Origin of the sequence: Polyangium sp. 6x1 (assembly GCF_029946515.1) — a bacterium.
Taxonomy (GTDB): domain Bacteria; phylum Myxococcota_A; class Polyangia; order Polyangiales; family Polyangiaceae; genus Polyangium.
Genome location: NZ_JARZHH010000023.1, coordinates 1 through 115,343, shown reverse-complemented (window position 1 = coordinate 115,343; position 115,343 = coordinate 1). Strand labels below are relative to the sequence as shown.

Below are 115,343 nucleotides of genomic sequence, written 5' to 3'. Positions count from 1 at the left end.
CGGCGCGGGCCATGGAGGTCCTTCTCGCCACGATCGCGCAGCGCACGGTCCATTGTGCCATCCTGGATCTGACGGGCGTCGCGAGCGTCGACGCCGTCACGGCCGAGCACCTGCTCCGCATGACGCGCGCGGTCGAGCTGCTCGGCGCGCGCGCGCTCATCGTCGGGATCCGGCCCGAGGTCGCGCGCACGATCGTCTCGCTCGGCATCGGCCTCGGCCGCGTCGAGACCCGCGCGACGCTGAAGGACGCGCTCCAAACCCTGAGGCTCCCGTCCCCGCACGGGCCGCGCGCAGCCGAGAAGAACCACCGCTCCCTCGCGACGCTCGGGCGAACCCCCGAGTGACGGGGATCAATGGGCGAGCATCGCGTCCGTGAAATGCTCGACCGTGTCGGGCACCGATCGGGCGATCCAGGCGCGTAACGCCTCGGGCTCGTGGGGAAGGTCGTCCGGCCAAACCCGGACCGTGCCGTCGCGGCCCACGGACACGGCCCAGCTCCCGTCGGGGGCGATGTCCACGTCCCGCACGGCGCTCTCGTGCGTGCCGAGCACGCGCCCCTCGCCGATCGCGAGGTCCCAGAGCCGCACCGTCTTGTCGTCGCTCCCCGTCACGAGCGCGGCGCCGTTCGCCGCGAGCGCGAGCGTGTGAATGGGCCCGTTGTGGCCGCGCAGCACGCTGCGAATCACGCCCGTCCCGACGTCCCAGACCCGCACCGTCGCGTCCTCGCCCAGGCTGAGCAGCGTCTCGCCATCCGGCGTGAACGACAAACCCACGACGCGATACCCGCTCGCGTCGTAGGTCCGGGGCCCTTCGGCGCCCTCGTCCCAGATCCGCAGCTTGTGATCGAGGCAGCCCGTGGCGACGACCTTGCCGTCGGGTGAGAACGCGACCGACTCGACGGCCTCCTCCTGGCCGCCGAGCACGCGGCTCTCGCCCGTGGCGAGCTTCCAGATGCGCGCGGTCCTGTCGGCGCTGCCCGTCGCGAGCCTCGCTCCATCCGCGGAGAACACGAGCGAGAGGATCGCCTTGTCGTGGCGGCCGATCACGCGCGCCTCGCCGGAGTCCACGTCCCAGAGCTCGACGACGCCCGTCGCGTGGCCGATCGCGATCGACGCCCCGTTCGGCGAGAACCCGATCACCGGCGCCCCCGCGCCCTCCGCGCGGGACGCCCGGAATTCGTGGCCTTGCGTGTCCCAGAGGCGGACCGTGCCGTCCTCGCCCGCGGTGGCGACGACATCCCCGGCGGGGGAGATCTCTGCGTGCTCCACCCGCCCCACGTGCCCCGCGAGCGTGACGGGCTCGGCGCCGCCTCGCGTGGGCCAGAGCTCTGCGACGCCGTCGGCCCCGGCGGAGAGCACGATCTCCCCGGCGGGCGAGATGTCGACCTCGAACGCCGCCCCCTCGTGCCGGCCGAGCACGCGGCCCGGCGTCGTATCGAGCGGGAAGACGCGCGCGGTGCCGTCGACGCTCGCGACCACCAGCCGCGTCCCGTCGTCCGAGAACTGCACGTCCGACACGTTGTCGCGCATGCCCACGAACCGGCGCCGCTCCCCGGTCGTGAAGTTGACGAGCCGCACCGCGTGATCGTTGCCGCCGTACGCGATCATGCGCCCGTCGGGCGAGAAGGCCAGTGCGAACACCACGCCGTCGTACGTGGGCAGCGTCGTGACTGCGCCTGTCGCGAGCTCCCAGACCCGGACCGTTCCATCCGTCGTGGCGGTCGCGACGCGCGAGCTGTCGTGCGCGAAGGTGAGCCGCAGGATGGCCGCGTCTTGGCCTTCGAGCTTCCGCGGCTTGTCCTTCTTTTGCATGTCCCAGAGCCACACGGCCCCGTCCGGACCGCCGGCCGCGAGCAGGCGCGAGTCCGGCGAAAAACCCATCGGGAACCGCGGCAAAAGCTGGGCCGTCGCGTCGTGGACGCGCATCTCGGGCAGCACGAACGACTCCCCGGTCATCCGATCGAACAGCGTCAAGACGCCGCTCCTCCCTGCGGTCACGAAATGGCGATCGTCCGACGAAAAGGCCCCTTTCAGGGTCATCTCCGGGTCCGACGCGAGCACGCGGTGCTTGCCCGTCGCGACGTCCCAGGCCCGCACGGTCCAGTCGTCGGCCTGGCTCACGACCTCCTTGCCGTCGCGCGACGGGTGGGCGAACACGATCGGGCGCGTGTGCCCGCGCAGCGTGGAAATCTCGGCGCCCGTGGCGGCGTCCCAGACGCGGATCGTCCGGTCCTTTCCCGTCGTCAGCACGCGCTGTTCGTCGGGGAAAAACGTCGCGAACCAGACCTCGTCCTCGTGCCCGCAGAGCTCGATCGACGCGCCCGTCGTGAGATCGTAAATGCGCGCCGAGTGATCGTCGCTCGCCACGACGAGCCGCCTCCCGTCCTTCGAGATATCGACGCGATTGACGGCCCCTTTTTGGTCCCGCAGCACCTGCGCCGGCCCGTGCACCCAGGCGTCGGCGGCCACGAGGCGCGCCGAGCTCCACTGCTCGAACGTCGGCGACAGCGTCTTCAGCCACGCGAGCGCCTCGTTCGGGTCCCGGAGCACGGCCGCGCGCGCCTGCACCAGCGTCAGCTCGTCGGCGTGCGCGACGGCCCGATGCTCGGCGTCCACCGCCTTCTTGCGCGCCTCCTCCGTCATCGCGTGCTCCCGCGTGACGCGATCGCGCTCCTTCATCACGTTCGTGAGAAACAGCCCCGCGGCCGTGACCAGCACCAAGAGCGCCGCCGCACCCACCGAAAGCGCCGCGCGATGCTTGCGCGCGAATCGCCACGCCTTCTCGCGGGTCGTGTAGGAGTGCACGCCCACGAGCTGCCCCGCGAGAAACCGCCGCAGATCCTCGGCCAGCGCCTTCGCCGTCGGGTACCGCGCGGCCGGATCCCGGCCCATCGCCTTGTCCACGATCGCCAGAAGATCCAGCTGGATCCCGCGCTGCATCTTGCCGAGCGGCGTCGGCGGGCCTTCGAGCACCCGCTGCAGGATCTTGATGCCGCTCACGCCCGCGTACGGCGGGCGCCCCGCGAGCACGTGATAGAGAATCGCTCCGAGCGCGTACACGTCCGCGCGCTCGTCCACGGGTTCGGCCGCCGCTTGCTCGGGCGGCATGTACGCGGGGGTCCCCATCACCGCGCCCACGAGCGTGATCCCGTCGCCGTCGACGGAGGCCACCCCCTCCTCGTCCTCGGAGGCCGGACCTTGCCCGACGTCCACCACCGGCTCGGATAGGTCCTTGCCGAGCCCCCAATCGATCACGAGCGTCTCGCCGTGCGCGCCGACGAGCACGTTCGCGGGCTTCAAATCGCGGTGGATGATGCGTTTTTCATGCGCGTACGCCACCGCGTCGGCGACGGCGAGCACGTGCGTGAGCAGCGGCAGACGCTCGTCGATCGTGCGGGCGCCGTCGATGATCTCGGACAGCGGGCGCCCGGAGACGAGCTTCATCGAATAAAATGGTTCGCCCGTGGGCCAGCGCCCGGCCTCGTAGACCGGCACGATCGACGGATGCTGCAGCCGCGCCGTCAAGAGCGCCTCGCGGACGAACCGGTCCTCGGCGGCGACGCCGGTGTCGAGCAGCTCCTTCAGCGCCACCCGCCGATCGAGCCTCTGATCACGCGCCGAGAGGACCCGCCCGATTCCGCCCTGCGCGACCTCGCACTCCACGAGATAACTCGCGCGATCGACGAGCGGCAGCCTCGCGGAGCTCCAGCGCCCCGACGACGGCACGTGCGTCGTGAGCCCCGACGGGGCCTGGCTCATCGACAACGTGCTCGCCGCGCCGAGATCCGCGCCTACGCCGCGCGGGACGGGCGCGCTCGTCGCAGGTTGCCCTTGCTCCGCCTCCCCCGGTCCCCGCGATGGCCCGTTCATCGCCCCGATCCTCTCCGCGCCGCTCGCCATGCAAACACGCGCAAGCCAGCTGCCATGCTAGCCGCCGCGTCGAGGGCTCACCATGACAATTGACGGCGCCGGGGACCCGCGGGAAGACTGCCGTGGCCATGGGGGAGCAAAAAAGCTGCGGGGGAGAGCAACCCAACCGACGAATCCCGCTCTACGTGCGCGTGCTCTCCGGCGTCGTCCTCGGCATCGTGCTCGGGCTCGCGTTCGGGGAGCGAAAGTACCTCCTCGGCAGCATCGGCAACGCCGAGCTCGGCCGCCTGGGATTGCTCGTCGTCAAGCTCCTCAAGGCGCTCGCCGTCCCGCTCGTGTTTTTCGCGATCCTCGACGCGTTCGTCAAAACCGACATTTCCCTCCGCAAGGGGGCGCGGCTCCTTCTCATTTGCGCGATCAATGCGACGGTGGCGCTCGGCATTGGCCTCTCGATCATGAACGCCTTTTCGCCCGGGCGGCACCTCTCGGGCACGCTCGCGGAGCTCCACCGGCCGGGCGCCGCGACCTCGGATTCGGCGCAGGAGCTCCTCGCGGCCTCGAAGAAGGGCAGCCTCGGCCTGCTCGACAACGTCTCGAGCTACGTCCCGAAAAGCCTCGTCGACCCGTTCTCGGAAAACAGCATCATCACGGTCGTCCTGCTCGGCCTGCTCGCGGGCCTCGCGCTGCGGCGCGCGCGGGCGCGGACGGCCGAGGGGACCGAGCGTGGCATTGCGGTGATCGAGCAGGCCATCGGCGGCATGTATGCGATCCTCGTCGAGGCGCTCGACATCGTGGTCGGCGTCGTCCCGATCGCGGTGCTCGGCGTCGTCGCGGACGTCGTGGGCAAGGCCGGGATGCGGATCTTCGCGTCGCTCTGGATCTTCCTCGTCACGATCGTCGCGGCGATGGCGCTGCATTCGCTCGTGTATTACCCGCTCGTCGCCTGGCTCGTCGGGAGAAAGCCGCCGCGCGTGTATCTCGGCATTGGCGCGGACGCCATCTTGACGGGCCTCTCGACGAACTCGAGCCTCGCCACGGTGCCCCTCACGCTGAAGGCGCTCGATCGCATGGGCGTCTCGCCCGCGTCGGCGCGGCTCGCGGCGTGCATCGGGACGAACCTCAACAACGACGGCATTCTCCTCTACGAGGCCATGACGGCCGTCTTCTTGACGCAGGCGGTCGGCGCGCCGCTCGGGCTCGGCGGCGAGGTCACGATCGGGCTCGCGTCGGTCATGGCGGCGGCGGGAATCGCGGGGATCCCGGAGGCGGGCCTCGTCGTGCTGCCGCTCGTGCTCGGCGCCGCGGGGCTGCCGGACGCCTTGATCGCCACGGCCATTCCGCTCGTGATGACGGTCGACTGGTTCATTGCGCGGTGTCGCTCGGCCGTGAACGTGATGAGCGACATGCTCGTCGCCGTGCTGCTCGACGTGGGCGACGGTGATTCGAAGGGATCAGGCGCCGCCGCGCGGCAGGGTGGTGGGAAAGGCGTCGCGGATCTCCTGGGGGATGCGGGTAGGCCGCTGGGTGGCGGTCGCGACGAATGCCCATGACGTGACGGCGCGGGCGACCTCGACGCCTTCGGAGATACGCACGAGGCGGGTCTTTCGCTCGCACGTGGCGGCGCCGAACCTGGCGACGTGGGTCCGGACCTCGATGCGATCGCCCACGAAGACCGACGCGAGGTAATCGATCTCGTGGCGCCGGACGACGAAAACGGCGCCGGCGCGCGCAAGGGCCGACCGGTCCCAGCCGAGGGCCTCGGCGTGGGCCTTGGCGGCGTCCTGCACCCAGCGCACGTAGACCACGTTGGACACGTGCCCGAGCTCGTCGATGTCGTCGGGGGAGGCGACGACGCGAAACACGTATTCGTCGGAGGAAGCGGCGCTCATGGCGAGAGAACCATCCGCGGGCGACGACGGGAAAGCAACCGCCATCGTCATGGGCTCCCTTTTTCCCCTGGATTTTCCGTCCTCCGCGTGCCCTTTCGTCCGTGACGACGGCATTGCATCGACGGGCTCCGGGGTCATGATCGGATCGTGGACATACGAACGAGCCTCCCCGAGCATACCGAGGATTCTCATGAAGGTTGCTGCGGAGGTCACCACCGCAAAACGCGGACGCCGGTGCCCGGCCGCTCGTCCCTCCTCGGCGCGGCCCTGCCCGTGCTCGCCTGCGCGGTATGCCCGACCTGCCTCGGCGCGTGGGCGCAGGCGCTCTCTGCGGTCGGCGTCGGATTCGTGATCACCGAGACGCAGCACCTCGTATTGCTCGTCGCCGCGGTCGTCATCACGCTCGTCGTGAGCGTCCATCGTCATGCCCGCTCGCGCCGCGTGGGCCCGCTCGCGCTCTCGCTCGTCGGCTGCGCCGGGCTCATTGCGAGCCACGCGCTCGGCGAGATCCAGGTCCTCGCTTGGGCCTCGATTGCGGTTCTCGTGGGAGCGTCGATATGGCAGGAGCGCGCGCGGGCGCGAAAGATCGATCGTGAGAAAGAGCCGGAGCCGCGGGGCGCCATTCGAGGCGCCGAGGTCCCGGCCTGCGTGGATTAAAAACGCCCCCTGGCTTCGAATGCTCGTCCTCTGCCGAGCGCGCGCCCCGCCGGAGCCGCCGCTCGGCCTCCAGTTGCCGATCGCGACGCGCCCGCCCCTCACAGCCGGGGTGACGGCTCCTTCGGGCGTACCAATACGGTCTACATGGTCGTCGACGCGGTGCTCCCCTGGCCCGTGATGAAGCTGGCCGCCACGGGCGAGGTCGTGGCGAGCGCTTCCTTGGGCGAGCTCCTGGGAATCGAGTCGCCGACCCCGGAGCGTTTGTCGGAGCGATTCGAGATCTCCCGGCTCGGAAGCCTGGCTGTCCTCGCCGAGGAAGAGCTCCCGTGGCGGCGCGCCCTTCGTGGCGAGTCCTTCGGCGACGAGGAGGTCTGGTACGACCGGAAGACGGCCCGCCGCCTCCTGCTTTACGTGCGCTGCCGCGCGTCGGCCGGCGAGGCACTGCTCGCATTCGAGAACGTCGCCGACGCGCCCTTCGCGATCCGCCTCGCCGACCTCGTGGCCAGTATCGGCGCCGCGCTCCTCAGCACGGACGAGCCCTCGACGCTGGCCCACGGGCTGCTCGACGAGGTCGCCGCCGCCATTCGCGCCGACGCCGTGTTCCTCGTCGCCACCTCCCGCGGGGAACGTCTGCGATTGGTCGCCTCGGTCGGCGTTCCCGATTCCTTCGCGCACATGTACAGCGCGAATCTGGCGAACACCGTGGTGGCGCTGGCAGCCGAGACCGGCGACATCCAGGAGGTCCCGTGCATCGACAAGCTGCCGGAGGGCGTCTTCTACGGCCCCCTGCGCCTGAACGAGCTGGGGCTCCACGCGGTCGTGGCCTTCCCCTTGAACGCGGGGGGCGAGCTCGTCGGGGTGCTCGGGGTCGCGCGGCGGCAACCAGGAAAGCTCGATCCGCTCGAGCGCCGCTTGCTCCGGGGCGTGGCGGGCGCCTGTGCCCTCGGGCTGCGGCAAGCCCGGCAGCGCGAGGCCGAGCGCCGCGAGGCCCGAAGGCTGCGCTTGCTCCGCGACGTGGCCATGGCCATCGAGTCCGCCATGCCCCTGCGCGAGCTCTTGCGCCGCCTGGTGGAGCAAGCCTGCGAGCTGACCCGCGCCCGCTACGGCGCCCTCGGCGTGCTCGACGCCACGGGCACCGGCCTCTCCGACTTCGTCTACGTGGGCGTCTCCGAGCAGGTCGCCCGCGACATCGGCAACCTCCCCCAGGGCCGAGGGCTCCTCGGCGCGCTCATCCACGACCCGCGGCCCTGCCGGGTGGCGGACATCCACGCCGATCCGCGGTCGTCCGGCTTCCCTGCGCATCACCCCGCGATGACGTCCTTCCTCGGCGTCCCGCTGATCCTCGGGCAGAAGGTCTTCGGCAATTTCTACCTTTGCGACAAGGACGGCGGCGCCGAGTTCACGGAGGAGGACGAGCGTATGGTCCGACTCTTCGCCGCGCAGTCGGCGCTGGCCATCGCCTACGCCCAGCAATTCGAGAGCGCGCAGGAGGCCCACCGCGAAATGGTCCGCTTGCGAAACGAGTTCGCGGCCGTCATCGCGCATGATCTCCGCAATCCCGTCGCGGCCATGACGCTGCTCCTCGACACGCTGCTCGCGAAAGCCGACGGCGATTCGGTCCTGGTGTCGGTCCAGCACCTCCAGCGATTGCGCCGGATGAGCAGCCGGATCTCGCGCATGACGCAGGACCTGCTCGACGTCTCTCGCATCGAGCTCGGGCGGCTCTCGCTCGATCGCGCGCCGATGTCGCTGGAGGAAGCGACGCGCTCGCTGCTCGCCGAAATCGAGCCGACCTTCGGGACGCACCCGGTGACCCTCCATGTCGAGGGCTCTCTGCCCGAGGTCTTCGTCGACCCGGCTCGGCTGGCGCAGATCCTCACGAACCTGCTCGACAACGCCGTCAAATACTCCGACGCCGGCGCGCCGATCCGGGTGACGCTCCGTCCGGAGGCGGGCGGCGCGGCGGTCACGATCGAGGATCGCGGCCACGGTATCGCGGCGGAGGATCTGGGCAGATTGTTCGACCGCTTCTTCCAGGCCTCGCGGGCGCGCGAGAAGAACACGGGCCTCGGCCTCGGCCTGTACATCACCAAGGGGCTGATGGAGGCGCATGGCGGCACCATCACCGTGGAGAGCACGCTGGGCCAGGGCTCGACGTTCCGGCTGTGGTTTCCGGCGGCGGAGCCGACGCAGGGCTCGAACGACGCCGAAAAGCCCTGAGGAGACCTCCTCGGCGACGTTCGCGTTCGGCTTTCTCGGCAGGACGAGCAGAAGGAGGCGCATCGCAGGGGCGATGGGGCGCGCCTGTTCGCATTCGAGCGTCTCGGTTGACCGACGGAAGGGGTTCCGCTCATTCTTCCGCGCCAATCGCCTCTCGTACACGACAGAAAAACGCAAACGGAGATGGGACGAGCATGAAATTGACGAGCCGGATGATTGCTTTCTTCCCCGCAGCCCTGGCGCTCGTGGGATCTGGTTTCCTGGTTGGCTGCGACAAGGGGGGTTCGGCGACGGGCGCGCCCGCGGCCTCCTCCACCGGCGCGTCGGCTTCGCCGAGCCCGTGCGACATCGCTGCCTTCGAGAAGGAGCAAGACGAGCAGGGCCGCCTGACGCACACGCCGAAAAAGTTCTCCGGCTGCAAGCTCGAGTCGTACAGCCCGAGCAGCAAGACGGCCTCCTTCTCGGGCAATGGGAAGATGAAGCTGCAATGCGTGAACATCCCCAAGCCGGAGATGGAGATCGGCGACCTCGCGGAGATCGAGGGCAAGGTGGATGGCGCCGGGTTCGTCACCCTCTATGGCTGTGTCGTGAAAAAGAAGTGAAGCGCCTGCGCGAATAGCGCGCGCTGCATCGTCACGGTGCCCGCCGGCGCGCATCCGCCTCCAGGCATCTCCCCTTCTCCCGGCGGACGCGCCCCTCGCCGCCGGGAGCCCCGCGGGTCGGTCCACGCGCTGCTCCCGCTTCCACCTCCGCGCCCTCCCGATCTAGGATGCGCGCCCCACCCGATGACCCAGCCACGCCCCTCCACGCCGAGCTCCTCGGCCCATCCGCTGAAGGTCGCGCTCTTGCTCTTCGGCTCGGGCCTCTCCGCGCTCGTGTACCAGACCGCCTGGCAACGCGAGCTCCGCCTCGTGTTCGGGTCGTCGACGGCCGCGAGCGCCGCCGTGCTCGCCATTTTCATCGGCGGCGCCGGCGCGGGCAGCTTGCTCTTCGGCAAGCGCAGCGACGCCTCGCCGCGGCCGCTCCGCCTCTATGCGCGGCTCGAGTTTGCCATTGCGGCGCTCGCGGCCCTGAGCCCGTTCGCGATCGACCTCGCGCGCGTGGTGTATCGCGCCGCGGGCGGGACATTTCAGCTCGGAATGACGCTCGGCACGGCGCTGCGCCTCGCGCTCGCCGCCCTCGTCATCGGCGCGCCCACGGTCCTCATGGGCGGCACCCTGCCCTCCGCCGCGCGCGCGGCCGAGAGCCAGACGGATTCGCAGAGGCGCGCCGTCGGCTGGCTTTACGCGGCGAACACGCTCGGCGCGGTCGCGGGCGCCACGCTCTGCACGCTGCTGCTCCTCGAGACGCTCGGCACCCGCCGCGCGCTCTGGGTCGCCGCGCTGCTCAATGCGATCGTCGCGGCCATCGCGCTCCTCGTGGACAAGCGGCTCGCGCCCATGACCGAGGAGCCGGCCGCGAAGGCGGACGAGAGCGCGGGCGCCACGGACACGAAAACCAGCCTGCCACCGCGGTTCGTTCTAGCCTTCGCCGCGCTCTCGGGGTTTCTCTTCTTCTGGCTCGAGCTCGTCTGGTATCGCCTCCTCGGCCCGCTGCTCGGCGGCACGGTGTACACGTTCGGCGTCATCCTCGCCGTCGTCCTCCTCGGGATCGGGCTCGGCGGGCTCCTCTATCCCCTCCTTTTCCGCAAGCGCGCCCCGTCGGCGCGGGGGCTCGCGCTCACGGCGGCGCTCGAAGCGCTCTTCGTGGCCGTTCCTTTCGCGCTCGGCGACCGGCTCGCCGTGCTCGCGCTCGCGGTCCGGCCCGAGGCGGGCGCGGGGCTCTTTCATTACGTGCCGGGATGGATCGCGCTCACGGCGATCATGGCGTTTCCGGCGTCGCTCGTCGCCGGCGCGCAATATCCGCTGCTCGTCGCGCTGCTCGGCCAAGGCCGGACCCGCGTCGGCTCGCACCTCGGCACCGTGGGCGCGCACAATACCCTCGGCGCCATGGTCGGCTCGCTCGCCGGCGGCTTTTTCCTCGTCCCCTCGCTCGGCGCCCTCGGCTCGATGCGCGCCGTCGTGTTCGGCCTGCTCGCCATGGCCGCGGGCGCGGCGTTCTTCGCGATTCGCGTGCCTGCGCTGCGCCGCATGATCGCCGCGCCGCTCTCGGCCGTGCTCGCGCTCGTGGCCATTCTCTCGCCGGGCCCCTCGGCCGTCCTCCGGCACACGCCGATCGGCGCGGGCCGCGTCGATCGGGTCTTGCTCGACACCCCCGCGTTCACGCGCTCCTGGATCGAGGACGTCAAGCGCGCGATCCTCTGGCAGACCGAGGGACGCGAGAGCAGCGTGGCCATCGACGGCACCGACGGCATCGCGATGGTCGTCAATGGCAAGATCGACGGCAATGCGCGCGGCGACGCCTCGACGCAGGTGATGGGCGGCCTCCTCGGCGCCTTGCTCCACCCCGATCCGAAACACGCCATGGTGATCGGCTTCGGCACCGGCAGCTCCGCCGGGTGGCTCGGCAAGGTGCCCAGCATCGAGCGCGTGGACGTCGCCGAGCTCGAGCCCTCCATGCTGGAGATCGGCCGCCGCTGCGCGCCGGTGAACGAGGACGTCCTTTCGAATCCGAAGGTTCGTGTCCTGCTCGGCGACGCGCGGGAAATCCTCCCGACCGTCCCGTCCCGCTACGACGTCGTCTTCTCCGAGCCCTCGAATCCCTACCGCGCGGGCGTCGCGGGCCTGTTCACGCAGGAGTATTACCGCGCCGTGCGCGGCCGGCTCAAAGAAGGCGGGCTCTTCCTGCAATGGGTGCAGATCTACGAGATCGACGTCGAAACGCTCCGCACGATCTATGCGACGCTCGCCTCGGTCTTCCCGGCCGTCGAGACGTGGTATCTCGGCTGGAGTGATCTCGTCCTCGTCGCCTCCGAGGCGCCGCTCACGCACGACGTGGACATGCTCCGGACGAAGCTCGCCGCGGAGCCTTATCGGCGTGCGCTCCTGAATGCCTGGCGCACCGAGGGCGTCGAGGGGCTCTTCGCGCATTACGTCGCCGGCCCTCCGTTCGCGCGGGCCCTCGCCGACGTGCCCGGCGCCGTCTTCAACACGGACGACCGGAACCGCGTGGAGTTCGGCTTCGCGCGGGCCGTCGGCAATTTCGGCTCGGTGTCCACGTTCTTCGAGCCCGTCCGGCATCGCAAGGAGGATCGGCCGACGCTGAAATCGGGCACGCTCGATTTCGTGCGGGTCGCGGAGGATCGCGCGGCCCAGGTCGCGGGCGACGGATCGGATCCCGCGATGCCCGAGCACCTCACGCCCGAGGCCGAGGTGCGGGTGCAGGCGCTCGTCAATTACGCGGCCGGCAACCTCGAAGGCGCGATCGCGAAATGGGCCTTCCAGGAGCAGGCCCCGGTTGGCCCGGTGGAGACGACGCTCGTGGCCGAGGGGCTCGCGTGGAAGGGCGACGACGGCGTGCTCCCGCTGCTCGAACGGCACGCGCGTGATTTCCCGATCGAGGCCGACGTGATCCGCGCCCGCTACGAGCACGCGAAGGGCCGGCGCGCCGAGGCCGTGAAGCTGCTCGAACGGGCCTTCGCCGCCTACCGGCGGGATCCGTGGCCCTCGACGGTGGTCATGAGCCGGGCGATGGACCTCGCGCGCGAGCTCGGCCAGAGCGCGCCCGCCGACGCGAAGCGCCTCTTCACGGCGCTCGACACGCCCTTCTCGGTGCTCGTGCTCGAATCGACGCGGAGAAACCTGCGTGTCGATCTCTCCGAGGTGCTGCCCGAGGAGAATGCGTGCGTGGCGGCGTTCGCCGTGCTGGAGCCGCACCCGCCGTGGGACGAGCGGATGCTCGGGCTGCGGCGCGATTGTTATGCCCGCTTCATGCACCCGCTCGCGGCGGAGGCGTCCCGCGCGACGGAGCGGCGGGCGGCATGCGTGGGATGGCGCGGGTGGCTCTCGTGCTTGTGAGATTGGCGTGATCGGATGGGCCGTAGCGACTCGATTCGGTATCTTCCTCCGCAATGAACCGTGACCTCGTCCACCTCTCGCCCACGGTGCGCGCTCGGCTCGCGCGCGTCGGAGCGAACACGGCCCACGCGACCGCCGCCGCGCGCGTGCCGGTAAGCGGCGAGCTGAGCACCGAGCAGTTTTTCACCTTCTGGGAAGCGCTCGGCGCGTCGTCGGCCCCCGACGTCGGCCTTCGGTTGGCGACGGAGACGCAGGTGCACGAATACGACATCTCGTCACTCGCGGCGCTGCACTCGCCCGACCTCGGCACCGCCTTGGCCAAGCTCGCCCGCTACAAACGGCTCTGCGGGCCGAAGGACATGGCCCTCGACACGAAGGGGAAAGAGGTCGCGATTCACACGACCTACCTGCACGCGCCCGGCCCCATGCCCCCGCGCCTGGTCGATGCATCCCTCGCCTCGCTCCTCGTGCTCTTGCAACGAGGCAGCGGGCTCGCCCTCGCGCCAAAGCGCGTCGAGCTCTCGCGTGCGCGCAGCGACGAGCCCATGCTGATGCGCTTCTTCGGCTGCCCGCTGCGATTCCGCGCAGAACGCGACGCGCTCGTCCTCGAGGAGCGCCTCCTTTCGACGCCCTTCGTCACGCACAACGCCGATCTTTTGCAGATTCTCCTCCCGAGCCTCGACCAGAAGCTCGCGCCGCTCGAACAGGGCTCGTTCGTCGACGAGGTCCGCGCGGTCCTCGCGCGCCGCATGTCGGGCGAGCGGCCGAGCGTCGCGAAGGTGGCGCGCGAGCTCTCCCTGAGCACGCGCACATTGCAAAGGCGACTCGGCGAGCTCGGGGTCAGTTATCAGCACGTGCTCGACGAGGTTCGACATCACACCGCGCTGCGCCTCCTGCGCAAGGACGACGTCGACGTCAACGAGATCGCCTTCCTGCTCGGCTTCGACGAGGTCAACTCCTTCACGCGGGCGTTCCGCGCCTGGGAGGGGACCACCCCGCATCGTTGGCGTGATTCGATGTAACTGTGGCGCGATCGGATTTGAGGACGGGCGCTCGGAGCACGATGCTACGGGCATGACGAAGAACAACGCGCAGGTCTGGTTCATCACCGGTAGCTCGCGTGGCCTCGGCCGCGCCCTCGCCCTCGGCGTGCTCGCCGCCGGCCACCGCGTCGTCGCCACGGCGCGCAAGCCCGCCGATCTGGACGACCTCGTGAAACAATACGGCGACCGCGTGAAGGCAGTGGCGCTCGACGTCACGCAGCCCGATCAAGCCGTGCTCGCCGTGAGTCGAGCGATCGACGCCTTCGGTCGCATCGACGTGCTCGTCAACAATGCGGGCTACGCCAACATCGATTCGGCCGAAGACATCCCGCTCGACGATTTCCGCGCGCAGATCGACACGAACTTCTATGGCGTCGTGCATGTCACGCGCGCGGTGCTACCCGTGATGCGCAAGCAACGCAGCGGGCGCATCCTGCAAATCAGCTCCATCGGCGGCCGTCGCGGCGGCACGCCGGGCCTCGGCGCCTACCAGGCGGCGAAGTTCGCCGTCGCAGGCTTCAGCGAGGTCGTGCGCAACGAGGTCGCGCACCTCGGCATTCAAGTCACCATCGTCGAGCCGGGCGGCTTCGGCACCGACTGGGCGGGCAGCTCGATGAAGATTCACACGACGCAACCCGACTACGAAGCCAGCGTAGGCGCGACCAACAAGCGGCTCCGAGGCAACCCCAGCGCGGCGCGCGGCGTGCCCGAGAAAGCAGCGAAGGTGCTGCTCGAGCTCGCGTCCATGGAGAAGCAGCCGCGACGCCTGCTGCTCGGGAGCGACGCATACGTGCTCGCCAAGCTGACGCTGCAAGAGCTCGGCGAAAGCGACGACGCCCACCGAGCCCTCAGCGCAAGCACCGACGCCGACGGCCTCCCCGACTTCGCCGACACCGACGTGGGACGCGAGATGCTGAAGCTCTCCCGCCCTCCCCAAACCTGAGCACGGGTCTCAGCCGGGAGCGCCGCGCCGGGGCGCTGCCCCGGGCCCCGCGGGGGCTATTCGCCCCTCGACCCGAACCAGGGCCAGCCCTGGACCTCTGGGCATCGACTGCGCGAAGCGCAGTCGATGCGGGGAAAATTTTTAAAGCTGTCCGCCCCCTCTTTGCAGGGCCAGCCCTGGACCTTTGGGGGACGAACTGCGCGATGCGCAGTTCGTCCCACAGGCCGTTGGTACCACGTCGCCCGTTGAACCGTCAGCGCGGCTGTCTTGGCTGGCAGGATCGCCTGCTGGTCTTGACCCGGCTGTTCGATGAACTGCGCGGAGCGCAGTTCATCGACCCTCAGTCCAGCGCGGGCGCTGGTCCGGGTGCAGGGGCGGATAGCCCCTGCTGGGGCCTGGGGCAAAGCCCCAGCGAAGCGCCTCCTCGTGCGTTTGGCAGGATTGGGCAAGAAACGGAGCGGTCCGTTCTACATGTCGACCAGGCGCGATCCCTAGGCTTCCCAGCCGAAGGGAGAACACCATGCGTATCTTCATCACCGGTGCGACGGGATTCGTCGGATCCGCCGTCGTGCGAGAGCTCCTCACCCATGGCCACAACGTCCTCGGGCTCGCGCGGTCCGAGGCTTCCGCTGCGGCGCTCGAGCGCGCGGGCGCGGGCGTGCTCCGCGGGTCGCTCGCCGACCTCGACAGCTTGAAGCGTGGCGTGTCCGAAGCCGACGGCGTCATTCACTGCGCCTTCGACCACGACTTCTCGAACTTCGCGGCCAGCGCGAGGGCCGAGCAGGCCGCCCTCGAAGCGCTCGGCGCGGCGATCGTCGGCTCCGATCGTCCCATCGTCATCACGGGCGGCACCATTGGCCTCGCGCCCGGGCGCCTTCTCACCGAGGACGACGTCGGAAGCTCGTCGCTCCCGCGCAAGGCCCAGGAGATCGCCTTGGCGCTCGCGGCGCGGGGTGTGCGTGCCTCGGTGATCCGTCTTTCGCCGTCGGTGCACGGGGACGGCGACCGCGGCATGGTCCCGAGCCTCATCCAGAGCGCGCGAGAGAAGGGCTTCGTCACGTATGTCGGCGCCGGCGAGAACCGATGGTCCGCCGTGCATCGCCTCGACGCTGCGCGCCTCTACCGGCTCGCGCTCGAGAAGGGGATCGCGGGTGCGAGGTACCATGCCGTCGACGACGAAGGCGTGCCCATCCGCGCCGTCGCGGAGGTGATCGGACGGCGTCTCGGCGTGCCTGCCGTCTCGAAGTCGCCCGAGGAGGCCGCGTCGATCCTCGGCTTCATCGGCCACGTCCTCGCCATGGATGGTCCCGCCTCGAACGCGCTCACCCGCGAGCGGCTCGGATGGGCGCCGACCGAGCGTGGCCTGCTCGAGGACCTCGAAAAGGGCACGTACTTCGACGCCTGACGTGGGTCAGCGCCGCGCGCGCAGGCTCCTCGCGTCGACGCCGGGGGGCGCGCCGTACGCGCGCTTGTACTCGCGGCTGAACTGCGACGGGCTCTCGTAGCCGACGGCGTGGGCGATGGCCGCCACATCCTCGCGGCCGCCGAGGAGCCTCGCGCGCGCCTCCTGCAGGCGGATCCGCTTCTGGTACTGGAGCGGGCTCATGAGCGTCACCGCGCGGAAGTGGCGGTGGAACGAGGTGACGCTCATCGCCGCCATGCGCGCGAGATCCTCGATGCGCAGCAACGCGGCGTAGTTGTCGCGCATCCATCGTATGGCCCGGCCGAGCTGCGAGAGCCGGCTGTCGGCGAGGCCGATCTGCCGGAGCCGCGGCCCCTGCTCGCTGCAAAGGAGCCGCCAGAGGATCTCGCGTTCGACGAGCGGGCCGAGCACCGGAAGATCACGCGGGCGGTCGAGCAGGCGCACGAGGCGTACCACCGCGTCGAGCAGGTCTTCCGCCGCCTCGCTGACGCCCACGCCGATCGCCTCCACGGGCGCGCGCTCGATCGTCGCCGATTCGAGGAGGAGCGTCGCCACCTGCGCCGGGCGAGCCGCCATCGCGAGGGCGACGTACGGCCTCTCGGGGGTCGCCGACGGGATCCGGAAGGTCATCGGCAGGTCGACGGAGACGACGAGGGACGCGCCCTTTCCGCACGTGAACACCTGGTCGCCGAGCACGAGCTCCTTTTCGCCCTGGACCACCAGCGCGAACCCAGGCTCGTAGACGTGGGGGCGCGGCTCGAGCGTCTGCCGCACCGCCACGAACGTCAGCCCGAGCGTCTCGTTGCTCCACGACGCGACGGGCGCGGGCCCCACGTGGCGGAGGATCGTCGATGTCAGCTCGTGCCAAGGATCCACGCCCTCCAGTCTGCCTCATTTGCCCGACGGGGGTAGGATCGTGCATCTGCGTGGGCCTGCCGGCGGGGGCCGACCGCCGGGACCTGGCTTTGGGGCCTCCCCAAAGACAACCCCGACCGCCGGGACCTGGCTTTGGGGCCTCCCCAAAGAGCACTCCGAGCGGCCGGACCTGGCTTTGGGGCCTCCCCAAAGAGCACTCCGAGCGGCCGGACCTGGCTTTGGGGCCTCCCCAAAGAGCACTCCGAGCGGCCGGACCTGGCTTTGGGGCCTCCCCATGACGCATCCCGACTGCGGGGACCTCGCCATGGGGCCTCCCCAAAGAGCACTCCGACCGCCGGGACCTGGCTTTGGGGCTTCCCCATGACGCATCCCGACCGCCGGGACCTGGCTTTGGGACTTCCCCATGACGCATCCCGACCGCCGGGACCTCCCTTTGGGACGTCCCCATGACGCATCGCGGCAACCGGGACCTCCCTTTGGGTCGTTCCCATGACCGATCCTGTGAGATTCATTGCGGAAGAGAGGGCAGGACGTGCCACTTTCCGTCGGCGGGGTCGACGCGGTGCAATCGACTGTTCTGCACGATGTACAGCCGGTCGCCGAGCGCCGTCATCGCCTCGGTCCCCGCCCACGCCGGATCCCCGAGCACCTTCCACGTTCCGTCCGCGGGATCGACGCGGTGCAATCGACTGTTCTGCACGATGTACAACCGCCCGCCGAGCGCCGTCATTGCCTCGGTCCCCGCCCACGCCGGGTCCCCGAGCACCTGCCACGTTCCATCGGTGGGATCGACGCGGTGCAATCGACTGTTTTGTACGATGTACAGCCGCCCGCCGAGCGCCGTCATTGCCTCGGTCCCCGCCCACGCAGGATCTCCGAGCACCTGCCATTTTCCATTGGTAGGATTGACGCGGTGCAATCGACTGTTTTGCACGATGTACAGCCGGTGCCCGAGCGCCGTCATCGCCTCGGTCCCCGCCCACGCCGGAGCCCCGAGCACCTGCCATTTTCCGTCGGCGGGATCGACGCGGTGCAATCGCTTGTTTTGCACGATGTACAATCTGTGCCCGAGCGCCGTGATCGCCTCGGTCCCCGCCCACGCCGGATCCCCGAGCACGCGCCAGCCTCCATCCATGGAACGGACGCGGTGCAGCCGGCTATTCTGAACGATGTAGATCCTGCCCTGCAGCGCCGCCATTCCCTCGGTTCCTCCCCAGGCGGCCGGATTGGCGAAGGCGTCCGCCGTCGTGGTCAGGACGCACGGCGCGACGAGCGCACAGACGAAGATCGTGGATGCGGCGCTGCGGAGGGTGAAAACGAGCGAACGCGCGAAGTGCGCGAATCGGGAGGAGGAATTTCCGTTCATGAAATGCTCCGGCGTGGGCGGCAACGTGCCATGTCCCGCGGCGAAGCAAGGTGAGTTCCATCGATCACGCGCCGATGTGGGGCCGCGGCGCTTCCGGCATGTTCGCCTCTCTCAATGAGGCTCTTCCGGCGGCGGCACGTAACATCCGATCTTCCTCGGCTCCCGCCCGATCCAAGGACCGAAGCATTTCAAGCAATCCCCGTCGATCACGCACGCATCGACGCCGACGGCGACGGCCGAGGGGGAAACGAGCCCCTCGATCGGCTCCCACGCTTCGTACATCCAAGGCGTCACGTCGCCGAAGGTCGACCGAAATCCACCTTTGCAGCGAACGGCGCCGTCACCGAAGATCGCGCACGCTTGCGCCATCTGCATGTCGGCGTCGACGATGTCCGCGCCGAACGACGAGACCGCCTCCTCCTGCCCATAACACGGGAGCTTCTCGTCCGAAAGCGAGACCTCCTCGTTCTGACAGGCGCACGCCAGCGTGCCTCCGACTTGCAGCACGCAGCTTCCATGCAAGAGCCGCGCGGGTGCCGCGGTCAGGCGAAAATCGCGGTAGGCGAGCTGCTCGTCGAGCGAGATCCCGACCGAAGAATCCTCCGGCCAGAGGTTGCCCCAGCACCGCACCTCGCCCGCCGTCGTCGTCCCGCACGTATGCAGGCGGCTCAACGCGAGCCCGCCCATCGGCGGGAGGATCTCGAGCTCGAACGGCGTCAAATCGAGGACGGACCCGTCCTTCAATGGATTCGTCGGGAAATAGGCCGTCCGCTCGCCCCAGCACGTGACCCGTCCGCCCTCCAGGCGCGCGCAGCTATGCCATTCCCCCACGTCGACCTCGACGACATGTTCGAGGCCGCCGATCTTCGTCGGGACCCGCGTCGAAGTCCGACTGCCAATGCCGAGCTGACCGTTACGGTTGTCCCCCCAGCACGACACCGTGCCATCGCGGTGCAGCGCGCAGCCGTGCCGGAAACGGAAGGCGACGGAGACGACGTCGTCGAGCCCCTCGATGCGCCTCGGAGTCCGATCCTGCACCCCATAAAACGGTGCGTTCTTCTCGGGCACGATCGAGGGTTGAGGCACATTCGAAAAGCCCCAGACGGTGCCGTCGGCGAGCACGACGAACGAAGCGACCTCGGCCGCGGCGATCTGCGTCATCGGGGCCGGGAAGAAAAATTCCTCCGTGGCGGGTGTCGGGGGAGGAGGATCGCCGGAGAGGGGGACGGAGTCGACCGGACCCGCGCAGGCGACGAACAGAGGAGCGGCGAGGCAAGCAAACGAGCCGAAGCGCTTCATGCCCCGAGTGTAGCGCCGATGGGAAGCGCGGCGCGGGGAAGCATGATTGGGCCGCGGGAGGAAGGAGCCGGGACGCTCGCTCTTCCATCGCCCCCCGACGGCCCGCGCGGCCCCGCGAGCTTTCGGCCCATGGCCGTGCGCAATCGCATTGACCTCCGCGCCAACTGAGGAGTATGCGGCTCGGGGGGCGGAAAAGGTGGAACGAGCATGCTTCTCAGGGATAAAGTAATCATTGTCACGGGCGCGACGTCGGGCATCGGCGAGGCGACGGCGCTCACGGCCGCGCACCAGGGCGCGAAGGTGGTCCTCGCCGGCCGCCGCGAGGAAAAGGGCGAAGCGCTCGCGGAGCGCATCCGGAGCGAGGGCGGAAAGGCGCTCTTCGTGCGCACGGACGTCTCCGTGCCCGCGGACATCGAGGCGCTCGTGGCGCGCACGCTGCAGGCCTTCGAGCGTCTGGACGGCGCGTTCAACAACGCCGGGATTCCCGGGCCGATCGGGCGGCTCGCGGACCTGCCGGTGGAGGAATACCGCAAGCTCATGGCCGTCAACCTGGATTCCGTGCTGCTCTGCATGCAGCACCAGATCCGGGCGATGCGCAAGACCGGCGGCGGTGCCATCGTCAACTGCGCCTCCATCCTGGGCCTCGTCGGGGCCGGGACGTTCGGCGCGTATTCGACGGCCAAGCACGGGCTCGTCGGCATGACCAAGGCAGCGGCGGTGGATTACGCCGCCGAGGGGATCCGCGTGAACGCGGTGCTGCCCGGGCCGGTGGAGACGGAGATCTGGAACCACGTGGACCAGGGCCAGTCGGTCTTCGCGGCATTCACGTCGGGCGTGCCGATGCAACGTTACGCGCGGTCGGAGGAGATCGCGAAGCCCGTGGTGTTCCTCCTGTCGGATTGGTCGTCGTATGTGACGGGGACCAGCCTGGCCATCGACGGCGGGTACATGATCACCTGAAAAAGCCTGCGCGCTCGCCTCGTCGGCCGGAAAACCCTCGCTTCAGGGCGAGGTTTTTCCGAGCCCCGCGAGCGCCTTCACCGCCGGCGCCGCCGCATCACTTTTCGTATCGGCGAGCGCGAGGAGCGCGCCGCGCTCTTTCATGAGCACGAGCATCGTGATGATCCCACGACGGTTCGTCGCATCGGTTTGCGCCGCGTGAAAGAGTCGGTATCGCAGCACGGTGCGCGACACGGCGTGCGGTCTCCCCCAGTGCCCGACGTCCCCGAGCCCCGCTGCGACGGCGTCACCCACCCACGTCTGACGCACGCCGCGCACCACCACGTCCGCGGCGTCGCCGGCGCGCGTCCCGAAGCGAATGAGCCTCGCGAAGGTTGGATCCTCGTCCGTGATGGGGCTCGGGACACTCGTGAGCCCCATCTTGATTTGCTCTTTTTCCGGCTCGTCGAAGCCGTCGATGGCCGAGAGCAGCCGCGCCATCGAGCCGGAGCCCCCGAGCAGGAGCGCGACCGCCGCGTCGACGCGACGCGCCTTGTCGCCGAGGTTCGCTTCGAGCTTCGCCTGCGCCGATGGGTCGAGCGCGATCAAGGCGAGCCCGTGGGCCATGGAGCGACGCACGTCGCCGAGCGTCGCGCTGTCGAAGAGATCGACCATATCCATCACGTTCGCCGGTGCAGCGCGCTCCGAGAAGACCTCCCCATAACACGAAGCGACGAAGTCGGACTTGGGCCCGCCCTTCGCGATCTGTGCCTTGATCTTCGGGAAGAGGCTCGCCTTCGTCGCGTCGTCCGCGCACCAGGCGAGCGCCTCACAAGCCTCGAGGCGCGCCTCTTCGTGCCAGGTCGTGTCCTCGATGAGCTTCATGAGGGGTTGCACCGCGCGTGGATCCGCAAAATGAGCGAGCCCCTCGGACGCGCCATATGCGAGCGCGCGCAGCGCCATGCCGAGCATCGCGATCGGGGCCGTGGTCAGCGCGTCCTCGGTGATGTCGAGCGCGGGATCCTTCTTGCGTTCGAGCTGGGCCAAAAGCTTCGGGAACGACGGCTCGTCGTGGGCCATCCCGATGTAGCCAAGACCGGATTGTGCGAGCTGGATGGTGTAGGGGAAAGGCGGCGACGCGCCCTTCGCCGGGAGCGGCGTCTTCGGGAAGGCCCATCCGCGGAGGAGGCCGAGCCCCTTCGGGGATCGAAGCGCCGCGAGGAGCGCCATTGCACTGTCCTCCGGGTGGTCCGACATTTCACGGGTCCACGCGACGAGGGCGTCCTCGACAGCCGCCCGGATCTCGTCGACCTTGTCCGGGTGCATCGCCGCGAGGTCGATCAGGCGACGCGCCAGTCGGACGCGCTGATCGTCGCGGAGGAAGTGATGACCATTGGTATCCTGCTCCCACCAGCGCTCCTCTGCATAAAGGTCGCTCGGCTTGTGCTTCATTCGCTCCGCGAGCAGACGCAGGGCCCGGAGGTCACCGACCTCCGCGAGCCGAGCGCCGACCACGCCTTGCCAGTGCATCGACGGCTTGTTCGCCTCGACCCAGGCGAGGAGCGGGTCGGCGCTGCGCGGGTCCGCGACCTGGCGGAGCGCATCCATGAGGTACCTGGTCTGGAGAAACATCCCCTCCGGCGTCGTCGTATCGACGACATCGAGCGCGCGGACGAGGCCCGGTCCGCCGAATCGGTCGGCGATCTCGGCGACATGGTCCGTCCAAGCGGGACTCTTGTCGCGCTGCAATGCTTCGAGCAACGGTTCGATTGCGTCGGCGCGCGGGGCCACCGTCGCGGGGGCCGCCGTCTCCGCAGGCGCGGGCGCGGGCGCGACGACGATCGGAGGCGTGGGGGTCGTCTTCGGCGGCGGCGGCGGCGATGCAGAGCAGCCGAGGAGGAAGGAGAGAAAGAAAATGCCGCGGCCTCGAAGCATGATGCCGCCGACATAACCGTTTTTTGCGCAGGAAGCAATCCGGAAGGCCCGTCGGTCCGCGGTCACCGCTCGCGGATCACGTCCGCAATCAGGAGCATGAGGACGAGCGAACCCGCCCCGAGGTAGATCAGGCTCGCGGCGCTCGGGAGGAAGATTCCGACGAGCGCCCCCGCCATTGCGATCGCCGCGGGCAGCGCGATCCGTCGCCGCTCCGTCAAGGCGAGCGTCCCGAGGACCGCCGCGAGCAGGACGAGATCGTTCACGAGGACGTGGTCGAGCGGCGTCCCGAGTCGCATGGCGATGAGCCGGTGCACGAGCATCACGCCCTCCACCCCGACGACGATCGCGGCCGCCCGCCGCCCGATCCGGTTCTGGGAGAGCCCCCGCCACCGCCATGCGATGATCACGAGGACCATCAGCAAGATCGCGCCATTCACCACCACGACGAGCTTCAAGGTCACCTCGGCGTGGAGGAGCCGGCGAGAGGCGAGGCCGCCGATCACGATCACGGCGCCGAGGAGCGCCACGCGCAAGGTCACGAGCTCGCGCCGGATCACGAGGCGGTCGAGCACTGGATCCCGGGGCAAATGCGCCTCGATCGCCGCGAGCAGCGCGTGCATCGAGGCAAACCGCGCCGCGGGATCCTTCGCCAGTCCCGTGACGAGGATCGGCCCGAGCCACGCAGGCGCCTTCCCGCGCTGCGCCGGGATCTCCGGCGCGCCCTCGACGACGCGGCGCGAGAGCGCGACGAAATCACCGTCGAGCGAATAAGGGGGCACGCCATACGCCGCGTGGTAGAGCGCCGCGCAATAGCTCCATTGGTCACTCGCCGCGGTCGCGCGCTCCCCGCGGAGCTGCTCCGGCGCCATGAACGCCGGCGTCCCGACGATGGCACCCGAGGGCAGGAGCGACACGTCGAGCGGCCCGGCCTTCCCGCTCGTGGGCTCGGCCTCGCGCTCCGCCTCGCCGTTCGCCCGCGCGCCCCGCCCGACGAGCGCGGCGATCCCGAAATCGACGATCCGCGGGCGCCCGTCCTTGCCGAGGAGCACGTTCTCGGGCTTGAAATCGCGGTGCACGAGGCCCGCGTCGTGCACCGCGGCGAGGCCGCGCGCGGCCCCGAGGAAGAGGCCCAATACCTCGTGAAAAGGGCGCGGGCGCTCGGCGAGGTGGGCGCGCAGCGTGGGGCCCTCGACGAACTCCATGGCCAGGTACACGCGGCCCTCGTGCTCGCCGGCCTCGTGAATGGCGACCACGTTCGGGTGCGCGAGGCGGCCGAGGGCCTGGCCTTCGCGCAGGAGCCAGCCCACGCCGGCCACGCTCGGGCGCAAGAGCTTGATGGCCACGCGACGATCGAGCGTTTCATCGTAGCCCATGCAAACGACGCCCATCGTCCCCTCGCCGAGCTTGCGCACCACGACGTATCGGCCGATTCGCGCCGATATGGGGGGGGCATCGGGGAAAACCGCGGGGGGCCGCGCGACGTGCTCCGCCCGCGCCCGCTCGTCGCGGAGCGCCTCGGAGAGCAGCAAGGGGCGCGGCGCGAGGAAATCAGGATCGGCTTTCCGATCATGATCGAGCAGCCGCTCCACGGCCGCGCGGAGCGCCACGTCGCCCGCGCATTCGGCGTCGAGCAGGCGCCGCGCCTCCTCGGGCCCCCGATCGACGGCGGCGTCGAAGAGCTCCTCGACGCGCAGCGGATCGGGCCGCGCCGTCGTCACGGCTGCGCTCCGCGGGAGAGCACGTCGTGCAGATAGGCCCGGGCGAAGCGCCATTCCCGCTCGACCGTGCGGGTCGTGACGCCGAGCGCCTCCGCGATCTCCTGGTCCTGCAATCCGCCGAAAAACCGCATCACCACGACCCGCGCTTTGCGGGGATGCTCGGCCTCGAGGCGAGAGAGCGCCGCGTTGATCGAGAGCACGTCCTCGATGCCGAGCAAATCCGCGTCGACGGCGATTTCCACGTCGAGGGGCTCGGCCCGCTGTCCGCCGCCGCGCTTCGCCGCGACCTTCCTGCGCACGTGGTCCACGGTGATCTCGCGCATCGCCTGCGCCGCCGCGGCGAAGAAATGCCCCCGCCCGCTCCAGCCGGGCCCCGGCGACCCGACGAGCTTCAGATAAGCCTCGTGCACGAGCGCCGTCGGCTGAAGTGTATCGCCCGGCCGGAGGCGCGCCATTTGCGCCGCCGCGATGCGGCGCAGCTCCTGATAAACGAGGGGCAAGAGCTCCTGGGTCGCCTGCTCTCGCCCCGCAGCAATCTCGGCGATGATCCGCGTGACCTCGTGGTGCATGGCAAGAGGCCATCATCACGGGATTTTTACGCGCGTGTAAAGAGCCGAGCAGCGCAGCGCCCCTCGGCATTCGGCCCCACGAAAGCGCGCCCCTCACGGCGCCATGTGGGCGATGGCAGCGCGGATCGCTTCGAGGACCTGCGTGTCGTTTTCCTTTGCGAGCGCGATTTCGAGCCATGGAAGCCACAGGCTCGCGTCCCGGAACAAGGCCGCGCGGTACGTCGCCCGCCGCACTTCGCGGTCGAGCGACGTCGTCCCGAGGGTATGCAGGAGCGCGTCGACGTCGGGCGCGGCGATGAATCGTAATGCGTAGGCCGCCGTCGGCGCGAGCGTCGGGGACACGAGCGCGCCGCGGAGGACCTCGAAGGCCCGCGCATCGCCGCTGTTTCCGAGCGCCGCGAGCAGCATGTCCCGCTCGACGTCGTCCGTCGCGCTCGCATAACGAGCGAGCAGGCCGGCGACCGGATCGAGCCCTTCGCCGACGTCGCCATTCGCGGCGAGCGTGCGCCCCTCGGCGCCGAGCGCCATCGTGCTCAGGTTGCGCAGCGCCGGATCGTCGCTCTCGGCGCCCTTCGAGAGCGCCGCGACCGTGTCGGCGTCGGCGACGGGCATCATCGCGAGGCTCACGGCGGACTGCCTTCGCGCCTCGATCGTCGCCTCCGGGCTCGTCAGCGTCTCCGCGAGCGCGTGCGCCGCCTCCTCGGTGCCCGCCGCGCCGAGCCCACCGGCGAGGAAGTTCGCCTCGGCGTCCGTCACGTCGCCCGCGGCGAGCTGTTTGCCCGCTTCGAGCGCCTCCTCGGGCCGGATACGAAACAGGGCGCCGGCCGTGTGGAGGAGCGTCGCACGCCGCGGCCCGACCTTTTCCCGGGGCTGCCCGTCCGTCGCCGCGAAGGCGGCGCGGAGCTCGGCGAGGTCGTGTCCCGCGGCGCGCCGCTCGTCCATGTCCCGCTTGCTCGCGCGGCGGTCCTGCCTCGGCGCGGCCATCTGCGGGGCTTCGTAGGCGCCGGCGAGCGCACGCGCCGCGGCGAGCTCGACGATCGAAACCTGCGCGCGGTCGACGAGGCGCAGCGCGACCTCGAGCTCCCCCGCGACGTCCCCGAGCGCGGTGGTTCGCGACGTGCGCGACACCTCGTGGGCCGTCGCCGATTCAATGCCGCCCGCTCCATCCACGACGAGATGCAAATCCCCCTCGGCGGAGAGCGGCGTGAGGCCCTCGTGCATGCGCACGTACCCGCGCTTGCGCCGCGCGATCGTGCGCTCGCCTTTTCGCTCGTAATCGGCGCGGTACACGCCGGAGCCGTCCTTTTCGTCCGCGGACCAGGCCGCGCCTTTACCGTGCGTGGATTGCGTCGCCGTCACGAGGCTCGTCAGGAGCAGGCGGCTCGCCCTGTCGGTCCGCGCGTCGAACCGCACGCCTTCGAGGCGGCCTTGCGCATCACGGACGAGCAGGACCGGGCGGCGAAGATCGGCCATCGACGGCGATTCTCCGCCGGACACGTCGAGCGACACATCGACGAGGCGCGCTTCGGTGAGGTCCGTGCCCGGGATCGGCAGAAAGGAAATGCGGCCTTCGAGGCGCGTCTCGACGAACGTATCCCCGCCGATCGTGACATGCTGCGAGAGCGTCACGGCATACACGCGTCGCTCGGCGGCCTCGGCGCGTGCATTCGGCGCGCTCGAAGCCTCGGCCGGCGAAGGCGCGGCCGTGGCGGCGGTGGCCGATACGGTGGGATCCGCGCGCTGGAGGAGCGCGCCTCCTCCGAGCAGGGTGGCGGCGAGCAGGGGAAGGGCGGCGAGCGGGGACCAGCGGCGTTTCATGGTGGGGCTCCTCCAGCGGGCGTGTCCGGTTTGTCAGGGCGGGAGGATCACCAGGAGAAGCTGCCCCACTTCGCGAACAGCGTATCCGAGGTCGTGAACCCGTCGAAATCGACGAGCGTCTTGCTGGCGCTGTCCAGGCAATAGTCGAGGTTGACCTTGAGCTTTCCGTCGAGCGTGTGGAGGTCGTAGGAGAGGTTCATCATCACGCTCATGCTGTTGTTCTTGGGCACCGAGACGCCGATCGAGGCCGGGAGGTGGAGGTCGAGGGCCGTGAGCGAGCCGCTCACGCCGACGCTGGCGCACGAGGCGCCCGCGTGCGCGTCCACGTCGGCGTAAGCTGCTGCATAGGGCTCCGCGATGAGCGAGATGACGCCGTCGAGAAATTGAGGGTAGATGGTCACGCCGAGCTCGCCGCCCACCTCGGCGTCGAGGTCGATGCCGACGCCGAGCAGGCTGATGCCGTCGTCGGCCTTGAAGAAGGAACGAGACCAGCCGAAATCGAGCTCGGTCGAGATGGCGTCCGAATACAGGACGATGCCGGCGGTCGCGACCTGGACCTTGCCCGAGGCGAAGGCGTTGTTGTTGTAGGCCATGGCGTAGGAATCGACGATCGGCTGGGAGACGCCGAACGCCTTCGCCGTGCCGTAGATGTCGGCGCCCATCCGGAGGTAATCGGCGCCGTAACTCGTGTTGGTCGGGAAGTCCTTTTTCGTCATGACGCCCGTCCAGAACGAGTACGAGGCGCCGAAGCTGCTGTCGCTCCAGCTCGCCGAGCTCGCGCAGCGAAGGTCGACACAGCTCGTCCCCGCGGAGGCGGGCGAGGAGGCGGCGAGGAGGGCGGCAAACGGGGCGAGGAGGGCGAGGGTCTTCAGGATCGTGGGCTGCATGGGTCGTCTCCGGGGTCCGTGAAGGCCCTCCGGATCGCCCACCCTGAGCGCGCCGGAGAGCCGTTGCCCCTACGTCCGCAAGACGAAGCCCCGACCCGACATGCCCCCCGCGTTTTTTTTCGAAGCCCGGCCGACTCAGGTCGCCCGGAGGTCCGCCGTCCATTCCCCGACGGTGCGGCATTCGGCGTCGTGGCTTTCGTCGCGGAACGTCTCGGCGAGCCCTTCGGCGTACCACCTTCGCATCGACGGGCGCTCGAGCATCCGCGCCGCGTAGGCCGCCGCCGCCTCCGAGAGGGGCAGGCCGTACGTCTGCACGCGGAAGACGACGGGCGCGAAGAAGGCGTCCACGGCCGTGAACGCGTCGCCGGCGAGATACGGCCCGCCGAACCGCGAAAGCCCCTCGGTCCACAATGCGGAGATGCGCCCGACGTCGCGCGCGAGCGCGGGCGGCGTCTCGCGCAAGCGCACGCGAATGCCAATGTTCATGCTGCACTGCGCGCGCAGCGCGGTGAAGCCCGAATGCATCTCCGCGGCCGCCGAGCGCGCGAAGGCGCGGGCGTCGGGATCACGCGGCCAGACGCCGGGGTGCCTCTCGGCCAGGTATTCGACGATGCCGAGAGAATCCCATACCACGCGCCCCTCGTCGACGAGCGTCGGCACTTTCCCGGCCGGCGTGAGCGCGCGGAAGGGCGCCCACGCGGCCTCGTCGCCAAACGGGAGCATCCGCTCCTCGAAAGGAATGCCGGCCTCCTGCATGAGGATCCACGGCCGGAGCGACCACGACGAGTAGTTCTTGTTGGCGATGTAGAGGGTGTACACGCGCCGAACTCTACCGCCCCGGCCATCGTTCGCGACAGGAAAGTGGCCCGAGGGCTCGCTTACGTGAAAGATCGCGCGACCATGGCAGGGGCGCAAGGATGAGCGACGCGACGCGGGGCATTCGAGGCGGGCAGGGGGTGGCTGGGCGGCCACCGCATGCAGCGACGGTGGCGCAGCCCAAGGCGCGGCACCCAGCGACCGCGGTGCAGCCCAAACCCGCCTTCGGACGGACGGTGGAGCGGCCGCCGCACCCGGCGACGGTGCAGGCAAAGGCCGCGCATCCCCCGGCAACGGGGCGTCCGGCCCACCCGGCCCTCGCTTCCCGGTCTCGAGGGGCGGTGGCGCAGCGGGCGGAGATGAAGACCAACGTCGAGAAATGGACGTTCAAGCACTTCCTACCGCACGTCAAATCAAACCCCAAGGCGCCCGACGAGACCTGGGAAGACTACCGCGATCGACTCCTCGACGGCTTCTCCAATTACAATGAACAGAGGCACAAGAAGTTCTTGGACCAGGCCATCAGCAAGCTGAAGGAGGCGGAGTCGAGCGAGACCAAGAGCACGAAGCCCGTCAACAAGCCAAAGCTCTGGTCCAATGCCTACGTGTGGAACGGCAGCCGGTGGAACGCGGCCACCTTCACCAAAGATCAGAAGAAGTCGGCGCATCGCTTCACCACCAACGACCACGCGGAGCAGGAGCTCTACAGTCGGATGTACGTACCGGGCACGGACACGTGGATCGGATTCCACCAGAACGAATTTCCGTGCATGGGCGAGGATTCGTGCTGCGCGTACTTCCAGGGCGTGAGCAACACCATCGCGGGCGTGGTGTTCAACGTCGTGAACGCGGGTCATTACGCGAAGGACCACGGGCTCGAGGCCGGGGCTTCCGGCGTCGTTTACATCGTCAACGGCCAGATCTCGTACGTGCGCCCTGATGGCGCGCCCCCGGCCCCGGGTGCCTGATCAGGTCGGGGCCGGGGCGTCGTGCCTCCGCGGGATCGCCCTTCAGAATCGATAGACCATGATGTTCTTCGTCCCGGACCCGAGGAACACGAGCGCGTCGAGCTTCGGCATCCAGAGAATGCGGCGGCGCACGAGGGTGCTGCCGTCGAGCGTGGGGAGCGTGCCGTCGTGCACCAGCGGGCGGAGCGTCCACGGCTCCGTCGTGGGATTGAGCTCGAACCAGCCGAGCTTGCCTTCCTTGGTCCTGGCCGCCACCCAGTAACGGTCGAGCGGCGGGATGTACACCATGCCGGCGCTGTCGCCCACCGGGAAGTCGACCGCCGAGAGGCCGTCCGCATACTGCACGGTGCCGCTCTTCACGACCTTGCGTTCCTTCACATCGAATAGCTGGTACAGGCCCTTGGCCGCGTACTGGCCGGTCGCGGGATCTTCCGGCACCTTGAAGATGGCGACCTGGTCGCCGAAGCGCGCATCGGCGGCGCCGTTCCAGTCCCAGCCATTCCAGGAGGTGCCCTCGCCGGTCCAATTCGACGTGTTCATGTCGAAGGTATTGCTCCACGGCCCGTTCGAGCCGCACGACGCGACGAGGAGCTGGTCCTTGTACTCGTCGTAGACGGCGAGGCTCTCCTCGCCCAGCTTGTTCTGCCACTCGAGGGCGGGAAGCCGCTTGTAGACCCACTTGCCCTCGTCGCGCGAATAACGCCAGAGGCGCCGCACCGCCATCACGAGCTCGTTCGTCTTCGGCACGTACACCACGCCCGAATACGTGTGGCGCGCCGTCGGCTGTCGATCCCAGAAGACCTCGTCGTAGAACCAGTCGTTCTCCTCCTGCAAGGTGCCCGCGGCGACGGCCGCGTCGTACGCCGCGGACGACTCCGGGCAGCTCGAGAATGTGCTCGCCGACTTGTAGGCGTCGCTCCACAGCGTGGTGTCCGAGGGGAGGTGCTCGATGGAATAGGCCATCCGGAACGCGTCGAACCGGTAGATGCCATTGTTGCTCGAATCGGCGTGCCCGCCGGAGGCGACCCACCACGCGCGGCTGCCCTCCGGGTCGAACGCGGGGGCGTTCCACGCGATCGTGACGGCGTTCCAGTCCCCCGAGCCGTAGTCATTCCAGCCCGGGACCTTTTCTTTCACCTCGGCGTCGAGGGCATCGAGCCTCGTACCGTTCACCTCGATCCACTGCCCGCTCGGCACGAGCGCCCACGAGTCGGCATTGACGAGGCCATTCTCGTCGTGACCCGGGGTCCACACGCCGCCTTCGAGCGAGCCGACCTCACTCCCGGTCCCCCACTCCGCGTCAGGGCCGGGCGGCGTCGGCGGCTTCACCCCGCCCTCGCCGCCGGTACCACCGCTGCCGCCCGATCCACCGGATCCGGAGGAGGACGAGGACGCGTCACCCGGCTCGTTCGGCGTTTCGGACGAGTCGCCGCAAGCCGCGAACAAAGCCGTGAGCCCGACGAACGGGAGCAAAAACCGCGCGGAAAGCAAGGTTGATTTCAGCATATCCAAAACTCTTTCTCCCGACGGCAATCATCCATCGTCGGGACGCGGAGCCGATACCCCCATTGATATCGGCGATGTCGATTCGAAGCCCGGACGCTAGCATGTCGCATCCGTCTCTGGGAAGCGAAGCAACGCTTCGTCGTGTGACGATTTCGTGAGTCGACATCGGTCGACATCGGTCGACATCGTCGATCCCGTTGCGCTTCGCAATCGAATGTGGTTGTGCTCGTACGCGGTCCGGACGACACCGACTCCTTTTGCAAGCACACGGCCGGCTGCGGCCCAAGGCCCGATGTGCCTGGAGATGGCTCGATGAGAAACCTTGCTTTTTCGCTGACGACGACCCTCCTTGCGCTCGCCTCCCTGGTGGCCTGCGGCGGCTCCGATCCCGGCGGCTCCGGCGGCTCCGGGGCGACGGGCGGCGAGGGGGGCGCCGGCGGTCACAATCCGCTCGGGGAGACGTTTACCCGCGTCGTCGTCGTCGATCAGAGCGGCGCTGCCGCCGATCGGCAGGACGTGCTCGTCACGTTCGCGCAGCCGTTCGCGGTCGGCGACGTGCCCTCCGGCGCCACCGTGGCGGCGCGCATCGAGGGCGTGGATGTCCCCCTCCAGGTCGACGCCAAGGCGAAGCACGCCGATGGCTCGCTCCGTCACGCCGTGCTGACGGCGCGCATTCCCACGCTGCCCGGCAATGGCAGCACGACGCTCGAGCTCTACCCCGCGGAAGCTTCCCAGGGCGGCGCCTCCGTCTCGGCGTCGGATCTCCTCGCGACGACGTTCGACGCGAAGGTCGCGGTGGATCTCGCGGGCAAGCAATACGAGGCCTCCGCGCGCTCGCTCCTCGAGGCAAAGGAGGGCTCTGCTTGGCTTTCGGGGCCCTTGGTCTCCGAGTGGTCCGTGGTGGCGCCGATCGCCTCCGCCGACGGCGCGCACCCGCACCTCACGGCGCGATTCGACGTTCGCGCGTATGCGGGCAATCCGAGCGTGCTCGTGAACGTGACCGTCGAGAATGACTGGGCGTACGAGCCGAGCCCGCAAAACTTCACCTACGATGTCACGGTCGCGACCGACAAGGAGGACGTCTATACGAAGAGCGGTCTCGTTCACATTCGACAGGCGCGCTGGCGCAAGGCGTTCTGGTGGGGTGAGGATCCGAAGGTCGACGTCAAGCACGACGTCGCTTATCTGCTCTCCACCGGCGCCGTCCCGCACCTCGATCCGGAGCTGGTGCCCGCCGAAACGGCGCTCGCGAACCTCGATACGGCGTACAGCGCGAAGGCGTACGAGCCCATGGGAATCGGCCTGGCAGAGGCCTACATGCCCGCCACCGGAGGCAGGATCGACATTGGCCCCCTGCCGGCCTGGGGCGCCCATTACCTCCTCTCCATGGACGCGCGCGCGAAGCGGGCCACGCTCGGCACCGCGGACGGCGGCGGGAGCTGGCCCATTCACTTCCGCGACAAAGCGACGGATCGCCCCGTGTCGCTCGACGATCACGCGTACATGACGTTGCTCGGCAACCCGGGTGACGCCGTCAACCCGAACACCGGCATGTCCGACGCATTCCCCGCCTGCGCGGGCGACTGCGCGAGCCCCTACAGCCCCGATTCATCACACCAGCCTGCGCTGGCCTACCTGCCTTATCTGCTCACCGGGGATCGTTTCTACCTGGAGGAGCTCCAGTTCTGGGCGAATTACAACATGCTTCAGCACAACCCGTATTACCGCGAGTTCGAGAAGGGGATCGTGAAGAGCGATCAGGCGCGCGGCCAGGCCTGGTCGCTGCGGACGCTGGGGGAAGCGGCATACATCACGCCGGACGCCGATCCGATGAAGAAGTATTTCACCGATCGGGTCGGGTTCAACGTCGACTGGTACGACACCACCTATGTCGACGATCCGAACGCGAACCCGCTCGGCTACATCAGCAATGGCTATTCGGTCAACGACGACGGCACGGTGGCGCCGTGGATGGATGACTTCTTCACGTGGAGCATCGGCCACCTGGTGGCGCTCGGCTTCGAGGACGCGGAGCCGCTGCTCGCCTACAAGGCGAAGTTCCCGGTCGGGCGCATGGTCGATCCCGGCTTCTGCTGGATCTTCGGGAGCGTCTATCACCTCCCCGTGAAGGACACGTCCACGGGCATGTTCTACCAGACGTTCGGTGAGGCCTACAAAGCGACGCTGGCTCTCGAGGGGCATTCGGCCCTGGAATCGGCGACCTGCGGCGGCCCGGAGATGGCGGCCGCGCTCATGCTCCAGGAAAACGAAATGGTCGGCTACTCGCCGAGCACGGAAGGGTATCCGTCGAACATGCAGCCGGCGATCGCGGCGGCGGCGGAGTCGAAGATCCCGGGCGCCAAGGAGGCCTGGGACAAGTTCATGGCGAGGAGCGTGAAGCCGGACTACAGCAACGAGCCGCAATACGCGGTGGTGCCCCGGCCCTGATGCCGGCGCGGAGGCATTCGCGGGTCATGCCGGGTCTTCCATCTCCTTCGTGACCCGCGCCTCTGGATACTTCGCGAACGCAATCGCCGCGAGCAGCAAAATCACCGTCGCGAGCGGCCCCGTGGCCTGAATCCCGAGCGGCTTGTCCGCCGAGCTCCCGAGCGCGTCCTTCACCCATTGAAAGACGCCCGTCGAGACGCCGAGCGAGATCTTCTGCAAGAACCCCTGCGCCCCGAAGAACATGGCCTCGCGGCGCTGCCCGGTGCGCCGCGTGGAGGCCTCGCAGACGTCCGCGAGAATGGCGTTCGGGATGGCCATGAAGATCGCGACCGGCACACCCGCGAGGCCAAAGATGGCCATGCCGATCCGGACGTCGCGGACCACCGGAACGAGGGCCATCAATCCGCCGAAGACGAGCGCCGATCCGATCATGGCGCCCTTTTTGGACAGACGCCGCGTGAGGCCGCCGAGCAGCGGGAACACCAGCGCGGCCACGCCGAACATGGGCCCGAGGAGCTTTCCGACCTCCGCGAGCGGGCGGCCCATGAGCACCTCGACATAAAACGGCACGCCCGTCGAGATCATGTTGAAGGCGAAGAAATACAGCGTGTAACCGAAGACGTAAGGCAAAAAGGCGCGGTCTGCGAAGGTGGCGCGCAGGGAATCCACGAGGCCGAGGTGGCTCGGCTCGGTTTCAGAGGCCTCCGCGCGGACCGAGAGGCGCCGTTCGTCGAGGAACAAGACGGGCAGGAGCATCAGGAGGAACGAGAGCATAGCGAGGGCTCCGGCCATGGTCTGGAGCTCGACGCGGTCGTCGCCGCCTTTGCCGAGGAAGAGGGCCGGGGCGACGACCATGACGAAGAGCGCGCCGAGGAGGGCCGCGGCCGCGAGCAAGGTCGAGAGCGAGGTATTCTCCCGCTTGTCGGGCGCGATCTCGGGCAGGAGCGCGAGGTAGGGCGCGACGTACACCGAGAACATCGCGTAATACGCCGTGAGCATGGCGCCGAGCCAGACGACGTTCAGCAGCGACGAGGCGGCCGTCGGCGGGAAAAAGATGAGGCCTCCCGTGAGCGCGAGGGGAAAGACGCCCGCGAGCATGAAGGCGCGGCGGCGGCCGAAGCGATGCTTGCTGCGATCGGACCAGTTCGCGACGATCGGGTCCCAGAACGTATCGAAGCCACGCGCGACGAGGTTCAGGAGGAGGTAGGTCGGGATCGCGCCGGCCAGGAACGCGGGGATCAGCGCCGTGCCCTTGTCGTCGGGCGGCGCATAGAGCCGGAGCACATAACTCGTGACGAGCTGGTAGCCGAGGACGTTGCCGGCGTTCCCCGCGGCGTAGACGAGCTTGTTCGCGAGCGAGAGCCTGGCCCGAGGGACGACGGCGAGGGCGGTCATACGCCGAGCAAGATACCGCAAACCGCTTCGGGCTTGACAAGCGGGTCGAAAAAGCGACGTGTTTTCTCATCATGAGCGTGCTTCGCAACACCCTGGGCTCTTGCTTCGTCTCCCTCGCCGCGCTCGCGGCCGTCGGATGCGGAGGTGATGAATTGGGCAGTACGACCTCGGGGACGACCCTCGGAACAGGCTCGGGAAGCGGAAGCGCGAGCAGCAGCGGCAGCGGCGGCGCGGGCGGGAGCGGCGGCGGAAGCGGCGGCGGCAGCGCGAGCAGCAGCAGCGGCAGCGGCGGCAGCGGCGGCGTCGGGGGCAGCGGCGGCGCGAGCGCCGAATGCGTGCCGCCGACGGGGACGCCCGCGTCCGGGACGGGCACTTGGTACGACGCGCCGAACCAGGCCACGGTCGTCGTCGAGGATGCGGCGAGCTGCGCGCGCACGTACGTGCTCTCGACGACGGGGCCGCTGCGCGACAACCATCCGGCGAACCCGCGCTCTGTCGTGGAGGTGCCTGGACAACCCGTGCTGCGAACGGGCCACGACATGCTCGACGCGCTGTACGCGCTCGCCGTCGAGGAGGCGCGCGAATGTTCGGTCTCCGCGATCAGCGATTATGCCTTCAATGGTGGCAACCCCCTCCCCTGCCCGCAAGGCGGCTGCTTCGAGACGGGGAGGCTCTGGAAATACGTCTGGACGCGGGATACGTCGTATTCGGTGGCGCTCGGGCTCTCGCTGCTCGATCCGACGCGGGCGCGGAACTCGATGGAGTTCAAGACGAGCCCGCGGCGCGACGGGACGAAGCGCGAGATCGTGCAGGATACGGGGACGGGCGGGAGTTATCCGATGTCCTCGGACCGCGTGGTCTGGGCGATGGGCGCATTCGAGCTGCTCAAGCACCTCGATGGGGCGGAGCGGACGGCATTCCGGGACCTCGCCTACGAGGCGATCGTGAACACGGCGGAGCGGGATCGGCTCGTCGTGTGGGACAAGGCCGACGGGCTCTATCGCGGAGAGCAATCGTTCCTCGACTGGCGCGAGCAGACGTATCCCGCGTGGGTCGCCACGGACACGGTGCAGATCGGGATGAGCAAGTCGCTCGGGACGAACATCGGGCACCTCGTGATGCTCGAGGTGGCCGGGAAGCTCGCGGAGGAGAAGGGGGACGCGGCGGCGAGCCAGAAATACGCGGGCTGGGCCTCGGCGCTCCGGGACGCGATCCGGGCGAGGCTCTTCTTGCCGGAGCGGCAGATGTATTCGACGTTCGTCACGACGTATCTCGATCCGGCGCCGACGCTGCAATACGATCTCCTGGGCTCGGCGTTCGCGGTGCTGTTCGACGTGGCGACGAAGGCCGAGGCGGAGGAGATCGTCGCGCGATATCCGCACCTGCCGAAGGGCGCGCCCGTGATCTGGCCGCAGCAGCAGGACACGCGGATCTATCACAACCGCGCGATCTGGCCGTTCGTGACGGCGTTCTGGGCCAAGGCCGCCGCGAAGGCGGGCAACGCGGACGCGATCGATCACGCGGTGCGCTCGCTCGTGCGCGGCGCTGCGCTGAACCTCTCCAACATGGAGAACTTCGAGGCCGTGACCGGGGCGAACTGGAAGGACGAAGGGCCGATGAGCGGGCCTGTCGTCAATTCGCAGCGCCAGCTCTGGAGCGTGGCCGGGTTCGTCGGGGTCGTGCACGACGTGATCTTCGGGCTGGAAGCGACGCAGACGGGGATCCGGTTCGCGCCGAAGATCACGCGAGGGCTCAGGAATTCGCTGTTCTCCGGCATGGATGAAATCACGCTGTCGGGCGTGCGGTACAAGGGGAAACGAATCTCGGTGAAGGTAAAACTCCCGGCCGCGTCGGGGGACAATGGGCTGCTCGACGTGACCGCGGCTCGGCTCGACGGGCAGGACGTGGGTACGGGCTTCGTCGACGCGGCGGCGCTCGGGCAAGACAGCGTGTTCGAGATCGAGCTCGGCGCGGGCGCGCCACAGGCGAAGGGGATCACGTCGCTCGGGGACGCCGAGGTCGCCGATTACAAGAACGTGTTCGGCCCGCGCACGCCCTCGATCACGAGCGGCGGAATCACGAACGACCGCGTGCAGATCAACTTCTCGGTGGCAGAGAACGCGAACGACGTGACGCTGAACGTGTATCGCGACGGGACGCGGATCGCGCAGAACCTGCCCGGCGGCACGACGTCGTACGTGGACACGGGGAGCGCGGAGCACGCGACGCGGACGTATTGCTACACGGTGGAGGCCATCTTCAAGACGTCAGGCAACGCCTCGCAGCGCGCGCGGCCGTGGTGTTACTGGGGGCCGAGCAACACGCGCATCCAGTCGTTCGGTGCGCAGCAGAGCTTCTCGGCGTCGGGCGGCACGCTCGTCTTCAACCACGGTCGCTGGCATTACGAGAACTGGGGCGATCCCGGGCACACGATCACGGTGGCGAACGTGACGGCGAAGCAATCGGGGCGGCACCTCTTGCAGGTGACGGCCGGCAACGGCGCCGGCGATTACACGACGGGCATCACCTGCGGCGTGAAGGCCATCGAGGTCTGGGACGGCGCGACGCTCGTGGGCAGCGGGCAGCTCACGATGCCGCACCTCGTGACCTGGGACGACTGGCGCGACTCGAATTTCGTGCCCGTCGATCTCGTCGTCGGAAAGACCTATTCGATCGTGATTCGCGAGGATGCCGGCTCGGGCAACATGAGCGATTTCGCCCATTTCGCCTCGTACAACGGCATGGGCGGTCAGAGCGGGCGGTTCAACAAGGTGAACATCTCGGAGCTGAAGGTGCTCGCGATCGGGATGCCCTGAGCGCGGGGCGTCGCCCCGCCCCCCAGCAGGGGGCTGTCCGCCCCCTGCACCGCGGTGAAGCGGGCCCTCCTTGCATTTCCTTGTTGCGTCGCCGCGATTTGTGTTTTTCATGGTCTCCATGGGGCACGCTCATCACTTCCTCTCCCGGCTCGATCGCGTCTCCCTCCCGCACGTCGAGCTCGCGCTCTCCCTCTACCGGGACGAGGCCCTGCTCCGGTACATCTTCGACCGCGCCCGCGTCCCGGAAAATGCCGAGCGTGTCGCGTTATCGCTCGATCACCCAGACGAGGGGCCGTTCCTCATCGTCACGCGCGACGGGCGTTTCGTCACCTGCCTCGGCGAGGGGATGAAGGTCTCGAACCTGCCCGTGGTCACGCGCGGGCAAATCGACGGGATCTCCGCCAAGGTCGGCGAGCTCCGCGAGCGTATGGAAGCCGCAAAGGCGCTCGTCGGGGCGCGAGGCGTCCAGGGCTTGCTCCGGCGCATCTACGAGGCCGCCGACGAGCTTTCGCGCGAGGAGTTCGTCGCGATCTCCGCGCTCCAGCCGCTCTACGCCTCCGAGTTCTTGCGCCTCTACCTCCACGCCGGATGCGCGCTCGACGACGCACGCAAGACCCTCCTGCCGCTCTTGCGCAAGACCGACAAGCCGAAGCCCGCCTACGACGACACGCTCTACGCGTACTGGCGAACGCTCTGGGCCATGAGCCATTTCGCCATCCTCGCGACCCTCGACGGCCGCGAGACCTTTCCCCCGGGCTTCCTCGAGCTGCTCGGCGAGACCACCACGTTCTCCTGGCCCGCCACGCGGCAAGGCTTCTTGCCCTTCGCGATCCGCGGCGCCTGGGCCACGGCCCGGGTCGGCAAGCCCCTGCTCAGCAGGTACAAACGGTTTTACCAGGAAGCGGAGAGCGAGCTGCAAAACATCGACGGCGCGCTCGGGGTCCTCGCGATCGGCATGCGCCACGCGCGGCTCCGCGCCGAGGCGGAGAAGGCGCTCGGCGCAGACATCCCGGAGAAGTGGAGAGACACGGAGCACGGCAAGGTCACGCGCGCGATACGGAAGATTGCCCGCGCCATCGCGGAGATGGAGCGCGACACACCCGAGGCGCGGCAGGACTGCGTGCGTGACCTGGGCGCGCACCTCTGGGTGCTCATCATGAAATCGAGGCCCGCGGGCCCCCTCCGGTACGAGCGGGCGGCGGATGTCCCCGAGGATCTCGCGTGCGCGGTCGCGGCGAACACGCTCCAGTGTTATCTGCGCGGTTCGAAGGGAATCGCGGATGCATTAACGTGGCTCTATACGATCATCCCATGGGCGGTGCGTGCCGCGCCGGAGGCGCTTTACCTGCCGCGCGCCGCCCTCGCAGCGGTCCACGAGCCCTTCCGGCCGGAGCTCACGCTCAACGTGCTGCGCGCGATGCGCGATCACCTGGGGCCCGGCCGGAGGCAGGCGCCAGCCGAGGGCCCTGCCCGCCAAGGACCGTGCCCGTGCGGAAGCGGGAAGAAGTACAAGCGATGCTGCGAGGAGAAGGAGGCGGAGCGGGCCGAGAAGCGAGCCGCAGAGTGCCTCGACGTTCCCTGAAGGGTGCGCCGCACGGGGCCGGGGGGCTTCGCCGACGGGCACCTCGGACGTCGATCACGGTCGCGCCGAGGCCGATCACGGAGACCCCACCCTTCGATCACGCATGCGCCGTGCTCGATCTCGCGCTCGCCGGGCGCGATCACGGAGACCCCACCCTTCGATCACGCATGCGCCGTGCTCGATCTCGCGCTCGCTGGGCGCGATCACGGAGACCCCACCCTTCGATCACGCATGCGCCGTGCTCGATCTCGCGCTCGCCGGGCGCGATCACAGAGACCCCACCCTTCGATCACGCATGCGCCGTGCTCGATCTCGCGCTCGCTTGGCGCGATCACGGAGCCCTCCCCTTCGATCACGCACGCGCCGTGCTCGATCTCGCGCTCGGCGCTTCGCTGGGGCTTTGCCCCAGACCCCACCGGGGCTCTCCGCCCCTGGACCCGGACCAGCGCAAGCGCTGGACTCGGGGTCGATGAACTGCGCAACGCGCAGTTCATCGAACGGGCCGATTCAAGACCGGCAACGACCCTGCTCGCCAAGACGGCGAGGGTCCCGTCGACAGCGCGGAGCCGCGCCTCCACGGTCTTGCCACCGGCCTGTGGAAGAACTGCGCACCGCGCAGTTCTTCCATCAAAGGTCCAGGGCTGGCCCTGCAAAGAGGGGGCGGACAGCTTCAAAAACTTTCCCCGCATCGACTGCGCTTCGCGCAGTCGATGCCCAGACGTCCAGGGCTGGCCCTGGTTCGGGTCGAGGGGCGAACAGCCCCCGCGGGGCCCGGGGCAGCGCCCCGGCGCTACGCCGCCATCAAAGCACGATCGTCCGCCGCCCCTCGACGATGACGCGTCGTTCGAGGTGCGCGCGGACGGCCCGCGAGAGCACGACGCGCTCGACGTCGCGGCCGGTGCGGGACATCTCGTCGGGGCCCATTGCGTGCGTGACGCGCGCGACGTCCTGCTCGATGATGGGGCCCTGATCGAGGTCCTTCGTCGCGTAATGGGCTGTCGCCCCGATCATTTTCACGCCGCGGTTGTGGGCCTGGTGATAAGGTTTGGCGCCCTGGAATGCCGGCAGGAAGCCGTGGTGGATGTTGATGACGGGCGGCGCCTCGGTGAGGAAGTCCTCGGTGAGGACCTGCATGTACCGGGCGAGCACGACGAGATCCGCGTGGTGGCGCCGGCAGAGCTCCAGGATGCGCTTCTCCTGCTCGCGTTTCGTGTCGGGCGTGACGGGCAAGCAAAAGAAGGGAATGCGGAAGCTCTCGGCGACGGGCTCGAGCGTGGGGTGATTCGAGATCACGAGCGGGATCTCGCAAGGCAATTCGCCCGAGCGCTGCCGGAGGACGAGGTCATAGAGGCAGGCGGGATCCTTCGTGACGAGGATGGCGACGCGCTGGATCTGGTCGCCGTAGCGGACGGACCAGGTCGCCGAGAGGGTTTGGACGAGGTCACCGAAGGCGCGCTCGAGGGCCGCGCGGGTCGAGGAGCCACCGAGCGCCGCGCTCGCCGCAGGGGCGGAGAGGCCCGAGACGTCGACGACCATCCGCATGAAGAACCGCGGGCCCCCCTCGACGTGGACGTCGGTGTGGTTGCCAGCGTCGATGATGTTGAGGCCGGCGTTGTAAAAGAAGCCAGCGAGGCGCGCGACGAGGCCGGGCTGATCGGGCGCGGCGACGAGGAACGTGGCATGAACGGTGGAGCTCATCGGATCGCCTGCGATACCCGAAGAACGCCTCGAAGGCGAGCGGGATCGACGCATCGCGGCGAGGCGTCCGCTCGGGACGAGACGCTTGACGCCGGAGAAGGGCCGCGCCATGCCCCCGAGCGGCCTCGTTGTGAGGTCGGATGCAGCTCTCTGAAGGGAAGAACGCGATGCACAAGCTCGTCCTCCTCCGCCATGGCGAGAGCCAGTGGAACAAGGAAAACCGCTTCACCGGCTGGGTCGACGTGCCGCTCAGCGAAAAAGGCGTCGAGGAGGCGCGCGGCGCCGCGCAAATGATCGCAGCCGAGGGGCTCACGTTCGACGTGGCGTACACGTCGGTGCTGAAGCGCGCCATCAAGACGCTGTGGATCGTGCTGGAGGAGCTCGATCGGATGTGGATCCCCGTCACCGAGAGCTGGCGGGTGAACGAGCGGATGTACGGGTCACTGCAAGGGCTCGACAAGGCCGAGACCGTGGCAAAACACGGCGAGGCGCAAGTGAAGGTCTGGCGCCGGAGCTACGACACGCCGCCGCCGGCAATGACCGAAGACGACCCGCGCTGGCCCGGAAAAGATCCACGTTATGCGTCCCTCCGCAAGGAGGAGCTGCCGGCAAGCGAGTCGCTCAAAGACACGGTGGCCCGGTTCCTCCCCTTCTGGGAGTCCGACATCGCACCCGCCATCCGCAGCGGCAAGCGCGTGATCATCGCAGCCCACGGAAACAGCCTCCGCGCGCTGGTAAAGCACCTCGACGGCATTTCCAATTCGGAGATCGTCGAGCTGAACATCCCGACGGGCGTTCCGCTGCTCTACGAGCTCGACGCGAATCTGAAGCCCATCTCGCGCCGGTACCTCGGCGACGAGGAGGCCGCAAAGGCCAAGGCCGAAGCGGTCGCGAATCAGATCAAAGCACGGTAGAGGCGTTTCGCTGGGGCTTTGCCCCAGGCCCCAGCAGGGGCTATCCGCCCCTGCACCCGGACCAGCGCAAGCGCTGGACTCGGGGTCGATGAACTGCGCAATGCGCAGTTCATCGAACAGCCGGGTCAAGACCAGCGACGACCCTGCCAACCAAAACAGCGGCGCTGACGCTTCGACTGGCAACGCGGTACCACCGGCCTGTGGGAAGAACTGCGCATTGCGCAGTTCTTCCCCCTGAGGTCCAGGGCTGGCCCTGGTCCGGGTCGAGGGGCGGATAGCCCCCGCGGGGTCCGGGGCAGCGCCCCGGCGCGACGCCTCATTGCGAGGGTCACTCGGTGCGGAGGAATCGGGCTTTGATGCGTTTCACGCCCCAGCCGGAGAATTTTACGGTGGCGATCGGGTCGTCGCCGGGGTCGACGTCGACGATGGCGCCGACGCCGAACTTCTCGTGCATGACGCGCGCCCCGCGTGCGAGGCCGCTTTCGCTGGAGGCTTCGGCTGGCTCGCGCTCGATGTACCGCTCGCCGGGCGCGCGGGCGGGCGTGGAATGTGGGGAGAATGGGCGCGCGGGCGCTTCGGTGCCGCGATCCATGGGGTGCACCCAGGGTCCTCGTGGACGCGCGGGTTCGTCGCGGTAGCCGTCGCGGAACGAGCGCTCGCTCGATGCTGCGGCTGTCATGAGGGGTTTTACCGAGGCGACGGGGAAATCGGCGATGAAGCGGCTTGGCACGCCGAAGCGCGTGTTGCCGAAGATCATGCGCCGCGCTGCGTGGGTGACGTAGAGGCGCTCTCGGGCACGCGTGACGGCGACGTAGGCGAGGCGGCGCTCCTCCTCGATGTCCTCGTTGCGCTTGGGATCGGGGCCTTTGAAGGGGAAGATTTCGTCCTCCATGCCCGTGATGAAGACGGTGTCGAACTCGAGGCCTTTGGCTGCGTGCACGGTCATCATCGAGACGCGCGGCGCGTCTTCGAGCGCGTCGATGTCGCTCGAGAGCGTGATGCGCTCGAGGTAGCCCGAGAGCGTGCCGACCTCGCCCCCTGCTGCGGCCTCGGCCTCGTAATCGAGGATCGAGCCGACGAGCTCCTGGAGGTTTTGCTTGCGCGCGTCGCTCTCGGCGCTGTCGTCATCGTCGAGCATCCGCGCGTAGCCCGTGCGTTCGAGCACCTCGCGCGCGAGGTCGCTCGGTGGCGCCGAGGCGGCTTTTTCGCGCAGGCCTTCGATGAGGTCGCGGAAGGCGAGCAGGCTCTTCTTTGCGGCTGTGCCGAGGCCGCCGCGGTCCGTGAGGGGCAGGATTGCCTCGTAGAGCGGCACGTTGAGCGCGTTTGCGACCTGCGTGAGCCGATCGAGCGTGGCGCCGCCGATCTTGCGTGATGGCACGTTGATGATGCGCTCGAGGTCGACGTCGCTCTTCGGGTTGTCGAGGATGCGCAGGTACGAGAGCAGGTCCTTCACCTCGGCGCGCTCGAAGAAGCGCATTCCGCCGACGATCTGGTACGGGATGCGCTCGGCGCGCAGGACCTCTTCGAGCACGCGTGACTGGGCGTGCACGCGGTAGAAGATCGCGACCTCGCCGAGCGGGACGCCGCGTGCCTGGGCCTCGCGGACACGATCGGCCACCCACGCCGCCTCGTCGTGCTCGTTCTGCGCGGCCACGACGACGACGGGCTCGCCGCTGTCGCGCGCGGTCCAGAGGTCCTTCGGCTCGCGATCCTTCGCGGGTTTGATCACGCCGAGCGCGGCCCGGACGATGTTGCCCGAGGACCGGTAGTTCTGCTCCAGCTTGACGATGGCGGCGTCGGGGAAGTCGCGCCGGAAGTTCCGGACGATGCGCACGTCGGCGCCGCGCCAGCGGTAGATGCTCTGATCGTCGTCGCCGACGACGCAGAGGTTGCGGCTCGCGGCGAGCGCGCGCACGAGGCGGTACTGCACCTGGTTGACGTCCTGGAACTCGTCGACGAGCACGTGCCGGAAGCGCGCGCGGAGATCCTCGCCGGCGAGGCTCTTCGGATCCTCGGCGATGCGGAGCACCGAGAGGATGAGGTCGTCGAAGTCGACGGCGTTCGCCTTGCGGAGGTACCGCTCGTAGCCCTCGTAGACCTTGAGGATCGCGTCGTCGAAGAAGCCTTGCGGCTCGAAGGCGTCGGGGCCGCGTCCCTCCTGCTTCTCCTTGTGGATGCGCGAGAGGACCTGCCGCGGCGGGTAGCGCTTGTCGTCGAGCGACAGCTCCTTCAGCACCCGCGCGACGACCGCGCGCTGATCGGAGTCGTCGTAGATGACGAAGTTGCGCTCCATGCCGGCGGCCTCGTGGAAGCGGCGGAGCAGGCGCGCGCACGTCGCGTGGAACGTGCCGATCCAGAGCTCCTTGGCGATCTCGTCGCCTGCGAGGCTCGCGATGCGGCGGCGCATCTCGCCGGCCGCCTTGTTCGTGAACGTCACGGCGAGCACGCGGTACGGCGGCACGCGGTGACCGGCGAGGAGGTTCGCGATGCGATACGTGATGACGCGCGTCTTGCCGCTGCCCGCGCCCGCGAACACGACGAGCGGGCCCTCGGCGTGGGCCACCGCCCGCGCCTGGGGCTCGTTGAGCTCGTCCGCCGGTTCAGGGAACGTCGGCGGAGGAAAGGCGACCAATTCCGTCACGCACGGGGCCGTAGCACGTGCCTCCGCGCGACGGGAGTCCCAGACGCTTGACGCAGCGTCCGTCCGCTCGCATGACGCGGTCGCCGAGCCAGATTTTTCGTCGAAAAACCCGCGACATCCCCCCTCTCCTTCGGCACCCTCCTTTCCAAAGATGCGCATCGCGCTCACCTACAACCTCAAGATCACCGGCTCCCCCGAGGAGGCGGAGTTCGACAGTCCAGCGACCATCGACGCGATCGAAGGGGCCCTCGTGCGCGCAGGCCACGAGGTCGAGCGCGTCGAGGTCTCCGGCCCTGCCTCGCGCGTCATCGCGCGGATCGAATCGATCTCGCCCGACCTCGTGTTCAACATGGCCGAGGGGCACAAGGGCAAGACGCGCGAGGCGTTTTACCCCGCGCTCTTCGACGAGCTCGGCTTCCCGTACACGGGCTCGGACGCGTACACGCTCTGCCTGACGCTCGACAAGGCGCTCACGAAGCGCACGCTCGCGGGCTTTGGCGTGCCGACGCCCCGCGCGCGGCTCGTGACGCGCGTGGCGATCGAGGGCGGCGCGCTCGACGACATCACGTTCCCGGTGATCGTGAAGCCGAACTTCGAGGGCTCGTCGAAGGGCATCTCGGGCGATTTCAGCGTCTGCGAGGACGGGCACGAGCTCGCCGAGGTCGTCGACCGGCAGCTCGCGCGTTTCCCCGCGGGCCTGCTCGTCGAGCGCTTCCTGCGCGGCGTGGACGTGTCGTGCACGTTCATCGAAGGCCTCGGCAGCGACGGGATCCTCGATCCGGTCGAGTACGTGATCGATCCTCGGTACTCGAACCTTTACAACGTCTACGATTTCCACCTGAAGAACGTGCGGCCCGAGCACGTGACGCTCCGCGTGGCGGAGCTGCCGACGGCGGTGCTCGATCGCATCCAGGCGCTGACGCGCAGGATCGTGCGGGCGCTCGATCTCAAGGACCTCGGCCGCTGCGAGTTCCGCGTGGCCCCGGGGTCGCCGCAGACGGGCTACGACATCCACTTCCTCGAGGTCGACGCGCTGCCCTCGCTCGATCCGAGCGCGGCGATGTTCGTCGCGGCGAGGAAGGGCGGCTTCGACTTCGACGGCGTGATCCGCTCGATCGTGCGGAGCGCGTGCAAGCGTCGGGGCATGTCGCAGTTCATCGACGGCGCGACGCATCGCCGCCCGAAGAAGACCGCGCTGCGCGTGGGCTTCACGTTCAACATGAAGCGCGACGGCGGCGACGCGGAGGCCGAGTTCGACTCGCCGCAGACGATCGACGCGATCACGAACGCGATCGAGAGCTTCGGCCACACGGTGATCCCGCTCGAAGCGAAGCCGGATCTGCCGCACCGGCTGCTCGCCGCGCAGCCCGACGTGGTCTTCAACATCGCCGAGGGCGTGCGCGGCCGCGGCCGCGAGGCGCAGGTGCCCGCGATGCTGGAGCTGCTCGGCATCCCCTACAGCGGCAGCGATCCGACGACGCTCTCGCTTTGCCTCGACAAGGGCCTCACGAAGCAGATCCTGCGCGCCTCGCGGATCGAGACGCCCGAGTGGCAGGTGCTCACGACGGGCCGCGAGAAGCTCAAACCCTTCCGCTACCCGGTGATCGTCAAGCCGAACGCGGAGGGCACGTCGAAAGGGATCAGCAGCGCGTCCGTGGTGCCGGACGAGGCGAGCGCGCGCGCCGCGGCGAAGATCCTCGTCGAGCGGTACGGGCAGCCGGCGCTCGTCGAGGAGTACATCGACGGCCGCGAGTTCACGGTGGGCCTGCTCGGCGATCGCCGCCCGCGGGTCCTGCCGCCGATGGAGGTCGTGTTCGTCGATCCGCCCGCGCACCCGGTCTACGGCTTCGAGGAGAAGCAGATGGGCACGAAGCTCGTGCGCTTCGAATGCCCTGCGAACCTCACTTCATCGGAGGTCAAACGGATCGAAAGGATCGCGCGCGACACGTTCCTCGCGCTGCACTGCCGCGACGTCGCGCGGATCGACCTGCGCATGGCGAAGGACGGCACGGTGTACGTGATCGAGTGCAACCCGCTGCCCGGTCTCACCCCGGATTTCAGCGATCTCTGCGTCATCGGCAAGGTCGCGAGCATGGACTTCCGGACGCTCATCGGCGAGATCCTCGCCGGCTGCATCAAGCGGTACCGCGGCGAGCGCGCCGCAGCCGCGCCGCCTCTGGTGCAGGTCCCGCCCGCGGCCCAGGCGCACGGGCTGCTCCCGCTCCTCCCGGCGAACGGGGGCTCCGCGAAGGCCAACGGGTCCTGATCGAAACATCCGTCCCGACTGGCCGGAATTCAGTCGCGCACGTCCTGCACACCGCCCCGGCCCGCGCCTTGCGTGGGGCCGGGCATGGGATCTTCGGCCAGGCGTCGGTTCTCCCTGCTCGCGCTCGCGTGTGGCCTCGCCGCGTCGGTCGTGGGCTGTGGGCGCGGTGCGGCGCGACGCGCGGCCGAGGCGCCCCTCGCGCCCGAGCCGCCCACGTATGCCGTGGTGATCGCGCCGGGGACCTACTTTCCCGACTGGCCTTCGTTGTCGGTCGGAGGAGAGCCGGAGTACGACGAAACGCGCTCGATCGAGGTGCGCGAGACGCTGCCGCCCGAGGGCCCGGCGGCCCAGGTGCCCATGCGGATGAGCGGCAGCTCGCGCTAGATCGGACGGAACCACGCACGCGGTGTTTCCCGTTTCCGCGTGTCCTGGTTTAGACTTTGGTCTCCGCCGTGAGACCCCCTGAACCCGAGCTCCAAAGCGTGAGGCCGAGCCCCTGGGCGGAAGGGTCGATCATCGGGGGGAAATATCGCCTCACCACGCCCATCGGGGCCGGCGGCATGGGGCAAGTTTGGCGCGCCGAGCACACGTCGCTCGGCACGACCGTGGCGGTGAAGCTCGTCGATCTCGCGTCGTCGCAGAACCCGCAGGAGACGATGGCGCGCTTCCTCCACGAGGCGCGCGCCGCGGCGAGGCTGAAGAACGAGAACGTGGTCCAGACGATGGATCACGGCGCGCAGGGGCACGTCGCGTACATCGTGATGGAGCTGCTCGAAGGCGAGAGCCTGGCGAAGCGGCTCAGCCGCACGCACGTCCTGCCCGCGTCGGACGCGGTGCGGATCTTCCGCGAGATGGCGCGCGCGCTGGAGAAGGCGCACAAGCAGGGCATCGTGCATCGCGACCTCAAGCCGGAGAACGTCTTTCTCTCCGTCGAGGAGGGCCGCGAGGTCGTGAAGATCCTCGACTTCGGGATCGCGAAGACGGCCGACGGCGGCCACGATCCGCACCTGAAGACACACGCGGGCACGGTGCTCGGGACGCCCGCGTACATGAGCCCGGAGCAGGTGCTCGGCAAGGAGCTCGACTACCGCTCGGACCTCTGGCAGCTCGCGATGATCGCGTTCGAGTGCGTGACGGGCGTGCGCGCCTTCTCGGGCAGCACGCTCGGCGAGCTGTTCATGCGGATCTGCTCGGCGCCCTTGCCCATCCCGTCGCAGGTCGCGCGGAACGTGCCCGTCGGCTTCGACGCGTGGTTCGCGCGCGCGGCGCAACGCGAGCCGAAGGAACGGTTCCAGTCCGCGCGCGAGCTCGCCGAGGGGCTCTCGCTCGTGCTCCTGCGCAGCCAAGGCGGAGGCGCGGCGACGGTGCCGCTCGGCTCGATGATGCAGTCGGGCCGGGTCGAGCCGACGGGGCGAAATACGGCGTGGTCGAGCGGAGCTTCGAACCCGAGCTCGCGGCGCGCGCTCACCATCGCGCTCGCGGTGCTCCCGGTGCTGCTCATCGGCGTGGTCGGTGCCGTGTGGATCGTGAAGGGGCGTGACCCAGGCCCGCCGGCCCCGACGCCCTCCGCGGTCCGCCCCGCCGCGAGCGAGCTTGCCCCCGTGAGCCCTCCGAGCGCCGCGACGATCCCCGCGCCAAACGCGCCCGTCACGGCGCCCGCCACGACGAACGACGCAGGCGCGCCGCCCGCGCCGAGCACCCCCGACGCGGGCGCAGGCCCGAAGATCCGCAGCGGAAACAAGACGAACACGAAGGAAGACGTCCTCGGCTTCTAGACGAGCACGAGCCCCGACGAACCGATGAACCGCCCTCCCCCGAAGCCCACGCGAGCGCCTCTCCGGACGTGCCTCACGCTCGCCTTCGCCGCGCTCACATGGCTCGCGCCGGCCGTGAGCTCGGGGCAGGACTTCGCGACCCGCAGCGCCGCGCGCAAGCTCGGCGAGGAGGGCATCGTGCTCTTCGACAAGGGCCAGTACGCCGAGGCGCTCGAGAAGTTCAACCTCGCCGATCAGCTCGTCCCCGCGCCGACGCTCGGCCTGCGCGCCGCGCGCAGCCTCGTGAAGCTCGGCCGCCTCGTCGAGGCCACGGAGCGCTACCTCGCGGTGACGCGCATGGATCTCTCGCGCGCGCCCGTCACGCCGGCCTTCCGCAAGGCGCAAGCCGACGCGCTCAAGGAGCGAGAGGAGCTCCTGCCGCTCATCCCGAGCCTGACGATCGAGGTCACGGGTCCCCTCGGCGACGGCATCACGGTGTTCGTCGACGGCACGCAGATCCCGCTGGCGCTGCTCGGGCAAAAGCGCCCGATCGATCCCGGACAGCACGAGGTCGAGGTTCGTCGCGGCGAGACGAAGGTGAAGAAGAAGGTCGACCTCGTCGTGAAGCAGACGGAGAAGGTCGTGCTCGTGCTGCCGCCGCTGCCGAAGCCGAAGCCGCCGGAGCCGGATCCTTTCTGGAGGACGATCGCCTGGGTGGGAATCGGCGTCGGCGCAGGCGGCATGGTGGCGTTCGGCGTGACGGGCGGGCTCGCGCTCTCGAAGGAGCAGGAGCTCACGTCGAAGTGCCCGAACCGGACGTGTCAGCCAGAGTTCCACGCGGACGCTGACTTCTTCGACGCGCTTCGTTACGCGACGACGGCGGGCCTCGTGGTCGGCGTGGTGGGGCTCGGCGTGGGCGTGCCACTGCTCATCGCAGGCCCGACGCAGAAGCCCAAGAAGGACGAGAAAAAGGCCGCGATCACGTGGTCACCCGTCCTCGGGCTCGGCACGGCCGGCGTACGCGGGACGTTCTGAGCATTCCGCCCACGGCGGGATCGCAAAAGTGCAAGCAGCCGCGCGCCCGCCGTTTAGCCCTGCAAGACGTCCTGGACAAAGGGCCCTCAAGAAACCCTTTCTTTTCGGGCATTTCCAGCGACTCCCGGTCATGGACCGCTCCTTGCAAAAGAACGGTTCATGCCCCGCGTTTTGATCATCGACGACGACCCGAGCTTCGGACAGCGTGCCGTGCGTTGCCTGGAAAAGGCGGGCATGCGGGCGCGGTTCCACGAAGGACCGTTCGGCAGCCTGCACGCAGTCCGCGAGACGGGCTGCGAGATCGTGCTCGTCGACGTGGACATGCCCCGGCTCGACGGCGGTCTGCTCGTGAAGATGATCCGCGATGCATTCGGGCTCGGACAAACCCGGATCATGCTGGTCGGAGACAGGTCGGACATGGAGCTCGCCGATCTCGCGATGAGCGTGGGTGCCCACGGGTACGCATCGAAGAGCGTGTCGGACACCGAGCTCGCCGGGCGCGTCGCCGGGCTCGCCATGCGAAAACCGTCGCGGCGGCCGTCGCCGGCGATGGGCTGAGAAGAGCCTTTCCTCCCGAAGCCGTTGCGCTGGGGCTTTGCCCCAGGCCCCACCGGGGCTGTCCGCCCCTGGACCCGGACCAGCGCAAGCGCTGGACTCGTGGTCGATGAACTGCGCATTGCGCAGTTCATCGAACGGGCCGAGGCAAGACCACGAGCGACCCTGCCAACCAAGACAGCAGCGCTGACATTTCAACCGGCAACGCCGTCTCAACGGCCTGTGGGACGAACTGCGCGATGCGCAGTTCGTCCCCAAAAGGTCCAGGGCTTGCGCTGCAAAGAGGGGGCGAACAGCTTCAAACTCTTTCCCCGCATCGACTGCGCTTCGCGCAGTCGATGCCCAGAGGTCCAGGGCTGGCCCTGGTTCGGGTCGAGGGGCGAAGAGCCCCCGCGGGGCCCGGGGCAGCGCCCCGGCGCGGCGCCCCGACTAGACCCCGACGCGCCGTGAACGCAGGCGCCGGACGAACGCCGCGAGGCCGAGCGCGAGGCCCACGATGCCCGCGGATCCCGCGTCACCGCGCGTGCTGCCTGCTGCGCGGCAATCGCAGCCGCCGTCGTCCACCACCGGGCCGCCGCCCGTGCCGGTCGAGCCACTCGCGCCCGAACCGCCTGCGCCGCCCCTGCCGCCGTCACCGCCGGCGCCGCCTGCTCCGCCGCCGCCGCCTGCGCCGCCTTCGCCCGTCTCGCAGACGCCCACCTGGCAGGTGCCGTCGGTGCAGCTCGTGCCGTCGGGCACCAGGCCGTCCGTCGGGCAATCGCTCGTCGCGCCGTCGCACACCTCGGCCACGTCGCATTCACCTGCCGCCGCTCGGCATTCCGCGCCCGCCACCGCGAACGCGTCGGTCGGGCAATCCACGGTCGCGCCGTCGCAGCTCTCGGGCGCGTCGCAGAGGCCCGCTGCCGCGCGGCATTCGGTGCCGGCGCTCGACAGCATGTCCGCCGGGCAATCGCTCGACGCGCCGTCGCATGCCTCCGCCGCGTCGCAAGCGCCCGCCGCCGCGCGGCACTCGGAGCCCGCCGCGACCTTCGCGTCCGCCGGGCAAGCGCCGTTCGCGCCGTCGCACTTCTCCGCCACGTCGCAGCCGCCCGCTGCGGCGCGGCACTCGGTGCCGGCCGGGACGAGGTTGTCGCCGGGGCAGAGCGGCGTGAACCCGTCGCAGATCTCGTCGACGTCGCACGCGCCCACGGCCGCGCGGCAAACGCTGCCGCCTGCGGCGAACATGTCCGCCGGGCAATCATTGCTCGCGCCGTCGCACGCCTCGGCCGGATCGCAGCCGCCGATCGAGGCGCGGCACTCGGTGCCCGCCGCGACCTTCGTGTCGGCGGGGCAGGCCGTGTTCGTCCCGTCGCACATCTCGGCGACGTCGCAGGCGCCGCCCGCCATGCGGCACTCGGTGCCGGCTGCGGAAGGCGTGCAGGTGCCGATCGCGCCCGCGAGGTTGCAGGCCTGGCAATCGCCCGCTGCGCTGCCGCCGCATGCCGTGTTGCAGCAGACGCCGTCGGCGCAGAAGCCGCTCGCGCAGTCCTTGCCGACCTGGCACGCCTGCCCGATGTCGAGCTTGTTCTGCGGCGTGAACATGTACGCGGCGCCCGTGTTCGCGGCCGGGCCGTCGTGCGACTCGGACCCGACGATCGCCCAGGAGCCGCTCACGCCGACCGCGTGGCCGAATTGATCTCCGAGCCCCGCGTCCGAGCCCGTGAGCTTCTTCTCCTGGGCCCAGACGCCTCCGGTCCGCAGGAACACGTACGCCGAGCCGGTCGACTGCGGGTCGTCGTACCGCGCGCCGATGACCGCCGTGTCTCCGACGAGCGACACGGAATACCCGAACTGATCGCCGCCGTCGCCGTCCATCGCGAGGATCTGCGCCTGCTGCGCCCAGACGCCACCCGTGCGCGTGTACGCATACGCCTTGCCTTGCGAGGCGAGCGCGAACGGCGCGGCGATGAGGGCGGTGTCGCCCGCGACGGCGACCGAGTAGCCGAACCAATCGTTCGCCTTGCCGTCGGGCGGGGCGAGCTTCGCTTGTTGCGCCCAGGTGCCGGCGGTCCGGAAAAACACGAACGCCGAGCCCGACACCGAGCCATTGTCGTCGTCGCCGTACGCGCCGACGACGATGGTATCGCCCGAGATCGCGACGGACGTGCCGAACTCGTCCTGCGTCGCGGCCGCCGCGCCCGCCGTGAGCTTTCCGCCTTGCGCCGCGAACGTGGTCGCGCCCTTCAAGTAGACGTAGGCCGATCCGGAATCGGTGTTGGGCGTGGTGTCGTCGAACGGCGCGCCGACCACGAGCGTCGTGCCCGAGAGCGCGACCGACGAGCCGAACCGGTCGCCCGACGCCGCGTCGGCCGCCGTGATCTTCTGGAGGTACGCGAAATTCGAGCCGAAGGCCGTCCGCTGGTAGACGAAGACCACGCCGCGGCTCGCGTTGTCGATGGGCGCGCCGACCGCGATGATGTTGCCCGAGATGGTGACCGCGCGGCCGAACCGATCGCCGGCCGTGAGCGAGGCGTCGTTCGAGAGGAGCCTTTGCGACTGCGTCCACGTGTTGTTCGCGGCGTTCCGGAGGAACACGTACGCCGAGCCCGCGTCCACGCCCTTCACCGCGTCGTCGTCGTCCGGCGCGCCGATGACGGCCGTGTCCCCGTCGATCGCCACGGCATACCCGAACGCGTCGTCCGCCGCCGCGTCGTTCGCCAAAAGCTTCTGCGTCTCGGACCATACGATGGGGTCGACCACGATCGGATAGATCGCGCCGGTGTCGTCGACGTGAATGGAGAGCCGCCCCTCTTCCGCCGAGAGGAAGGACGGGAGCACGCGGCCCTGGGCGTCCGTGACGTAGAGGTCGGTGTAGCGGAGGATCACCTCCCCCGCCTCGTCGCGCAGGAGCGCCGCGTCCGCCTCGGCCGTGAGCTCGGGCAAGAGCCCCTCGGCGCGCATCGAGAGCGTCACGGCCCCGCCGCCGTCCTCGCGGCACGCGGGCCTCGTCGCGAGATCGAAGCCCTGCTCCAGGCCGAGCGGGCCATTCAAATACCACTCCACGACGTCACCGCGTCGATATTCGGCGCGATTGCCGCTCGCCTCGGGCGAAGCCGCGGCGGCCGGCGCGAGGTCCCCCTCGCAGCCCACGGCATCGAGCGAAAGCTCGAACGGGCGATCGGCGCGCGCATCCACCGCGACCCGCACGCCGGCCGCGGAGAGCTCCGCGGAGAGGCCCTGCGCCGGGTTCCGGGCGGAAATCGCGCCTTTCGCGCCGCGCTCCAGGCGATACGCGGGTGAGGCGTCCTTTTGCACCGCCGCCACGTAGGCCGCGCGCAGCCCCGCGTGATCCACCGCTTCCCCCGCCGGGGGCTCCTTCGCCTGCGCCGAAAGGGAAGCATCCCCCGATTGCGGGCCCCTGTCGTCCGCCCCGCACGCTGCCGCCAGCGAGACCGGAAGAGCAAACCACCATCGCTTCGCTGCCAACATTCTTCACCCCGTATCGTGAAGGGAAAAAGCTACACTCTGGACGAGCGGACATCTTACCAAAGCCGCTCTTGCAGAGCGACGCCTTACGGCGGGGACGCGTCGGCTTTGGCTACGCAGGTGCTCCAGGTCGCGTTGGGAAGATCACGAAAAAGTACACTTGCGAGCTACCTGCCCCGTTGATGTAGCGGCGTGAACGACTATGCTGCGCCGCCATGTCGGAATTTTTGGTGGAGAAGAAGCGCACGCACTCCTGCAACGCGCTGCGCACGAGCGACGTCGGCAAAGACGTCGTGCTGATGGGCTGGGTGGCGCATCGCCGGGACCACGGCGGCCGTGTGTTCATCGATCTGCGGGATCGCGAGGGCCTGACGCAGGTGGTCTTCGGCCCGGAGATCGGGAAGGAAGCGCACGAGCTCGCGAGCGAGCTGCGCTCGGAGTACTGCATCGGCATCGCCGGCAAGGTGGTGACGCGCGTCTCGTCGGGCGGGCAGCCCAATCCGAAGCTCGCGAGCGGCGAGGTCGAGGTGAATGCCGAGACGCTCCACATCTTCTCGCGCTCGGAGACGCCGCCCTTCCTGATCGAGGACGACATCGACACGCGCGAAGAAATCCGGCTGAAGCACCGCTACCTGGATCTGCGCAGGCCCGCGCTGCAGCGAAACTTCCTGGTGCGCTCGAAGCTCTACCGCGCCGCGCGTGATTACTTCCACGGCGAGGGCTTCACCGAGCTCGAGACGCCTTTCATGGTGAAGTACACCCCCGGCGGCGCGCGAAACTTCCTCGTCCCCTCGCGGCTGAATCCCGGCAACTTCTATGCGCTCGCCGAGTCGCCGCAGATCTTCAAGCAGCTCTTCATGGTCGCGGGCTTCGAGCGATATTTCCAGATCGTGCGTTGCTTCCGCGACGAGGACCTCCGGCTCGATCGTCAGCCCGAGTTCACGCAGGTCGACGTGGAGATGTCCTTCATCACGGAGGAGGACATTCACACGACGATGGAAGGCCTCATCACCCGCATCTGGAAGGACGTGCTCGACGTGGAGCTGCCGCGCCCGTTCCAGCGGATGAGCTACCACGACGCGATGCTCAAATACGGCTCCGACAAGCCCGACCTGCGCTTCGGCCTCGAGCTCGCCGATCTGACGGAGATCCTCCGCCCGCTCGACGGCGGCGGCGTGCCGCTCTTCAAGGGCGCGCTCGACCAGAAGGGAATCATCAAGGCGCTGCGGATCCCGGCGAAGGAGGCCGCGTCGCTGTCGCGCACGGAGGCCGACAAGCTGGAGGAGTTCGTGAAGGGATTCGGCGCGCGGGGCCTGGCACGCGCGCGCGTGGGCGAAGGCGGCGAGTGGACGCAGTCGCCGCTCAGCAAGACCGTGACGCCCGAAGCACGCGCCGCGATCAACGCCGCGCTCGGCGCCGGCACCGGCGACCTCCTGTTCTTCCAGTTCGGCTCGTTCAAGCTCGTGAACGCAGTGCTCGGCGGCCTGCGCCTGCACCTCGGCCACAAGCTCGGCCTCATCCCCGAAGGACAGTGGCGTTTCCTCTGGGTCACCGATTTCCCGATGTTCGAGCAAGCCGAGAGCGGGCAATGGGTCGCCGCACATCACCCGTTCACGTCCCCGAAGCCGGAGCACGTGCAATACCTCGGCACGGACAACGGCCGCGTGGAGGCCCGCGCCTACGACCTCGTCCTCAACGGCAACGAAATCGCAGGCGGCTCGATCCGTATCCACCAGCGCGAGGTGCAAGCCAAGGTCTTCGCCGCACTCGGTCTCTCGGAGGAAGATTTCCGCGCGAAGTTCGGCTTCCTCCTCGACGCATTCCGCTACGGCCCGCCCCCGCACGGCGGCATCGCCTTCGGCCTCGATCGCCTGGCCATGCTCCTCTGCAACGCAAGCAGCCTGCGCGACGTCATCACCTTCCCGAAGACACAAAAAGGCACGGACCTGATGACGGACGCCCCCACCGGCGTCGCCCCCGAGCAGCTCGACGAGCTCGGTGTGCAGTTGAAGAAGGTCTGAGCCGGACGCGGGGCGTCGCCCCGCACCCCAGAAGGGGGCTGTCCGCCCCCTTCACCCCGGACCAAGCGCGGCCTGGACCGAAAGCGTAGAAACCGCGCGATGCGCGGTTTCTACGACGGGCTTGGACAAGACCAGAACCCCCTCGCCGCTCAAGGCTCCACGGAGACGTCGAGCCTCGCTTCGAGCGATCCCATGTCGAAGTAGTCTGGCTTGTGGTTTTTCGTGACGTTGAGGAGCGTCACCGTGAACCGGAGCTGACCGGCCTTCACCGAACGCTCGGTGCATCTATCCATTTCGCTCCCGTCGATCGCGATCACACTCTCCACGAGCGCCGACTGAGGATCGTGCACGTCCTCGAGCCCCGCGATCAGGATCTCCACGCCGGGCGCGTACGAATCACCATCCCCCCCATTGTACGCCTGCCCTGTCCAGCCAAAGAAGTAGGCATATCCAACAGGATGGCCTTCGATGGCCTCGATGGTCGCCGTGACCCCCGTGCAACAAAAGGGCCCAATGGCCTCATTGTTGTTCGGTGTCCCCTCGTCGGGCAGCAGGAACGTCGACTGAACGAGCGATGTGTCGAGCTTTTCCGGGCCCGGACAAGCATCGAGCCCCGGCTCGCCCTCGCAACCGAAGGAGAGCGCCGCCAAACCAACCAAGAACCACTCTGCAAAGCGCATGGCCAGCGCGAGTGCACGATTGATGCCAGCCGATGCACGGCACGATCCCAGGAGGAAAAACGCGCCAGAGCCGCGGACGGGTGACAAGGTGTCGTTTGTCGCCCCCAAATGCGCCAGGTTGTCTCGGCATGGCCGCGCCGCGCATTAGCCAAGTCGCTTCGCGAGGCCGTCGAGCACGGTCTCGAGGCCGCGCTCGAACGTGTCTTGTGGATGCTTCGCGTCGCGAACGACCTTCGCAATCATCGGGAAGTTGCCGGTCGAGATCATCTGCTCGACGTAGGGCCAGCTCGCGGTCTGCCACTCCGCCTGGTTCATGCCGCTGCCCAAGTCCGAGGCCTCGCTCTGGATCGCGCCGATCGCGTAAGCCTTCACGAGCCGCAGGGCGCCGATCGCGTCGTCGACGTCGACGCCGCCGAGCGACGCGAGCGACGCCTCCATGTACGCGAACGCGTTCGCGCCGAGATGCGGCCTTCCGCCGAGGAGCCCGATGAACCACGGGTGCCGCCGCGCGGCCGCGCGCAGTCCTTCCGCGATCGAGCGGAGCGCCGCGCGCCAATCGCCCGGCGTCGGAGCCGAAAGCTCGCCGTAAACCTCGTCGACCATCAGCGCGAGGAGCTCCTCTTTGTCCTCGACGTGCCCGTAGAGACGCATCGGTCCCGCATCGAGAGCGCTCGCGACGTTGCGAAGCGACACCGCGTGGAGGCCGTCCTTGTCCGCGAGCGCAAGGGCCGCGCGAACGATCACCTCACGCGTCAGCGGAACGAGATCGACCCTCGAGGTTTTTTTCTTCGTCGCGCTTGCAGACCGTCCCATGCCGATACAGTGTATCGATACACTGTATCGAAGCAAGTCCTAACGGCGGCAAGCGCGCCTCCAAAGACCAGAAAGTCCCTCATGAGCACTGAAATCACTCCTGTTTTGGTCGTCGGCGGAAGCCTCGTCGGCCTCTCCACCGCTCTCTTCTTGGCGTTGCACGAGGTGCCCTGCGTCCTCGTCGAGCCGCACCTCGCGAGCCATCCGCATCCGCGCGCGGTCGGCTTCACGACGCGCACGCTCGAGCTCCTCCATCTCGTCGGCATCGAGCTGCCCGCGATCCCCGCCGGCTTCAGCCTGAAGCGGGCGCGTGTCGAGAGCCTCGCCGGCACGTGGCACGAAGAGAGCGCGTGGACGCCCAAGGCCCAGCCGATGACCGAGGACTCCCCGTTCCGCGGCGCTGCGATCGCTCAGGACAAGCTCGAGCCGATCCTCCGCGACGAAGCGAAGCGGCGTGGCGCCGACATCCGGCTCGGCACCGAGCTCGTTCGGTTCGAGCAAGACGACGACGGCGTGACCGCTCACCTCCGGGACAAGAGCGGCCGCGTGTACATGATGCGTGCCTCTTACATGGTCGCGTGCGACGGCAACAAGAGCCCCGTCCGCGAGGCGCTCGGCATTCCGCGCAAAGGCCCGGGCCCGCTCGAGACGATGCGGAGCGTCCTCTTCAAGGCGCCGCTCGAGAGCTACCTCGAGAAGGGCGTGCATCAATTCGAGATCGACCAGCCCGACCTCCAGGCCTTCCTCACGACGTACGGCGACGGCCGCTGGGTCCTCATGTTCAAGGACGATCTCGAGCGCGACGAAGCGGCACTCCGCTTGGCGATCAACAAGGCCATCGGCAAGGACGACATCCCGATCGAGATCATGACGAGCGGCCGCTGGGATCTCACCGCGCTCGTCGCGACGCGCTTCTCGCAAGGCCGCGTCTTCCTCGCCGGCGACGCCGCGCACACGCTCCCGCCGACGCGCGGCGGCTACGGCGCGAACACCGGTATCCACGACGCGCACAACCTCGCGTGGAAGTTGAAGGAAGTCCTCTCGGGTACATCCGAGCCGTCGCTCCTCGACACCTACGACGCCGAGCGACGACCGGCCGCGTGGACGCGCCTCGAACAGACGTTCGTGCGCCCCGATTACGCAAAACGCGCGCGCGGGTTCGCGGACGGCGTCGCGATCCTCGACGAGGCCGGCATCGAGCTCGGTCAGCTCTATCGCACGCTCGCGACCGATCCCGCGCTGCCCGAAGCGAAGCGCCCCGACGAATGGCGCGGCGAGCCCGGTACGCGCGCGCCGCACGTGAAGCTCGAGGACGGCAGCTCGACGCTCGACTGGTTCGGCCGCGGCTGGGTCCTCGTCGCGGCCAACGACGCGTGGAGAGCAAAGCCTGGTGTCGTCGTCGTCCACGCGCCGGAGAACGTGCGCGAAGCCTTCGGCCTCACATCGACCGGCGCCGCCCTGATTCGTCCCGACGGGTATATCGCGTGGCGGAAGGACGCGCCCTGAACGGGAAGGGTGAGGCTGGGGGTCGTGCGGCGTCGCAATTCAACAAATCGAACGCCTGGAAAGCCCCTCCGGCTCAGGGAATGCCTTCGGCCGTGAGCGCCGCGCGGACGGCTGGGCGCGCGGAGAGCCGCTCGACGTATGCGCCAAGCGCGCCGGGCAGCTCGACCCGCAGCAGGTGTCGATACGTTCGCAGCGCGAAGTACGCGTACGCGTCGAGAATGGTGAACGCGTCGCCGTGGAGGAACGGGCGATCGGCGAGCGCCTCGGCGAGCAGCGTGACGCGGCTCGCGAGGCGCTGCGCGGCCCAGCGTTTCGACTCCTCGCTCACATTGGGCATCAGGGTGAAAGGCGCGAAGCCCTTGTGCAGCTCGGTAGCAATGAACTGCAGCCATTCGTCGAAACGAACGCGCACGAGATTGCCGCGCGGCGGGGCAAGCTTGGCCTCCGGCCAGGTGTCGGCGATGTAGTTCAGCAAGACCGCTGTCTCGGTCAGCAAGGCGCCGTCCGAAAGCAGCAGCGCGGGCACGTAACTCTTGGGGTTCAACTGCGCGAAATCGTCGCCGTCTGCGGTCTTCTTGCTCCTCAAGTCGACGCGCGCGAGCTCGAACGTCGCGCCGGCCTCACGAAGCGCGATGTGCGGCGCGAGCGAACAGACACCAGGCGTGTAGAAAAGCTTCATCGTCTCGGTCATGCCCGCAGTCTAGGCAGCCGCCGCAGCTTGAACAATGAAGGAAGATTGATCACTCTGTCCAGCGCCATGAACAGCCGCCCCGACTTCGCCGCCATCGAAGCCTTCGCTCGCGTCGCCGAGACGGGCAGCTTCCGCGCCGCCGCCCTCGCTCTGTCCGCGCCGGTGTCGACCGTCAGCGTGCAGGTCAGCCGTCTCGAGCGGCGCCTCGGCGCCCGGCTGCTCGAGCGCACGACACGGCGCGTCCGCCTGACCGAGGAGGGGCGCGAGTACCTCGAAAAAGTGCGCGCCGGACTCGACGCGATTGCCGAGGCGGAGGGCGCGGTGTCCTCACGCGGCAGCGAGGCCCGCGGGCGCCTCCGGGTCGCCGCGCCGGTCGAGTTCGGGCAGGCGGTGCTCGGGCGCGTCCTCGGGCGCTACGCGAAGGAGTGCCCGGGCGTCGCTGTCGAGGTCGAGCTCGTCTCCGAGCGTGTCGATCCGGTGCGCGACGGCTTCGATGTCGTGCTCGAGGTCGAGCCGTGCGACAGCGTGTCGCTCGTGGCGCGCAAGCTCGGTGCGCCCTCGCGGCGTCGCCTCGTGGCCAGCGCGGACTACCTCGCGCGTCACGGCGTCCCAGCGCATCCGCGCGAGCTTTCGCGGCACACGTGCCTGGTGATGGGCACCCGGCGCGAGGCGGCAACGTGGCGCTTCACCCGCGGCGGCACGAAGCTGTCGATCGTGCACCGCCACGCGACCGCGAACAGCTGGGCGCTGCTGCGTGACCTCACCGTTGCCGGCTGCGGGATCAGCTGCCTGCCGGACTACCTGGCCGCGCCTGCGATCTCCGAGGGCAAGGTCGAGGAGGTGCTCGCCGCGTACGCAATGCCCGCGGAGCAGATGTACGCGGTGTATCCCCGCAGCCAGCACGTGCCCACGCGCCTGAGCACGTTCGTCGCGGCGCTGCGCGACTTCCTCGAGGTGTGGCCTGGCTGCCTGCCCAAGCCGCTTCCGCGGACGTCCGCGGGGGGCGCGTGACGCGCCGTGCGACATTCCCGGCACCGAGGACACCGGTCGCGCGCGGTCTCGTTGACAGTGCGGCCCAACCCTGGCTTGCTGGCCGACGCGTGGGGGCGCATGACGCCCCCACGCGCGGCAGAAGCCGGCGTTAGGCAAAACCCAGAAAAACCAAAACCACCCACGGAAAGGCGGTGAGTTGCCCTATGAAGGTCCTGATGTTCTATGAGACTGCGCCAGATGGGCTCCCCAAGGCGCGGGAGCACTTCCCCGCCCACCGTGCACGCCTGGCTGCGTTTCATGAGCGCGGTGTGCTCTTGATGGCCGGGCCTTATGGAAACCCACCCGTCGCAGCCCTCGGCATTTTCACCACGCGCGAAGCTGCTGAAGAGTTCGTCAAGGACGACCCGTTCGTTCTGCATGGCGTCGTCGCGCGGTACTACTTTCAGGAATGGAATGAGGTACTGACCGGGGAATGACGGTTCGGGCGAAGGGCCCACGTACGCACGAGCGGGGGCGCTTCTGCGCGCGCGGGCGCGCCCTCCCTCAAAAGATGCGCGGGAGAAGCCACGCGGCGACCGAGATCAGCCCGGCCGTCCCGACGAGCGGCCAGAAGCCCTTGATCTCGAAATCGTCGATGAACTTGTCGGTGACATAAAGCAATATCGCGTTCACGATCAGGCCGAGCACGAGGTAGGGCAAGCCGAACGTGAGCAGGGCGGCAGGCAAGAGCACGACGGCGAGCACGGCCCGGAGCAGCCACCCGACGAAGAGGTTGAGCAGCGCGAACGCGACAGCGATGCCGATCGCCGTGTTGCCCTTGCGGACCCGCACGCCGGGCACGATGGCGCTCGCGACGAGGACCGCGAGCCCCGCCGCGATCGCTTGACTGAGGAACGTCTTCAACATGAGTGTCTCTCCCGGAGGCCGGTTCCCCCATCCGTCGAGCGGGCCGGTCCCGACCTCTTTCTGACGCAGATGCGCGCCCTGCACAACCCGACGCTCGCCGTGGGGCTCAGCTCAGGGAGGGGTGATGCAGAACAACGTCGACTGGTCGATGCCGTCCTTGTAGGCGACGTATCCCGCCGTTTTGGGGGCGACGCACTGCGACGGCGCAGAGGCGAACGGGATGCAGGTCGCGGCCATCGGCCCGGCGTCGCCGTCGTCGTCCAAGCACATTCCTGGCTGCCCAGCCCCGCCGCAGTAGAGCGCGCTGGGGTTCATGGTGCAGGTCTCCCCGAGGAGCGCGTCGTCGATCCCGCTGTTCTGAAGGATCGCGACGTCCAGGCAAAGGTTGTAGCCGCCGCCGCAGTGGGTCCCGGCCGGACAGTCAGGCGCCGCCGCGTGGAGATCGCAGACCTTGTGGCAGATGGCGCCCATGCCGCCGTCGAAGCATCGCAGGCCGAGCGTGCAGTCCGAGTCCCACTGCGTGTCGCTCACCCGCGTACACGCCTCGCCTTCGACCTTCGCTCCGCCGGTGACGCACTCGCCGTCGGTCCCGACCGCGTTGGTGGGCATGCAGAACTGGTCGGCGGGACAGGCGTTCGCCGTGTAGGGGACGCAGCCCTTGGGACGGCGGACGTCATAGGAGGCCTCCTGGATCCAGTAACATTGGCCGCCGTCGACCCAGCCATACACGCCGGTCATCGCGTCCTTGACGACCTCACGCAGCTCGACATACCGAGCGACGCCGGCCGTCTGGTGCGGCGTCACGCGAGCGGTGATCTCGAGCTCGCCCGACTTGGCTGCGAAGGTCTTGAGATACGAGCCCTCCGCGAGGTCCTCCTGGAACACGGCGCACGTGTTGCAGGTCGGGACGAACGTCGTCTTGAAATCGGGGAGCGCGTGGGTCGGGGCGCCGTCCATCGTGTGGATGCCGACGTCGAGGGCGCCGTCGAAGAAGAGCCGGAGCCGGTCGACGAGCGCGGGGTCTCCGGAGATGTTCGCGAGCGAGCTCGGCGTGCGGATGGTGGGCACAGAGCCCGAGGTGTCGAACGTGTTCTCCTGCTGGCTCAGGAGCTCGATGCCCGCGAGCGGGAGGTCCACACAGTCCGCGGGCTTCATGGGTTGCTGGCCGCCCGCGCCGCCATCGCCGCCTACGCCGCCCATGCCGCCCGTGCCGCCTGTGCCGCCCGCCCCCCCGACGCCGCCTCCGGCGCCGCCGTCTCCTCCCGTCCCGGTGCTGCTACTCGAGCTCGCGGAAGAGCTCGAGCTCGTCGATGTCCCGCCGCCCCCTGAGCAGCCCACCACCAGCGCAGCCACGCCGAGCGCGAGGGCAGTGATGGCCCGAGGACGATCTCCCAAAAATCTCGTGTGTTCCATGACTTGCCAGTAGCAAGCCTCGAGACGCGGCGTAAAGGCCAGCGCACCAACTCGCCGCGCGAGCTGGTTGCTCGCATGGGACGTCGAACGCATCCGGGCGCCTTCGCGCCTACACCGCCACCACGGCCCTCTCTCCCGCCCGGGCCGTGATGCCGCACGCGAGCTCGCACGTCTTCCCGTCGAGCGTCAGGAGCAGCTTCTCGACGGCGAGCTCGCCTTCAGCAAGCTCAATCGAAAGCCCGTCACCGTCGAGCGCTAGCGACCCCCAGCCGGTCGTGGTGCTGAAGAAGGTGCGGAAAGGCCGGCCGGCGAGGCGCGGCCCCAGCCGGAGGGTCCGCGTGGCCGCCGCGTAGGCGAAGCCAGCCAGCGAGCCGATGAGGGCGTAACTGGACATCGCGCGCGCATAGTAGTTGCCGCACTCGTACTCGTTCCAGGGGTTGCGCGTGCGCCCGTCGTAGCGGCTACGCGCCGCCCGGACGATGGTCAGGCCCTCGTCGACCAGGCCCTCTTCGATGAGATGCGACGCCACTTGGTACTCGATGCCGGTCCATACCTCGTCCGAATAGGGAAAGGGGAGCGTGGGTTTGTCGCCGTTCGGCCAGGAGCAGAGGAGCAGGCCGGGCTCGTGGCCCCAGGCATAACCAGGGCGCTGGGTGCATGCGTGCTCCCACAGGTCGGCGCGGAAATTGTAGCGGAAGATGGCAGCCAAGCTCTTCGCCACGTTCGCGCGGTTCAGCGGGGAGTGGATGCCATAGATGCGCGCCATCCAGGCGCCGATGACGCCGTCCGAGAGGCAGCCCTTCCCGTACTGATACTTCGGCCCCTCGGCCTTCAGCAGGCGCTGCACCTCCCCGCTCGATTCGTCCACCTTCGCGATGCTCTCGGCGAAGGACGTGTCGCGCAGGCCTTCCCAGATCACCTTCTGGACGTAGTATTCTCCATTGAATATGTGTTCTCCAGAGATGTGCCGGGAAACGAGCGTCCACATCATCACGGCTACGTGCGCGCTGTATTCGACTCGGATTCGCCACGCGTTCCGCAGGTATTCGCGTCGCTCCATCATGACGAGCCACGAGCAGCGGGTCGAGTTGGCTCGTCCGCTTTGCCCTCACAACCGCTTCTTCACGCGCTGAATTGCGTTGCGTCCGCGCCGCCCTCAGCCCACGTCCGTTCCCGTGGGACCGGCCTCGATCGGCAAAGAGAACGAAAACGTGGTGGTCTCCCCGGGGACGCTGTGGGCAAAGACCCGCCCTCCATGCGACTCCACGAGACCCCGCACGATGTAGAGCCCCAGCCCGAGCCCCTTGATTGCGCTGCCTTTCGCGCGCCCTCGCTGAAATCGCTCGAACAGGGTGCGCATGTCCTCCGGGGTGATGCCTGGCCCCTGATTTCGCACCGTCACCACCGCCTCGTCGCCGCGCCGCTCCGCGAGGATCTCGATCAGCGTCCCCGGCTCGCCGTATTTGATCGCATTGGACAGGAGGTTCTCCGCGACCTGCTCGATCCGTTGCGCGTCCACGAAGAGCGCCGGGAGCTCGCCGCGGATCGAGAGCGTCACGCGCTCACGGCTGCCGCTCGCCTCGATGACCCGCGCGAGCAGCGCCGGGATATCGGTCGGCGTGCGCAAGAGCTCCAGCCTGCGCGCCTCGATCCGCGACAAATCGAGCAGGTCGCCGATCATGCGGCTGAGCCGCGCTGCGCTCCCGACGATACGCTCGCCGCGGGTGCGCGCCGTGGCGTCGGCGCAGGAGCGCGCGAGGCCCCCGGCGAGCATCAGGATGGTCGCGACCGGCTGGCGCAGGTCGTGCGCCACCACGCTCGTCCATTCCTGGCGCAATCGTTCGAGCTCCTTGAGCGGCGTGATGTCCTCGTAGGTCACCACGGCCCCGAGGATCCGGCCTCGCTCGTTGCGAATGGGCGACGCATTGGTCAACACCGGCACGTCCGGTTCGTGGGGCGCCCGGATGAGCAGCTCCCGCCCGGTGACCACCTCGCCGTTCAGGGCTCGATCGAGCGAGAGATCCCCCTCGGGGATCGGCGAGCCGTCCGGCAGGTGAAGCCGTTGCCGCAAGAGATGGCGCACGTCCGTCGGCATGGCCACGCCCATGAGCTCCTCGGCCTTCTGGTTCATGCGAAACTCCGACTCCTTGTCGACCTTGCAGAGGACGATTCCAATGGGCGAGCGCTCGATCACGGTCCGGAGCCAGCGCTGCTCCATCGAAAGGGCGTGGACGAGCCGTTCGCGCTCCGCTTCGAGCCGGCGTCGCTCGGTCACGTCCTCGTTGACCACGACGGCGCCGAGGACCCGCCCCTCGGCATCGCGCACCGGCGCCGCCGAGTGCAGGAGGATCTTGTGCGTGCCGTCGAGCGCCTCGATTTCGATGAGCTCGTTCAGCGAGGTCTCGCCCTTTTGTATCGCGCGCGCGGCCCCCCAGTCCTCGGGCGCGATGGGTCTTCCCGTGTCGAGCCACCATCCCTTGTAAATGCCGAATTGCTCGATACCGACGTACCGGGCGCCGGCCCATACACGTCTCCCGGCGGAATTGCCGAGGAGGATGGTCCCGCGGTCGTCGATGACCCATACCCCGACCGGGAGCGTCTCGAGCACCTGCCGCAGGAGCCGCTCGCTCTTCTGGAGCGCCATTTCCGCGCGGCGCTGGTCGGTCACGTCCCGGACCGTGCCGCACATGCGAATCGGGTGACCCGCCTCGTCGCAGATCACGTCGCATTCCTCGTGCACGATCCGCTCCTGGCCATCAGTGAGAATGCGGTGGTCGATGGAATACGGTTTGGTCCCGCGGAGGGCGCGCTGGACCGCCTCGTCCACGTCCGCGCGATCGCCAGGGTGCACGAGCGCGAGGAACTCCTCGTACGTCTTGGGGCCGGCCGCGGGGGTCAGGCCGAAGAGGCGATGACATTCGTCCGACCAGAAAAGCTCGTTCGTGTCGATGTCCCATTCCCAGCTCCCGATCTGGGCGATCCGCTGGGCGCGGGCGAGGCGCTCCTGGCTCAGGCGCAGCGCGTCCTCGGCTTGCTTGCGCGCGCTGACGTCACGGATGATGGCCACGTGCCTGCCCGGCACGAAATGCGCCTGCGCCGTGAAATCTGCGACGAACGTGCTGCCATCGACGCGCCGGAACGGCCCCTCGGCCCGCCTTCGCCCCGACGCGAGGAACGCGGCCCACCTCTCCCGAAGCTTGGCCCCGATCTCGGGCGGCCGGAGATCGAATACGGTCCGCTGCAAAAGCTCGTCTCGCGTCCCGCAGAAGAGCTCGCAGGCGCGCGGGTTGACGTCGACCAGGCGCCCTTCGTCGTCCGCGACGAGAATGCCGTCGAACGCATTCTGGAACAGGCCGCGGTATTTTCGGTTTTTCCGCTCGACCTCGGCGCTCTCCGGACGCGTGGAAGCGAGCGAGGCTCCAATGAGTGCGGCGAGCGCAGACAGCATCGGCAGCATCCGATCCGGGCCGTTTTCGGCCTGCCGCAGGAAGCAAACCAGCACCCCGAGCTCGCGCTCCTCGGCCACGAGGGGCACCGCCAGGGCTCTCGGGCCGCAGCCGAGCTCGGCGGCCACGCCGACGTCGAAGGGGCGGTCCTCGACTTCGCCGTCGATCGCCATGGCCCTCCGCGTGCGAGCCACTCGTGCTGCCAGGGCGGCGGATTCGAGCGGGAGCGAGCCGACGCGGGCGAGCAGCGCCTCGGGGGCGCCGTGATGCGCGGACACGACGAGCGTTTGCCCGTCCTCGCTCGGGACGTAGAAAAGCGTCACGTAGGCGCCGAGCGCCGAGGCCACGAGCTCGATGGCGAGCCGGTGCGCGTCCCTCCGCTCGAGCCCACGTCCGAGGAGGCGAGACGCGAGGGCGCAATACGGATCTTCGTGGAAAGAAATGATACCTTTGTCGACCCCCGTCATATTTTCCTGCCGGGTTCGCCCACGCGGACGAGTGCGCAGGCAACTCTCGCAGTACAACACGCTCGAGGTTGTATGTCACGCCGGCAACGTTTGTCGGACGCAAGAATCCACCGGGCGCTCTCGCCCGGCGGATGGGATTCCCTGCTCGTACTGCCCACGGACTCTGCCGATCTTGGCACGATGGGTACGGGGATGGCCGCAGCGAGCGGCCCGGGGAGGGAAAACGATGTTATGGCTCCACGCGCTCGACCTCGGAGGGCGCCCGCTCATGAGAAGTCGATCTCGACATGGTAGACGCCCTCTCGCAGGCTGGCTTTCACGGGCAGCCCGCTTTTGTGAAAAATGGCCATCATGGGCTTGTTGCTCGCCAGCACGTCCGCGAAGAAGCCCGTGACCCCGCGTGCCCGCGCCACCTCGGCCATGCGCCGCATGAGCAGCGTGCCAACCCCGCGCCCCTGCCATTCGTCGCGCACCACGAAAGCGATGTCCGCCCTCCGCGTCGCCGGGGCCACGTCGTAGCGGGCGAGGCCGATGACCTCCTCGCAGCCGCTATCGCTGTGAATCACCACGAGGCCCATGTTCTGCTCGTAATCGAGGCATACGAGCTGCAGCAGCTCCTCGTGCGGGTGGGAGCGTTTGAACTTCATGAAACGCTGGTAGGTGCTCTCGTCGGAGAGGCGGTAGAAGAGATCCTTCAGCCCGTCCTCGTCCGATATGCGCAGCGGGCGCACGAGCACTTCATGCCCGCCCGGAAGTGTCTCGCGCCGCGCCTCCTCCCACGGGTACGCCGAGCGCGCGCAGGCCTGGTCGCCGAAGACGTAGCGGCGCTGCTTGGCCGCCGCGAGCAGGTCGGCGCGGTGATCGGGGTGCGCGATATCGATGAGCGCGAGCGCGCGCTGGCGGATGTTCTTGCCCCAGAGATCGGCGACGCCGTGCTCCGTGACCACATAGTGCACGTCGCCCCGGCTCGTGACGACACCGGCGCCCTGCTCGAGCCCCGGCACGATGCGGCTCACTTGCCCCTCCTTGGCCGTCGAACGCAGCGCGATGATGGGCTTGCCGCCGCGGCTGCGCGCCGAACCGCGAATGAAGTCGACCTGGCCCCCGATGCCCGAGAAGAAGCGGCCCATCAGCGTGTCCGCTGCCACCTGGCCGGTCAGATCGACGGCCAGGGCCGCGTTGATCGCGATCATCATGTCGTTCTCGGCGATGATGAATGGGTCATTCGTGAAGCCCGAGGGGCGCATCTCCACGACGGGATTGTCATGTACCCAGTCGTAGAGCGCCTGGCTGCCCATCACGAACGACGTGACGAGCTTGCCAGGCAGGAGCGTTTTTTTGCGACCGTTGATCACGCCGCGAAGCGCGAGGCACATCACGCCATCGGAGAACATCTCGGTATGTACGCCGAGGTCGTGATGCTCCTCGAGCGCGGCGAGAGCAGCATCGGGGATCCTGCCAATGCCGGTCTGCAATGTGGCACCGTTCGGGATGAGGCTGGCAATATGGCGACCGATGGCGCGGTCGACCTCGTCGAGCGGCTCGGCCGCGCGTGTCGGCAAGGGCGCGTCGACGGGCACGAGGTGCTGGATGCGATCGATGTTCAAGAACGAATCGCCATGCGTGCGGGGCATGCGCGGGTTGACCTCGGCGAGAATGAGATCGGCGGCGTCGATCGCGGCCCGCACGATGTCCACGGAGACGCCGAGGCTCACGTAGCCGTGCGCGTCGGGCGGCGACACCTGGATGAGCGCGACGTCGATGCGCACGCGGCGCGAGCGGATGAGCTCGGGGATATCCGACAGGAAGACCGGCATGAAATCGGCACGCCCCTCGGCCACCGCGTCTCGCACGTTCGGCCCGATGAAAAACGCCGTATGGCGGAAGCGGCGCTCGAGCCCAGCTTTGACGTAGGGGGCGGGCCCCAGGGTGAGGAGGTGGACGATGTCATTGCCTTCGAGGTGATGACCATGCTCGACCATGGCCTCGACGAGCCGCGCAGGCTCAGCCGCACCCGAGCCGATGAGAATGCGGCGGCCGCGCGGGATGGAGCGCGCTGCGCCTTCGGGAGTCGTGATCTTGTCGGAGAAGCGCTGTTGCCAGCATGTCGGGTCCACGTCCTACCTCCGTGAGGTTCAGCAAATTCTCGGCAGCAGCGAGCTCGGGCCGATACGACGGTGCCTGGCCGTCCAAGCTCGTCATGACGCTCGGCGCTGGACCTTGGCCTCCGCGGCGTCGAGCTTCCTGTCGAGGTAATGGCCCAGCGCCTCGGTCATGACCACGGCTGTGATCGCATTGGAAAAAATGCCGACACCCGGGACGAAGCCAAGGAGAAGATTCGCCACGAGGCGCGCGCCCGCACCGCCCCAGATGAGCCCCGAGAGCCGTCCCCACGGCGCCTTCCAGAGGCGAAGTCCACGTTTATGCGTGAAGGAGGCCGCGTACCAGTAGTGAACGGGGATCACGAGGAGCTCGTCTGCCGCAGGGATGGGCTGCGTCACATGGCTGAGGACGCCCGAGAAGACATCGACCTGGGTCGTGAGGCGGCGTGTTTCGGGAGTCATGGGTCTCGAATGGGGTTGCCTTGGCCGCGTGTAAATATCAGCGGGCGCCATGCCGTTCGGGCCGTGGGTCGGCGAGCGCCAACCTTTCGAGCGGATGCTCGCGAGCCCCTCGCCCAGGCTGTCCTCGCCGTAAACCTCTCCATTGATTATGCCGCGTGGCAGCGGCGCTCGTGAGCAGGATTGTGACCACCTGGTCAAGCCACTCACCAGTCCCCGAGCGCGCAGCCTGCGCCCCACCGCCGAGAGCCATTATCCGCCCCCATGGCTCATTGTTGCCAGCGAGCGTATGGTGAGGCACACTCGGCCCGCCGACGCGGGGTGGGGTGCGAATTCGTCCCTGCCCCCGAAAGTTTTACACGGGCATTCGATCGTGCAGGTCACGCGCTCACAGTCGATCTGAAGAGCCGCCTGCGATCCAGAACCACGAATGAAGAAGGGGGCGCGATGCTTTCACGGCGGGCATTCTTGAAATACACGGGGGCGACGGCGCTGACGCTCTTCACCTACGACAAACTTGGCATTCGCAGGGCGCTCGCGCAGATTCCGGGCGGCACGCAGGATCCCACGCTCGTGCCGAAATATCTGACCCCCTTGCTGATTCCGCCTGTGATGCCCAAGGCCGGAACGATCAAGGTGCATGGCGGCAAGCAGGCCGACTCCTACGAGATTTCGGTGCGTCAGTTCACCCAGCAAATCCTGCCGGATGGTTTTCCGAAGACGACGGTGTGGGGATACGGCGCTGTTGCTTCAGCAAGCAGGAACGGGAGAGGTTTACTGATACACAACGCGCCGTCGCTCACGATCGAGGCAGACTGGAAGCGCCCCGTCCGCGTGAAATGGATCAACGAGCTCGTCGACGCGAGCAGGAATTTCCTGCCCCACATCTTGCCCGTGGACCAGACGCTGCACTGGGCCAACCCGCCCGGCGGTGATGCGGAACGCGACACGCGGCCGAGCTTCGCATCCACCCCCGGTCCGTACACCGGACCGGTGCCCCTCGTCACGCACGTGCATGGCGCGGTGGGCGTCGGCGACGAGAGCGACGGCTACGCGGAGGCATGGTATCTGCCGGCGGCCGACAATATTCCGGCGAGCTACGCCACGGAAGGCACCTGGTACGATTTTTTTGCGGGCAAGGCCGCAGCGAAATTCGGAGTCACGTGGGGTCCGGGATTCGCCACCTTCCAGTACCCGAACGACCAGCGCGCAGCGACCGTTTGGTATCACGACCATACGCTGGGCATGACCCGCGTGAACGTGTACGCGGGCCCGGCCGGCTTTTACATCATTCGCGGCGGGCCGGATGGCGATGGTGCCGTGACCGACACCCGATCCGGCAATCCGGCGGTGCTACCGGGGCCCGCCCCCAAGGAGAACGACAAGTTCCCGTCCAACAAGACCTATTACGAGATCCCCATGGCCATCCAGGACCGCTCGTTCAACACGGACGGGTCGCTCTTCTACCCCGACACGCGGGCCTTTTTTCCCGACGGCATCACCGGGCCCTACATCCCGGTTACCGACATCTCGCCGATCTGGAACCCCGAGTTTTTCGGCAACATGATCATGGTCAATGGGAACACCTGGCCCTTCCAGACCGTCGAGCGACGGCGCTACCGGTTCCGCTTTCTCAACGGCTGCCAGTCGCGCTTCTTGATCCTCGACTTCAGCACCATCCCCGGCGTCGTGGTCTGGGCGATCGGCAATGAGGGCGGCTTCCTGGCAGCACCGGTGAACCTCACCGTGACGAACGTCAATCAGCTGCTCATGGGCCCGGCCGAACGTGCCGACCTCATCGTCGATTTCACCAACGTCCCGGTCGGCCATCACGTGCTCGGCAACCTCGGTCCGGACGAACCCTTCGGCGGCGGCGTGCCGGGGGTCGATTTCCCGGTCGCGGACCCGACGACCACGGGCCAGGTGATGCAATTTCGCGTGGTGCCGGCGGTCGCTCCCGATCCGACCACGCCCCCGCAATTCTTGCAGTTGCCGGCGATCACGCAGCTTCCAGCGGCGACGGTCACACGGCCCCTTGCGCTGCTCGAGAAGTTATCGGATTTCTTCCCCGACGCGCCAGCGGAAGCCTTGCTGGGCACCGTCGCCGGCGATCCCAATACGGGCTCGGGCACCTGGGCCGAGCGCCACTGGGACGAGGGCGTCACCGAAAACCCTGCCGTCGGTGCCACGGAGCTGTGGGAGTTCTACAACGCGACCGCAGACGCCCACCCGATGCATGTGCACGAGGTCGCCTTCCAGGTGGTCAACCGACAGGCGATCCTCGTCGACGAGGACACCCAGCAAGTCCAGGTCGTCATTGGCTCTCCACCAACACCACCCGAGGCGTGGGAGACCGGCTTCAAGGACACCGTCATCGCCTATCCAGGCCAAGTGACCCGCATCCGGGCGCAGTTCAAAACATCCGGGCAATTCGTCTGGCATTGCCACATCGTCGAGCACGAGGACAACGAGATGATGCGACCGTACCGGATCGGTCCGCGTCAGCCGGGTCAGCCGGGTCCGCCGGATCCGCCCACGTAGGGGACGTCCCTCTGTGGCGGCATTCGGCCCCGCGAGACTCGAACCCGCTGGCCGCAGCCGCACGCGCAGCAGCGGCCCATCATTTCGGTGGTCGCCGGCGGAGGACCTGGGTGATGCAATCTGCGGAGCCATAGCCGCGCCGGAGGTTGTCGAAGCGCACCCAGGTCGCATGCACAGAGGCCGCGGCGAGGGCACGCTTGTACGCCTCGCTGACGCCTTCCGCGCCGATGATACGCCGCGGGCCCACGGTGAGGACGTTGATCCCATAAGCCCTTTGGTCCTCCACGGACACAGGTAGTACGCGGATCCCTTTTTCCCGGAGGAGCCGCACGAAATCCACATCCTCGTGCGCAAGGTCGTAGGTGCCCTGCGCGTTGCGGGTCCACACGTCGGCCTTCAGGCACTTCACGTGTTGGCGCACGTCGCAGTCGGGCATGTCGCGATCCGCCACGAGCAAGGCGAGATCGACGTCGAGGAGGTTGAAATACGTGTCGAGGTGCATCTCACGGGAATCTTGCCACGCGTCCTTCACGACAATCACCTCGCGCGTGCCGAACACGTCGTGATTCAGCATTTCTCGGATCGCCGCCGCGTTGGTCCGCAGCCCCTGGCCAATGAACGCGCGCTCACCGGCTGGAAAGAAATCCCCTCCCTCCATGCGTGCGTCCGGGCTGATCTCGTAGACGGGCTCGATGCCCATCTTGGCGAGGACGAATTTCATGACCTCGCGCTCCGCAGCCCGCTGCGGGTTTGCCATCCGACCGAGCACGACGCCGCGGGCCGTGGTCACCATCTGATCCCGCGCGAAATAGAGGTTCATCAAGGGGTTCAGGCGGTACTCGGCTTGAATGCAGGAGCGCTCTTCGGAGGCGCCGCATGGGCCGTACCGCAGCACCACGGTGGGGCGCTCGAGGACCATCCGCACCAGCGTCGTGGGGGCCATCTTCGCGAGGGTCTCCTCGAAATAGGCCCGTTGCGCTTCTCGAGCCTCGGGGTCGAGGCTGAAGACGTCCAGGATCGTCATTCGTTTCGCCAGACGCACGAGCGCCCGGCGAGCCTCCCCATCCGGATCCTCGGTGCCGGCGAGGAGCACGTCGACCACGTGGGTCACCTTTTCCACGCCCTGGTTCTCCAGCGTCGCCACGAATTGCCGATGCTCCGCAGCCGCGCCCTCGAGGCTGAAGGTATCCTCGAACAGGGCCGCGGCAGGGTGGAGGAGCCCTAAAAACACCTCCTCTCCGGGCCTGTGCACCAGAATCTGGTCGGCCTCGTACCAGTGCGCGTCGACGCCTGCGGGCTCCGCGCGCGAGAGATGTCCGCCGAGCAGCAACGACGCGGCTGCGGCCGCAGCGACGCCGAAGGACGCCCATCGCCTGCGGAACTCGTACATCGGCGCACGACGCGTTCGCATGGCCCAGAGCGATTGCACGTACCGTACCCGGCGAGGTCAAGCAGCATTCCCTGGCACGGGGATCGCTTCAACATTTGCAGGCGGTCCAGTACCGAAAAACCGGCGTCGCGGAGAAGGGCCATGCGAGCGAACGAGGAGATCGTACGGGAGACGGCCGGTGCGCCGGCCTTCGAGGTCGAGCGCGTACGGCGGGACTTTCCGATCCTCCAGCGGCCGGTGAACGGGCGGCCGCTCGTGTACCTCGATACCGCCGCGAGCGCGCAGAAGCCGCGGACCGTCCTCGACGAGATGACGCGCTTCATGAGCGAGGACTACGCGAACATCCATCGGGGCGTGTACGCCCTGAGCCAGCGATCGACGGCGCTCTACGACGCCGCGCGGGAGAAGGTGGCCCGCTTCATCCACGCCGGAGACGCGCGGGAGATTGTCTTCGTCCGCAATGCGACCGAAGGGATCAACCTCGTCGCCAGCAGCTACGGGCGGCATTTCCTCGAGAAAGGCGACGAGGTCCTCATCACCCACATGGAGCACCACGCCAACATCGTGCCGTGGCAACTCCTGCGGCAGGAAAAGGGCATCGCGCTCCGCGTCGCTCCGATCACGGACGAGGGCGAGCTCGATATGGCTGCCTTCGAGCGAATGCTCACGGACCGCGTCAAGTTCGTCTCGGTCGTCCACGTTTCGAACTCGCTGGGGACCTTGAACCCGGTCAAAGAGATCGTCCGCCTCGCGCACGCGCGCGGGATCCCCATCCTCATCGATGGCAGCCAAGCGGCCGTGCACATACCGGTCGACGTGCACGACATCGACGCCGATTTCTACGTCTTCAGCGGTCACAAGGTCTACGGGCCGACCGGGATCGGCGTCGTCTTCGCCAAGCTTCCGCACCTCGAGGCGATGCCGCCGTACCAGGGCGGCGGCCTCATGATCTCCTCGGTGACATTCGAAAGCACCGAATTTTCGCCGCCGCCGCAGAAGTTCGAGGCGGGAACCCCCAACATCGTCGGCGCGATCGGCCTCGGCGCTGCAATCGATTACGTATCCTCGCTCGGCCTCGCGAACATCCACGCCCACGAGTCGGCGTTGCTCGCCTACGGCACCGAGCTGCTCCGGGAGATCCCGGGGCTCCGGTTGATCGGCACGGCCCGGGAGAAGTCGAGCATCCTGGCATTCGTCATCGATGGGACGGACCCGCAGGAGATCGGCGCCGCCCTCGGCAGGAACGGAATCGCGGTGCGCGCGGGGCACCATTGCACGCAACCGTTGATGGGCCGCCTGGGGCTCCCCAGCACGACGCGCGCGTCGATTGGGCTTTACACCACGATGGAGGATATCGATGCGCTCGCCAGGTGCCTCCGCGAGATGCCATAGCCGGCCCGACACGCCGGGGCTCCCGGGACCGACGAGCGAGGGTTGACGAAATCGACGAGACAGTGAGCCTCATCGTCGCCGGTCCGAGTCCTCCGCGATCACCTCCATCCGGCGCATCATCTCCATGTCTTCGTGTTCGAGAATGTGGCAGTGCCACACGAACTCCCCGGTGTAGCGGCCGAATCGGACAGCGAATCGGGTCACCTCACCTGGATTGGCCCGAACGGTATCCTTCATGCCGCGCTCGTTCTCGGCCGCCGGGACGGCCGGTCCGGTAAAGACCAGCTCACCGGCAGACCGGAATCGATCGACGTCGAAGGACTGGCGGTCGAGGATGTGGAATCGGACGAGGTGAAGGTGAATCGGGTGCGTGTCGACGGTCAAGTTGATCAACCGCCAGATCTCCACCGTTCCCAACCGCGGCTTTTCGGTGGTGGCGTCACCCCATTGAAGTGGCATCGGGCGCCCGTGCATGTCTCGGATGCCAAGCAGTGACATCTGCCGGCCCATGTGATCCTTTTGCTGATCCAGAATGAGATCCCGAGACCGAACGACATCCCTGAGCCGCGGAAAGGGGCCCGCCGGAAGGTACCGCGGGATGCGACTCCGATCCCGACCGGACCGCGGGAGGGTCACCCGGAACTGCATTACGGCGCGGGTGTGTCGCGTAGGACGGGTCCCTTTCGGAAAGGGGGTGGGGGCGTCGTTGGTCATGGTGATGGTGGCCCCCTCGAGCCCCGTGAAGTCGATGATGACATCGGCACGCTCTGCGGGCGCCAGCAGGATTTCCTTCACCGGAGCCGCTCGCTTCAAATAGCCGCCGTCGCCCCCGATCTGGATCATGCTGATCGCTGGCTCGAGCATGAGGTTGTAGAAGCGTGCGTTCGCGCCGTTCAGCAAGCGGAAGCGATAGCGCCGCGGCTCCACCTCGAGGAATGGCCAGACCTTGCCGTTCACCAGATTGGTGTTGCCGAAGAACTCGGGCGGGATCGTCGCTGGATATTGGAGCGAGCCGTCTTTGTTGAACGAACGGTCCTGGAGCAGCAAGGGTAGCTCGAAGGGTCCGGAGGGAAGCTCCAGCCGCGCATCGTTTTCATCCCGCAAGAGGTAGAAGCCAGCCAGTCCGGCGTATATGTTCAGCCGCGTGATTCCCATCGCGTGGTCGTGGTACCAAAGAGTCGTGGGCCGCTGTCGGTTGGGGTACCGAAAGAGATTGGTCGTGAACATAGGGCCGTTGGTCGTCAGGCCGGGGGTGAACCATGCCTCGGGATGGCCGTCGACGTCCGCTGGCAGCTCGCCGTCATGGAGATGGACGACCGTCCGTACTTGCGGCAGGTAAACGTCGGCCCCGTGGACGGACACGTCTACGGGCAAGAGGTGGGTGACGGGCAGCTCATTCAAATACCGTATCAGGATGGGTTGGCGAACGCGGGCCTCGATGGTGGGGCCGGGATACTGCCCTTCGTACCCCCAGACCGTGGTCGGGGGGAAGTCGCGGTGCAGTTGCTGCTCGATCTGCCGCATGGTGATCTGAAAGAGGGGTACTCCTTTCTGGTGGCCGACCGGCTGGAGCGTCTCGGGAATCGGAACAGGGTCTACGAACTTTGGAACCGTATCAGGCTTGGATGGCGCTACGCGTGACGAAGCATTGAACGGTTTGTGAACGTGGGGATTGCGACCCTTGCCACATGTCATGATTATCTGCCTCCTCTCCACATCTAGCCGGACAGGAGGCAGCAGCTATGCCGGATACAATCGATCCACCTATGCTCAGTCCCGGGACGCTGTAGGATCGCCTTTCAAACCCGAATGACCAAGCATTGCTCGAATGAACGCAAGTATTTGGCGATACCAGCGCAGACACGCACAGAAGGCTTTACTGAGATATTTCGCAGGCCTTGGCAGCGCACGCTTGACGTTGATCGCCCGCAACGACATGAGATCGCGCGGACGGCATGTCGGGCGCGTGGTGGGCCATGCCCCGTGTCATTGCCGCGGATTCTCATTTCGTGTGGCAGGAGGGGGGACGATGACGACACGATATGCTCGAGCGGGGGCCCTTGCCTGGATGGGCAGCGTGCTGATCGGGATCGGCATCTTGCTCTCCGTTCTCCAGTGGGCCTTGACGGCCTACCTGGTGCTCCACGGACGCGGAGGCGAGATCGAAAGCGGTGTTCTTCCTCGATCGCTCGACGTGAATGCGCCGATCGGCGGCGGCAAGTGCATCACGATCAGCTACCCAGGCTTGGTCCTCGCGGCCCTCGGCACCATTCATCATGTCGCGGCCGAGTGCCTGTGGACGCGATGGGGAGCGCGCGTCGTGCGGCGGGTGTCGAAGGCACGGCGCTGCTCGTAGGCAATGGTGTCGAGCGCAAGGTCCCCTCTTCGAGAAGAGAGCGGCGGATTGGCAGAGTTCTCAACCCTTTGGACGCGGAAGGTCGCGCAAGCGTTTGTCCAGACGCTTGGGGCGGGGACGGCCGAGCAGGCGCCGGCCCGCGTCGAGGAGATGCTGGCGCAGGGTGTCGTCGTCGACGGCGGCGAACTCGGGAGCGCCGCCCGCCATCGCGAGCCCCGCGGACATGACGTGCACCGTGATCGCGTCGGCGAGGCTCGGTTCTTCCCCGGCGAAAACCGCTCTCAATTTGGTCTTGAGGTCCTTGTCCTTCGGCGCCAAGAGCGTCCGATGGATGAGACGCTGGAGCCCGGGATCGCTGTTGAACAGGCCGACCAGCATGCGCTGACGGACGATGAGGTCGACGAACCCGGCGAGCGCGTGATCGATCTGCGCGCCTCGACTTCGTTTCGTGCACGCCTCGTCGAGGATCTGCTCCATCTCCTGCAAAGCTGGCGCGGCCACGGCCTCGGCGATCTCGTCCTTGGATTTGAAGTGGTAGTAGAGGGCGGCCTTCGTGACGCCGAGCTCGTCGGCGATCATCTGCATCGACGTGCCCTCCATCCCGTGCTCGCTGAACAGCTTCAGCGCGGTGTCGAGCAGTCGTGATCTCGTGTCGTTGGCAGCGGTGCCGGCAGTCATGGCCCTCCTCGCGGGAACCGAGACAGTACCTCGCTCCTCGCCGTTCGGCATGCTTTATGGATCGCGATCTGACTTACCGGTTGGTAAGTTGCACACCAGCCGTTCGGCTTGCGTCGTACTTACCGATCGGTTAGTGTGGATCCCGAACCGAGGAGGAGCCATGAACGCCGACGCCATTCCGACGCTCACCATTGCCAGAACCTGCCCTTACGCGCCGCCTGCGCAGCATCGCACGCTTCGCCAGGAGGCCCCCGTCGCCAAGGTCAAGCTGCCCACGGGCGCGACGGCTTGGGTGGTCACGCGGCACGAGGACATTCGGACGCTCCTGTCCGACCCACGGTTCAGCGCCAGCCGGAAACACCCCGGCTTTCCCCACCTGTCCCCGCTCGTGGCGCCGGCCCTGAATGGAAAGCCCCTGCTGATCGAAATGGACGGGCAAGAACACGCAGCCGCACGCCGGGCCGTGGTCGGTGAGTTCACGGTGAAGCGGGCCGCCGCGCTTGCGCCGCGTATCCAGCAAATCGTGGACGAGCACATCGACGCGATGCTGGCCGGGCCTCGCCCCGTCGACCTGGTGCAGGCGCTCTCCCTGCCGGTGCCATCGCTCGTGATCTGCGAGCTGCTCGGCGTGCCTTATTCCGATCATGGGTTTTTCCAGGCTCGCTCCGCCACGCTCGTGAGTCGGAATGCGCCGCTCGAAGAGAAGGGGCTCGCCTTCTTCGAGCTCCTCTCGTATCTCGACAAGCTCGTGACCGACAAGGAGCAGAATCCGACCGACGACTTGCTGGGCCGCCAGGTCCTCAAATTGCGCGAAGAGGGCGCATACGATCACGAGTCGATGCTCAACCTGGCCTTCATCCTCCTGATCGCCGGGCACGAGACCACCGCGAACATGATCTCGCTGAGCACGCTTTCGCTGCTGAAGCACCCCGAGAAGCTCGCGGCCCTCCGGCAGGACCCCGAAAAGACCCTGGCGGCGGTCGAGGAGCTTTTGCGTTATTTCACCATTGCGGAGCTGGGCGTCGGTCGGGTCGCGACCGAGGACGTGGAGCTCGGGGGCGTGCTCATCCGGGCCGGGGAAGGCGTCGTCGTGCTGGCCAATATCGGCAACCGCGATCCGGAGGTTTTCCAGAACGCAGACGAGCTCGACCTCGAGCGCGGCGCCCGGAATCACGTCGCCTTCGGCTTCGGCGCGCACCAATGCCTAGGCCAGAATCTGGCCCGGATCGAGCTGCAAATCGTCCTCGATACGCTGTTCCGGCGGATCCCCGAGCTCAGGCTCGCCGTGCCCGAGGAGGAGCTGCCGTTCAAGAGCGACGCCTTGGTGTACGGCTTGCACGAGTTCCCGGTCACCTGGTGATCGGAGCGGAGGACCCGAGCTCGGCAGGGTCGAATCTCTCCTCCCACCCACCCTTTCCAGATGCGGCGAGCCCCACACCTCGGGTAGGATCGGTCCCCTCTCCCCCGAGACTGGAGCTTGCCGCATGCGTCGTCCCCTTTCCCTCGCTGCCATCGCGATCCCGCTCGTCGCCGCCTTCTTCGCCGCGTGCGGCGGATCGGGCAATGAAACCACCCAGGGCGCCGGCGCCGCGAGCAGCAGCGGCACGGGCGCGGGCGGCGCGGGCAGCGGTGGCGAGGGCCTCGGCGGCGACCTCTTCGGCGACGGCGGCGTGGGCCAGCTCGTATCGATCGACGTGACGCCGAAGGACCTCGTGATCGAGGTCGTCAATGGGCAAATCCCCCCGCCCATCACCTACAAGGCGACCGGCCTCACGAGCACGGGCAGCGTGGTCGACGTGGTCGGCTCGTGGACGTACGATCGCGGCGACATCGGCAACATCATCCCGGCGAACGGCGCGTTCACCGCGAGCGGCCTGCTCGGCGGCACGGGCACCGTGACGTTCGAGGCCGACGGCGTGAAAGGCTCGACCACGGCCACCGTGAAGCTCCGCTACCTCGACGATTCGCAGATGATCGATCCGAACGTCAAGGGGCAATTCCCCACGGCCGTCGACGCGGATCCGACCCTCTCGCTCCTGTATCCGTACGACAAGACGGTCTTCCCGCGCGGCCTGCTCGGGCCCACGATCCAGTGGGATGGCGGAAATGCGAGCGACGTCTATCACATTCACGTCCAGAGCCCCGCGTTCGAATACGAGACCTGGCGCGCGGTGCCGCCGCCCTCGCGGTTCGATTTCCCCAAGATCCCCGACGACATCTGGCGCAAGCTCACCGACTCCACGAGCGGCGACGTGCAGGTGGACATCGCCCGCTTCGACGGGACGAAGGCGTACGTCGCGAAGACGCAGACGTGGAAGATCGCCCCGGCGAACCTCGCCGGCACCATTTATTACTGGGAGGTCAACACGGGCAGCGTCGTGCGCATCAAACCCGGCGACCTCGGGCCCGAGGCGTTCCTCACGCCGCCCGCCGGCGTCGGCTGCGTGGCCTGCCACAGCGTCTCGAAGGACGGGACCCGCCTCGTGGCCTCGTTCCACGGCGGCTATAGCCCCTGGGGCACGTTCGACACGGCGACGGGCACCTCGCTCTTCAACACGAATGCATCGTCCGGCTTCCAGGCCATCTCGCCGAACGGCTCGCACGTGCTCTGGCGCCACTGGAACGACGGCGCGTTCAATTCGACGGGCTTCCTCTCGCTCAGCACGTACGACAGCGACGTGGAGCTCGTCCAGCTCAACCCGGGCGGCGGCGCGCCCGCGCACCCGGCGTGGTCGGGCGACGGCCAGAAAATCGCGTTCAGCGTGCGCACGGACGGCAATGGGCTCGATTTCAACACCTCGACGCTCTGGGTGACGGACGTGAACCTCGCCGTCCCGTCGTTCTCGAACATGAAGCAGATCGTGCCGAACGACGCCGGCAGGCCCACGGTCACGTTCCCGACCTTCAGCCCCGACTCGAAATGGATCGCGTTCGAGCGCTCGACGCAGGCGCGCTCGCGCGGCGCGCAGGCCGAGATCTGGCTGACGAACACGGACGGCTCGGTGGTCATCCCGCTCGACCACACGAATGGCATGGGCCACATCGAGGCCGAACAGACGACGACGAACTACGAGCCGACGTTCAATCCATTCTCGCTCGGCGGCTATTTCTGGCTCGTCATCGTGTCCGAGCGCAAATACGGCAACACCCTGCTCGACACGAACCCGAACACGCGTCGCAAGCAGCTCTGGGTGACGGCGATCGACGCGAACCCGGTGGCCGGCCAGGATCCGAGCCACCCGGCGTTCTGGCTGCCCGGCCAGGGCCTCGACAACCAGAACATGCGCGGCGAATGGGCGAAGTCGCCCTGCAAGATGATCGGCGAGGGTTGCAACGCCGGCTTCGAATGCTGCGACGGCTTCTGCAAGCCCGACGCGCAGAGCGGCGCGCTCGTCTGCTCCGACCAGGCGCAGGGCTGCTCGAAGCTCGGCGAAGCCTGCATGACGGCCGCGAATTGCTGCGACCCCGACGCGAAATGCATCGGCGGCTTCTGCGCCTCCGACGGGCCGAAGTGACGCGAGGACCGTTGCAGCCTCTCCCGCGAGGGAGTAACGTCAGCAAGGCGAGTGAAGACGACCCCCCTCGGACGTAGACGGTTCCCCCGGGGATCCCGCGCCATGCGGATCCTCCTCGTGGCCGTCCGTCTGTTCGTGGCCCTCACCGCCTTCCAGATGACGGGGCTGCCGCATTTCGCCGTGGACGCGGTGGCCGCCCTCCAGGGCGCCGAGGCGAGCGAGCACCGGGACGACGACTGTCCGAACGAAAAAGACGGTCGCGAGTGCCCCCCGGGCTGTCCCGACTGCCACTGCACGCACCCGATGGGCGCGCTCCCGCTGCTCCCCTCGCCCTTCCTGCTCGAGCTCCCGAGCGGCGCGGAGATCGCGCTCGCGCCGTACGAAGCGTTCGCGCCCCCGCGGCCCGACCCCGCGGCCGTCTACCGACCGCCCCGACAAACCCACGCCTGATTCCGTGAACCCGTAAACGCGGGGCGGCTGCGCGCGTGCCTTTCGAGGCATTGCGCCGGCTCGCCTCTCCCGGGAACCGTCGCGCGCGTCGCTTCGCGCCCGACGGAGGAGTTTGGGTCGTGAAAGGGAACTCTTGGATTGCGGCCGCCGCCGTGGCTGCCGCCTGTTTGTGTCATGCCGTGGAAGCACGCGCGGGGGCGTCGCCATGCGCGACGACCCTCACGCGCGCCAATCTGATTCCGTGCGCGCTCGAGGCGAGCCTCACCGCGAAGGCCGAGCGGCAAGGGCTCGACGCCGCGAAGGGCCGGCAAGAGGCCGCAAGCCCGGTCCTGCCGTCGAACCCCGTGCTGGCCCTGTCGGGCGCACGGCGTGAAGCCGCCGGTCAGGGGCCTGTCGTCAACTGGTACGTGACGCTGTCGCAGGAGATCGAGATCGCCGGGCAGCGTGGCGCGAGGAAACGCGCGGCCGACGCCGAGCGGGAAGCGCAGGAGAAGGCCGTCGCGGTGACGGATCGCGACGTCGCCGCCGCCGCGTGGCGTGCCTATTTCGAGGCGATTGCCGCCCGCGAGGAGGTGCGCCTTTTTTCGCTCCTCGAAGCGCTCACCACGAGGGTCGCGACGGCGACGCGCGCCGCGGCGGACAAGGGCCTCGTGTCCGGGATCGACGCGGACGTGGCCGACGTCGCGCAGGCGCGCGTCGTTCAGGATCGGATCGGCGCAGCGCGGCGCGCGGAGCAGACCAAAGCGGCGCTCCTCCACGCGATGGGCCTCGATCCACGGCGCGAGGTGGCCATCGAGGGCGAGCTCGCGCCGATCGCGGGGGTGGAGGCGTTCGCATCGAAACAAGACCCGACAGACGTCGAGACGCGACCCGAGGTCCAGGCCCTCGAAGCCTCGGGGCGTGCGTTCGAGGCGCGGGCGTCGATGTACCGACGCGCCCGCGTCCCGAATCCGACGCTCTCCGTGTTCGCGCAGAACGACGGCTTCAACGAGCGCGTCTTCGGCGTCGGCCTCTCGATGCCGATCCCGCTGCCGCAGCCCGTGGGCCGGACCTATGCAGGCGAAATCGCCGAATCCGAGGCGCTCTCCCGGCGCGCGAGGACCGAAGCCGAGCGGACACGTCGCGAGCTGCGGCTCGACGTCGCCAATGCCCTGGCGGCGTACGCCTCGCTGCGCGCGCAGAACGATCTTTACACCGCCGAGCGGCTCGGCCGGGCCGAGCAGAGCCTCCGCGCGATCGCATCGGAGATCGAGGCAGGTCGCCTCGGGCCCAAAGATGCAATCGTCTCCCAGCAGGCCCTCGTCGATCTGCTCCGCGCGAGCTTCGAGACCCGAAAACAGCTTGCGCTCGGCTCCGTCGATCTCGCGCTGGCCTCCGGTTATCCGCTCGAACGAGGTGCGCCATGAAGAGGAGCGCAATCGTCCTCGGGCTCGCGCTGCTGCTCGGCGCGTCAGGTTGCGACAAACGGAGGGCCGAAGAGAACCCCAAAGACGAGCACGCGAAGGAGGCTCCCCCGGGAAAAACCTCCCCGCACGGACATGGCGAAGGCGAGCACGGCGAACACGAAGAGATCCCGCGGCACGTGACCCTGTCGCCCACGGTGATCGCGGATGCCCGCATTCGCACGGCGCCCGTCCGCATGGGGACGCTGGCCATCACGATCGCATTGCCCGGCGCGATCGCCGCGGATCCGGATCGCTCGGCGCGCATTTCCTCGCCCGCGGAGGGGAAACTCGAAGAGGTGCATTTCAAGGAGGGCGCGGCCGTCAAGAAGGGCGACGTGCTCGCGGTGGTGCGTGTCCCGGAGCTCGGCAAGGTGCGCGGCGCGCAAGCGGCGACGCTCGCCAAGGCCAAGGCGGCGCGCGAGAATGCGGCGCGGCTCCGGGCGCTTTTCGAACAGCGGCTCACCTCGGAGCAAGCGGTCATCGACGCGGAAGCCGATGCCCGCGCGCTCTCGATCGAAGCCGCGGCGCTCGGCGCGGAGCTCGCGGCCATGGGCGCGGGAGCGCAACGTGGAGCGCCCTTCCTGCTCACGCTGCGCGCGCCGATCGACGGCACGATCCTCGCGCGCGACGCCGTCGTCGGGCAGCCGGTGACCGCCGAGCACGTCCTCGGCAGCATCGCGGATCTGCGTGAAGTGTGGTTCCTCGGCCGGGTCTTCGAAAAAGACCTCGGGCGGCTGCGCGTCGGGGCCGGGGCCGAGGTGGAGCTCAATGCCTATCCCAACACGCGTTTTCCGGGCTCGCTCGAATACATCGGGCAACAGATCGACCCGGTCGCACGGACCGTGACGGCGAGGATTCACCTCCAGAACCGCGACGACATGCTGCGCCTCGGGCTCTTCGGCACGGCCTACGTGGCGACCGGGGGCGACCAGGCGCGCGAGCCGCGCCTGCTCGTGCCGCGATCGGCCGTCACCGAAATCGGACAGAAAGCCGTCGTCTTCGTGAAACTCGCCGAGGAAGGGGCCTTCGAGATGCACGACGTCGTGCTCGGGGACTCCGCGCTCGGCACGGTCGAGGTGCTTTCCGGCCTCGGCGAAGGCGAGGAGGTCGTCGTCGAGGGGGCCTTCACGCTGAAGAGCACGGTCCTCAGGGGCACGATCGACGAGGAGGGGCACCACTGATGGCCTTCCTCTCTGCGATCGTCGCGTGGTCGCTGCGGAATCGGCTGGTCATCATCGCGGCGACCGTCCTGTTCCTCCTGGTCGGCATTCGCTCGGCCAAGACGCTCCCGATCGACGCCGTCCCCGACGTCACCAACGTGCAGGTGCAGGTCATCACGACGGCGCCTGCGCTCTCGCCGGTCGAGGTCGAGCAATACGTGTCGGTCCCGGTCGAGCGGGCCATGGCCGGCATCCCAAACACGACCGAGATTCGTTCGACCTCCAAGTATGGTCTGTCCGTCGTGACCGTCGTCTTCCGCGACGGCACGGACATCTACTTCGCGCGGCAGCTCGTGAACGAGCGCATGCGCGAGGCGCAGGAGGCCGTCCCCGCGCAATACGGCATGCCCGAGATGGGGCCCATCAGCAGCGGCCTCGGCGAGATCTATCAATTCACGGTTCGCAACGACAACCTCACGCTCATGCAGCTCGAGGAGCTGCTCGACTGGCAGATCGCCCCCGCGCTCCGCACCGTCCCCGGGATCGTCGAGGTGAACAGCTTCGGCGGCGAGGACAAACAGTATCAGATCGTCCTCGATCCGAAGCGGCTCCAGGCGGCCGGGATCTCGGTCGCGCAGGTGGTCGAGGCGCTCGAAAAATCGAACGCGAACGCGGGCGGCGGGTACATCGAGCACAACCGCGAGCAATTCGTCATCGGCTCCGATGGGCTCGTGAAGAACCTCGACGACCTGCGCCGCGTCGTCATCGGCGCGACGTCGGACGGCGTGCCCGTCACGATGGATACGGTGGCCGACGTGCAATTCGGGCCGCGCCTGCGCAGGGGCGCCGCGTCGAAGGACGGCGAGGGCGAGGTGGTCGTCGGCGTCGCGATGATGCTGATGGGAGAGAACTCCCGCACGGTCACCGAGGCCGTCAAGGAGCGTCTCGCCGCGATTCAGCCGTCTCTGCCCGAAGGCACGCGGATCGAGCCGTTTTACGACCGCTCGGTGCTCGTGAGCCGGACGATCCGGACCGTGGCGACGAACCTCGTCGAGGGCGCGCTGCTCGTCATTGGAATCCTGTTCCTCCTGCTCGGTGATCTCCGGGCGGGCCTCGTCGTGGCCCTGGTCATTCCCCTGTCGATGCTCTTCGCGATCACCGTCATGAACGCGGCAGGTTTGTCCGGGAACCTGATGAGCCTCGGCGCCATCGATTTCGGGCTCATCGTGGACGGCGCCGTGATCATCGTCGAGAACGCCGTCCGGCGGCTGTCGGATCGTCAAATGGCGATCGGGCGCGCGCTGACGGAGGACGAGCGCGTGGAGACGGTCCGCGAGGCCACGCTCGAGGTGCGATCGGCCAGCGTCTTCGGCGAGGCGATCATCGCCATCGTGTATCTGCCGATCCTGGCGCTCACGGGGATCGAGGGAAAGCTGTTTCACCCGATGGCGATCACCGTGCTGCTCGCCTTGCTCGGGGCATTCCTTCTCTCGCTCACGTTCGTCCCGGTCCTCGCGAGTTACCTGATTCGCCCCTCGAAGGGCGAGCACGAGACGTGGGTTTTGCGCAAAGCGCACGCGCTCTACGTCCCGCTGCTCGGGCGCGTGATGCGGCGGCGATGGATCCCCCTGACGGCCGGCGTCCTCGCGCTCGCCGCGGCGGCCGTGGTGTTCACGCGGGTCGGCGCCGAGTTCGTGCCGCAGCTCGACGAGGGCGATCTCCTCGTGGAAGCGAGGCGTTTGCCCGGGATCGCGCTCAGCGAATCCGTCTCGACGGACCTTCGCTTGCAGAAGGCGATCAAAGAAATCCCCGAGGTCGATTACGTCGTCAGCCGCACGGGGGCGCCGGAGCTCGCGACCGATCCGATGGGCGTCGAGCAATCCGACGTGTACGTCGGCCTGAAGCCGCGTGACCAATGGAGGCCGGGCGTCGCGAAGGAGGACATCTCGAAGGAGATCGCGGAGGCCGTCGAGCACAAGGTGCCTGAAGTGGCGGGCGGCGTGTCGCAGCCCATTCAAATGCGCACGAACGAGCTCGTCGCGGGCGTGCGCTCGGACGTGGCCGTCCTTTTGTATGGGCCCGACCTCGAAAAGCTGCGCGCCCATGGAGACCGCGTGGCCGAGGTCGTCCGCACCATCCCCGGCGCGGAGGACGTCCGGGTGGAGCAGGTCGCGGGGCTTCAGTATCTGCGTGTCATTCCCGATCGCGCGAAGCTCGCGCGGTATGGCCTGACGGTGGCCGACGTCAATCAGATCGTCGAGACGATGGCGGTCGGCCATTCGACGGGCGAGGTGATGGAAGGCGAGCGCCGCTTCGGGATCGTCGTGAAGACCGGCCACGGGTTCACGGGGGAGCTCGACGCGCTGCGCGCATTGCCATTGCGATCGGTCAACGGGCAAATCGTGCCGCTCGGGGACGTCGCCGAGCTCACGTTCCTCACGGGGCCGGCGCAGGTGAGCCGCGAGAACCAATCGCGTCGCCTGACCGTGGAGTTCAACGTCCGCGGCCGGGATCTGCTCTCCGTCGTGGCGGAAGCCCAGGCGGCGGTCGAGCGAGGCGCGCGGCTGCCAACGGGCTACCGCGCCGTCTGGGGCGGGCAGTTCGAGCATTACGAGGAGGCGAAGGCGCGCCTCTCCATCGTCGTGCCGCTCGCGCTCGCGCTCATCCTGTTCCTGCTCTGGTTCGCGTTCCGCTCCACGCGGGCCGCGCTCCTGATCTTCCTCGGCGTGCCGTTCGCGATCGTCGGCGGCATCTTCGCCCTCTGGCTGCGCGGGATCCCGTTCTCGATCTCGGCCGGCGTCGGCTTCATCGCGCTGTTCGGCGTGGCGGTGCTGAACGGGCTCGTGCTGGTCTCGTTCGCCAAGCACCTCGAGGCGCAGGGCATGGGCCACGGGGAGGCCATCGAGCGGGCCGCGGAGCTTCGCCTGCGTCCCGTGCTCATGACGGCCCTCGTCGCGTCGCTCGGGTTCGTGCCGATGGCGATCTCCACGGCGCCCGGCAGCGAGGTGCAGCGGCCCCTCGCCACGGTGGTGATCGGCGGGCTCGTGACGGCGACGCTGCTCACGCTCCTCGTGCTCCCCGTCGTGTACACGTGGCTCGGAAAGAGCCCGCAGAGCGGCCCTGACCGACCCGAGTCGCCCTCGCCCTCGCGAAACGCGTAGCTGCCCTCGCGGAAAATCACCCCGAACATGCTAGGGTCGGGTCCCATGGCGCAACCCTTCGACGCGGAGCTCGAAGAGCTCGTCAGCAAGTTCTCCCGCGACTTGGCAGACCAGATCCGCGCGCTCCTCCTCCGTCGGCTGGGGATCGAACGCGCGCCGGCCACGCGCTCCTCCTCCCTCAGCCCGCGCGCGGTGACCGTGAGATCGGCGCCCGCCTCGGCGCCCGCCGCGCCCCCCTCCTCCCGCGCGAAGCGCGCGCCGACCCGCGCCCCGGCCACCGTCCGCGCCCCCGTCTCCGAGCGCAGGCACGCGTCCCGCCCGACGCACGAGGAGCGCGCCGCGGCCATCGAGCGCATCGCCCGCATCGTCGGCCATGGAACCGGCCTCAGCGTCGGCGAGATCGAGCGGCAGTCCGGCTTCACCCGCTCCGTCGTGGGCTCCGCGCTGAAGGCGCTGAAGGATCAGGGCCGCATCTTCATGGGCGGCACGAAGCGCTTCGCCCGCTACGCGACCACCCAGGCCGCCGCCGACCAGGCCAGCCTCGAAGCCCGACGCGGCGCCGCGGCTTGACCCTCGGATGACCTGGCTCCACGCCCTGCTCCTCGGCGCGCTCGAGGGCCTCACCGAGTTCTTGCCCGTCTCGTCGACCGGCCACCTCATCCTGCTCGGCGCCTTCCTCGGCAAACACGACGAGGTCGCGAAGACGCTGGACGTGGTGATCCAGCTCGGCGCCGTGGTCGCGGTCGTCGCGTACTACCGCGCCCGCCTCGCCGCGCTCGCCCGCGGCTGCCTGCGCAAAGACCCTGCGAGCCTGCGCCTGCTCGCCGCGCTCGCCGTCGCCTTCCTCCCGGCCGCGCTCGTGGGCTTTCTGCTGCACGGCTTCATCAAGGAGCGCCTCTTCGGCCCCGGGCCCGTGGGGCTCGCGCTCATCGTCGGCGGCGTCGTGATGACCGGCGTCGACGCATGGCGGCGCAAGAGCGGCGCGGACGCGGTCGCAGACGACGACACGGATCTCGGCGACGTCACGCTCGGTCGCGCCGCGGTGATCGGCCTCTTTCAGTGCTTCGCGCTCTGGCCCGGCGCGTCGCGCTCCATGACCACGATCGTCGGCGGCCAGCTCGCCGGGCTCCGCACCAAAACCGCGGCCGACTTCTCCTTCCTGCTCGCCATCCCCACGCTCGGCGCCGCGACCGTGTACGACCTCGCCAAGGGCGGCGCGGCGCTCCTCGCGTCCCCCTCCGGCCCGCTCGCGCTCGCCGTCGGCCTCGCGGCCTCGTTCGTCGTCGCGTGGCTCGTGATCGCTGCCTTCCTGCGGTACCTCACGCGCTTCGGGCTCGCGCCGTTCGGCGTCTACCGCATCGCCCTCGGCGCGCTCGTCCTCTGGATCGCGCGGGCCTGAGCCCGGCGAAAGAGCGCTTCATTTCGAGATCACGAGTCGATACAGTGCGCGCCTCATGAAGAGGTCCCTGCTTCGCCGGACGAGCGCCGGCTCCTCCGTCGTCGCGCTCGCCGTGCTCGCGTCCGCTGCGGCCACCGCCTGCTCGTCCACGCCGCCGCCGCCGCCCAAGCCCATCGCCAAGCCCGCGCCGCCACCTGTGATGGTGGCCGCGCCCGCGCCCTTGCCGCCGTCGCGCTGGTCGACCGCGGGCGGCGCGACCGAGGTGGGCCCGAAGCTCGACGCGGGCACGCTCGTCCTCGTCGGCGGACGCCGCGCGCTCGTGGAGAAGAACGGCACCGTGAGGGCCGAAACCGCGCCTTCGCCCGAGCCGCTCGAAGAGGTGGTCGAGGTCCCGATGCCGAGCGGCGGCCGTCGCCTCGTGGCGCGGGGTCATCGCGGGATCTACCGGCTCGACGATCCGCTCGGCGCCCCGAAGCCGCTCGCCCAGGCCGAGCAGGACATCCGCTCGATCGGCGCGTACGTGGGCCTCGTCGCGGTGTGGAGCTTCGGCAGCGACATGCCGCGCTTCGTCGACGTGGAGACGGGGCGCCTCAAGCCCGTGACGACGCTGCCGCCCCTGGCCATGCGCGAGGTCGCGTTCCGCGACGCCAAGGAAGGCGCGGCCGTCTTCGACGGCGTGGGCCTCGCCGTCACGGCCGACGGCGGCGGGACGTGGAAGCGCGTGACCGAGGACGTGAAGGGCGACGCGCTTCGCGTGCTCTCGCTCGCGCTGCGGGACGGCATGGTCCGCGCGTTCGTGTACGAAGAGGGCCGCGACGCGCCGATCGACGTGGCGCAGGCGCGCCTCGGGCGGCTCGCGGATCACACGCCCAAGGCGGACGAGGTGGGGCTCGTGAAGTGGATCCACGCGACGCACCGCGATCCCTTGGCCGCTGCCGCTGCATCGGGTGTGCTCTTGCCCAACGGCACCACGATCGTGGCGAGCCACGGCATGCTCGCGCAGATCGACACGTCGACCGGCCTCGTCGTGTCCGTCTCGGAGTTCGCGCGCGGCGACGGGCTCGGCCCGTGTGGCATGGGCCGCGCCGGCAAGAACGCCTGGATCTCCTGCTCGCTCAGCGAGGAGATGGGCGGCGATCGGTACGACCCCTACGGCTTGATGCGCGTCCCGCTCGAAGGCAGCGGGTTGAAGGTCGAGCGCCCGGCGCTCATCCGCAGCGGCGAGGCGGAGCTGCGCACCTCGCCGAGCGGCGGCGTCCTCCTGCTCGGTCCGTGCAGCTCCGACGACGACGATGGCGTCTGCGCGCGCCAGCCCGACGGCCGCTGGCTCACGCTGCACGGCGAGATCGACCTCTTCCCGCGCGGCGCCGGCCCGCTCGCAGACGGCCGCATCGCGTTCGTGCGCAACATCTGGGAGGGCGACGTGCCCGAATCCGAGCGCCGCGACGACGAGGAAGCGGCGCGCGAGGAGGAGGAAGAGAACGAGGGGGCGCGCGAGGAGGAAGAGGGCGAGCGCGAGGACAAACCCGTCCCCGAGCACAAGCGCGTCTACATCGCCGCGCTCGGCGAGGGCGGCAAGGAGGAGCGCATCGCCACGCTCGACTTCAAGCCGATGGGCGAGCTCCGCGTGCTCAGCGCGATCGAGGAGGACGACGAGCACACGCTCTCCTTCGTGATCGCCGACGACGACGGCGTCTACGCGGTCTCGCAGCCCGCGGGCTCGAACAAGGAGGCGCGCAAGCCCCACCGGCTCCCGGGCGCGTCGAGCGCGCGCATCCGCGGCGGGCGCGGCATCGCGATCGGCGACGACGGCATCAGCGCGTCGAGCGACGGCGGCAAGACGTGGCAGAGCGTTCCGCTGCCCGAGCCGGTGCGCGCGTCGCTCCCCGATGTGACGGGCATGCTCGACGATCCCGCGACCTTCAGCACGTCCGAGGTCGGCATGATGCTCGAGCGGCACGTGCGGATCGGCTGGGGCACGGAGGTGCCGCGCGACGAGCGCGCCGAGCCTCCGTTCGACGTGACGATCCCGCGCGCCGAGACGAGCTACGGCGCGGGCGCCGAGCGCGTGCTCGCGTGCACGAGCGAGGGCCCGATCCAGGCCACGGCGCCGCTTTCGAGCTCGAGCTTCATCGCGCAGCTCCTCGGCAAGAAGGGCGCGGCGCCGAAGGGCACGCGGAGGACGCAGCGGGCGGCGCCCACGGCGCGCAACGGGCTCATGGACGTGGTCGCGCTCCTCGAGGAGGAGGGACCGGACAAACCTGGCTCGGAGCCGGCGAAGTGGACGCTCTCCTGGCACGACGCGGCCGAGGTGGGCGGCAAGGTGCGCACGTGGAGCGGCCCGCCGCCGAAGGGCACGGGTTGGGGCACGGAGCTGCGCGCGGCAGCAGGCAATGGCGCCCGCGCGCTCTTCACGCTGCGCGTGGGCAACGCGAAGAACGTCCTCGTGCGCACGAAGGCCGGCGGAGGCGTGGAGACGGCCGAGGTCGGCTTCGACCTCTTGCCTTCGAGCGAGGTCGTGTTCGGCACGGAAAAGGGCGAGCCGATCGCATGGGCGCGCGACACGGCGGTCATCGTGTGGGTCTCGGGCGAGGCGCCGCGGATCATCGGGCACGTTTCGACGCGCGGCACACGCACGCTCGGCGAGCCGACGAAGGACGGGATCCCGGTCCTTTTGAGCTCGTACGATTGGAGCGCGATGCGGATCTTCCCGATCCCGGCGGCCGACAAGAAAGGCGCGCCGGCACCGCTGCCGCTCGCGCCGACGCTGGAAGGCTGGGCGACGGTGCCGAACGTCCGCAACCAGATCGGCCGGCTCGCGACGTGCGGGGCGAAGCCCAAGGCAGGCGTACGGTTCTTCGTGACGCGCGGGTATGCCCGGGCCGCGATGGACGGGGCGAACGGCTCGCTCGCCTCGGCGCTCTACGACGTGCGCCTCTCGGGCAACGACGCCTGCGTCGCGCAGGTATCCACGCTCTACGCGCCGGATCGTGCCTCGGCGCGGCCCACGCCGCCGGCAACGCCCGGCAAGGGGGCCCCGCCCGCAAAGAAGGGCCCGATCACGTTCGTGCGGGCGGACTTCCTGGGCAAGAAGGCCGAGGGCGGCGATCGCGGCCTGCCCGCCAAAGACCAGGTCTTCAAGCTGTCCTGCGCACTCGAAGAGCGGAAGTAGTCGAACCCGTCTGCTCCCGACTCCCGTTCCTCCGGCGACGTGGTACGGAAGGCCCGTCAGCCAAAAAAGGTGTTTGTCATGTCCGATCGACATCCCCACCATCACCACGAGCCGCCGCGCGCCGTCCGGGACCTGAGCGACGGCGTCGAGGACCAGCTCGTGCCCCTCACGGCGCTGGATCCCCTGCAGATCAAGAGCTTCGACGACCTCGTCACGGCCATGGGCCGCACGGCCTTCAGCGGCCGCTCGCTCGGCGAGGCGTGCGAGGTGCTCACGGAGATGACGCTCGATCCGGAGTGCCTGATCGTCGCGACGTTCTCCGGCGCGATGACGGTCGCAAAGATGGGCCTCGTCATCGTCCGCATGATCGAGGCGGGCATGATCCACGCGATCATCTCGACGGGCGCGCTCATGGCGCACGGTCTCAGCGAGGCCGTGGGGCTCACGCACTACAAGGCGAACCCGAACGTGCCGGACGAGGTGCTCTTCAAGAAGGGCTACAACCGCGTCTACGACACGCTCGAGATGGAGGCGAACCTCAACACGATCGACGAGTTCGTCCGGTCGCAGCTCGACAAGCTCGACCCGAACGTGCCCTGGTCGAGCGAGATGATCTGTCGCCAGCTCGGCAAAGCGCTCGCAGAGATGGGCGACTCGCCGGGCATCCTGCGCAGCGCCTACCTGCACAACGTGCCCGTGTACGTCCCCGCCTTCACGGACAGCGAGATGGGCCTCGACGTGGCAGTGTGGAAGCTGCGGCAGATCCACGCCCAGCACGGCAACGACCCGAACTTCGATCCGTTCAAGCACGCAGCCCCGCCGGCCTACAACCCGTTCCTCGATCTGCTGAGCTACGCGAAGCTCATCGGGACGAAGAAGAAGCTCGGCATCTTCACGATCGGCGGCGGCGTGCCGCGCAACTGGGCGCAGCAGGTCGGGCCGTTCTACGACATCGTAGGCCACAGGCTCGGCGTCGAGGTGGAGCACCCGCGCTTCCAGTACGGCGTGCGGATCTGCCCCGAGCCGGTGCACTGGGGCGGCCTGTCGGGCTGCACCTACTCGGAAGGCGTGAGCTGGGGCAAGTTCGTCCCGCCGAACGAAGGCGGCCGCTACGCCGAGGTCTACGCAGACGCGACAGTCGCATGGCCGCTCATCGTGCGCGCAGTGCTGGAGCGCCTGGAGAAGCGTCGGGGCAAGGCCGCCGAGGCCAAGTAAGACTGCGACTGCGAGGCGCCGCGCCGGGGCGCTGCCCCGGGCCCCGCGGGGGCTGTTCGCCCCTCGACCCGAACCAGGGCCAGCCCTGGACCTCTGGGCATCGACTGCGCGAAGCGCAGTCGATGCGGGGAAAGTTTTTTAAGCTGTCCGCCCCCCTTTGCACGGCCAGCCCTGGACCTTTCGTGGAAGAACTGCGCTACGCGCAGTTCTTCCAACAGGCCGTTGGAAGCGCCTTGCCGGTTGAACCCTCAGCGCTGCCGTCTTGGCTGGCAGCGTCGCCCGCGGTCTTGACCTGGCCCGTTCGATGAACTGCGCATCGCGCAGTTCATCGACCCCGAGTCCAGCGCTTGCGCTGGTCCGGGTCCAGGGGTGGACAACCCCTGGTGGGGCCTGGGGCAACGCCCCAGCGACGCGCCTTCGCGCTTCAGCGAAATCCCGTTCTCCCTGACGCACCCTTGCGGGAGCGCATTGCGTGGGCGATTCCGGCCTTCAGCGTTGCTTTCGTCACGATCGAGCCGAGCTCGGCTCCGAGGTCGACCAGGGTTTTCGCCACGTCGGGGCGGATTCCTGTCAGTACGACTTCTGCTCCGAGCAGCGAGACTGCTTTTGCGGCTTTCACGATGAGGTCTGCGGTTTGCGCTTCGACGTCGGGCACGCCTGTCACGTCGAGGATCACGGCGCGTGCGCCGGTTCGCGTCACGCCGTCGAGCAGCGTTTCGAGCACCCGGTCTGCGCGCCGCTCGTCGAGCCCGCCGACGAGTGTCATTGCGAGCAGCTCGTCGTCGATGGGTACGAGGGGCGTCGAGAGTGCGAGCAGGCTCTCCTCTTGCGATGCGATGACCCTTTCCCGAAGCGCGGCGTCTGCGCGCTCTGCCTCGGCGCGCTTCAGCTCCGTGATGTCCATCGTCACGCCGCGCAGACCGATTTTTGCCCCTGATTCGTCGCGGATCACCGTCATCCGGCTGCTCACCCAGATTGTCCGTCCATCCTTGGTGAGCCAACGATAGGAGTACGAACCACCGCCGTCCTCCATGACCTGGACGCCTTCGCGCTCGGCCCGCGCACGGTCCTCGGGGTGAATGAGCGTGAGCCAGAAATTCGGCTGCTTCCACTCTTGGGGCGTGTACCCCGAGACCTCCTGGATCGCGTCGCTCACGTAACCGACGCGCTGCCGCGTCGGATCCTCGGCGAAATAACTCTCCCACACGATGCCGGGGACGTTCGCGACGAACCCGTCGAGTCGCTGCCGGAGTGCGCGTTCTTTGAGCAGGGCTTCTTGCGCGTTTTGCTCGGCGTGGGTTCGCCGGTTCACGTCGAAGACCACGCTGTGGAGCTTGGCCGGACGCCCTTCCTCGCCCGGCTCGTACAGGAAATGCGTGTCGACCCAGGTATGACCGCCGCCCTTGTGGAGCATTCGATGCGGCGACAGGTGCGACTCACCGTCTTTCAGGAATTGCATCGCCTCCGCGTCTGCCCTCGCGCGATCGTCGGGGTGAATGATCGACGTGAAGAAGTCGGGCGAGCTCATGCATTCCTCGACCGAATAACCGAGCATGGTTTGAAGCCCGATTCCGCCGATGAACGTGGGTCGAAATACGCCCGAGGGCTGCTGTTCGAATTCCAGGACGACCCCGGGCACGAGCGCAATGAGGTCTTCGAGCACCGCGGCGCGCTCCTCTGCGAGCCGCGCTCGCTCCTCTGCTGCCGCGAGCTCGGCGCGCAAGGACTCGATCGTATCGTTCGATGGCCCCATGGTCTGGATGCTCCCTCGGGAAGCTTTCGACCCTACCAGAAATCAGCCACAGAGCCGTGCTTTTTCGGCTGTGGGCGGGAGGGGACGAGGGGGATGGATCGACGGCCGAGCGTGCGCCGGTCGCCGCGTTGCTCGCCTGCTCGGGGCGCGTGGGACGGGCGGCACTGCGCGTGCATTGACGGCTAGCCGAGCAGAAGGTCCTCCGGACCCGCGCCCGAGGGGGCGTCCCCGCGCGCCGGATCTCGCGTCGAAAGTCGCGTCCTCCGAAGGGGACGCCCCCCTTTTCTTGCGCGGGATCTGCCTAGCCGAAGACCTCGCGTGCGAGCGCTTCGATGGCCATGCGGACGGCGTCGTCGCTGGAATGGCGCACCCGGAAGCCGAGCGCGGCAAGCTTGTCCGGGCTCATCGAGGAGCGCGGCACGTCGCCGGGCCAGCCGCGATCGCCGCCGGTGAAGCGGATCGTCGCGTCGGGGTAGGGGGAGGCCTTCACGCAGAGCTCGGCGATCCGGGCGACGGAGGTCTGGTCGGGCGGGGCGAGGTTGTAGAGGCCGAGCCGCTCCTTTGCGTGATCGAGCCCGAACAGCAGGCCGTCCGCGCAGTCCGAGACGTGGAGGTAAGGCTTCGATTGCCGGCCGTCGCCGAGCACTTCGAGCTCGGTCTTTCGGTCTCGTAATTTCTTCAGGAAATCGAGCGCGGCGCCGTGGGTGCCGCGGGGGCCGACGACGTTGCCGAAGCGGAAGATCGTCGCTTGCAGGTCGAAGCACTCGACGAACGCGCTGATCAGCGCCTCGCCCGCGAGCTTGCTCGCCCCGTAGAGCGAGATCGGCAGGTGGCCGATGTGGTCTTCTTTGCACGTCTCGGGTGTGTCGCCGTAGACCGTGCCCGACGAGGAGAAGACGAGCCGGCTCACGCGCGCGCGGCGCATGGCTTCGAGGACGTTGTACGTGACGATCGTGCCTTGCTCGAGGTCGAGCCGCGTCCGCTCGAGGCCCCAGCGCGCCTCGGGGTTCGCCGAGAGGTGGAAGACGACGTCGTGACCCGCGGCGGCCGCCGTCAGCCGTTCGAGGTCGAGCGCGTCCGCTTCGACGAGCGTGACGCGCCCTGTGTCGAGATGCTCCTTCAGGAACGCGCGTTTCCCGACGGAGAGATTGTCGTACACGGTCACGGGGCCGCGCGTGACGAGCCGGTCCACGAGGTGACTGCCGATGAACCCGGCCCCGCCTACGACGAGCGTCTTCATGCGTTCTCCCTCCCGGTGACGTGCTCGATCCGTGCCGCGAACTGGAGCTCGTCGCGGGTGACGAGCCTCATCGGCGCGTCGTGGATCTGGAGCGGCCAGCGGAGCTCGGTGATGCGCCCGTGCGCCTCGTGCACCATGTCGATCCACTCGGCCGGAGAGAAGTACGTCCCCCGTACGAGCACGCCCGCCTCCGCGTTGCCCACGACGTCCATGGCGAGCAAGAGGGCGCGGGAGACGGGGCCGAAGCGGAAATGATCCTTCACGATCACGGCGCGGGAGGCGACGCGCAGGCACTCGGCGAGCACCTCGCTCGGCGCCTCGCAATGGTGCAGGACGTCGGAGATCGTGACGATCTCGAACGCGCCGTCGGGGAACGGCAGGCGCCGTCCGTCGTAGGGGACGACCTCGATCACCGTGCGGGGACGAACGAGCACGTCCACGCCTGCGACGCGGGTCGCGCCCACGCGCTCGCCCACGGCCGCGGCGATGGCCCCGTCGCCGGCGCCCACGTCGAGCAGCGAGCGCGCGGGGCCTGCGAGTGCGGCGAGCGCGTCCGTGATGCGCCGCGCGCGCGGCAGCGTCACGGCGCGCCGGTGCAGCGCGAAGAGGGCCTTGTCGATCCCCAGCACGGACGGCGGCTTAGCCGAGGCAGCCCGGCGTGGCAACGTGCTAACGTCCGCGCCGCTCGTGGACAAGGCCGCTCTTTCCCTCCCGCGCCGCTTGCTCGCCGCCGCGCGACGTGATCCGCCCCGCGCCGCCGCGGCTCTCCTCGCGGGCCTTTCGATGCTCGCGGCCGTGGTCGTGGTCGTGCTGCCTTGGCTCGTCAAGGCGCGCACGCTCGGCTTCCACGACTGGGACGTGCAGACCTCGCACCGCTACCTCGTCAAGACGAGCCTGCTCGATCACCACGAGATGCCGTTCTGGAATCCGTACGCGTGCGGAGGATTTCCGGCGTGGGGGTACGTCGAGGCGGGGACGATCGTCGTGTCGCCGTGGCTCCTCGCGTACCTCTTCTTGCCGATGAGCCTCGCGATCCGCGTCGAGGTCGTGGGCATGGCGCTCCTCGGCGCGGCGGGGGCGTACGCGGCTGGATCGCGGTTCACGAAGAGCCACGGGGCACGGGCGCTCGTGGCGGCGCTTTGGGCGGTGAACGGGCGATGGGCGCTGCAAACGGCCTCGGGCCACACCTGGCACCTCGCGTACGCGTTCTTGCCGTGGGCGCTGTTCTTCTTCGAACGCGCGCGGCAGAAGCCGCACCGCGCGCTCGACGTCGTCTTGCTCGGGGCGACGTTCGCCGGGCTCGTCTACGCGGGCGGCATCTATCCGCTCCCGCACACGGTGCTCGCGCTCGGGCTCTACGCGATGGTGCTCGGCGTGCTCGAGAAGAGCGCGCGTCCGCTCGTGGTGCTCGGCGTTTCAGGCCTGCTCGGCGTCTCGCTCGCGGCACCAAAACTCTTGCCGATGCTCGACGTCTTCGGCAAGGCGCCGCGGCTCGTGCCGTCGACCGAGGCGATCGACATGGGCGCGCTCTTCACGCTGCTCACGGCGCCGGATCAGGGCTTTCATTCGCGTCCCGTGCGCGTGCCGGCGTACGGGTGGCACGAGTGGGGGATGTACATCGGGCTGCCCGGGGTCTTGATCCTCGCGCTCGGGTTCTTGCTGGTGCAAGGAAAGCGGGAGGCGGCGCTCAAGGTGGTGGGCGCGCTCTTCGGGTTGCTCGGGCTCGGGGCGTTTCATCCGAGCGCGCCGTGGACGCTCCTGCACGAGCACGTGCCCGTCTTCCGATCGCAACACGTGCCGTCGCGGTTCTTGTATCCGGCGGTGCTCGTCCTCTCGATCGTCGCGGCGAGCGGGATCGGTCGGCTCGTCGAGCGCGCGGGCCGGCGGCGGCCGTGGCTCGACGCGGCGCTCGCGGCGTTCGTGTTTCTCGTCGGGATCGACGTCGCGAAGGGGGCGCAGAAGCCGATGACGCAGTCGATGTGGATGGTGCCCCCCGATCACATCCCCGCGGACAGGCCTTTCCATTTCGAGAAGAACCCGCCTTTCCAGTACAAGCAGCGCGACTGGGCGGGGCCGATGTACCTCGCGATGCTGGGCAACACGGGCGTGCTCGATTGTTACGGGGCGCCGCCGTTCGAGCGGAAAGGCGCGCTCGCGGCGGACGATCCGCGCCACAAGGGCGAGGTGTTCGTCGCGGAGGGGGCGGGGACGGCGAAGATCGCCGATTGGAGCCCGAATGGCGCGACGATCGAGCTCGCGGGCGCGGAGGCGGGATCGCTCGTCGTGTACAACATGAACTACGACGAGGGCTGGCGGGCGTCGGTGGGCAAGGTGCAGAACGTGGACAACCGCGTCGCCGTGCGATTGCCCGAGGGCGTGACGACGCTGTCGCTATGGTATCGGCCGCCGGGCTTCGTGCCGGGGCTCTTCGCGGGGCTCGCGGCGCTCGTGGGCGCGATCGCGCTCGTGCGCGCTGAAAAACGCGAGGACCAGGGGAAGGTGCAGGGATGAAATGGCCGCGTGTGGCGCTGGGGGCGTTCGTGGCCCTCGGGATCGCCGAGCTCGCCGGGTTTTTCGTGACCTCACGACGAAAACCCGACTTTTCCGACTGGGCCGCCCTCGTGGCGCCCGTGGCCGAGGAACGAAAACAAGGCGAGCTCGTGGTCGTCGCGCCGTCCTGGGGCGAGCCGCTCGCGCGGCAGGCGCTCGGCGACGAGGTGTTTCCGCTGCGCGACGTGGCGCGGCCGGACGTGTCGCGGTATCGCGCGGCGCTGGAGATCTCGGCGTTCGGGGAGCGTTCGCCCGAGCTTTCCGGCTTTCGCGAGACGGGCCGGCGCGAGGTCGGGCCTTTCGTGATCCGCAGGCTCGAAAACCCGAGCCCCGCCGAGGTGGTCTTCGATTTCGTCGACGGCCTCGGCCCCGCGCAGGCGAGCGTGCGCACGACGAACCCCGAGGCTGAATGCCCATGGACGACGAACGCGCGCGTCATCGCCGGGGGCCTCGGCGGCCACCCGACGTTCCCCGCGGCACGCTTCGAATGCCCCGGCGGCCCGTTTTTCAACATTGGCCCGACCGTCATCGCTGCCGACGAGGCGTTCCGGCCGCGCCGCTGCCTCTTCGCGCACCCGCCGGCGCGTGGCGAGGTCGTGACGCGCTTTGCGGGCGTGCCGCTCGGGAGCGTCATCCGCGGGCACGGCGGGATGTACTGGATCATCGAGCGAGAGCGGAAGGGGGCGCCGGTCGCGCTCGCCGTGCGCGTCGACGGCGAGGAGATCGGGCGCTGGGAGCATCGCGACGGCGATGGATGGGCGGCGTTCGAGATGCCGCTCGGCGTCCACGCGGGCAAGAAGAGCGCGACGGTGGAGTTTTTCGTGTCGAGCAAGAACCACGCGCACCGGCACTTCTGCTTCGAGGCGGATACGCGATGAGCGGGGCCAAGCTCACCTGGAAAGACGATCTTGTCGCGGCGCTGCTCGCCGGCCTCGTGATGGTGCTGCTCGTCGCGACCGTGGGCGACCTCGGATACGCGCGGGACGAAGGGTTTTACTTTCACGCGGCCGACAGCTACCGCCGGTGGTTCGAGCTGCTCTTCGCAAACCCGCGGGCCGCGTTCGAGCCGAAGGCGATCGACAGCGCGTGGCGGGTGAACAGCGAGCATCCGGGGCTCATCAAGTCGCTGTTCGCGCTGTCGAACCTGCTCTTGCAGAAGAAATGGCACCTCTTCGCGATGGAGGGGACGAGTTATCGTTTCCCGGCGATCTTCCTCGCGGGCGCGGGCGTCGCGCTCGTCTATCGCTGGGGCGCGGAGGCGCGCGGCCGGATCGCAGGGCTCTTCGCGGCGATCGCGCTCTTCTGCATGCCGCGGTTCTTCTACAACGCGCACCTCGCCTGCTTCGACGTGCCGATCGTGACCATGTTCCTGCTCGCCACGTATTGCTTCTGGAAAGCAATGCGGGAGGGCGGGCGCCGCTGGCCGATCGCGGCGGGTCTCGCCTTCGGGCTCGCGCTCGACACCAAGCACAACGCGTGGTTCTTGCCGATCCTCGCCGTGACGTTCGCCCTGCTTTGCCTCGTGCGCGACCGGCTGACGGGCGGTGACACGAAGGAGACGCTCCGGCGAGCGATGGCCGCGCTCGGCGCGATGGCCGTGCTCGGGCCGCTCGTGATGTACGCGCTCTGGCCGTGGATCTGGCGGGACACATTCGCGCGGCTCGGCGCCTATGCGTCGTTCCACCTGAATCACGAGTATTACAACATGGAGTTCTTCGGGCGGACGTACTGGACGCCGCCCATGCCGCGCCTGTACGCGCCGGTGATGACGGCGGCGACGGTGCCGACAGTGACGCTCGCGCTCTTCGCCCTCGGGCTGGGCGTGCGGGCGCGGGCACGGATCCAGGCATTTCTGCGGGCGCGGGCGGGCAAGATCACGCGGCGCGACGGCGGCGAAACGGACCTCTTCTGGCTGATGGCCATCGGCATTTCGTACGGCGCATGGGTGCTCCCGAAGACGCCCATCTTCGGCGGGACGAAGCACTGGATGCAGGCGTATCCATTCATCGCGCTGTTCGCCGGGGCAGGGGCCTCCTGGCTCGTCTCCGTGGCCCGGGTGGAGCTTCGGAAGCTCTCGGCGGCAACCATCCGGCGATTCGCGCGCGGGCCAGCAGCGGCAATGGGGCTCTTCGCAGCGCTGCTCGCAGCCCCGATCGCAGAGACGGCGGCATCGCATCCGTGGGGGCTCTCGAATTACGTGCCGCTCGTGGGCGGCGCAAAGGGCGCAGCGACGCTCGGGCTCAACCGGTCCTTCTGGGGCTACACGACGGGCGCCGTCGTGGACTACCTGAACCGCGAGGTGCCAAAGAGCGGGACCGTCTACATCCACGATACGGCCTGGCCCTCGTGGGAGATGCTGCAAAAAGACGGCCGGCTGCGGAAGGACATCCGCGGTGTCGGCGCAGTCCACGAGGCAGATTTCGCCCTGTATCACCACGAGCAGCACATGCAGGGGCAAGAATACCAAGCCTGGGTAGCCTACGGGACCGTGCAACCCGCCCACGTGGCAGGGCTGCACGGGACGCCCGTCATCTGGATTTATCGGCGGAAGGGGCGGTAGGGAGGCGCCTCGCTGGGGCTTCGCCCCAGGCCCCACCAGGGGTTGTCCACCCCTGGACCCGGACCAGCGCAAGCGCTGGACTCGGGGTCGATGAACTGCGCGATGCGCAGTTCATCGAACGGGCCAGGTCAAGACCGCAACCGACCCTGCCAACCGAGACAGCCGCGCTGACAGGTCAACTGGCAACGCGGTCCCAGCGACGGCCTGTGGGAAGAACTGCGCGGAGCGCAGTTCTTCCCCCTGAGGTCCAGGGCTGGCCGTGCAAAGAGGGGGCGAACAGCTTTAAAAATTTTCCCCGCATCGACTGCGCTTCGCGCAGTCGATGCCCAGAGGTCCAGGGCTGGCCCTGGTCCGGGGCGAGGGGCGGATAGCCCCCGCGGGGCCCGGGGCAGCGCCCCGGCGCGACGCCTCACGTCACGTCGGCGCCGCCACCGGAAGCGCAGGAGCACGCTGCGGTGGCAGTCGAACCCGCAGCTCGGCGACGAGGTCGTCGCGTAGTTTGCGTCGGGCGGGGTCGTTCCACAGGTTCTGCCATTGCTGCGGATCCGTGTTCACGTCGTAAAGCTCCCCCTCGGTGCCGTCGTAGCGTGGGATGGTCGACCCGCGCCCCCAGATGGCCCAGTACAGCGGGAAATCTCCCCCCACGCCGTGCGTGCTCGGCTCGTAGACCGTGCAGATCCAGCCATCCATGAAGATTGTGCGCAGGTGCATGCCTACCTGCGCGAACTGGCTGTCGAAGGTGGTGAGTACGAAGGAGCGGTCCGAGCCGCGTGCCGTTGGCAAGCTTCGTCCTTGCATCCAGTCGGGGATATCGAGGCCTGCGATCGAGCAGAATGTCGGCGCGAGGTCGACGTGCCCGACGGGCTCGGGCACCTCGGCGGGGGTAATGCCGGCGCTCGGGGCCGGTCGCCATAGGAGCGGCACGCGCAAGAGTGCATCGACGTGGTAGGGGCCTTTGAAGAGAAGACCCAGCGTCCCTTGCAGGTCGCCGTGATCGGACGTGTAGAAGATGTCGGTGTCCGCGTCGATGCCGCGCGCGCGAAGAGAGGCGAACAGCCTGCCGCAGGCCTCGTCGATGAGCTCGTTTTCCACGTGGATGTGCGCTTCTACCTCGCGGAGCTGGTCGTGTGTCAGTGCGGAAGGCCGGAAGTTGATGGGGCCTCCTTCGGGGTTCAGGTATCGCCCCTCGTACCAGTCGAGCCAATGCCGGGGCTTCTGCCGGAGGAATCGCACGATCTCCTCGCGGGATCCTGGGTGCCCGGCGGGGAGCGGGAGGCTTCGCCAATCGATGCGCCTCTCGACCTCGTCGGCTGGCGGGTCGAAGGGGTGATGCGGATCGGGGAAGCTCAACCATAAAAACCACGGCTCGTCCGGTGGCTGCGCGGCGAGCCAGGCTTCTGCGCGGTCGACGAGCCAGTCGGTATGGTAGAGGCCGCGGGGGATGGGGTTGCGTTTGACCTCGGGCGCCCCTGTATCGCCGCCCCCGGTGCCCGAGAGCACGCCGCCGAACCCGCGCACGTATTCGGGGTGGTTTTCCCATAACCAGGCGGCGTAATGGTGTCCGCCGATGGGGCCGTGCGTGGCGAGCTCGGCGTGCTCGAAGCCGTGCCAGGGCGTCGTGCGGCCTTCGACGAGGTATCGATTTTCGGGGAACGTGAGCAGCGGGTCGAGGTGGGGATCGAAGTGGGCTTTTCCGATGAGCGCCGTGCGATATCCCGCGCGTGTCCGGAGCACCTCGGCGACGCTGCGTCCCTCGTCGGGCAATGCGATCCCGTTGGCGACGACGCCGTGCGTGAGGGGGTGTTGCCCCGTCAGCATCGTCGATCGGGAGGGCATGCACACGACGTTTTGGACATGGGCGCGGTGGTAGACGATGCCTGCGCGTCCGAGCGCATCGAGCGACGGCGTACGGGCGATGCGCCCGCCGTTGACGCCGAGGGCGTCGTGGCGTTGCTGGTCGACGGTGATGAACAGGATGTTGCGGCGCTTCGGCGCGCCTTCCGGCCGCGGCGCGCGCGGGGGGATGGCGGGAGTGGGAGCTTGCCGCCCGAGCACGCGGGAGAGCCTCTCGGCGGCTCGGCGCAGGCGAAAGACGCCGCGCGTCGCGTGCAGGAATGCCGTCGCGAGGCCATCACGGTCGCTGCTCGACGTCTTCATGGCTCCTCGAGGTCCGGGGAAGGCGCGATGGTAGGGGGAGCGTGTCGGGGCCGTCAACGTGGCGCGAATCCGGGCAGCCGGCGGAGGCGAAGGATGCGGCGTGCCTGCGGAGAGGGCGCAAAGAGGGGTCGGCGCGTGGGGAGGTCGGCTTGGAAGGGGTGCGGAGAGGGGGCCGCGCGCGGGGGGGTCAGCTTGGAAGGGGCGCGGAGAGGGGTCGGCGTGCGGGGAGGTTGGCTTGGAAGGGGCGCGGAGAGAGGTCGGCGTGCGGGGAGGTTGGCTTGGAAGGGACGCGGAGAGAGGTCCGCGTCTCGGGAGGTTGGCTTGGAAGGGGCGCGGAGAGGGGTCGGCGCGCGGGGAGGTCGGTTTGGAAGGGGCGCGGAGAGAGGTCAGCGTGCGGGGAGGTCGGTTTGGAAGGGGCGCAGCGTGAGATTCGTGTGCGCGGAAGCGGGAGCGGGAGCGGAAGCGGGAGCGGAAGCGGAAGCGGAAGCGGAAGCGGAAGCGGAAGCGGGAGCGGAAGCGGAAGCGGGATTCGTGCGAAGAGCTCCGGCCGAGCGACCCCCGCCCACTCCAGGTGCTTGCGGTATCGAATGGCGCTCTCCCTCTCGGTCAAGCGCTCCGAGGATCTGGTCGGCGTTCTCCCCCCTGGGGCCGCTCGGCGGTGCCACCCCATCGGGAGCGAGTTCGACCTCGGCGTGCTCGCCACCGTGCTCGTCCCGACCGCGACGACGCTACCAGGCTGAGCGAAGTAGCCGTGCCCTGCAGGGCGCCGCTCACGGAGGCGGAGTCAGCTCGTCGAGCACCACGATGGCGCGGTCGTACGCGGCGCGGAGGCGCGCCGCGATCGCGGGGCGCTTCTCGGGCGGAGCGAGCGAGAGGAGCATGAGGCCCACGTCGAGCAGGTCGCGGGGCCACGCCGGCTTCGCCATGACGGCGCCGAGCCGCTCCAGGGCGTCGTCGCGCCGCCCGGCGAGCAGCAGCCATCGCGCGATTTCCACCGAGCGCAGGCCCATGTACGGCGCTTCCGGAGCTCGATCGTGCTTCAGCGCCTCGTCGAGGCGACCGACGGCCATCATCATCGTCACGCATTCCCCCCACCACGCCGGGTGCACGCCCCAGCGCTCCACCACGTCGTCGAAGATCTTGCTGCTGCGCTCGCGATCGACGGCCGCGAACGTCACCAGCAACCGCGAAAGCGACTTCATGCGCAGCCGCACCTGCATGAGGCCCAGCGCTTCGGGAGCGGTGAGCTCCCGGGCCAAGCGCTCGAGCCTCCGCTCGCCCGCGGATGTCCACTCCGTGGAGACGTCCGGCGCGCGCGCTGCCCAGTCGATCTCGAACGACGCGGCGGCGGCCTGGTCGAGGGTCGCGCGCGCCGCGGCCACCTCCGCTTTGCTCGCCGCCACCTTCTCCTCGAGGCTCGGGGCGAGCAGCGCCAACGCGGATTCGGGATCTCCGCTCGCGGCGAGGGCATGGGCCGCGACGACCGGCCCCCGCTCCCACTCGGCGGACGTGATGAGGCCATCCTGGTAGGACGTCTCGAGCTCGCGGATGCGCTCCTTCGTGGCGTTCACGTCCACGGGCGGCAGCTCGCCGAGCGCGATGAGGGCGAGCGTCCGCGCGTCGCCATCGAGCTTCGGGAGCAGCGCGCGCGCCAGATCGGTCTCGCCGGCCGCGATCATCTCTTCCACGAGGTCCGGCACGGCGTCGCCCTCCACCTCGTCGAGGTGCGATGCGAGATCCTCCACCAACGCAGACGCGCGGAACGCGCCCCGGCGCGCGACCGACTCGGGCTTTGCGATGGGCTCGTCGTCGAACCAGAGCCAATCGAACGCGGGCTTGATGTAGCCCTTGTTCTCCTCCGGCGGGAGGTAACACCACAGCGCGGCCGCGAGCAGCACGCGGCCCTCGCGCGCGTCGGACCCTTGGTAGGGGGTCTTTTCGTCGTACGACCAAACGGCGCGCGAATCGCCGATCCAGCGATCCTCCTGGTACTTCGAGATGGGCCGGCCCGCCTCCCGCATGAGGCACGCGAGCCATGCCTTCGCCGCCGCGGCGAAGAGGGTGGGCGGCAGGGGGCTGATGCGGGCGACGGCGACGCGCGCGACGACGTCGTCCGAAAGGCCGCCGCGCAGGAGGAGATCGATGTACGAGAGTGCGGGCTCGCGGGTCAGCGCCGTGGTGAGGTCATTGTCCCACCGGCGGTCGACCGACGGATGCCGGCGGTACGCCGCGAGCAGCACCTCGCGGGCGAGCGCCTCCTCGCCGGCATCGGCCAAGGCGCGCGCGGTGATATCGGCCATCCCGGCACGGGTGCTCCGGGAGGCCAAGCGCGCCGCGAGCGCGCCGGCGCCGACCGACACCAGCGCGGGCCCCAGCTCGATCGGGCACATGCCCGGTACGCAGCAGAGGATCGCCGTCGCGAACGCGCGCTCCCACGCCGCCACGTGCTCCTCGATCGACTTCGCGTCGTCGGGCCGGGGCGGCGCGCGCCGGCGTTTCTTCCAGTCGAGCGTGACCTCCACGGTCCGCTCGCTGCGCCCTTCGGCCGCGAGACCGGCGCGCTTCAGGGCGGCCACGACGCGCTCGACGATCCGGCCGTGTGCGCTGTCGTCGTCCGCGATCGCGCCGCCGCACTGCAAGCCGAGCCGGTCTCCGGAGGCTATGTCGTCGAGCATGCCCCAGTGAAAGTAGACATAGCCGCGCACCGGGGTGCCTCGGGCCTCCTCGTCCATCATCTCCCCTTTGATGGCCGGGATCGCGCAGCTCGTGCAGCACCAGAAGCTCTGGCGCGCCACGACGCCCTCGGCTTCCAGCGCGGCGAACGCGCTGTCGAGGCGATCGCAGTCGGTGGTCTCGGGCCACCCTCGCTCTTCGATCGCGCGCTTCTCCAGCGCGGCCGCGAGCGCCGCCCGCACTTCGGCCTCGTCGTGATCCGGGAACTGCTCGGTGGCATCCTCGACGATCGTTTCGTCGTCCGAGTACCCGAGGTGGAGCTCGCGTGCGATCATCGCGTCGAGCTGGGAGGGGATGTCTCGATGGCCGAGCATGGCGCCTGGTCGCACGGGGCTCCGCGCGCCACAAGGACCGGATCGGCACGACGTCGAACCGCGCGACGCGGGCGGCGCCCACGTCATATCCTGGCGCGATGACGCCCGTGGAGATCACCGTGCTCGACGGCGCCGCCGCGGGCCTCTTGCTGCGCACCGACGCGCCGGTTCGGATCGGCAGCGATCCGGCCTGCGAGATCGTCCTCCCCGACCCGGGCGTGGCCCCGGTCCACGTGATCCTGGAGCCGGGCGACCCCGGGTGGAGCCTGCGCTCCACGCCCGGCGTGCACGTCGCCGTGCTGCTCGATCGCAAAGGCGGCGGGCCTGCCCACGCCGCGTCGCTGTCGACGTTCGCGTTCCTCGACGTCGGGCCGGTCACCCTGCTGTTCCACAAGCTGGGCGGCCTCTACATCAGCGCGCCGACGATCCACGAGGCCGCGCGCGGCCTGCCCTCGCGATCCTCGGAGGCCGCTCTCCACACGATCGCCAAGCTGTCGCGCGCCCGCGCGGCGCCGGCCATCGCGATGATCGACGACGATCGACTGCTGGTCGCCGGCGGGGAGCCGCCGATGCGCGGGGAGCCGTTCGCCAACGCCGACGTGGTGTCGCTTTCGGCGCGCGAGACACGCGAGATCCCGCTCCAGGTGGCGCGTGTCGCCCCCAAGGCCACGCGGCTCGGCGACGGGCGCGTGGTGATCGCCGGCGGGGGGACGGACACCGTCGAGATCCTCGATCCGTGCACGCTCACGACGGCGCGCGCCGCGTCCATGCACGCCGCGCGCACCGGCGGCGCGGAGCTCCTGCTGCCCGGCGATCGGGTGCTGGTGCTCGGCGGCCAGCACGAGCGGAGCCCGCACGTGGCCGAGCTCTACGACGCCGCGCGCGACACCTGGACGCCGATCCCCGGACCGCCGCTCTCCCGCGTGGTCATGGCGCGCCTCGACGCGCGCCGCTTCCTGATCGCGAACGATCGCGGGGTCTTCGCCCCCCTGCCACCCACCGCGTACTTCGTGCTCGACACCGAGGCCTTCACCTTCGAGCCCATCGCGCCGCCCGCGCGCCCGCGCCGCACCCCGTTCCTGGTCTCGCTGGGCGAGGGGCGAGCGCTGGTGGTCTCGGGGCTCCCGTCCTCCGGGCCGGGCGTGACGCGTGAGGTGGACGTGTTCGATCTCGCGACCCGCTCCTTCACGCCGACCGGTGATCTGCGCGCGCCGCGCATGTACCCGGCCACGGTGGCGATCGACGGGGGCCGCGTGCTGGTGATCGGCGGCGACAGCGCCTACGTGGGCGTCTACAGCGCGGAGGTGATCGACGTGGCGCGGGGCGTGTGCTCCGGCCTGCCGGCGTTGCGCAAGGGCATGAAGCCGACCGGCGCGCTCTCGCTCGGCGACACCGCGGTGGTGGTGGGCCTCGAGGACGTCGCCCTGGCGCGCGGCGAGGCCTGGCCGCCTCCACCGTACGGCCGGCGCGCGGCCTCCCACGGCGGCATCACGTTCCGCTCCGCGCTCGGGTGGGGCCCGCGGGGCCTGGAGCACGCCGAAGTGTGGAGCCCGCGCCCCGGCGGCGCCGCGGCGTTCGCGCTGTTCCGCGGGATGGCCCCCTACTGCGGCGACGTCGGCGCCGACGTGTGCCGCTGGGTGCTCGGCGAGCTGCTCGCCGAGCCCGCCTACGGCGCGCCGCTCCCGGTCGCGACCGCGACGCCGCCGCTCGGCGTCCGCGACCACCACCACCGCTGGACCTCGCACGTCCTGGATCGCGCGCCGCTGCCCGCCGATCCGCTGGCGCTCCCCGAGGCGCTGGCGGCGCGCATCGACGCCGCGCTCGCCGCCATGAACGCCGCCGATCCGACCTTCGGCGTGCTCGCCGAGGGCGTCATCGCCGCCGTGGTGCCGGGGCGCGTGCGCCTCGTGCGCCGCGGGGCCACGCGCGTCTACCGGGTGCGCGGCGGGCAGGCGTCGATCCTGGTGGACGAGCACGGGGTGATCGAGGCCATGCTCGCGAGCGGCCACCTCACGAAGGAAATGCTCGAAGGAGAAGCGGGCGCCCAGCTTCGGAAGCACTTCGACAACGCCTCCGCCTCGTGCTTCGGCCGCACCGAGGGAGCCCAGCCGGCGTTCGACATCGCGGTCGAGCCGGGCGACCGGCTGGTGCTGGTCCCCTGGGCGGTGCGCAAGGGGGTGAGCGACGCCGAGCTCGCGGCGGCGGTCGTCGATCCGTCGTTCGCGGCGCTGACCGCGTGGGCGGAGCGAGAGGAGCGCGGGTATGGAGTGGTGTCGATCCGCGTGACGGTCCGAAGTGGCACCAACCCGCGCTAACGGGGCCGGGCCGTCGTCAGCAGGATGCGGATCCGCCGGGTTACGCCGGGTCAGGGGTGACGGAATCCGAAGCGGAAGCGGAAGCGGGAGCGGAGGCGGGAGCGGAAGCGGAGGCGGGAGCGGGAGCGGGAGCGGGAGCGGAAGCGGGAGCGGAAGCGGGAGCGGAAGCGGGAGCGGAAGGCGGCAAGCGAAATCTGATCGTGTGGGCTCGACCCCGCATCGGCCACGAGGGGGTCGATCTGAAAAAAGGGGTTTTCACCTCCGCGTCGAAGATCCCCCTGCACCCTCCGACCGCATATACGCGCGCAGCGCGTCCCGCAGCGTCGCCCGCGTCGTCAGCTCCTTCAGGCCCGCGTCGAGCGCCACCATCGTCTGCGCGACGGCCGCGCGAATCCCCGTGATTACGACGCTCGCCCCGAGCAGCCGCGTCGCGCCGACAATCCGCATGATGCGCTCGCCCGTCTCGGAATCGACGCTCTCGACCCCCGTCAAATCGAGGATCACCTGGCGGCACGAAGCGGAGCCAATCCGATGCAGCACCCGCTCCATGATCTCCTCGCCCCGCCGCGCGTCGAGCACCCCCACCAGCGGGACCGCGATGACCCCGTACCAGACCTCGATGATCGGCGCCGACAGCGCATGGATCACCTCCTCCTGCTGGCTGATGACCGCGCGCTGGTCGAGGGCCTCCTGCTCCCTGCGCTCCTGCTCGGCGCGACTCAAACGAACGAGCGCCTCATTCGCGTGCCGTAGCTCCGCCGTCCGCTCCTCCACCTGCCGCTCCAGCTCGCCATACAACCGCGCATTCTCGATCGCGATCGCAGCCTGCGTGCAGATGAGCCCCACCACCTCGACCCGCGCAGGCGTGAAGGCTCCCCGCGCGAGGTCATTCTCCAGATAAATCACGCCCGAAAGCCGACCTTTGCCGATGATGGGCGCAGCCAGCGCCGAGCGCGGAGCCGCGTCCACGAGGTAAGGGTCGAGCCCAAAGGGGCCATCCTGCCCGCGATCCTCGAGGAGCACGCTCTCCCGCGTGCGCGCCACGTACGCGAGCACGGTCGCAGGTAGATCCGAGCGTTGCCCGAGATCCCGCTCGATCGCCGTCGATGCAGGCCCGTCTTCCTCGCCAAACGCGCGCTGCTCCGCTTCGACGACGAGGATGCCATCCCGCAAAAGGAGCAAGACCCCTCGCCGCGCGCCGGCGTTCTCCAGCGCCACGCGCAAGAGGGCGTCGATCAATCGGGGCAGCACAATCTCGCCCGAGATCGCTTGCGCCGCCTTGAGCACCGACCCGATGTCCAGCGCGTCCGCCGAAGGCGCAGGCGTGCTCGGCGAGGGCGCGTCGAACGTCTCGTCGCGCGCGACAAGCTCGGGATAGGCGCGGGCGAGGCGGCGCGAGGCAACGGTCGCGCCCCAGCGGGCATAGAGCCGGCGCGCCTCGCTGAAGTGGGCGCGCGCGAGCGTCGTTTTCCCGGCGTCCATCCAGTGCCTCGCGCACAGCTCGTTCGCGAGCGCCTCGTCATGGATGTAGCCGCCGCGATGCGCGAGCGAGATCGCCGTGTCGTAGAGCTCCGCCGTCACGAACCTGTCTTCGCCGCGGGCGCGGGCGAGCTCGGCGCGGACCAAGGCCGCGCGGGGGGCGAAGTTTTCCGGGCAGATCTCCGCCCAAGCATCGAGCTTCTCCGCGTAGGCCGCGGCGCGCGAGAGCATGACCGCGCGCTCTTCAGGCGCGGCGCTCGTCGAGGCGCGCGTGAGCGCGAGGGCCGCATACGCGCGGAAAACAGGCGTGCCGTGCCAGACCGCGATGCTGACGAGCTCGGGGTTCGACTCGAGGACGACGCGCGCCGCCTCCTCGAAGGCGCCCTGGAAGACGAGCAAAAAGACGATGTAGAGCTGCGCGAAGAAGTACGCGCTTTCGTTCTTGATCAGGCGACACGCGGCCATGACCTCCTCGATGTCCACGAGGGGCCCGACAAGGCGGCAGGGGTCGTCTGTCTCGACCGAGAGGTTGTAGGCGATCTGTCCGGCCGCGCCGGCCATCCAGGTGATCGCGTCGAAGCGGTCGAGCTTGCGGATCGGCTGGTAGCTCTTCGCCTCGGCGAGGATGTCCTCGATGGGCAAACCGCGCATGAAGCTGTTCGTGACGGCGTTGACCGTGTTGTAGAACGACCAGATGTACTGGCCTGTCTCCAGGCCCGCATCCTTGCCCCTGACCAACGTGTCCCAGCAAGCGCTGTAGCCGTCTCCCCAGTACTGGACGAAGCCGCCCCACATGTTGCGGATCATCGCTTCGTTCTTCTTGTCGCCGAGCTTCTCGCTGAGCCGGACAGCGATGCGGCCAAGCTCGTAGCCAAGCTTGATATGGCCGCGGACGCACAAGAGCATGCCGAAATTGACGCAGCCGTAGGTCGTGCTTCGCGACAAGCCGTGGCGGTAGGACAGCTCGAGGATCTTGGCGATGCTGATGCTGAAGTTGTTCGTCGCGAGGAAGTACGTCGGCGCGAACAGCTCCTCCAGGACCTCGAGCAGCGCGGCGATCTCGCGGTCCTCGAGCGGCGGCAGGTCGAGGAGCGCTTCGGGCGAGCGCTCGACGACGAGGTCGAGTGTCACGCGCATCTGCTCCTCGAGCGCCGCTTCGTCCGGGAACGCGGGCAGGTCGAGGCCGAAGGAGTGCATCACCACGAGCCCCTCGGCGAGCGCCGCGGGCAGGTCGTTCTTGAGCACCTGCGCTTTCATCTTGAGCCGCAGGATTTCGGTTCGAGCGAGCCTCGTCGTGGCGCGCTCGAGGGCCTCTGCGAGCGCGGCGAGCGCGTCATCGTGATGGCCGAGCAAGGACAACGTGACGCCGAGCTTCTTCGCGTAGGCGAGGCGGAGTGGATGCTTCGACGTCCAGGCATCTTCGGGGAGGCATTGCAGGCCGAGCTCGAGGAAGCTGCGCGCGGCACCAAACGCGGCGGATTCTTCGGCTCGCGTGGCGGCGACGAGGTTCATGCGGGCGAGCGACTCGCGTTCGTGTGGATCGTCGATGAGCTCGAGCGCGCTGTTCAGGTGGCCGACCACGTCGAAGAGGTTGCGGCTCTCGGACAAGGGTGTGCTCTCGGCGAGCAGCCTGCCGATGCGCAGGTGGAACGCGGGCCGGCCTGCGACCGGGATCATCGCGTACGCGCCTTCCTGGACCTTGTCGTGCGCGAAGCGGTAGCCGCTCCGGCCCGGGATGATGAGCCCTTCCGCGGCGGCGGGCTCGAGGCGGCCATAGGCTTGTTCGGGCGTACATTCGAGCACGGTGGCGAGCACGCCGAGGTCGAACTCGCTCCCGATGGCGGCGGCGAGGCGGAGGGCTTCCTGCGTGGTTTTCGGCAGGCGGGCGATGGTGCGCACCATCAGATCGACGACGTTTTCCGTGTAGGCGAGGTCGTCGAGTCGTTTGAGGTCCCAGGAGAACCCCGTCCCGGGCTTGAAGGTGAGCACGCCGTGGTCGCCGAGCGAGTGCAAGAAGCGGCGGACGAAGAAGGGGTTTCCGGCGGTTTTTTTGAGGATGGCGTCGGCGAGCGGGCCGGTGTCCGAGCGCCGCAGGCTGTCGCTGAGCATGTCGACGATGTGACGACGCTCGAGCGGGCCGAGGACGATGTCGCAGACGGAGAGGCCCGCGCGTTTGTGCTCTTCGAGCGCCGCGATGAACGGGTGGGCGGGGGAGACTTCGTTGTCGCGGTAGGCGCCGCAGAAGAAGAACGACTCGAGGGAGTCGTCGGCGAGCAGGGCGCGCAGGAGGTCGAGGCTCGCGAGGTCGATCCACTGCAAGTCGTCGAGGAAAAACACGAGCGGGTGGGCCCTGCGCGCGACGACCGAGACGAACTGCACGAAGCATCGGCTGAGGCGGTTTTGCGCCTCGACGGGTCCGAGCGCGGGCACGACTGGCTGCGGGCCGAGCACGTGCGCCATCGAGGGCAGGACGTCGCAGATGACCTGGCCGTTTTGTCCGAGCGCCTCGAGCCATGCGCGCTGCCAGGCCTGGATCCGCTCGGTGCTCTCGGTGAGGATCTGCCGCACGAGGCCGTCGAAGGCCTGGATGACGGCGCTGTAGGGGGTGTCGCGGTTGAACTGATCGAATTTGCCGCTCGTGTAGTAGCCCTTCGCGCGGGCGAGTGGCTTGAGGATCTCGTGCACGAGCGCGGATTTGCCGATGCCCGAGTAACCGGAGACGAGGACGATGGAGCGTTCGCCGCCGAGCGAGCGTGTGAAGGTCGAGGTGAGCGCGTCGATGTCGCGCTCGCGACCGTAGAGCTTCTGGTGGATGCGCAGCCCGCCTTCGTGGTCGTGCTCGGCGGGCGTGAAGAGGGAGATCGTGCCGAGGGTCTCGAGCTCGTGGCTGCAGCGGCGGAGGTCGGCGAGCAGGCCTTCGGCGCTTTGGTAGCGGTCTTCGGCGTTTTTCTCGAGCAGCTTGAGGATGAGGCGCGAGAGGGTCTCGGGCACCGAGCCGTCGATGTGCGCGGGGGGTTTGGCCTGAAGGGCGAGGTGCGCGTGGATGAGCTCCATGGGCTCGCGGGCCTCGAAGGGGCGACGACCGGTGAGGGCTTCGTAGAGGATGATGCCGAGGGCGTAGAGATCGGCGCGGTGGTCGACGCTGCGGTTCATGCGGCCCGTTTGCTCGGGCGCGGTGTAGGGCAGGACGTCGTGGAGGACTTCGTACGCGTAGAGCCGCTCGTGTGCGCGCGTGAGCTCGGCGTCGACGCCGGAGCCGGTGAGCTTGAGCGCGCCCGCATCGCCGACGAGGATGTTCTGGGGGCGGACATCGCGGTGGGTGATGCCGCGTCCATGCAGGGCGGCGAGGGCTTGGGCGATCGCGGTGGCGATGGCGAGGGCCTCGGAGACGGGGAGCTTGTGGCCCGGGCGCGCGGCGAGGGTGTGGGCGAGGGTTTGGCCTGGGAAGTGTTCGCGTATGACGATGAGGCTGTCTTCACGCGCCTCTACGCCGAGGACCGAGACGAGGCTTTGCGAGCTGAGCTGCGCGAGTTGCGCGTACTCGTGTTTGAATCGCGCGATCTCGGCGCTCCGGGCGCGTCCGATGGACAGGCTTTGGAGCACGACGGGCAGGCCGTCATGCACCCGCCGGGCGCGAAACGTCTTCGCGAACGGGGTTACTTCGACGCGTTCGAAGGCTGTATACCCTGCAATGTCGAGCATCAAGAATACCACCGAAGAGTGACCGAGGAAACGTCTCGGGCAGGTCGGGGCGATGCCCTCCGCTCGAGCGAAACGACGACCCTACCAAACTTTGCGGGGTGGGGCGTTGAAGTATGTTGAGTCGTTCAAGGCGTAGGCTGGGGTACGTGCTCCGCAGTGTCGGCGCGTGCGGCTGAGGAGCGCTGATGAAGGAATGGGAGGCGGGAGCGGGAGCGGGAGCGGGAGCGGGAGCGGGAGCGGGAGCGGGAGCGGGAGCGGAAGCGGGAGCGGAAGCGGAAGCGGGAGCGGAAGCGGGAGCGGAAGCGGGAGCGGGAGCGGAAGCGGGGTTCAGGGGATCCCGCTCGGGGAGGGCGATCGTACCGTCGTGCTCGGCCTCTTCAAGGCCAAGCCGTCCTCGCCGTCCTCGCAGCACTACGTGCTGCTCCGGGCGGCTCCGGGCGGTGCTGCGCAGCCTTGAAGAGGCCTGCGCGCGACGGTGCGGGATGGGGGTCCCGGCGAAAGGGTCGTCGGACGGAGGGTTTCGTCATGCTGAGGATTTACGAGGTCATTTTGGCCATGGCTGGAGACGCGGCAGGTATCGCGGAGCAGATCGAACGAAGGGATTCGGATCTCGCCCGACAACTGCGCAGGGCCATGCATAGCGTGGCTCTCAATACGGCAGAAGGGGCCGGGAACACAGCGGGGCACAAACGCCAGCGTTATCAGACGGCCCTCGGTTCCGCGCGGGAGGTGCTGGCCTGCGTCCAAGTCGCTCAGGCCATGCGGTACATCGGCACGGTCGACGCGCGGGCGCTCGACCGCATGGACCACGTCATCGCCACCCTCGGCCGCCTCGTCTACCGCCGCGCCTCCTGACCCCCGGGCGGGCCGTCCCCACCAGGGCGGCCCGCCCGCACGGCCTGGATCTCGGCCCCCATTACGATCCCCCGCTCGCCATTCCCGACGGATCGTGGGTTTTCCCTCGACGAACCAATCCGCCATTTTACCGTTGAAGTCTGCCCGCGATTCGTGAGACAAAACAAGCGACGCCAGCCGGTGCAGCGAACACCGACCGGCGTCTGACACGCAAACCCCAGACACCGGAGTTCACGAGCTGTGACAACGCTACTCGACCATTCGCCGCCGGCAAACTTCTCGGCGTCGCACGCCTTGCTCGGCCGCCTCTACCTCGAACACCGCGATTTCCTGCGCCGCCTTCTTCTCGGCCAGGCCGTACCTCCCCGCGACGTCGAGGATCTCCTGCAAGACATCTTCATTACGGTATGGCGTCGCCTTTCCTGCCTGGTCACGCCGGAGCAGGCCCGTCCGTGGCTTTGGGTGATCGGGCTCAACCATGCCCGCAACTATCGCAATCGCCTACGATACGAGCGCGAGGTTCTCGTCGGTTTCTCGGAGGATTTCCCCGATCAGGAGGACGCGACGTCGTCGGAGACGTTGCTGCATGCGATCTATGGGATGTTCCGGCTCAAGCGGTTCCTGGGGAAGCTCAGCCCGCGCATTCGGGACGCCGTGATTCCGTATCTGGAGGGATGGTCGATCGCGGAGATCGCTGCGTCGCTTGGGATCAAGGCGAAGGCCGTCTACAGTCGCGTCCGTCTCGCCCGGAAGCGTTTGGAGATGCTTGGGCTTGCGTAGAGTCCGCTTTGGCGGGCCGCCCGGCGAAGGGCGGCCCGCCGTTGGCCTTACCGACGCGCCAACCGGTACAGGGTGGCGATGATGTGATCGATTGCGTCGCGCAGGCCATCATCGATGGATTCGACGTATCCGAGCGCCTCGGCCACGTCCAAGCACGCGCGCACCTCCGCGGCCGATCCCATGGCCGTATGCCACCGTGCCCGCTCGTTTCTTCCCTGCGAATATGCACCTTCGTGCAGATTCAGCGGCACGCTTGTGGCGGCACGCC

79 protein-coding genes (1 of these 79 running past the window's edge) are annotated in these 115,343 nt (G+C 68.7%); 44 read left to right on the top strand and 35 right to left on the bottom strand.

Translation table 11 applies throughout. From position 1 onward, the window contains the following. Positions 1-344: the 3' portion of a GAF domain-containing protein gene (locus QHF85_RS22335; RefSeq protein ID WP_281329294.1), read on the top strand. Its footprint begins 3,898 nt before the window's first position; the window shows 344 of its 4,242 coding nt (coding positions 3,899-4,242); its start codon lies off the left edge, out of view; it ends in the stop codon at positions 342-344. Positions 345-350: 6 nt separating this feature from the next. On the opposite strand, the gene QHF85_RS22330 is transcribed toward QHF85_RS22335, so the two are convergent. Next, the gene (locus QHF85_RS22330; RefSeq protein ID WP_281329293.1) at positions 351-3,869 is read right to left on the bottom strand and encodes a serine/threonine-protein kinase; all 3,519 of its coding nucleotides are present in this window, start codon (positions 3,867-3,869) and stop codon (positions 351-353) included. 128 nt (positions 3,870-3,997) lie between these two features. Here QHF85_RS22330 and QHF85_RS22325 point away from each other — a divergent pair, with 128 nt between their 5' ends. Then, entirely contained in the window at positions 3,998-5,419 is a 1,422-nt protein-coding gene (locus QHF85_RS22325; RefSeq protein WP_281329292.1) for a dicarboxylate/amino acid:cation symporter, read from the top strand. Here QHF85_RS22325 and QHF85_RS22320 read toward each other — a convergent pair. Continuing rightward, positions 5,321-5,758: a thioesterase family protein gene (locus tag QHF85_RS22320; protein ID WP_281329291.1), complete on the bottom strand. Its 438-nt coding sequence runs from the start codon at positions 5,756-5,758 to the stop codon at positions 5,321-5,323. The genes QHF85_RS22325 and QHF85_RS22320 overlap by 99 nt on opposite strands. Positions 5,759-5,992: 234 nt before the next feature. On the opposite strand from QHF85_RS22320, the gene QHF85_RS22315 reads away from it, so the two are divergent. The 7 genes from QHF85_RS22315 (at position 5,993) to QHF85_RS22285 (ending at position 15,982) form a co-directional block, all read left to right on the top strand. Then, entirely contained in the window at positions 5,993-6,415 is a 423-nt protein-coding gene (locus tag QHF85_RS22315) for a hypothetical protein (protein ID WP_281329290.1), read from the top strand. 144 nt (positions 6,416-6,559) lie between these two features. Then, on the top strand, positions 6,560-8,635 hold the full coding sequence (locus QHF85_RS22310; RefSeq protein WP_281329289.1) for a GAF domain-containing protein: 2,076 nt from the start codon (positions 6,560-6,562) through the stop codon (positions 8,633-8,635). Between the two features lie 194 nt (positions 8,636-8,829). Next, positions 8,830-9,237: a hypothetical protein gene (locus QHF85_RS22305; RefSeq protein WP_281329288.1), complete on the top strand. Its 408-nt coding sequence runs from the start codon at positions 8,830-8,832 to the stop codon at positions 9,235-9,237. A 183-nt stretch (positions 9,238-9,420) separates the two neighbouring features. Beyond that, positions 9,421-12,591: a fused MFS/spermidine synthase gene (locus QHF85_RS22300; RefSeq protein WP_281329287.1), complete on the top strand. Its 3,171-nt coding sequence runs from the start codon at positions 9,421-9,423 to the stop codon at positions 12,589-12,591. A 53-nt stretch (positions 12,592-12,644) separates the two neighbouring features. After that, on the top strand, positions 12,645-13,613 hold the full coding sequence (locus QHF85_RS22295; RefSeq protein WP_281329286.1) for an AraC family transcriptional regulator: 969 nt from the start codon (positions 12,645-12,647) through the stop codon (positions 13,611-13,613). 52 nt (positions 13,614-13,665) lie between these two features. Continuing rightward, on the top strand, positions 13,666-14,577 hold the full coding sequence (locus tag QHF85_RS22290; protein WP_281329285.1) for an SDR family NAD(P)-dependent oxidoreductase: 912 nt from the start codon (positions 13,666-13,668) through the stop codon (positions 14,575-14,577). 520 nt (positions 14,578-15,097) lie between these two features. Beyond that, positions 15,098-15,982, top strand: coding sequence for an SDR family oxidoreductase (locus tag QHF85_RS22285; RefSeq protein WP_281329284.1), 885 nt, complete (start codon positions 15,098-15,100; stop codon positions 15,980-15,982). Between the two features lie 6 nt (positions 15,983-15,988). Here QHF85_RS22285 and QHF85_RS22280 read toward each other — a convergent pair whose 3' ends face one another. The 3 genes from QHF85_RS22280 to QHF85_RS22270 all read right to left on the bottom strand — a co-directional run bounded on the left by QHF85_RS22280 (position 15,989) and on the right by QHF85_RS22270 (position 19,541). After that, on the bottom strand, positions 15,989-16,876 hold the full coding sequence (locus tag QHF85_RS22280) for an AraC family transcriptional regulator (RefSeq protein ID WP_281329283.1): 888 nt from the start codon (positions 16,874-16,876) through the stop codon (positions 15,989-15,991). Positions 16,877-17,384: 508 nt separating this feature from the next. Next, positions 17,385-18,242 carry a hypothetical protein gene (locus QHF85_RS22275; RefSeq protein ID WP_281329282.1) on the bottom strand — a complete coding sequence of 286 codons (858 nt, stop codon included), beginning with the start codon at positions 18,240-18,242 and terminating at the stop codon, positions 17,385-17,387. 111 nt (positions 18,243-18,353) lie between these two features. Further along, a complete protein-coding gene (locus QHF85_RS22270; RefSeq protein ID WP_281329281.1) occupies positions 18,354-19,541 on the bottom strand; it encodes an RCC1 domain-containing protein in 1,188 nt (395 codons plus the stop codon). A gap of 207 nt (positions 19,542-19,748) precedes the next feature. On the opposite strand from QHF85_RS22270, the gene QHF85_RS22265 reads away from it, so the two are divergent. Continuing rightward, a complete protein-coding gene (locus QHF85_RS22265; protein ID WP_281329280.1) occupies positions 19,749-20,501 on the top strand; it encodes a glucose 1-dehydrogenase in 753 nt (250 codons plus the stop codon). 42 nt (positions 20,502-20,543) lie between these two features. On the opposite strand, the gene QHF85_RS22260 is transcribed toward QHF85_RS22265, so the two are convergent. The 6 genes from QHF85_RS22260 to QHF85_RS22235 all read right to left on the bottom strand — a co-directional run bounded on the left by QHF85_RS22260 (position 20,544) and on the right by QHF85_RS22235 (position 28,226). Continuing rightward, entirely contained in the window at positions 20,544-22,415 is a 1,872-nt protein-coding gene (locus QHF85_RS22260; RefSeq protein ID WP_281329279.1) for a hypothetical protein, read from the bottom strand. A gap of 62 nt (positions 22,416-22,477) precedes the next feature. Further along, positions 22,478-24,133, bottom strand: a complete 1,656-nt coding sequence (locus tag QHF85_RS22255; RefSeq protein ID WP_281329278.1) for a serine/threonine-protein kinase — start codon at positions 24,131-24,133, stop codon at positions 22,478-22,480. Beyond that, a complete protein-coding gene (locus QHF85_RS22250; protein ID WP_281329277.1) occupies positions 24,130-24,702 on the bottom strand; it encodes a sigma-70 family RNA polymerase sigma factor in 573 nt (190 codons plus the stop codon). Before QHF85_RS22250 ends, QHF85_RS22255 begins: the two co-directional genes overlap by 4 nt. Positions 24,703-24,795: 93 nt before the next feature. Then, positions 24,796-26,520 (bottom strand): hypothetical protein, encoded by a 1,725-nt coding sequence (locus QHF85_RS22245; protein ID WP_281329276.1) that lies wholly within the window; start codon positions 26,518-26,520, stop codon positions 24,796-24,798. Between the two features lie 47 nt (positions 26,521-26,567). Then, a complete protein-coding gene (locus tag QHF85_RS22240; protein ID WP_281329275.1) occupies positions 26,568-27,407 on the bottom strand; it encodes a hypothetical protein in 840 nt (279 codons plus the stop codon). A gap of 135 nt (positions 27,408-27,542) precedes the next feature. Continuing rightward, positions 27,543-28,226 (bottom strand): glutathione S-transferase family protein, encoded by a 684-nt coding sequence (locus QHF85_RS22235; RefSeq protein ID WP_281329274.1) that lies wholly within the window; start codon positions 28,224-28,226, stop codon positions 27,543-27,545. Between the two features lie 356 nt (positions 28,227-28,582). On the opposite strand from QHF85_RS22235, the gene QHF85_RS22230 reads away from it, so the two are divergent. Continuing rightward, positions 28,583-29,191 (top strand): hypothetical protein, encoded by a 609-nt coding sequence (locus tag QHF85_RS22230; RefSeq protein ID WP_281329273.1) that lies wholly within the window; start codon positions 28,583-28,585, stop codon positions 29,189-29,191. A 42-nt stretch (positions 29,192-29,233) separates the two neighbouring features. Here QHF85_RS22230 and QHF85_RS22225 read toward each other — a convergent pair whose 3' ends face one another. Continuing rightward, entirely contained in the window at positions 29,234-30,697 is a 1,464-nt protein-coding gene (locus tag QHF85_RS22225; RefSeq protein ID WP_281329272.1) for a hypothetical protein, read from the bottom strand. A 312-nt stretch (positions 30,698-31,009) separates the two neighbouring features. On the opposite strand from QHF85_RS22225, the gene QHF85_RS22220 reads away from it, so the two are divergent. Next, positions 31,010-33,145 (top strand): hypothetical protein, encoded by a 2,136-nt coding sequence (locus QHF85_RS22220; RefSeq protein ID WP_281329271.1) that lies wholly within the window; start codon positions 31,010-31,012, stop codon positions 33,143-33,145. Between the two features lie 24 nt (positions 33,146-33,169). Here the strand turns inward: QHF85_RS22220 and QHF85_RS22215 are convergent, their stop codons facing one another. Continuing rightward, the gene (locus tag QHF85_RS22215) at positions 33,170-34,540 is read right to left on the bottom strand and encodes an MFS transporter (RefSeq protein ID WP_281329270.1); all 1,371 of its coding nucleotides are present in this window, start codon (positions 34,538-34,540) and stop codon (positions 33,170-33,172) included. A gap of 71 nt (positions 34,541-34,611) precedes the next feature. Between QHF85_RS22215 and QHF85_RS22210 the strand changes: the two genes are divergently transcribed. Both QHF85_RS22210 and QHF85_RS22205 read left to right on the top strand, forming a co-directional pair. Beyond that, the gene (locus QHF85_RS22210; protein WP_281329269.1) at positions 34,612-37,356 is read left to right on the top strand and encodes a hypothetical protein; all 2,745 of its coding nucleotides are present in this window, start codon (positions 34,612-34,614) and stop codon (positions 37,354-37,356) included. 118 nt (positions 37,357-37,474) lie between these two features. Then, the gene (locus QHF85_RS22205) at positions 37,475-38,938 is read left to right on the top strand and encodes an SEC-C metal-binding domain-containing protein (RefSeq protein ID WP_281329268.1); all 1,464 of its coding nucleotides are present in this window, start codon (positions 37,475-37,477) and stop codon (positions 38,936-38,938) included. A gap of 801 nt (positions 38,939-39,739) precedes the next feature. Here QHF85_RS22205 and purU read toward each other — a convergent pair. Then, positions 39,740-40,636, bottom strand: coding sequence for a formyltetrahydrofolate deformylase (gene purU / locus QHF85_RS22200; protein WP_281329267.1), 897 nt, complete (start codon positions 40,634-40,636; stop codon positions 39,740-39,742). Positions 40,637-40,803: 167 nt separating this feature from the next. On the opposite strand from purU, the gene gpmA reads away from it, so the two are divergent. Further along, positions 40,804-41,550 (top strand): 2,3-diphosphoglycerate-dependent phosphoglycerate mutase, encoded by a 747-nt coding sequence (gene gpmA, locus QHF85_RS22195; RefSeq protein WP_348652753.1) that lies wholly within the window; start codon positions 40,804-40,806, stop codon positions 41,548-41,550. 328 nt (positions 41,551-41,878) lie between these two features. Here gpmA and QHF85_RS22190 read toward each other — a convergent pair whose 3' ends face one another. Continuing rightward, positions 41,879-44,191: a UvrD-helicase domain-containing protein gene (locus tag QHF85_RS22190; RefSeq protein ID WP_281329265.1), complete on the bottom strand. Its 2,313-nt coding sequence runs from the start codon at positions 44,189-44,191 to the stop codon at positions 41,879-41,881. A 151-nt stretch (positions 44,192-44,342) separates the two neighbouring features. On the opposite strand from QHF85_RS22190, the gene QHF85_RS22185 reads away from it, so the two are divergent. The 5 genes from QHF85_RS22185 to QHF85_RS22165 all read left to right on the top strand — a co-directional run bounded on the left by QHF85_RS22185 (position 44,343) and on the right by QHF85_RS22165 (position 49,804). Then, a complete protein-coding gene (locus tag QHF85_RS22185; protein WP_281329264.1) occupies positions 44,343-46,457 on the top strand; it encodes an ATP-grasp domain-containing protein in 2,115 nt (704 codons plus the stop codon). A gap of 84 nt (positions 46,458-46,541) precedes the next feature. Beyond that, the gene (locus QHF85_RS22180; RefSeq protein ID WP_281329263.1) at positions 46,542-46,841 is read left to right on the top strand and encodes a hypothetical protein; all 300 of its coding nucleotides are present in this window, start codon (positions 46,542-46,544) and stop codon (positions 46,839-46,841) included. 98 nt (positions 46,842-46,939) lie between these two features. After that, the gene (locus QHF85_RS22175; protein WP_281329262.1) at positions 46,940-48,232 is read left to right on the top strand and encodes a protein kinase; all 1,293 of its coding nucleotides are present in this window, start codon (positions 46,940-46,942) and stop codon (positions 48,230-48,232) included. A gap of 24 nt (positions 48,233-48,256) precedes the next feature. After that, a complete protein-coding gene (locus QHF85_RS22170; RefSeq protein WP_281329261.1) occupies positions 48,257-49,246 on the top strand; it encodes a hypothetical protein in 990 nt (329 codons plus the stop codon). Positions 49,247-49,405: 159 nt separating this feature from the next. Beyond that, complete coding sequence (locus QHF85_RS22165; protein WP_281329260.1) at positions 49,406-49,804, top strand: response regulator; 399 nt, start codon at positions 49,406-49,408, stop codon at positions 49,802-49,804. Between the two features lie 426 nt (positions 49,805-50,230). Here the strand turns inward: QHF85_RS22165 and QHF85_RS22160 are convergent, their stop codons facing one another. Continuing rightward, complete coding sequence (locus tag QHF85_RS22160) at positions 50,231-53,269, bottom strand: hypothetical protein (RefSeq protein ID WP_281329259.1); 3,039 nt, start codon at positions 53,267-53,269, stop codon at positions 50,231-50,233. 212 nt (positions 53,270-53,481) lie between these two features. Between QHF85_RS22160 and aspS the strand changes: the two genes are divergently transcribed. Then, a complete protein-coding gene (aspS, locus tag QHF85_RS22155) occupies positions 53,482-55,287 on the top strand; it encodes an aspartate--tRNA ligase (RefSeq protein ID WP_281329258.1) in 1,806 nt (601 codons plus the stop codon). 149 nt (positions 55,288-55,436) lie between these two features. On the opposite strand, the gene QHF85_RS22150 is transcribed toward aspS, so the two are convergent. Beyond that, positions 55,437-55,967 (bottom strand): hypothetical protein, encoded by a 531-nt coding sequence (locus tag QHF85_RS22150; protein ID WP_281329257.1) that lies wholly within the window; start codon positions 55,965-55,967, stop codon positions 55,437-55,439. 144 nt (positions 55,968-56,111) lie between these two features. Further along, a complete protein-coding gene (locus QHF85_RS22145) occupies positions 56,112-56,780 on the bottom strand; it encodes a TetR/AcrR family transcriptional regulator C-terminal domain-containing protein (protein WP_281329256.1) in 669 nt (222 codons plus the stop codon). Positions 56,781-56,861: 81 nt separating this feature from the next. Here QHF85_RS22145 and QHF85_RS22140 point away from each other — a divergent pair, with 81 nt between their 5' ends. Further along, a complete protein-coding gene (locus QHF85_RS22140) occupies positions 56,862-58,286 on the top strand; it encodes an FAD-dependent monooxygenase (RefSeq protein ID WP_281329255.1) in 1,425 nt (474 codons plus the stop codon). A gap of 73 nt (positions 58,287-58,359) precedes the next feature. On the opposite strand, the gene gstA is transcribed toward QHF85_RS22140, so the two are convergent. Further along, complete coding sequence (gene gstA / locus QHF85_RS22135) at positions 58,360-58,977, bottom strand: glutathione transferase GstA (protein WP_281329254.1); 618 nt, start codon at positions 58,975-58,977, stop codon at positions 58,360-58,362. A gap of 66 nt (positions 58,978-59,043) precedes the next feature. Here gstA and QHF85_RS22130 point away from each other — a divergent pair, with 66 nt between their 5' ends. Together QHF85_RS22130 and QHF85_RS22125 are read left to right on the top strand one after the other, a co-directional pair. Further along, entirely contained in the window at positions 59,044-59,988 is a 945-nt protein-coding gene (locus QHF85_RS22130; protein ID WP_281329253.1) for a LysR family transcriptional regulator, read from the top strand. Between the two features lie 185 nt (positions 59,989-60,173). After that, complete coding sequence (locus QHF85_RS22125) at positions 60,174-60,446, top strand: YciI family protein (RefSeq protein WP_281329252.1); 273 nt, start codon at positions 60,174-60,176, stop codon at positions 60,444-60,446. A gap of 67 nt (positions 60,447-60,513) precedes the next feature. Here the strand turns inward: QHF85_RS22125 and QHF85_RS22120 are convergent, their stop codons facing one another. The 6 genes from QHF85_RS22120 to QHF85_RS22095 form a co-directional block, all read right to left on the bottom strand. Further along, on the bottom strand, positions 60,514-60,876 hold the full coding sequence (locus QHF85_RS22120) for a phage holin family protein (RefSeq protein ID WP_281329251.1): 363 nt from the start codon (positions 60,874-60,876) through the stop codon (positions 60,514-60,516). Positions 60,877-60,987: 111 nt separating this feature from the next. Next, positions 60,988-62,289 (bottom strand): hypothetical protein, encoded by a 1,302-nt coding sequence (locus QHF85_RS22115; RefSeq protein WP_281329250.1) that lies wholly within the window; start codon positions 62,287-62,289, stop codon positions 60,988-60,990. A 109-nt stretch (positions 62,290-62,398) separates the two neighbouring features. Further along, complete coding sequence (locus QHF85_RS22110) at positions 62,399-63,352, bottom strand: GH116 family glycosyl hydrolase (RefSeq protein WP_281329249.1); 954 nt, start codon at positions 63,350-63,352, stop codon at positions 62,399-62,401. Positions 63,353-63,445: 93 nt separating this feature from the next. Further along, positions 63,446-66,202, bottom strand: a complete 2,757-nt coding sequence (locus QHF85_RS22105; protein WP_281329248.1) for a PAS domain S-box protein — start codon at positions 66,200-66,202, stop codon at positions 63,446-63,448. Between the two features lie 266 nt (positions 66,203-66,468). Then, positions 66,469-68,319 (bottom strand): bifunctional acetyl-CoA hydrolase/transferase family protein/GNAT family N-acetyltransferase, encoded by a 1,851-nt coding sequence (locus tag QHF85_RS22100; protein ID WP_281329247.1) that lies wholly within the window; start codon positions 68,317-68,319, stop codon positions 66,469-66,471. 81 nt (positions 68,320-68,400) lie between these two features. After that, positions 68,401-68,766: a hypothetical protein gene (locus tag QHF85_RS22095; protein WP_281329246.1), complete on the bottom strand. Its 366-nt coding sequence runs from the start codon at positions 68,764-68,766 to the stop codon at positions 68,401-68,403. 444 nt (positions 68,767-69,210) lie between these two features. On the opposite strand from QHF85_RS22095, the gene QHF85_RS22090 reads away from it, so the two are divergent. Then, entirely contained in the window at positions 69,211-71,304 is a 2,094-nt protein-coding gene (locus QHF85_RS22090) for a multicopper oxidase (RefSeq protein ID WP_281329245.1), read from the top strand. A 79-nt stretch (positions 71,305-71,383) separates the two neighbouring features. Here the strand turns inward: QHF85_RS22090 and QHF85_RS22085 are convergent, their stop codons facing one another. Further along, complete coding sequence (locus QHF85_RS22085) at positions 71,384-72,715, bottom strand: arginine deiminase family protein (RefSeq protein WP_281329244.1); 1,332 nt, start codon at positions 72,713-72,715, stop codon at positions 71,384-71,386. Between the two features lie 120 nt (positions 72,716-72,835). Here QHF85_RS22085 and QHF85_RS22080 point away from each other — a divergent pair, with 120 nt between their 5' ends. After that, the gene (locus QHF85_RS22080; protein WP_281329243.1) at positions 72,836-74,086 is read left to right on the top strand and encodes a cysteine desulfurase; all 1,251 of its coding nucleotides are present in this window, start codon (positions 72,836-72,838) and stop codon (positions 74,084-74,086) included. Between the two features lie 69 nt (positions 74,087-74,155). Here QHF85_RS22080 and QHF85_RS22075 read toward each other — a convergent pair whose 3' ends face one another. After that, positions 74,156-75,610 (bottom strand): multicopper oxidase, encoded by a 1,455-nt coding sequence (locus QHF85_RS22075; protein WP_281329242.1) that lies wholly within the window; start codon positions 75,608-75,610, stop codon positions 74,156-74,158. A 505-nt stretch (positions 75,611-76,115) separates the two neighbouring features. Here QHF85_RS22075 and QHF85_RS22070 point away from each other — a divergent pair. Further along, a complete protein-coding gene (locus QHF85_RS22070) occupies positions 76,116-76,442 on the top strand; it encodes a hypothetical protein (RefSeq protein WP_281329241.1) in 327 nt (108 codons plus the stop codon). Positions 76,443-76,502: 60 nt separating this feature from the next. Here the strand turns inward: QHF85_RS22070 and QHF85_RS22065 are convergent, their stop codons facing one another. After that, positions 76,503-77,120, bottom strand: a complete 618-nt coding sequence (locus QHF85_RS22065) for a helix-turn-helix domain-containing protein (protein WP_348652752.1) — start codon at positions 77,118-77,120, stop codon at positions 76,503-76,505. 160 nt (positions 77,121-77,280) lie between these two features. Here QHF85_RS22065 and QHF85_RS22060 point away from each other — a divergent pair, with 160 nt between their 5' ends. The 10 genes from QHF85_RS22060 to QHF85_RS22015 all read left to right on the top strand — a co-directional run bounded on the left by QHF85_RS22060 (position 77,281) and on the right by QHF85_RS22015 (position 92,637). Then, positions 77,281-78,480 carry a cytochrome P450 gene (locus tag QHF85_RS22060; protein WP_348652754.1) on the top strand — a complete coding sequence of 400 codons (1,200 nt, stop codon included), beginning with the start codon at positions 77,281-77,283 and terminating at the stop codon, positions 78,478-78,480. A 124-nt stretch (positions 78,481-78,604) separates the two neighbouring features. After that, complete coding sequence (locus QHF85_RS22055; protein WP_281329238.1) at positions 78,605-80,635, top strand: hypothetical protein; 2,031 nt, start codon at positions 78,605-78,607, stop codon at positions 80,633-80,635. Between the two features lie 102 nt (positions 80,636-80,737). Then, a complete protein-coding gene (locus QHF85_RS22050; RefSeq protein WP_281329237.1) occupies positions 80,738-81,085 on the top strand; it encodes a hypothetical protein in 348 nt (115 codons plus the stop codon). A gap of 119 nt (positions 81,086-81,204) precedes the next feature. After that, positions 81,205-82,491 (top strand): TolC family protein, encoded by a 1,287-nt coding sequence (locus QHF85_RS22045; protein ID WP_281329236.1) that lies wholly within the window; start codon positions 81,205-81,207, stop codon positions 82,489-82,491. After that, on the top strand, positions 82,488-83,711 hold the full coding sequence (locus QHF85_RS22040) for an efflux RND transporter periplasmic adaptor subunit (RefSeq protein WP_281329235.1): 1,224 nt from the start codon (positions 82,488-82,490) through the stop codon (positions 83,709-83,711). The genes QHF85_RS22045 and QHF85_RS22040 overlap by 4 nt, the downstream gene beginning before the upstream one ends. Further along, positions 83,711-86,851, top strand: coding sequence for a CusA/CzcA family heavy metal efflux RND transporter (locus QHF85_RS22035; protein WP_281329234.1), 3,141 nt, complete (start codon positions 83,711-83,713; stop codon positions 86,849-86,851). Before QHF85_RS22040 ends, QHF85_RS22035 begins: the two co-directional genes overlap by 1 nt. 45 nt (positions 86,852-86,896) lie before the next feature. After that, positions 86,897-87,421: a hypothetical protein gene (locus QHF85_RS22030; protein WP_281329233.1), complete on the top strand. Its 525-nt coding sequence runs from the start codon at positions 86,897-86,899 to the stop codon at positions 87,419-87,421. A gap of 7 nt (positions 87,422-87,428) precedes the next feature. Beyond that, a complete protein-coding gene (locus QHF85_RS22025; RefSeq protein ID WP_281329232.1) occupies positions 87,429-88,250 on the top strand; it encodes an undecaprenyl-diphosphate phosphatase in 822 nt (273 codons plus the stop codon). A 55-nt stretch (positions 88,251-88,305) separates the two neighbouring features. Beyond that, positions 88,306-91,422, top strand: coding sequence for a hypothetical protein (locus QHF85_RS22020; RefSeq protein WP_281329231.1), 3,117 nt, complete (start codon positions 88,306-88,308; stop codon positions 91,420-91,422). Positions 91,423-91,500: 78 nt separating this feature from the next. Then, the gene (locus QHF85_RS22015) at positions 91,501-92,637 is read left to right on the top strand and encodes a deoxyhypusine synthase family protein (protein WP_281329230.1); all 1,137 of its coding nucleotides are present in this window, start codon (positions 91,501-91,503) and stop codon (positions 92,635-92,637) included. A 424-nt stretch (positions 92,638-93,061) separates the two neighbouring features. On the opposite strand, the gene QHF85_RS22010 is transcribed toward QHF85_RS22015, so the two are convergent. The 3 genes from QHF85_RS22010 to QHF85_RS22000 form a co-directional block, all read right to left on the bottom strand. Continuing rightward, positions 93,062-94,390 (bottom strand): PAS domain-containing protein, encoded by a 1,329-nt coding sequence (locus tag QHF85_RS22010; protein ID WP_281329229.1) that lies wholly within the window; start codon positions 94,388-94,390, stop codon positions 93,062-93,064. A gap of 301 nt (positions 94,391-94,691) precedes the next feature. Next, a complete protein-coding gene (locus QHF85_RS22005; RefSeq protein WP_281329228.1) occupies positions 94,692-95,630 on the bottom strand; it encodes an NAD-dependent epimerase/dehydratase family protein in 939 nt (312 codons plus the stop codon). Next, positions 95,627-96,259 (bottom strand): methyltransferase domain-containing protein, encoded by a 633-nt coding sequence (locus QHF85_RS22000; RefSeq protein WP_281329227.1) that lies wholly within the window; start codon positions 96,257-96,259, stop codon positions 95,627-95,629. The genes QHF85_RS22005 and QHF85_RS22000 overlap by 4 nt, the downstream gene beginning before the upstream one ends. Positions 96,260-96,296: 37 nt before the next feature. On the opposite strand from QHF85_RS22000, the gene QHF85_RS21995 reads away from it, so the two are divergent. Genes QHF85_RS21995 through QHF85_RS21985 form a run of 3 tightly spaced genes read left to right on the top strand, consistent with a single transcriptional unit; the run spans position 96,297 to position 100,740 of the window. Further along, positions 96,297-98,141: a hypothetical protein gene (locus tag QHF85_RS21995; protein WP_281329226.1), complete on the top strand. Its 1,845-nt coding sequence runs from the start codon at positions 96,297-96,299 to the stop codon at positions 98,139-98,141. Then, positions 98,138-99,058: a hypothetical protein gene (locus QHF85_RS21990; protein WP_281329225.1), complete on the top strand. Its 921-nt coding sequence runs from the start codon at positions 98,138-98,140 to the stop codon at positions 99,056-99,058. The genes QHF85_RS21995 and QHF85_RS21990 overlap by 4 nt, the downstream gene beginning before the upstream one ends. Then, positions 99,055-100,740, top strand: coding sequence for a glycosyltransferase family 39 protein (locus tag QHF85_RS21985; RefSeq protein ID WP_281329224.1), 1,686 nt, complete (start codon positions 99,055-99,057; stop codon positions 100,738-100,740). Before QHF85_RS21990 ends, QHF85_RS21985 begins: the two co-directional genes overlap by 4 nt. Before the next feature lie 414 nt (positions 100,741-101,154). Here QHF85_RS21985 and QHF85_RS21980 read toward each other — a convergent pair whose 3' ends face one another. Beyond that, on the bottom strand, positions 101,155-102,897 hold the full coding sequence (locus QHF85_RS21980; protein WP_281329223.1) for a sulfatase-like hydrolase/transferase: 1,743 nt from the start codon (positions 102,895-102,897) through the stop codon (positions 101,155-101,157). Positions 102,898-103,484: 587 nt separating this feature from the next. Between QHF85_RS21980 and QHF85_RS21975 the strand changes: the two genes are divergently transcribed. Then, entirely contained in the window at positions 103,485-103,637 is a 153-nt protein-coding gene (locus tag QHF85_RS21975; protein ID WP_281329222.1) for a hypothetical protein, read from the top strand. A gap of 30 nt (positions 103,638-103,667) precedes the next feature. Here QHF85_RS21975 and QHF85_RS21970 read toward each other — a convergent pair whose 3' ends face one another. Beyond that, a complete protein-coding gene (locus tag QHF85_RS21970) occupies positions 103,668-105,944 on the bottom strand; it encodes a hypothetical protein (RefSeq protein WP_281329221.1) in 2,277 nt (758 codons plus the stop codon). A gap of 98 nt (positions 105,945-106,042) precedes the next feature. On the opposite strand from QHF85_RS21970, the gene QHF85_RS21965 reads away from it, so the two are divergent. After that, positions 106,043-108,259: a hypothetical protein gene (locus QHF85_RS21965; RefSeq protein WP_281329220.1), complete on the top strand. Its 2,217-nt coding sequence runs from the start codon at positions 106,043-106,045 to the stop codon at positions 108,257-108,259. 255 nt (positions 108,260-108,514) lie between these two features. Here the strand turns inward: QHF85_RS21965 and QHF85_RS21960 are convergent, their stop codons facing one another. Then, complete coding sequence (locus tag QHF85_RS21960; RefSeq protein WP_281329219.1) at positions 108,515-113,440, bottom strand: AAA family ATPase; 4,926 nt, start codon at positions 113,438-113,440, stop codon at positions 108,515-108,517. A 525-nt stretch (positions 113,441-113,965) separates the two neighbouring features. Here QHF85_RS21960 and QHF85_RS21955 point away from each other — a divergent pair. Together QHF85_RS21955 and QHF85_RS21950 are read left to right on the top strand one after the other, a co-directional pair. After that, positions 113,966-114,295, top strand: coding sequence for a four helix bundle protein (locus QHF85_RS21955; RefSeq protein ID WP_281329218.1), 330 nt, complete (start codon positions 113,966-113,968; stop codon positions 114,293-114,295). 294 nt (positions 114,296-114,589) lie between these two features. After that, positions 114,590-115,075, top strand: a complete 486-nt coding sequence (locus QHF85_RS21950; RefSeq protein ID WP_281329217.1) for an RNA polymerase sigma factor — start codon at positions 114,590-114,592, stop codon at positions 115,073-115,075. 47 nt (positions 115,076-115,122) lie between these two features. On the opposite strand, the gene QHF85_RS21945 is transcribed toward QHF85_RS21950, so the two are convergent. Next, a partial coding sequence (locus QHF85_RS21945; protein ID WP_281329216.1) for a four helix bundle protein occupies positions 115,123-115,343 on the bottom strand: 221 nt, incomplete at its 5' end.

Coding starts and splice junctions, on each gene's coding strand:
- QHF85_RS22090 (WP_281329245.1), top strand. CDS start 69,211: ATGCTTTCACGGCGGGCATTCTTGAAATACACGGGGGCGACGGCGCTG.
- QHF85_RS22260 (WP_281329279.1), bottom strand. CDS start 22,415: ATGCTTCGAGGCCGCGGCATTTTCTTTCTCTCCTTCCTCCTCGGCTGC.
- QHF85_RS22205 (WP_281329268.1), top strand. CDS start 37,475: ATGGGGCACGCTCATCACTTCCTCTCCCGGCTCGATCGCGTCTCCCTC.
- QHF85_RS22185 (WP_281329264.1), top strand. CDS start 44,343: ATGCGCATCGCGCTCACCTACAACCTCAAGATCACCGGCTCCCCCGAG.
- QHF85_RS22065 (WP_348652752.1), bottom strand. CDS start 77,120: ATGACTGCCGGCACCGCTGCCAACGACACGAGATCACGACTGCTCGAC.
- QHF85_RS22305 (WP_281329288.1), top strand. CDS start 8,830: ATGAAATTGACGAGCCGGATGATTGCTTTCTTCCCCGCAGCCCTGGCG.
- QHF85_RS22095 (WP_281329246.1), bottom strand. CDS start 68,766: ATGACTCCCGAAACACGCCGCCTCACGACCCAGGTCGATGTCTTCTCG.
- QHF85_RS22300 (WP_281329287.1), top strand. CDS start 9,421: ATGACCCAGCCACGCCCCTCCACGCCGAGCTCCTCGGCCCATCCGCTG.
- QHF85_RS22160 (WP_281329259.1), bottom strand. CDS start 53,269: ATGTTGGCAGCGAAGCGATGGTGGTTTGCTCTTCCGGTCTCGCTGGCG.
- QHF85_RS22075 (WP_281329242.1), bottom strand. CDS start 75,610: ATGCGGCAGATCGAGCAGCAACTGCACCGCGACTTCCCCCCGACCACG.
- aspS (WP_281329258.1), top strand. CDS start 53,482: ATGTCGGAATTTTTGGTGGAGAAGAAGCGCACGCACTCCTGCAACGCG.
- QHF85_RS22270 (WP_281329281.1), bottom strand. CDS start 19,541: ATGAAGCGCTTCGGCTCGTTTGCTTGCCTCGCCGCTCCTCTGTTCGTC.
- QHF85_RS22310 (WP_281329289.1), top strand. CDS start 6,560: ATGGTCGTCGACGCGGTGCTCCCCTGGCCCGTGATGAAGCTGGCCGCC.
- QHF85_RS22245 (WP_281329276.1), bottom strand. CDS start 26,520: ATGAAACGCCGCTGGTCCCCGCTCGCCGCCCTTCCCCTGCTCGCCGCC.
- QHF85_RS22015 (WP_281329230.1), top strand. CDS start 91,501: ATGTCCGATCGACATCCCCACCATCACCACGAGCCGCCGCGCGCCGTC.
- QHF85_RS22110 (WP_281329249.1), bottom strand. CDS start 63,352: ATGATGGAGCGACGCGAATACCTGCGGAACGCGTGGCGAATCCGAGTC.
- gpmA (WP_348652753.1), top strand. CDS start 40,804: ATGCACAAGCTCGTCCTCCTCCGCCATGGCGAGAGCCAGTGGAACAAG.
- QHF85_RS22320 (WP_281329291.1), bottom strand. CDS start 5,758: ATGAGCGCCGCTTCCTCCGACGAATACGTGTTTCGCGTCGTCGCCTCC.
- QHF85_RS21980 (WP_281329223.1), bottom strand. CDS start 102,897: ATGAAGACGTCGAGCAGCGACCGTGATGGCCTCGCGACGGCATTCCTG.
- QHF85_RS22295 (WP_281329286.1), top strand. CDS start 12,645: ATGAACCGTGACCTCGTCCACCTCTCGCCCACGGTGCGCGCTCGGCTC.
- QHF85_RS22115 (WP_281329250.1), bottom strand. CDS start 62,289: ATGGAACACACGAGATTTTTGGGAGATCGTCCTCGGGCCATCACTGCC.
- QHF85_RS22325 (WP_281329292.1), top strand. CDS start 3,998: ATGGGGGAGCAAAAAAGCTGCGGGGGAGAGCAACCCAACCGACGAATC.
- QHF85_RS22250 (WP_281329277.1), bottom strand. CDS start 24,702: ATGCACCACGAGGTCACGCGGATCATCGCCGAGATTGCTGCGGGGCGA.
- gstA (WP_281329254.1), bottom strand. CDS start 58,977: ATGACCGAGACGATGAAGCTTTTCTACACGCCTGGTGTCTGTTCGCTC.
- QHF85_RS22225 (WP_281329272.1), bottom strand. CDS start 30,697: ATGCTGAAATCAACCTTGCTTTCCGCGCGGTTTTTGCTCCCGTTCGTC.
- QHF85_RS22020 (WP_281329231.1), top strand. CDS start 88,306: ATGAAGAGGTCCCTGCTTCGCCGGACGAGCGCCGGCTCCTCCGTCGTC.
- QHF85_RS21970 (WP_281329221.1), bottom strand. CDS start 105,944: ATGCTCGGCCATCGAGACATCCCCTCCCAGCTCGACGCGATGATCGCA.
- QHF85_RS21985 (WP_281329224.1), top strand. CDS start 99,055: ATGAGCGGGGCCAAGCTCACCTGGAAAGACGATCTTGTCGCGGCGCTG.
- QHF85_RS22035 (WP_281329234.1), top strand. CDS start 83,711: ATGGCCTTCCTCTCTGCGATCGTCGCGTGGTCGCTGCGGAATCGGCTG.
- QHF85_RS22125 (WP_281329252.1), top strand. CDS start 60,174: ATGAAGGTCCTGATGTTCTATGAGACTGCGCCAGATGGGCTCCCCAAG.
- QHF85_RS22040 (WP_281329235.1), top strand. CDS start 82,488: ATGAAGAGGAGCGCAATCGTCCTCGGGCTCGCGCTGCTGCTCGGCGCG.
- QHF85_RS22130 (WP_281329253.1), top strand. CDS start 59,044: ATGAACAGCCGCCCCGACTTCGCCGCCATCGAAGCCTTCGCTCGCGTC.
- QHF85_RS22215 (WP_281329270.1), bottom strand. CDS start 34,540: ATGACCGCCCTCGCCGTCGTCCCTCGGGCCAGGCTCTCGCTCGCGAAC.
- QHF85_RS22060 (WP_348652754.1), top strand. CDS start 77,281: ATGAACGCCGACGCCATTCCGACGCTCACCATTGCCAGAACCTGCCCT.
- QHF85_RS22055 (WP_281329238.1), top strand. CDS start 78,605: ATGCGTCGTCCCCTTTCCCTCGCTGCCATCGCGATCCCGCTCGTCGCC.
- QHF85_RS22210 (WP_281329269.1), top strand. CDS start 34,612: ATGAGCGTGCTTCGCAACACCCTGGGCTCTTGCTTCGTCTCCCTCGCC.
- QHF85_RS22050 (WP_281329237.1), top strand. CDS start 80,738: ATGCGGATCCTCCTCGTGGCCGTCCGTCTGTTCGTGGCCCTCACCGCC.
- QHF85_RS22085 (WP_281329244.1), bottom strand. CDS start 72,715: ATGCGAACGCGTCGTGCGCCGATGTACGAGTTCCGCAGGCGATGGGCG.
- QHF85_RS22275 (WP_281329282.1), bottom strand. CDS start 18,242: ATGAACGGAAATTCCTCCTCCCGATTCGCGCACTTCGCGCGTTCGCTC.
- purU (WP_281329267.1), bottom strand. CDS start 40,636: ATGAGCTCCACCGTTCATGCCACGTTCCTCGTCGCCGCGCCCGATCAG.
- QHF85_RS22330 (WP_281329293.1), bottom strand. CDS start 3,869: ATGAACGGGCCATCGCGGGGACCGGGGGAGGCGGAGCAAGGGCAACCT.
- QHF85_RS22025 (WP_281329232.1), top strand. CDS start 87,429: ATGACCTGGCTCCACGCCCTGCTCCTCGGCGCGCTCGAGGGCCTCACC.
- QHF85_RS22170 (WP_281329261.1), top strand. CDS start 48,257: ATGAACCGCCCTCCCCCGAAGCCCACGCGAGCGCCTCTCCGGACGTGC.
- QHF85_RS21975 (WP_281329222.1), top strand. CDS start 103,485: ATGGCGCTCTCCCTCTCGGTCAAGCGCTCCGAGGATCTGGTCGGCGTT.
- QHF85_RS22230 (WP_281329273.1), top strand. CDS start 28,583: ATGAAGACCAACGTCGAGAAATGGACGTTCAAGCACTTCCTACCGCAC.
- QHF85_RS22070 (WP_281329241.1), top strand. CDS start 76,116: ATGACGACACGATATGCTCGAGCGGGGGCCCTTGCCTGGATGGGCAGC.
- QHF85_RS22105 (WP_281329248.1), bottom strand. CDS start 66,202: ATGACGGGGGTCGACAAAGGTATCATTTCTTTCCACGAAGATCCGTAT.
- QHF85_RS22220 (WP_281329271.1), top strand. CDS start 31,010: ATGAGAAACCTTGCTTTTTCGCTGACGACGACCCTCCTTGCGCTCGCC.
- QHF85_RS22165 (WP_281329260.1), top strand. CDS start 49,406: ATGCCCCGCGTTTTGATCATCGACGACGACCCGAGCTTCGGACAGCGT.
- QHF85_RS22005 (WP_281329228.1), bottom strand. CDS start 95,630: ATGAAGACGCTCGTCGTAGGCGGGGCCGGGTTCATCGGCAGTCACCTC.
- QHF85_RS21955 (WP_281329218.1), top strand. CDS start 113,966: ATGCTGAGGATTTACGAGGTCATTTTGGCCATGGCTGGAGACGCGGCA.
- QHF85_RS22140 (WP_281329255.1), top strand. CDS start 56,862: ATGAGCACTGAAATCACTCCTGTTTTGGTCGTCGGCGGAAGCCTCGTC.
- QHF85_RS22120 (WP_281329251.1), bottom strand. CDS start 60,876: ATGTTGAAGACGTTCCTCAGTCAAGCGATCGCGGCGGGGCTCGCGGTC.
- QHF85_RS22145 (WP_281329256.1), bottom strand. CDS start 56,780: ATGGGACGGTCTGCAAGCGCGACGAAGAAAAAAACCTCGAGGGTCGAT.
- QHF85_RS22180 (WP_281329263.1), top strand. CDS start 46,542: ATGGGATCTTCGGCCAGGCGTCGGTTCTCCCTGCTCGCGCTCGCGTGT.
- QHF85_RS22030 (WP_281329233.1), top strand. CDS start 86,897: ATGGCGCAACCCTTCGACGCGGAGCTCGAAGAGCTCGTCAGCAAGTTC.
- QHF85_RS22010 (WP_281329229.1), bottom strand. CDS start 94,390: ATGGGGCCATCGAACGATACGATCGAGTCCTTGCGCGCCGAGCTCGCG.
- QHF85_RS21965 (WP_281329220.1), top strand. CDS start 106,043: ATGACGCCCGTGGAGATCACCGTGCTCGACGGCGCCGCCGCGGGCCTC.
- QHF85_RS21960 (WP_281329219.1), bottom strand. CDS start 113,440: ATGCTCGACATTGCAGGGTATACAGCCTTCGAACGCGTCGAAGTAACC.
- QHF85_RS22265 (WP_281329280.1), top strand. CDS start 19,749: ATGCTTCTCAGGGATAAAGTAATCATTGTCACGGGCGCGACGTCGGGC.
- QHF85_RS22080 (WP_281329243.1), top strand. CDS start 72,836: ATGCGAGCGAACGAGGAGATCGTACGGGAGACGGCCGGTGCGCCGGCC.
- QHF85_RS22150 (WP_281329257.1), bottom strand. CDS start 55,967: ATGCGCTTTGCAGAGTGGTTCTTGGTTGGTTTGGCGGCGCTCTCCTTC.
- QHF85_RS22240 (WP_281329275.1), bottom strand. CDS start 27,407: ATGCAGCCCACGATCCTGAAGACCCTCGCCCTCCTCGCCCCGTTTGCC.
- QHF85_RS22290 (WP_281329285.1), top strand. CDS start 13,666: ATGACGAAGAACAACGCGCAGGTCTGGTTCATCACCGGTAGCTCGCGT.
- QHF85_RS22285 (WP_281329284.1), top strand. CDS start 15,098: ATGCGTATCTTCATCACCGGTGCGACGGGATTCGTCGGATCCGCCGTC.
- QHF85_RS21990 (WP_281329225.1), top strand. CDS start 98,138: ATGAAATGGCCGCGTGTGGCGCTGGGGGCGTTCGTGGCCCTCGGGATC.